Raw genomic sequence first — 115,343 nt, 5'->3', positions numbered from 1 at the left:
GAAATGCCGTTTAAAGATAATGACGACCTACCCGACCTGATCGAAGGTTGGTCACCGGCACGCAGTCAGCAGCTCGCTCGCGATATTCTTTTCCCGATTCGCGAAACATTAAAAACGATGGCGTAACCGCCTGACCCCACTTCCCCTAGCCAGCCCGGCCAGGGGAAGTTCCGCCTATTAAAATTCAGCCAATATTCAGCGACTGAACGGCTAGCGCTGCACCGCCCTACTCCCTGTATCCAAGCAAGTCACCTACAACGCTTCAGAAGTACTCAATATCATTTTCCATATCACACGGTTATTGATTAGCCGGGTAATCGCGCGATCACTTCCCTCTATTCTGGAATAGAAAAAAACAACCGAGCCATTTTGTGCAATACAACCTTGCATACAAATCATCTTTTAATCGGTTCAACTGTTAATTTATCAACAACTCAGGACTCCCGCCGAGCTTAAAAGCGGAAAAAACCACACTTTGCCACACCGAGCCACCTAAACTTCAACACCACAAAAACAATAAGCCGAAAAATTCTAAAAATAAAATGCACACCACGCCACACCCCCAGAAAAATTAAAACGCCTCACCGGCAAGCGCCACTACTCACCCCGGAGAAAAATAATGAAACACACCGCCAAACTATTCATACAATCGATCACTATCGCGCTACTTCTTACACCCTTCCCCCTCTGGGCCGACAATATCTCAGACTTCCAAAATAGCTGGAGCGGTGTTGCCCTAGACCTACAGCGCCAAATAGATAACCACACACCCATGAGTGAAAACAATATTCTCGGCACCCACAATTCTTACAATTCAGAGGTGTATCGCGCCTGCAATTTTTCAGTGGGATGCCGCTACCTGGACCCTCAGCAGGAGTACTCGATAAAAGATCAACTGCGCATGGGCGCGCGATTTATAGAGTTAGACATACACTGGACAACCAAAATGGAGAGCCTGTTCTCCTATCCGAAAAGACTGCTTCTGTGCCATGGGCTTTGCAGTATCAACGATAAATATGCAACAGAAGGATTTAATGAAATCAAGGATTGGCTAAATGACAGCTCCAATCGGGACGAGGTGATTATTTTATATATCGAGGACCATTCCGATGAACACCATCAAGATCTGTACGACCAGATAACCGATAGATTCGGCGAGAAAATTTTCTACAGCGGCGGCTGTCAGAGCATCCCCAGCGCCCTGACAAAAAATGATGTGCTCGCTGCAGGCAAGCAGGTTGTCCTGTGGAAGGACAATGGCTGCTCCGCAAACGGCGATATGAAAAATATGGCATTCACCGGTTTAGGGGACATAGGCCGCGTTTGGGAGGACAGGACCGCAACGGGCACCATCGGAGAAATTTTTAATGGTGGAATTGAGCGAATCACTACCGATGATGTACGCGATGGCTTTGCTATAGGGCACAATATTATCAATCTCGATGATATGAATATCAGCGATGGGCGGATTGCCGCAGCCATTTGGTCCTGGGACCAGGGTGAACCCAACAACCTGAACAACGAAGACTGTGCCATGCAATGGAGCAACGGACGCTGGAATGATGCCAACTGTAGCAACCAGTACAGCTTCGCCTGTAAAAATACCGCAGATGGCAGCTGGCTGGTCAGCGCCTCCACAGGTCCATTCTCTTATGGGCCGGGGGTATGCCAAGCGTTTGGCAGCGACTACCTGTTTGCCACCCCCACCAACAGTCAAGACAACCAGGCCCTTAAAGCGGCAAAGGAAGCTACCGGCTACGACAATGTATGGATAAATTACCAAGACCAAATTAACGAGGGGCAGTGGCAACACCATTAAACATCCAGATCAGCAGATAGAGAGTCTCTGAAGCAGCAGATTAAGCAGGGGGATTTGCCCCCTGCCCACAGACAAACCCGTAGATTCCGTCAAAGAAAAACCCACACCTCAAGTAAACCCAGGCAGCAGAGAGGGGATGTTATTTAGCGTCTGGTCACACTCTCCCCTCTGCTAATCGCTGGCATATCGTTAGTTAAGATAAGATCAGGCATAATCAGCCCCCTAACAAGACTGTCAGGATAAAATTATGCGAATTCCTACCACCTGGCGCCGCCTTGGCTTAGCTATAGCCATCGGCAGTGTTATCAGCGGTTGTAGCAAGGGCAACGAAGAAGTCAGCTCACAAGCCCACAGCCATAAAGAGCACCTCGAACACGGCACTGAAAAACTCAGCCTAAACGCGGCGGAAAAAGCGCAGATCGATCTTGTCGCCGCCGACCTGCACAAGCATATCGCCGTACTGGCCTCCGATGAATTTGAAGGCCGCGCCCCCGCCAGCAAGGGCGAGGAGCTCACCGTCAACTATTTGGCGGAGCAATTTAAAGCGCTCGGACTGACCCCGGGTGCAGTGGACTCCGAGGGCAACCCCAGCTGGTTCCAGGAAGTCCCCATCGTAGAGATGGATATTCAATCCACCGCGCTGACCATCCGCGGAGAGGGAGTGGGCCAGGAGCTGCAACCAATTGACGATATGGTGGCGTTTACCCAGCGCCAAACCCGTGCCTCCAGCCTCAAAGACAGCGAGTTGGTTTTTGTTGGCTACGGTATCGTCGCCCCGGAAAATAACTGGAACGATTACGCAGGCCTGGATATGGCAGGCAAAACTGCGGTCATTTTGGTAAATGACCCCGGTTATGCCACCCAGGACAAGGCGCTATTTAACGGCAATGCCATGACCTACTACGGTCGCTGGAGCTACAAGTTTGAAGAAGCTGCCCGCCAGGGCGCCGCAGGGGCCATTGTCATCCATGAAACTGGCGCAGCCGGTTATCCCTGGGAAGTCGTAAGCGGCTCCTGGTCCGGAGCCCAGGTCAGCCTCGAAGCGGAAAACCAGAATGTTGACCGCGTGGCAATTGAAGCCTGGATCACCAACCAAGCCGCCAAAGACCTGTTCCAGGCCGCCGGCCTCGATCTGGGTGAAGAGATGGCAGCGGCGAAAACTCCCGGTTTCACCCCCAAACCCCTGGAGTTAAACGCCAGCATCGAACTCAGCAACCACCTTGAGAAATCCAACTCCCGCAATGTGGTTGCCAAGTTACCCGGCAAAAAATATGCAGATGAAACGATTGTTTACACTGCCCACTGGGATCACTTGGGGGTTAATAGAAACGCTTCCGGTGAAGACCATATCTTTAATGGCGCCGTAGACAACGCTACCGGCACCGCCGGACTGCTGGCCCTGGCCGCCCAGGCCGTTAAAGAAGAGCAAGCCGATCGCTCCCTGGTATTTGTTGCCGTCACCGCCGAGGAATCCGGACTACTCGGTTCCAAATACTATGCCGCCAACCCCGTTGCACCACTGGAAAAGACGGTAGCCGGCTTTAACTTCGACGCGATGAATGTCCTTGGCCCAACCAAAGATATCACCGTGATAGGTTACGGTAGCAGCGAACTGGAGCAGCTCTTGGAGAGTGCGGCAAAAGGGCAGGATCGCTACCTGGCCGCTGAAGAGCACCCTGAGCGCGGCTACTTCTACCGCTCAGATCACTTCAGCCTGGCAAAAGAAGGCGTGCCAATGCTGTATTTTGATTCCGGCAGCGAAAACCATGAGCACGGCCGCGAGTGGGCCCAATCCAAAGACAAGGAGTACCTCAGCCAGCACTACCACAAGCCCGGCGATGAGTACGACCCCAACTGGAACCTGAAAGGCGCCGCAATGAATCTGCAACTGGGCCTGCAATTGGGGCTGAAGCTGGCAAATAGCCGCGACTGGCCCAACTGGTACCAAGGCAACGAGTTCCGCGCTATTCGCGATGCCAGTGCCGATAGCCGCAAATAAATAGGCAACGCTTCCCCGTGGTGACACCTCCCCGGTGTCACCACCTCTTTCCCTCCGTCAGACGACGCCTTTCCTACAGCGTTTTTTAAGCCAATAAAAAAGCCCCGCTGTCTCCAACGGGGCTCTTATGCGATTTAACGCTTCAGCTAAATATCGGCTTAAGCGGCGCTCGCAGCCTCAAGCTTTTTCAGCTCCTCATCGCGAAGCTCACGGCGCAAGATTTTGCCAACATTGGTTTTCGGCAAGTCCTCGCGGAACTCCACTTGCTTTGGCACTTTATAAGCGGTCAGATGCTCACGACAGTAAGCCACCACCTCATCTTCAGTTAAAGATGGGTCAGCCTTCACCAGGAACAGCTTAACCTGTTCACCGCTCTTCTCATCCGGAATACCGATCGCCGCCGCTTCAGTCACCTTCGGGTGTGCGCTGATCACGTCTTCAATCTCATTGGGGTACACGTTGAAGCCGGACACAATAATCATGTCCTTCTTGCGGTCCACGATCTTGATGTAACCATCATCCTGGACAACCGCCATATCACCGGTGTTCAGCCAACCTTCGCTATCGATGGTGTCCGCAGTGGCTTCCGGACGCTGCCAGTACCCTTTCATCACCTGGGGGCCGCGTACACACAGCTCACCGGGAGAGTTGTTCGGCAGGTCATTGCCGTTTTCATCGACAATCTTAATCTCGGTACCGGGAACCGGCACACCCACAGTACCCAACTGCACACCGTCTGTGGGGTTAAATGAAACAACCGGCGAGGTTTCGGTCATGCCGTAACCTTCCATAATCATACAGCCGGTCATCTCTTCCCAGCGCTTGGCGGTATCGCGGGTTAACGCCATGCCACCGGAGGCCGTGGAGTGGAGTTTGCTGAAATCCAGTTCGGCAAAATCCTTGTTGCGCATCAGGCCATTAAACAGGGTGTTAAGACCAACAAACCCAGTGAAGCGCAGGCCCTTCAACATTTTCACAAAACCTGGGATATCGCGCGGGTTCGGCACCAACAGCGAGTGGTTACCCGTGGAGAAAAGGCACATGCAATGGATGGTAAATGCGTAGATATGGTAGAGCGGCAAAGGCGCTACGTAGAACTCCTCGCCCTCCTTCATGCCAGAGGCAAATGCAATGCGTACCTGCTCCATATTGGCAACCAGGTTGCCATTAGTCAGCATTGCCCCTTTGGCAACGCCAGTAGTACCGCCGGTATACTGTAAGACCGCGATATCTTCTTTAGTGCGCTGAACATCCTCATGGGGGCGTTCAGCGCCTTTTACCATGGCATCGCGGAAGCGAACTTCATTGGCAAAAGAAAATTCAGGCACCATTTTCTTAACGTACTTCGCCACACTATTGATCAAGGTACGTTTCAGCGGGCTGTGCAGATCCGCAATTTCGGTAACAATAACTTGTTTTACATCGGTTTCAGCAACCACGGCAGCAGCGGTATCGGCAATATTCGCCAGTACAACCAGCGCTTTGGCTCCCGAGTCATTCAACTGGTGTTTAAGCTCGCGCTGTGTGTACAGCGGATTGGTATTTACGACAACCAGACCTGCGCGCAGTGCACCAAAAACAACGACCGGGTACTGCAACACGTTGGGCAGCTGGACAGCGATGCGATCACCGGGCTTCAAGTCGGTATGATTTTGTAAATAGGAGGCGAATTTTCCACTCAGTGCGTCGATATCACTGATTGAAAGTGTGCGCCCCAGGCATGTGAAAGCCGGCCGGTCACCGAATTTGGCGCAAGCGCCTTTAAAGACATCAAGTATGCTGCGATCAATGTCCAACTCTCTTCTCCCATTCCTGATTGTTGTTGTCGTCGCTTGCCCACATCTTCCGTCTCCATAGACGAAAGTTGCCATATCTCTGAGCGAGCGAGAATTTATTTATTGTTTGTAGTATCTTTGAGACAGTGAAAAAGAAGGCTTGAAAACCTCTCTTTACCGATCTCCCTCTTCAGTATTCGCAGGAAACAAACCTGCCAATGCTGCGGCCATTTCGCGATTTCCAGAGTATTGAACATCCCCCAAAAGAAAGGCGTGACGTCCACTTAATTGACCGCCCAATATAGCACTGAGGGTACTATTTTCCATTTCCAATGTTAGTTCTGGATTGTCCGCCTGACCAAATTCGGAAATCACTTCGTTGTCTTTAGATGCCCCGGTGACATAAACATAGAAATCACAGGCATCCGGCAGCCGGAACTGTACCCGAGCCTGCGGGTAGGAACAAGCCAAGCGACACAGGCGCTCCTGAACTGAATCCGGCAATTGCATCGGAAATTCTCCGTTTTTAGCCGCCTAAATACTCACAAAAAAACCGCCGGCATTGCCGGCGGTTTTTTTTACTAGAGCGGGATTAGAATGCAAAATGCTCAGCATCCAGTTCCATCAAGTTGTCCGCTCCACTCAACATCGCAGTTGCGTGGCTGGAAGTGCGGGGGAGGATACGCTCGAAGAAGAAGCGCGCGGTGGTAATTTTCGCTTTGTAGAAATCTTCTTCGCCGGTGCCCGCTGCCAGTTTTTCATTGGCAACTTTAGCCGCCTGCGCCCACAGGAAGGCCAGTACGGTGTAACCGGAGAACATTAGGTAATCGACGGAAGCGGCACCCACTTCGTCAGGGTTTTCCATCGCTTTGCCGCCAACGTGCAAGGTCAGGTCGCCCCACTGCTTATTCAGCTCCTGCAACTTGGCCACAAACGGAGCCAGCGCTTCGTTGTCAATTTCTGCCTGGCAGAACTTGTGCACCTGCTTGGTGAAGCCGCGCAGCAGTTCGCCCTGGGTCATCAGAACCTTACGGCCCAGCAGGTCCAGAGCCTGAATACCGGTGGTGCCTTCGTAGATTGTGGAGATACGCGCATCGCGTACGTTCTGCTCCATGCCCCACTCGGCAATATAACCGTGACCGCCAAAGCACTGCATGCCCAGGTTGGCAGATTCGCAGCCCGCTTCGGTCAAGAAGGCTTTTGCAATCGGCGTGAGGAAGGCCAGCATATCGTCGGCGGCTTTCTTCGCGTCGGCATCACCTTTGTGAGTGATATCAACCAGCTGCGCACACTTAACCACCAGCATACGACCACCTTCGGAGAAGGCTTTCTGGGTCATCAGCATGCGGCGCACGTCGGGGTGAACAATAATCGGGTCAGCCGGGCCTTCCGGGTTTTTCACGCCGGACAGAGAACGCATTTGCAGGCGATCTTTTGCGTAGGCCAGGGACTTCTGGAAACCGATCTCGGAGTGAGCCAGGCCTTGCAGAGCAGTGCCCAGGCGCGCAGTGTTCATAAAGGTGAACATATAGCTCAGGCCTTTATTCTGCTCGCCGATCAGGAAGCCTTTAGCGCCGTCAAAGTTCAACACTGCAGTGGCGTTGCCGTGGATACCCATTTTGTGCTCAAGGGAGCCACATACCACACCGTTGCGCTCGCCGGCAGAGCCATCGGCATTCGGCAGGAACTTGGGTACGATAAACAGGGAGATACCCTTGGTACCGGCAGGTGCATCTGGCAGGCGGGCGAGAACGATATGAACGATGTTGTCGGTCATGTCGTGCTCACCGGCAGAGATAAAGATCTTGGTGCCAGTAATCGCGTAGGAGCCATCGTCGTTGGGCTCAGCCTTGGTGCGCAAAATGCCCAGGTCGGTGCCGCAGTGGGGCTCAGTCAGGCACATGGTGCCAGTCCAGCTACCTTCAACCAGCTTGGTCAGGTAAACCTGCTTCTGCTCTTCGGTGCCGTGCTCGTCCAGAGTGTTCATGGCGCCGTGGGACAGGCCGGGGTACATGCCCCAGGACCAGTTGGCGGTGCCAACCATCTCGCTCATGATGGTGCCGAGGGAGGGCGGCAGACCCTGACCACCGTACTCCGGGTCGTGAGCCAACGCAGCCCAACCACCCTCTACAAACTGTTGGTAAGCTTCTTTAAAGCCTTCAGGGGTAGTGACTTCACCGTCTTTCCAGGTGCAGCCCTGCTGGTCGCCAATTTGATTCAGCGGCGCAATGATGTTTTCACAAAACTTTGCACCCTCTTCCAGGATGGCATCCACGACATCAGGAGTAGCCTCCTCATATCCAAGTGACTCATAATGCTTTTCTGAGTCCAGCATCTCACGCATTACGAAACGCAAGTCACGCAGTGGCATTTTGATATCGGTCATCCTGATACCCTCAATTCGCTTATGTTCGAGACCGGTGGTAAAACCATCCAGTCATAGTTATGACTAATTTCTAAGGTTGGTTCATCATAGTAGTAAGCGAGTAACCCTCTCTATGGCCAAACCCGTCCAAAGCGGTGACAAATCGAGGCGAGAGGGTAGAAAGAAGTGGCTGGCCCGGTCAAATATCCAGGCCAGCTGCGGCGCGACCGCCCCGGCGGTACTCGCCTGGCGTGATTCCCGTCCACTTTTTGAAGGCGCGAAAAAAGGCACTGGATTCATCGAATCCCAGCATCTCCGCAATCTGCCCATTGGAGAGATCCGGGCAACTCAGGTAGTGAAAAGCGGCCTCCATCCGACATTCGTCTTTGAGTTTTTGGTAGGAGGTGCCCTCCTGCTGCAAGCGACGGCGCAGTGTCGTGACCGACATATTGAGCCTGTCCGCCACCGCTTCTGCCGCCGGCATAGACTCGCTCACATCCCGGTTCAGAATGGTCTTCACCTTGGTCTTGATGCTGTTGGCGCTGCCGTCACTGATCACTAGATGGTAGGGCGCGGTGCGAATAAAGTCCTCGACCATCTGCGGGCTCTGCACCACCGGATATTCCAGGTAGCGGGTATCGTATTCGAGCGCATTAAACGGCTGCTCAAAGAGCAACTCGTTGGCCTCGCTCTGGGCGAGACTGCGAAATTCTTCCGGGCAGGCAAATGAGAAGTGCAACCTGGCCAGCGGAATTTCCCGCCCGGCCAACCAGCAGTAAAAGCGGTGCCAAACCGCCAGGGTTGTGCGCACCACACTGGGACTTGTGGCGCCCAGCAACTGCTCAAATTCGCCGTTAGCCAGCGAGCTGATACCGCGAATTTCAACCCGCTCGCGCCCGTGCGCGCCCTCCTCCAGGACCGGTTTAACCTTAAAGCCCCGACAGATTTCCATAAATTCGGCACACAGCGTAATCGCCTGCCTGAGGGTCGCACAATTGACCACCGCCAGGCACAACAGGCGAAAAGAGCCCGAACGGACCCGGCCGCCGCTCAGCATGCCAAACCACTCGTTTTGCGCCAGCCACATCACGCGCTGGTACAAACGACCGTACTTCACTGCTGAAAATGCAGAGACACCCTGCAATTCAGTTTCAGCAATATCGACAGAAGCCAAAAGCTCCTTGCGATCACATCCGTGCCTGGTCGCCTCCTCGAGCAAGCGCTCAAGGTAGGCAATGGGGATGCGAATATCCTCTTCTGTTGACGCCATCTATTATTTACGCCTGCGCAACCAGTTCAACAAAGCCCCGCACCCAAATGCCAGAGCGATGATGGCGAGCAGCGCCACCAGGAGAAGAGAGAAATAGGTAACAACATCCTTAACAGGCAGGTCCCAGCTGTAAACTGCCGCCACTACAAAGGCGACACAGGCGAGAACACTGGTAATAAAGGAGCGGCGACTTCTTTTAGCCATGGTGATCTGGGTATATTGGTTTTCAAAACAGGGGAGTCCGCCACATTGTGCGGCGCTACCATTATATTGTCGGCACCCTGTACCGACGCGGCGTCGAATCGTGAGGGATTGGCAGGTTCCTGTCAACGCCGCAGGAGGCACCAATGAGCAGAAGGATGCTGCAACCAGAGGATCGAGCCACGCTACTGAGGCTGTTGCGCTGGTTTATGTGCCTGACCGGTATTATATCGATAATAGTGTTGGGAATCGCCCTCTTTGCCCCTAACTGATCAGGCCGCCCCTGGCCAGGTGAGCGGGATCCAACAGTTCCTCAAGTGTTTCTCTGTCCAAATCCGTCATTTCAACGGCAACATCCAGCACCGGCCGGCAACTGGCATAGGCCTCTTTGGCGATCTCCGCCGCTTTCAAGTAACCGATTACCGGGTTGAGCGAAGTCACCAAAATAGGGTTGCGCCCCAGGGTTGCATCGATATGCACCCGGTTGACCGCAAAGCTGGCCAGCGCTCGATCCACCAGCAGAGTCGATGCATTGGCGAGCAGGTTGATACTTTCCAACAGCGTGCTGCCCACCAGGGGCAACATCACATTCAATTGGAAATTGCCGCTCTGCCCCGCCACGGTCATGGTGGTGTCATTGCCCATCACCCGGGCACACACCATGGTGACGGACTCGGCAATTACCGGGTTGACCTTGCCCGGCATAATACTGCTGCCCGGCTGCTGGGCCTCCAGGGCGATTTCGGACAGGCCCGCAAGGGGGCCGCTGTTCATCCAGCGCAGGTCATTGGCAATTTTCATCAGCGCAACCGCCAGCACCTTGAGCTGCCCGGATAATTCCACGGCAGTATCCTGACTCGAAATCGCGGTAAAAAAATTCTCTGCCGGACAAAACTGCTGGGATGTGTGTGCGCTGATTTTTTGTGCGAATAATTCGGCAAAGTCCGGGTGCGCATTGAGTCCGGTACCAATCGCCGTACCGCCCTGGGCCAGCTGAGCCAGTCGCGGCATTACCGCGCGAATCCTCTCCCGGCACGCCTCTATTTGCGCCGCCCAACCGCCCACCTCTTGTGCCATCGTCATAGGCACCGCGTCCATTAAATGGGTGCGGCCGGTCTTTACAATGCTCTCGAGTTCCGCGGACTTATCACATAAACCACTGTGCAAATGGCGCAAAGCGGGCAGCAGGGTATCGCGCACAGCGAGCAGCGCCGACACGTGGATTGCTGTGGGCACCACATCGTTACTGCTCTGGCTCATATTCACGTGATCATTGGGGCTAACGATCTGATCACTGTGCTTTTCTGCAAGGTGAGCGAGCACCTCGTTGACATTCATATTTGAGCTGGTACCAGAACCTGTCTGGTAAATATCGACGGGGAAATGAGTGGCAAGCTCCGCATCGTTGAGTTTGTCGCAGGCGCCGATAATGGCCTCTGCCTGCGCCTTATCCAACAATCCCAGATCCCGGTTGGCCTCTGCGGCAGATTTTTTTATCAGCACAATTGCGCGGATAAACTCTGCGGGCAAACCCTGGCCACTGATCGGGAAATTCTCTACGGCACGCTGGGTTTGCGCGCCGTACATCGCCTCAACCGGCACCTGAACTTCGCCCAGGCTATCCTTTTCAGTGCGGAAGTTACCACCCATCTCAATCTCTCCGGGTGCAGTCAGTGCACCGATAGAAAGTTATTTGGCCGCTGCGGTCTTACTCGACCACAACGGTGATTTTCTTAGACATCACGGGCTTTTTATGAGGTACGTGCAGGTAGTTGCCCAGCACCAATTGCAGCGTATGCTTGCCCGGCGGCAAGGTAAGCTGGGTTTCGGTTTGTCCACCGCCAAAGTGGATAAGGTGGTCACTCGCCGGCAAGGGCTTGGTCATATCCGGCATTTTGTCCACGTCGATCAACAGGTGATGGTGGCCCGTGTTGTCCCGGTCAACTCCCGCAGGCGCCACCCCCATACCGGACAAACCAAACCTTACAGTAAAAGTCCGGGGTACCTTTTCTCCATCCTTCGGCGAAATAATATAGACCTTCGCATCCGCAGGAGCCTTGCTGCTGATATCCATTTTGCTTTCGTGCCCGGCCGCATGCAGTAGCGGCGACAGCATTAATGCGCTGGCAAACAGCAGAGAACTGGTTTTAGTCATGTGTATTTCTTCCTGATAGGGCGCCCAGATCGCGCCAATTCTTATAGTCTGGCTTTACAGCTTGTCAGCCACGGCACCGCAGTACCGTTAGGCCAAGACACTTTAACAGACCAAATTTTCAGTTCCAGAGACTATCAGGGAATATAGTTGCGGAGAGGGAAAGGGAGATAGGATTTGTGACAGGGCTGCCGATTTGGGGCAACCCTGCCACAGGCCGGTGGCGGAGAGGCCCCCAGCCGGATCTAAAAATCAGATACTTACCCGCCCCTCCTGGGTCCACTCACAGCGCACTTGCATATCGCCGCTGCCGGGCTCGTGGTAGAGACCCGCCGACTCCCAGCTGAAAGAGTGAACCCCCGAGAGTTCGGTTTCCAAATGTACCGTTGCCGAAACCCAGTACATGCTCTTTAGAAGCTCTTCAAACTTTTGTATCCACAAATCCCATTCGTACTCTACCGCTCGGTAGGAAGCGCCAAAGTGAATAACATCCGTTTGATATTGGGACTGCTTTACCTTGATGGTGGGAATGGCAAACATATCCCGACACAAGAATGGCCATTCATCGGCACTGGGCAGAGCGAGCACCGCATTGCGGTTTACCCTGCGCCGATCACTACCGCCGGAGAGGCTATTGCTGTCTTTAATACAGCCGTAAACGATGGATTCCTGATCGCCCTGAAGCATTAATTCCATTCCTTACCACAGTGCCGCCGGACATCAGGTACCCAGGGCAAAATAGATCTAAGGTGTCAACTGTAACGGCGAAGCGACCAGAAAGCCACAAAACAAAGCGCGAACCTGCCAAGTGCGCAAAAGTTCGACAACTCAAGCCATCCAATGGCGCTTCACCCCCACTGTGAAAAACTAGATCTCAAAACCCCTTTCGCGCAGCATGTCGAGAAGCCCCTCTTCATCCATCACCGCAATACCCAGCTCCTGCGCCTTGGTCAATTTAGAACCGGCGCCGGGCCCCGCAACCAGGGTGCCGGTCTTGGCAGAAACACTTCCCGCCACCTTCGCGCCCAGCTGCTGCAAGTAATCTTTTGCCTCACTGCGCGATAGGGTTTCCAGCTTGCCCGTTAGTACCCAGGTCTGCCCCGCCAGGGGCTGGTTCTGCTCGTCACGCTCCTCTGCCTGCCAGCGCACACCCGCCTGCTGCAACGCTTCGACCTCTTCCTGAGCATGGGGCTGCTGGAAAAATTCAGCGACAAAGTGGGCAACGACCGGGCCCACATCTTCAACTTCCTGCAACGCCTGGACATCTGCCGCCATCAGTGGGGTTAACTCGCCAAAGTGCCGCGCCAGATTGCGCGCCGTGGCCTCACCCACTTCGCGAACCCCCAGGGCATAGAGGAATTTCGGCAGCGTGGTTTCCTTGCTGCGCTCCAGTGCATCGAGGAGATTCTGCGCGGATTTTTGCCCCATTCGTTCAAGCCCCGCCACCTGCTCCAGCGTCAGGTGATACAACCCGGATACCGAGTGCAACAAGCCCTCGTCCACCAGTTGCTCCACCAGTTTGTCGCCGAGCCCATCGATATCCATGGCCTTGCGCGAGGCGAAATGCTTGATCGCCTGCTTGCGCTGGGCACTGCAAATTAAACCGCCGCTACAGCGGACCACCGCCTCACCGGGGGTGGATTCCACCGGCGAACTGCACACCGGGCAGTGGCTGGGAAACTCTATCGAGCGACCTCCCGGCTTGCGCTTGCTCTCCACCACAGAGACCACCTGCGGGATAACATCCCCGGCGCGGCGGATAATTACGGTGTCCCCCACCTGCACCCCGAGGCGCTCAATCTCATCGCGATTGTGCAAAGTGGCATTGGAAACGGTAACGCCACCGACGAATACCGGCTGTAGACGAGCAACCGGCGTTACCGCTCCGGTGCGCCCCACCTGAAATTCTACGTCCAACAGCTCTGTCATTTCCTCCTGAGCGGGAAACTTATACGCCATGGCCCAGCGCGGCGCGCGGGCGACAAAACCGAGGCGGCGCTGCAGGGGAATACTGTTGACCTTAAAAACAATGCCGTCGATATCGTAGGCGAGGCTGTCGCGCTTCTCGCCGATTTCGCGGTAGTAATCGATACAGCCCTGGATATCTTTAGCGACACGCATTTCCCGGTTTGTGCGAAAGCCCCACTGCCCGAGTAATTGCAGGGTCTCGACGTGCTCTTCCGGCAGAACACCGCCCTCCACCAGACCTGCGCCGTATACACACAACTCCAGCGGTCTCTGTGCCGTTATGCGGGAGTCCAGCTGGCGCAGACTGCCAGCAGCCGCGTTGCGAGGGTTAACAAAAAGCTTATCGCCCGCCTCGGCGGCCTTGCGATTCAGCTCGGCAAAGCCCGCCTTGGGCATATAGATTTCACCGCGCACTTCCAATACCTGCGGGTATTTTTCGACACCATCGAGCTGGCGCAAGCGCAGGGGCACCGATCCCACGGTGCGCACATTCTGGGTGATATCCTCACCGGTCGTGCCATCGCCGCGGGTCGCCGCTCGCTCGAGCACGCCATCGCGGTATAAAAGACTGATAGCAATACCGTCTAACTTGGGTTCACAGGCGTACTCTACCGGCCCCTTGCTGTTGAGGCGCTCGCACACCCGGCGATCAAACTCCAACAACTCTTCATCGTTAAAAGCGTTATCCAGTGACAGCATCGCCACTTCGTGGCGAACCTCTTGAAAAGAGGAAAGCGGCTCCGCCCCCACCCGCTGGGTGGGAGAGTCTGCGGTTAATAACTGGGGATATTCACTTTCGAGCGCCTGTAGTTCGCGCAGGCGCCGGTCGTACTCGGCATCGGGCAACTCGGGATCATCAAGTACATAATATTGGTGATTCGCACGCTGGAGAATTTCGTGTAATTCCTGCACGCGCTCGCGCACTTGGGGGGCAATAGTTTGATGAGTCATCGGCAATTCGAGTGAATAAAATAATAGTTAGAAAATTTTTTTCGATTCTACATGCAAATACGGCCCGAGCTTACGGCTAATTTCCACAGGAAAAATCAACCGGCATCGGGCCGCATTAAAATGGCAACAATTTATTAAAGGCCGCGCTTAGCCCTGCGCCATAGCCAAGGTTCGGCGACGCTGGTACTCCACGACCCGCTGGCGGTAATGCTCCGCTGTCTGCGCGGTAAAGACACTGCGATTTTCGTCTTTCAATTCGCCGCCGAGTAATTTGGCAATTCGATATGAAGTGGAGAGCAGTTGATCGAAAGCCTTGATTGCCTCCCCCTCCACCGGCAGTGTCAGGAACAGGCTCACCCCCGGTGTAGCGAACTCTTCCATTTGCGCCAAATCAAAAATACCGGGTACGACAATATTGGCGAGACTAAAGATCACCGCCCCGTCGGCACCGCCGTGCTCGTGGTAGTGAAAAATATTCATTTCACCAAAGCGCATACCACAGGCCACCATCACCCGAAGCAAATCATTGCCCTCAAAGTAATCCCCCTCCGGCGCCATCACGTTAATAACCAGCACCTCGCGCGCCGGGGCGGCTTCATTGGCACTGTCGGAACTCGGGGAACGGGCCGGCTGCTCGATATGGGAGCTCTCAGGTACCGCTTCGGGTTCAGGAACATGAGCGCCATCCATCGCGCTGAGACTTTCGGCCTCGTCCAGCGCCGGTTCGTAGCGCTGCTCCTCTCCCACTGACTCCATCAGCGTGGGGACCTGCTCTTCCAGATCGAAAACACTCGACTCCTCACCCCCTCTCTGCGGGCTGCTGCCGGCGAGGGGTTTGCGCGAGGAAATAAAGCTCTCCTGCACCTGGCGATTCACATGCAGGGCATCCTCCGGTGGGCGGCGATGCACTACCCGCGCCTGCCCGGGCAATTCACTATTCGCGGACTTGGGCTCTCCCCGCTCGCGGGGTTTGCGCACCGAGGCTTCAGCCTCTGCCTTTTCAGTCAGCGGGTCCACTTCGTTTTTCACTTCAGATTGCATGGCCCGCGACAGGTTGCGAGAGACTTTCACTGCCGCGCGCTGTCGCAAGATCGCCCGGCGTACGCCGTCGACCACAATAACCAACAAAACGACAACCAGGATTGTAACCAGCCAGTTATCCATTTTTTAGCGCCTCTCCCTTTACGCCTTATGCAGAAGCCAGCTCGGCCGCTTCTTCCACATTTACCGACACCAATCGGGAAACACCCGGCTCGTGCATGGTCACCCCTAGTAGCTGATCCGCCATCTCCATTGCGATCTTGTTGTGGGTAATATAAATGAACTGAACGTGTTCTGACATTTCTTTAACCATTCGTGCGTAACGACCAACGTTAGCATCGTCAAGGGGGGCATCCACCTCATCCAGCATACAGAACGGTGCTGGATTCAGACGGAAAATCGAGAATACCAAAGCGATCGCTGTCAGCGCTTTTTCACCACCCGAGAGCAGGTGGATAGTGCTGTTGCGCTTACCCGGCGGCCGGGCCATGATCGCGATACCAGTGTCGAGCAGATCTTCGCCAGTGAGCTCCAGGTAGGCGTTACCGCCACCGAACACTTTCGGGAAGAGTTCCTGCAAGCCCGCATTTACCTGATCAAAAGTTTCCTTGAAGCGGGTTCTCGTTTCCTTGTCGATTTTCTTAATTGCATTTTCCAGAGTCTCCAGCGCCTCCATCAGATCCCCGTGCTGGCGATCCAGATAGTTCTTGCGCTCGGACTCCTGCTTGTATTCATCGATAGCGGCGAGGTTGATCGGCCCAAGGCGCGAGATACGCGCAGCTACCAATTCCAAATCTTCCTGTACCTGTTTGATCGTCAGATCATCAGGCAATTGTTCGAGCAGCTGATCGATATCGTGCTCACTTTCGCGCAACTGCTCTACCAAGCCGTTACGCTGCACTTCCAGGGTCTGCGCAGCGAGGCGCTCCTGCTCGAGCTGGGCGCGCACCCCCTGCAGGGCCGCCTCAACTTTATGGCGCTCCTGTTCCTGCTCGCGCAGGCCGGTCTCCACCTCTTCCAGCTTTTTGCGCGCATCGGTGAGTTCGGTTTCCACCTCAATGCGCTCGCCGAGCTTTTCCTCCAGCTCAGCCTGAAAATCTTGTGAGGGGTCCTGGGTCTCCTCCATTTGCTCCTGCAATTGCTCGCGACGACTGCGCAAACGCTCCAGCTGCTCACTCATCACCTGCAAAGTGCGCTCGAGAGACACCATCTGGGTGCGCACGGACTGTTCGCGCATAGCCAGTTCGTGGGCGCGGTCCTTGTCCTCGCGTGCGCGCTGGCGCACGGCATCGAGAGCTTCGCGCAATTCTTCCCGGCGCGCCATTAGCGTTTCGCGACGATCGGTATCATCACTCATCGCCTCAACGGCCTCTTGCAACAGCAGGCGCGCTTCCGATAGGGATTCCCCCTCCAGCGCCTGCTGCTCACGCACCTCTTCAATTTCCTGCTCGATTCGGATACGGCGCTCATTCATCTGCTCGGCACGCGCTCGGCGGGCGGACAGCTGACTGCGCAGCTCCCCCTCGCGCCGCCCGAGCTGCTCGGACTCAGTGCGAGCTTGCTCGATCGAGCGCTCGAGATCGAGGGTCTGCGTACGCAGGGACTCCCTTCGCTCGGCAATACTCTCTATCTGCTCTTCACACAGGGCCAGTTCCTGCCCCAGGATTTCGAGATCCTGCTTGCGTGCCAGAACCCCGGCCTCCGCATCGCTGGCGCGATTTACCCGCAACCAGTTGGGGCCGAGCCAGAGCCCGTCGCGAGTCACAATAGACTCGTGGGCCTGCAAACTTGCACGCTGACACAGCGCCTCCGTTAAATCCTCTGCGATGTAAATCCCCGCGAGGATACCGGAGAGAGAAGCCGGCCCCTGAACTCTATCCTGTAGTGCGGGAAGTCCCCCCGCAATACCGCTACTGACTGCGCTGTTATCGATCAGTACTGCCTGGCCGCTCTCCAGTGCCGCCAAACCTTCAGCTACAGACTCAATCTGCTCAACACACACCGCCTGTAATTGCGGGCCGAGGATGGTCTCCACCGCAGTTTCCCAACCGGACTCGGCCTTAATCTGATCGGCGAGCCGAGGTCTGTCTGTCAGAGCCTGCTGTTGCAGCCAATTTTCAACGGCCTTGCCCTGCCCTAGAGCGGCTTGCTGCAAGGCCTCCAGGGACGCTTGGCGGCCGCGCCCAGTCTGCAACTGCAAGCGCAATTGATCGAGCTCAGTAGCCAGCTCCCGCTCCTGTAGGCGGAGACGATCCAGAGACTCGCGTCGCTCCGCCGCTTCCTCGCGGCGCTCTTCAGCCTGCATTTCCAGCTCGACCAGCTGCTCATTCAGCTGCTGTGCCTCTTCGTCATCGTCGGAGATCTGGAGGCCGGACTGCTCCGCCACTAGCTTGTTGATTCGCTCCAGCAGGCGCTGGCCAGAAGTCTCCAGATGCTGGATGCGGGATTGCTGCACCTCTGCTTTCTGGCGGGAGCCGGAGGCCCCCTGGTTAAACTGATCCCATTCGTTCTGCCAGTTGCGCATCTGCTCTTCAGATTCGAGCAGTGCCGCAGCGGACTCCTCCTCTGCCGCCAGAACCATCTCCAGGTCCGGCAGAATAATCTCAAGCTCCTCTTCAAACTGGGCCGCTTTTTCGCGATCCACTTCGAGATTGGTCTCCGCCTCGCGATACTCCTGCTCGGTTTGCGCCATATCGGAGTGCAGGCGAGTAGAGCGCTCCCGGGCGTGGGCAATACTCTGCTCCAGGCGGGCAATATCCCCGCCGACGGCGTAGAAGCGCCCCTGCACTTCGTTAAAGCTGTCGGAGAGTTCGTGGTAACCCACGCGCTTTTGCTCGATACCGGTGTCACAAGTCACCTGGCGGGTAACCAACTCTTCAACCGTGAGTTCAAGCTCACCTATTTGCTGCTGCTTGGCCTTGGACTGGCCATCCAGCTCACGGTATTTGAGCGCCTGTAAGTTGGCCTTATAACTGCGCTCTTCCTCTTTAAAACGACTGTATTTTTCCGCCGCCGCCGACTGCCGCTCCAGGCGGGATAACTGGCGGTCCAGCTCATCGCGGATATCCGTGAGGCGCTCCAGGTTTTCAGAGGTGCGTCGCATCCGGTTTTCTGTATCCCGGCGGCGCTCCTTGTATTTGGAAATGCCGGCGGCCTCTTCGATATAGACGCGCAGTTCCTCGGGCTTCGCCTCGATCAACTTGGAGATCATGCCCTGCTCAATAATGGCGTAGCTGCGCGGCCCCAAACCGGTGCCCAAGAAGAGATCGGTGACATCGCGGCGGCGACACTTTTCACCATTCAGGTAGTAGGTATTCTGCGCTTCCCGCGTCACCTTGCGTTTTACCGAGATTTCCGCGAAGGAGGCATAGGCGCCAGAGAGCTTGCCCTCAGAGTTGTCGAACACCAACTCGATTGAGGCCTGCCCCACGGGCTTGCGGCCACTGGAACCATTAAAAATTACGTCCGTCATGGAATCGCCGCGCAGGTTTTTTGCGGAGGATTCCCCCATTACCCAGCGCACGGCATCGATGGTGTTGGATTTACCACAGCCATTGGGGCCCACCACCGAGTTGAGGTTTGTCGGGAAATAGACGGTGGTAGGGTCAACAAAAGACTTAAAGCCCGCAAGCTTGATGCACTTCAGACGCATGTATTTATAAACTCGATATTCTTCTCTGCCGGGCGGGACACCAAACCTTCAATTTTACTTGGTGCCGCCGGAGCATTCCGCGCTATTCTTCACAGTAATTCAGCCGGGATTATCAACCCAGCTACGCAGGGGTCAAGCCAAATATGGCGACCGCTGCTCTATGCCAATTTATCCCAACAGGGCTCATCAACGTTGGGGCTATCCAGGCCTGCGGCCCATTAGACGCAAGATTGCGACCGAACCGCAAATAAAAATGAGGCCACAGCTTACACTGTGACCTCATTTTCGACAGTCACAGCCGGTTACAGCTGACTATCGATCACTATTGATTGAGCCTCACCCCAGCGCGCTTTAGGCAGCTCGCCGATGATTCCCTGCCAATCTCCCGGCGCCGGACGCGCATCCCCCTTAATCGCCAAGCGCGCCACCAACTGCACAGTGTCAACTGTCGCAATGGAGCTGCCCGGCATCATTGCACGGGATTCATCCAGCACAACCTCAGCCGGCAACTGCCCGGCGGTGAGGCGCACGATCGCCAGCGGCATGGGGCTCGCAGCACTGCGCGCATAAATAAACACCGGCGTAGATGCCGGGGCTTTAACGCCCTCAGCCAAAGTAACTTTCAGGCGAATCTGCGGGCCCTTGTCCTTGCTATCGACCTCAGCCGGCACCGCTACAATCTCACCACTATCTGCCAGAGCACTTTCAGCCCGCGCCACGCCAGCCTGAAGCGCCTCTGCGGCGGCAGAGTTCGGCGGCAGCTGGGCGAGAGCCAACTGCCAGTGTTGGCGGGCCTTGCGGTAGTCACCATCCTCAAAGGCGGCAATACCTGCAAGCCCCAGCACGGTGCCATTCGACGGCTGTACCTGTAGGACCTCTTCCACCAGGGTACGGATCTCTACAGTTATCTTGGAGCCGCCAGCAAAAAATAGTGCCTGCGCCAACTCGGCTTTAACATTGGCCGCCTGGGGCTCTCGGGCAACAACATAGCGGTACGAATCTACCGCGCCGGCGAGATCTCCACTCACCAACAGGCGCTGCGCCAAAACATAGCGACTGCTCAAGTCATCGGGATGGCTCTTAATTCGCGCCTGTAGCTTGCGAGTAATCTCCGCCTCCTGCTCCGGGGTCGTCTGCCCGCTCCGACTGGTCAGCATATCCCGATACAGATCCACTTCAGCTGGGCGCTCGGAATATGTATAGATTGCCGCCGCCACAAGGGGCACTAGAAAGGCCAGGACAATCAGCAGCCGTCCGCCGCCCCGCTTAGTCTCAGAGGACTCATCGCCCTGCTCGGCTGCCAGTAACTCCCGGGCAAGATCCGCCTCCAGCTGAGCATACTGTTTCTCATCCATAGCGCCGCTCTGCACTGCCGCGCGGAGTTCCTTGCTGCGCTCCCGATAAAGCGCAGCCATAGCCTCGCGTTTGCTCTCACCGCCGCGACGTCTCCCTGCGGCCCTGAGAGCGGGGAGCAAAAATACAAATGCCACCAACAGCAGCAACAGAGCTATGCCAAACCAGATATCAATCATTTACTTTCCTTCCCGCCTTTGCCTTCATCTACCGCTTCCTCTCCCAGCAACTGCTTTAATCGACGCCGCTCTTCGTCGCTGAGTTCCCCGCTGGCATCATCCTGCCGGGCCCCAGTACCACTCCTCGAGCGCATCACAATTACAATCAAAGCCAACAGCCCGATAACGGCAAAAACCCCGGGAGCCAACCACAAAACCAGCGTATTTTTCTGTACAGGCGGCCTATAGAGCACAAAATCCCCATAGCGGGCCACCATGTAGTCAACAATTTCCTGGTCCGTAAAGCCCTCTTCCAGCAAGCGGCGGATTTCACGGCGTAAATCCGAGGAAATAGAAGCGTCAGAGCCCGCCAGGTTTTGGTTTTGGCACTTGGGGCAACGCATCTCCTCAATAAATACGCGATATCTTGCATCCAGCTCGGGGGAGGACAGCTTTTCGGTCTCCACCACCGCTTGTGCGGCAATAGACAGACAAAACACACCGAATGCCAGTGCGAGTTGGGCCAGCCAGGTCTTCTGTGTCACAGTTTCTCTCACGCTCTATCCAACGGGAATTAGGGCGATTATAACAGCGTCGCCCCCTGCGGACACGCCCACACATTCACACAAAAGCGCGTTAACTTATTGAAAGATAAAAAAAAATCAAAAAAGGCATTGACCCGGCGGAGAATATCATTAAGATACGCAGCTCCTGACACGGGGTGGTTAGCTCAGTTGGGAGAGCGACGGCCTTACAAGCCGTAGGTCACAGGTTCGACCCCTGTACCACCCACCACTTCTCTTACTCTTGCCCGGCAAGAGCAATAAAGAGAAACAGGAATGCGGACCGGTAGTTCAGTTGGTTAGAATGCCGGCCTGTCACGCCGGAGGTCGCGGGTTCGAGTCCCGTCCGGTCCGCCATATACAAAAAGCCCTGCTCGCAAGAGCGGGGCTTTTTTGTATGCGCTCCCAACTCAAAATCATCGCATACCAATTTAGGCACCCTCTACAGGTTAAGCCGCATCCTCCTCACCCCGAAGCCGCTCAAGGCGCTCCCACACTAAACCCCTAAACCCTTCCGGAAAACTGCAAAGCAAAAAACAAAGCTGGCCCGCCCCCGCAAACGCAAGACCGCCACAAGAAACTCCTGCAATCATTTTTATCCCGCTCTCGGCTTTTATTTTTCAACCCTCAACTTTCTGCGCACCCCAAAAAAACAACTGGCCGCACTCAATGCGACCCCCTATTAACTATTTTTGAACAATTTGCGACCATTTTTTATTCTAAATAATTTTTTGAGAATTTTTTCTCAGGAAATAGTTGACCGCAAAAGAAATATCATTAAGATGCGCAGCTCCTGACGCGGGGTGGTTAGCTCAGTTGGGAGAGCGACGGCCTTACAAGCCGTAGGTCACAGGTTCGACCCCTGTACCACCCACCACTTCTCTTACTCTTGCCAGGCAAGAGCAATAAAGAGAAGCAGGAATGCGGACCGGTAGTTCAGTTGGTTAGAATGCCGGCCTGTCACGCCGGAGGTCGCGGGTTCGAGTCCCGTCCGGTCCGCCATATACAAAAAAGCCCTGCTCGCAAGAGCGGGGCTTTTTTGTATATGCCCTCCTCAACTCAAAATTATCGCACAACAATTTAGACGCCCCCTACAGGTTGAGCCACACCTTCGCCGCCACCCAAAAGATACCCCCACATCAAACCCTTCCGGAAAGTTGCGAAGTAAAAAACAAAGTTATTTCGGGCTCCAGCAATCCCCCCTATTTAACCTTCGACTTTTTGTAGCCCTCAGTTTTCTGCACACCCAAAAAACAACCAACCACACTCAATGCGGGCTCTCACTGATTATTTTTGAACAATTTACGACCATTTTTTTATTCTGAAGAACTTTTGGGAATTTTTTCTCAGAAAACAGTTGACCAAAAAATAAATATCATTAAGATGCGCAGCTCCTGACGCGGGGTGGTTAGCTCAGTTGGGAGAGCGACGGCCTTACAAGCCGTAGGTCACAGGTTCGACCCCTGTACCACCCACCACTCTCTTACTCTTGCCCGGCAAGAGCAACAAAGAGAGACAGGAATGCGGACCGGTAGTTCAGTTGGTTAGAATGCCGGCCTGTCACGCCGGAGGTCGCGGGTTCGAGTCCCGTCCGGTCCGCCATATACAAAAAAGCCCTGCTCGCAAGAGCGGGGCTTTTTTGTATATGGGAAATATAGCCCACCGGACACCGGGCCTATTGCGGGCCGCTCCCGCACTACCAATCGACCCACCAATTCACCCGCCAAGAAAAGCAGCAGAAAAATCTGAAAGACTGATGCCAAACTGAATTGCGCAGTATCGGCGCTAAAGCACCGCCCCCCTCCCAAACCCCAACGACTTATCGCTGCCAATTTTTCAGAAAAACTTCCGTAAGTTGTTGACCTAACTGAAAAAATCATTATTATACGCAGCTCCTGACGCGGGGTGGTTAGCTCAGTTGGGAGAGCGACGGCCTTACAAGCCGTAGGTCACAGGTTCGACCCCTGTACCACCCACCACTCTCTTACTCTTGCCCGGCAAGAGCAACAAAGAGAGACAGGAATGCGGACCGGTAGTTCAGTTGGTTAGAATGCCGGCCTGTCACGCCGGAGGTCGCGGGTTCGAGTCCCGTCCGGTCCGCCATATACAAAAAAGCCCTGCTCGCAAGAGCGGGGCTTTTTTGTATACGCCAGGCTAAACTGGGGCCAAGTTCCAGATTGCAATCCAGAGATATCTACCCCTCGACCAAATCCCTCTCCACTTTTTCTTCGCTCTCGTGCAGCAGCCGCACCAGCTCATCCATTTCCGGCATCTCTTTGAACCATTCAGCCTCTCCAGAAATTTCATCCCAGGATGCTCGGGATTCTGTACACAAATGGGCAACCACCCGCCCCTCGATATCCCCCTCAAGCAACCCCGCCGGCACCCAGAAGTGCGTGGTATTGCTCATCAAGTGGGGAACCGTACTACCGCACCCGCCACAAAAATCGGAGCGATATCCAGTTGGAGTTCGGTAAGAGGAAATTTTGTCCAGCCCCCGCACCCAACGAAACTGGTTACGACTAACAAACATGGCACTGTCCGAAGCAGAGCCGCTCAGCTTGCGGCAAAGTGAGCAGTGGCACTGGTAGAGATTCGGTATTGGCTTTTCCAGATGAAACTCAACCGCACCGCACAGGCACTTCCCATTCATACCCTTCTCCCTTTGCAAAAACTGTTATTCATAATCTTCCATGAAATCGCAATAGATTAGCAACAATCTGCCAGCCTAGCCCAAGACTCCTACAAGCAGGGGCCGAAGTAAATGCTATTTGGCGCGTAAATTAACGCCCAGCGTCAAATCTCTACGAAACTGGGGTTCAGCTTGGCTGTGAGAATATGGTCCTCCCAGCGGCCGTTAATCTTCAGATATTTTACCGCCCTACCTTCAACCACAAACCCCAGGGATTCCAGCAGGACTGCCGAGCGGTTATTGCAGGGCATATAATTTGCCATCACCCGATTTAACCTTAAGACATCGAAAGCATAATCAACAACATGACGGCACAGGTTGCCCATTATTCCCCGCCCTTCATGGGGGCGGTCAACAGCATACCCCATGGTACAAGCCTGAAATGGGCCACGGATGATATTCGTCAAGGAGCACACCCCCAGCAATTGATCACCTCCAGGCTCCAAAGCGGCAAACTTTAGCAGCTCCCTAGAGCCCATCCGCCGCCGCCAAGATTCAGGGCTGTGAAAGCCCGATTCTCGAATAGGCTCCCAGCGCCGCAAATGCGCTTCATTGCGCAAGTAAAAGGCCGATATCGCGGGCACATCGGCAATGCCGAGCAAGCGCACTTCCACTAGTCCATTACCTCATCATTAAAATCTCTAACAAGAATCCACCGACAGGGATTGCTTGCCGATAATTCTCGGGCTATTTTCCTGTAGACGCAGGAGTCTCCGGGGTAGCAAGCCGCTTGAGAAAACCTCTGCCGCAGGCCCGGCCACACTCATACCCCTCCTCTAACAGCTCTATCTCCTGAGTAAAGCGCCGGACTGGGAAATTATCTGGCGGCGCAATAACTGAAACCCGACACCCTTGCGGTGGCCTTTCAATAAATTCCAGCGCCCGGTTATATTTCTTCCCCCGCTCCAGCACCGCCTCAAACAGATGGGCGTGATCGCGAAAGAACGGCTTAATAAATTTTGGCGCGGCCCCCTCTAGCTTCCGATATCCCAGCGGGCGGGAGAGGATAACAGTAATATCTCGCGCTCCCTGCTGGTAAGCTCGAATCACCGGAATGGAGTCCGCCAGGCCCCCATCGGTCATCCGCTCACCATCCACCAGGGGAAACTCTCGATAAACAACAGGAATAGCACAAGAAGCCGGGAAAACCTGATGCATATTTTTCGGGGTCACCTCCAGGTATCGAGCCTCTCCAGTATCAATACTGGTGGTTACCGCATAGAGCGGAACCCCCCTCTCAATATAACGATCAACATTCAATGGCACATCCTGATACGACGCGTGCCACAGCCAACTGATATCACAAAAATGGCCGCCGCGAAGGTAGCGACGCCAATCTATAAAATCCGCCCTGCGCGCATGGTCCAACAGTATTTGTCGGCTTCTCCCGTGATTCCCCGCCAGATAGCTAATTAAATTTGTGGAGCCCGCCGACACACCGATCGCGAAGTCAAACGGCTGGTAATTCTCCTCCAAAAAAGCATCCAATACGCCCGCAGCAAAAATCCCCCGCATAGCGCCCCCCTCTACAACAAGGGCCGACTGGGTACTCCCGTTAACTCCAATACACTCATCCATACCAACTAACCGTTAAACCCAAATCTAAGGGCCTTTGCCAAGCGGATTCCAATAGCACTATGATTGAGGCATTCAGGTCATCCGTTGAGTTAAACCAAACATGCCAACAATTGCATTTAAAGCGCCGTGGAGCCGCCAGCTTCAAATCATCAGTGCGATTTGCACACTATTCCTGCTGGGGCTACCCTTCTTTCTTGCATCGAGAGCGCCGGCCTTTCCATCGACCCTGTATAGCATTGCCATAGCGCTCCCACCGGCGATACTGGCCCTCAGCGCCTTCTTTGCCATACGCGGCTATGCGATCAAGAATGGCAACCTCTTAATATTGCGCCCGGGCTGGAAAACGACAATCCCCCTGCAAGGGCTATCAGAGGTAGCCCCCGACCCCGAGGCCATGCAGGGATCAGTGCGCATCTTTGGCAACTCGGGGTTGTTCGGCTATATAGGCCTGTTCCACAACCAGAAGTTAGGGCGCTACCGCGCATTTGCAACCGACCCGCAAAAGGCTGTCGTATTGCGCCTGACGGCTCAGACCATCGTTATCAGCCCCGACAGCCCCGAGCGGGCAGCTGACATCCTGCGCCAGCACTGCCAACCACAATCCAACCCCCATTAAACCACTGCAGCAGCAGCTATACCCAAACAGACTCTAGAAATCGACAGGAAGTTAAAGCCGATGAGAAAGTTCCCCCTGATAATCGCCGCTCTATTAACCCTACTATCAGCAAGCGCTCACTCCGCCTGTGTGATCTTATTGCACGGGCTGGCCAAGTCAGACAGCTCAATGGAAAAGCTGGCAAAGACTATAGAGGCCGAGGGCTTCAAAACGGTCAATATCGACTACCCCTCGACTAAGCACCCCATTGAGACACTGGCCAATATGGCTATAGCACCCGCTGTCGAGCAGTGCGGTGACAGCGAGGCGGTGAACTTTGTCACTCACTCCATGGGCGGCATTCTCGTGCGGCAATATCTGCACGCCGCCGAAATAAAAAACCTACACCGCGTTGTCATGCTCGGCCCACCCAACAAGGGCAGTGAAGTCGTGGACAAGCTGGGGGCATTTCCGGGGTTTAAATTCGCTTTTGGCGATGCCGGGCTACAGCTCGGTACCGGTGCAATGAGTGTGCCCAACAAGCTCGGCAGGGCAAATTTTGATGTGGGCATTATTGCCGGTACGCGCAGTATGAACCTTATCCTGTCCCGCCTTATTCCGGAGACCGACGATGGCAAAGTCTCTGTAGCCAGCACCAAGCTGGACGGAATGAACGATCACCTACAAATGCCTGTCACCCATGTATTTATGATGAAAGACAAGAAAGTGATTGCCCAGGTTATTCACTACCTGAAACACGGAGTCTTTCAGCGGGCCGACGATCAGGCGCCCAATTAAAATCTATTATTAAGCTAAAACAAACTGGAATTCGTCTTTATGCAGTGGCAATGGTGCAGTTTTAATGAGCTTACGCTCAACCAACTCTACGAAGTTCTTCGGGTACGACAGGAGGTTTTTACGGTCGAGCAGGATTGTCCCTATCAGGATGCGGATGGGAAAGACCAGCAGTCCTGGCACCTTATCTGCTGGGAGGGTAACGCGCAGGCACCCCAGGTGATGGCCTACCTACGCGTGGTTTTTCCGGGGCTCAAGTACCGGGAGCCCTCTATAGGAAGGGTGCTCACCGCAGAGGCCAGTCGCGGCACCGGCCTTGGCAAAGAGCTTATTCGCCGCGCGATTGAGCACACCTGCAAAGAGTATCCCAGTGCCGGCATTCGCATTTCGGCCCAGCAGCACCTGGAGAAGTTCTACGGAGAGTTTGGATTTGAGCAGGTATCGGCGCCCTACCAGGAAGACGGCATACCCCATATAGAAATGTTGCGCCCAGCCTGCAAATAAGGAGGGCACAGGGAATCCGGCACGGCAAATGCCGGATTCCCTATTGGACCGGTGGTTTAGTGACTAACTACCGGGCCCGCATTGAGTGATGCCGGTTCGCTGCTGTGCTCACGCGCCCTGCTGTAAATGCACGAGGCCGCAATACCAGCGGCAATCAGCAGCCACACCGCGTTTACGACCAGGGAAGCGCGCACAAAGGAGTCCTCGCCAAACTGCGCCACATGCACCGCAACGGCGGCCACACAGGCGAGAATGGTGGCAATACGCAGAGACATAGACCATTTTGCCACCGTGCCGGTAAAGGCCGCCGCCACGCTGAGAAGCAAGGTCACCAACCAGAATACCTGTGCGGCATTTAGTTTAAACGCCAGATAAGTCACCGCGCTCAACGCAATGGCAAATGGTATTCCCCATACCTGGGCAGTCCAGACGCGCTCCAGGCGCACGGCGGGATTACCCCGCTGACGCTTGTGCACCAGCCAAATATTGATACCGGATACCACCAACAGACACATGCCCACCCCCAGCAGGAAGTAAGCAATTTTTACCGGGAAACCGGAAAAATGACCGAAATGCAAACGGAAGGTGGAGAGATAAACCTGTTTGGCCCCATCGCCCTCGGACCATCCCTCTTTCTCAATCAGGCTGCCATCGGGATTGAAGTGGTAGCGCTCGCCCCAAACCAGGCGCTCGGGAACCCGCGTCCACACCTCAACCACCTGCCCCGCACGCCCCGGGAACGCCACCTCAATACGGGTGCGCTCTTCTTGCGGTGCGATACGATCCATTGCGGCAAGGATTGCCCCATAGTCTGGGTAATCAGCCTCAGGGGCGTTTTCCTCCATCACCGGGTGCTCTGCATAGAGCATATGCTCGACCTTCTCCGTATCCCCGCCGAAGAATACGCCGGCAATTGCGAAAGAGGCCACCTGGGACAGGCCGATAAAAGCTCCCGTAATCGCGATTGCCAGATGGAAAGGAGCGGCCCAAACCCCCAGGCGGTTATGCAGATCCACTTGCTGCAAGCGCTTGGAGCCAGAGAGGCGGAAGGAGAAAGCATCCTTGATAATTTTGGGGTGGGCCAACAAGCCTGAAACAATCAGTGCTGACATCACCACACCAATCAGGCCAACCAATATTACTCCATAGCCAACCGGCAGATTGAGTGCAAAATGCAAGTAGGCCAGAAAGTGTGTCCACTCGTGCTCCACTTTACCCTGTAGGGAACCATCTTCTGCGACGTATCGCTCTATATCCCCAACTTCAACCACCAATCTGGGCTTATCCTGATTGGGGATGGTAAAGGTAATTGACTTGAGATCCTCTTTTTCTTGTTTGGCTAACGCAATGGCGTTCTCGGTAGCCGTCTGATACACAGAGGCCTCAACATTGAGGTTTTCCAGCTCGGAGGCCTGCTCCCAGCGCTCGAACTCATTGTAAAAAACCGCCAGTGTTCCGCTAACACAGACAATATACAAAAGAGTGGATACCGCTAGGCCGAGAACCGAGTGCCCATTGGTCATATCGCGGACAAAGCCAGGGGTGGGTTTAAAGGAAAATTTCACGCTCAATTCCTACTCAAGTCCGTGTATCTACGCCGCCGAAGCGGGCAGTGCAAAGGCTAACAGTAAGCCGCTGATTGCTGAGAAGCCCAGTAGGGCTGCGGAGGGGCGCCGCAACTTTTTATCGGCACAACACCAAATCATCGCCAAAGTCCAAATCGTCACCGCCAAGAATGCACCGCCGACCAAGCGGACAGTTTCAGAGAATCCGGTAAAGCCAAAAAACAGCAAAGCGGCAATCAATGCGCTGGCAGTGGGTAAAAGAAAGGTGGCCAGAAAACGCAAAAAGCCCCGCAACCACAATAGGTGCAGGGCTTGAGATTCGGGAGTTCCCGAGCGCTGTTTTTCAAGGGGTCTCGGACCACTGGGCCAATCACTTTTAAGAGCCAAAAGCCCAAAGACACCCAGCATTACTATCAGCGTGGCAATACTGATTCCATATTCCACCCCAACGATCGAGCTCCAACCACAGGCCGATAGCACCATAGCGCCCCAGCCACTCCAGCGGCGTACAGGTTCTGCCCCTCTGCGGGACCATGCGGAATAAAGGAGCAAAATACCAGCCAACGCAAAGGCGCTGGAGGCGGCGGCAACCATATAAAAAGACATTGGCATAACCATCACAGCGAGAAACTCGACTCCCGTCGGTTGCTAAAACGTAAAAAAGGGAGCCTGCCCGCAGACTCCCCCTGCGTGCAGACTCCCAGCCTACACTAACTTAGAAAATGTAACGCGCCTCGGCAGTCACGTAACGGCGCTCACCGTAGAAGCAGTCACCACGGCTCAGACAAGCGGTGGTATGAACCTCGTCGGTCAGGTTTTTGGCATTCAGCTGGAACTTCCAGCTTTCCAGGGTGTAGCCGATAGACGCATCATACAGAGTGTATGACGGGTTATAGGACGGGAAGGTTCCGGTTGAATCATTAACACCTGTGGAGCTCTCACCTACATAGCGAACACCGATACCAGCATTCAAACCAGGCAGTAGCTTGCTGAAGTCATAGTTCCCCCATACGGAAAACTGCTCTTCAGGGACAGCTTCAATGCTATCTTCAACATTGAGATTATTATAGTTAGCCACCAAACTTAAATCGCCAAGCTGGCCCACAGCCTCTAACTCAAACCCATCAAAGGTAGCTTCACCAACCTGTGCTAGATAACCCACAGTACCAGAGTTCACTAGCAAATTCTTTTGCTTGATCTCGAAAGCGGAGGCTGTAACCAGCAGATTAGTGCCTTCCGGCTGATATTTAATACCAGCTTCAACCTGCTCACCCTCAACCGGCTTGTAAGGGGTTCCGTTTTCGTCAGCGTCATTCACTGGCTCAAAAGACTCAGAATAACTAACGTAAGGTGTAATGCCATTATCGAAAGCATACATTACACCAAAACGCATAGTTGTGGCATCGTCATCAAACGATACACCACCAGACTCGGACTTCGCATTATCTCGACGAATACCAGTGGTAATGATCCAGTTTTGAATAGATATTTGATCCTGGAAATAGAAACCCAGTTGCTCGGTATTTGTTTCGGAGGCATACCAATAATCAGTTAAGCCCTCCAAATCATTCAAACTACTCAGACCTGTAGGTACATAACCGTAAACAGGCTCAAAGATATCAATAGTGCCACCGAGCCCATTTAAGTACAGGCGATCGTTTGTCGTCGTAGCATCCTGGCTATCCAGACCAAAAGAAACTTGGTGCTCGAATGGGCCCGTAGCAAATTCCCCAGACATACGTAGATCGAAGATGAGCAAGTCGCTGGTAGCATCGCTCATATAGATCGTACGTGTCACTTCACTGATATCTGGGTTGAGACGGGTAAGATCAAAGTTGGCCCACATAGAGTTGTAGTCAACCTCCCCTTCGGAATAGCGCAATCCGGCATTTAATGCCCAGCTATCACTAAAGCGGTGATCAACCCAAACACTGTAAGATGTTTGCTCAGTATCGTATTTATCCCAGCCCGGCTCGCTCAAGAAAGTATCGGTAGGAATATCGCCGTTAACATTATCAATCCGGGTGCCGCCCCAGGGTAGAAATGCGGTGGTAGTGCCGGTCTCATCTTTCTGATAAGAGGTCAGGAAAGTGACTTCTGTATTAGCGCTCGGGCGCCAGGAAACTGAAGGCATAAACAGGGTACTGTTGTCATCTACATGATCAACTTGCGCATCTGCATCGCGGTTGTAGCCAACTACTCGGTATAACCACTGCTCGGAGCTATCTATTGCTCCGGTCACATCGCCAGCTACAACCATACGGTCGTAGTCACCAGCCTGAACCATCACTTCACCACCAAACTCGCTTTTGGGGCGCTTAGAGACCAGATTTACAATACCACCTGTAGAGCCCTGTCCATAAAGAACAGAAGATGGGCCTTTCAGAATTTCAACACGCTCGAAAGCATATGCATTGGCACGAGAGCTGGTGTAGCTACCAAAGATAGACTGAAGGCCATCGATAAACATAACCGGGTCTACGCCACGAACTGATGACCAGTCACCACGCGCATCTACACCGTAAGTCCCACCATTAACACCAGCAACATACTGCAATGCGTCCTGTACAGACTTCGCACCAATAGAGTCTAAGAAATCTTTATCCCGCAAGGAGATAGAAAAGGGAGTCTCATCAACCGGAATATCCAGCTTACCAATGGAGGTCTGGCGAGATAAATTCAGCTCACCAGTAACATTCACCTCTTCGATGCGCTCATCTTTTCCGTCCGCAGCAAACGCCGCAGAACCGCCCGCAGCAATAGCCAGCGCCAATAAAGAGCGGCTGATTCCAGAAATTACAGGAGAAGCTTTTTGCATACTTTTTGTTCGAGCGGTACTCATGAGGTCCCTCAATGCCAACTAAATTTGGGTGGATCACAATAGGACTGTGACCCCGGTAACTGGTCGCGAATCCTAATAGGAATCGTTATCATCTACAACATTATTGGAACATTTTTTTACTAAAAGTGTCCTCGCGGCAGTGAATGCCAAAAATAACGGTATAAAAAATGATCTGACAGCAGTTAAATTGCACGAGTGTGCAATTAATTTCTGGCCAATAGATAAAAAAAGGGGGAGCTAAGACCTCACTTTGAGTGAGCAGAGAGGGCTGGACAGCTGCTCGACAGCGGCCATCCAGCTTGGGATTTTATTTCAGTCAGATTGCGCGTTAAGGGTAGGTATAGCTAGCCTGCACCCCCAGAGGCATTCCCAGCGTCCAGTAGGCCACCAGGAACAGCGACCAACAAATCAGGAATACAACAGAGTAAGGCAACATAATAGAAACCAGGGTACCAATACCTGTTCCTTTCACGTAGCGCTGACAGTAAACCACCACCAAAGGGAAGTAAGGCATCAGCGGGGTAATAATATTGGTGGAGGAATCACCCACCCGGTAAGCTGCCTGGGTAAGGTCTGGTGAGAAGCCGATTTGCATCAACATGGGAACAAATATGGGAGACAACAGCGCCCACTTGGCCGATGCAGAACCCACAAACAAGTTGATAAAGGCCACCAGTACAATAATACCCATCAGAGTAATCGGACCCGGCAACTCCATCGCCGCAAGCAAGCTCCCCCCCTCGACAGAGAGCAGCGTGCCCAAGCCAGAGCGGGCAAACTCCGAGATAAACAGCGCACAGAAAAATGCCATCACGATGTAATAAGCCATGGAGCCCATGGTTTTAGACATCGCATCGATAACATCCTTGCTCTGGCGGAAGGTGCCAGCGGCGTAGCCAAAGACAATCCCGGGAATCACAAACAGCAGGAAAATCAGCGGTACAATCGACTTCATCACCGGCGCAGCAAAGGAGGCCAACTGGCCTTCGGCATCGCGCAGTGCCGAGGTCTCCGGCAGCATCCAGGCCACAAGCCCGACAATACCGGCGAGCATTACCGTCACTGCCAGGTACATCGCTTTTCTCTCGCGGGCACCCAGTTCCTGCATTACCGGCATATCCGCTTCATCGCCATCAATCTCAACACTCTTGAGACGCGGCTCGATCACTTTATCCGTCAGCCACCAACCCAACAGGGTCACCAGCAGGCAGGAGGCCGAGGTGAAGAACCAGTTATTGAGCGGGTTTAACTGCATCTCCGGATTGGCAATCTGCGCAGCGGTCTGCGTAAAGCCCTGCAACAGAGGGTCGATTGCCGAGGGCACAAAGTTAGCAGAGAAGCCGCCGGAAACACCGGCAAATGCCGCCGCGATACCCGCCAATGGGTGGCGACCCGCCGCGTAGAAAATCACTCCGCCGAGAGGGATTACCAACACATAGCCCGCATCCACAGCGGTATGGCTGACAATCGCCACCAGAATCAGCATCGGTGTCAGTAACATCTGCGGGGTTACCGCCAATAGCTTTTTCAGTACCGCATTGATAAAGCCACTCTGCTCCGCCACGCCAACACCTAACATAGCCACCAATACAACGCCCAGAGGCGCAAAACTGGTGAAGGTGGTCACCATACTGGATAGAAAGCGGGCTATCTCACTGCTCGATAGCAGATTGGTTACCTGTATGGCCTCTCCCGTCGCCGGGTGTAAAGCCTCGAAATTAACACCGGCGAGAAGCCAGGAGAGCACCCAGATTCCCACCATCAAGATTAAAAACAGAACTGCGGGATCTGGCAGCTTATTACCGACCACCTCAATAAAATTGAGTGCCCGGTTGAGCCAACCAGTTTTATTCTCGGCACTATTGCCGACATTAGGATTTGCTTGAACATTTTCCATGTTTGCCCCCTACATTTATTATTTTTTCTTCAAGGGAGGCCACGACTCCATGACCTCCCACTTTTTTAGGAATAGTTTTAACCGATCTTGCGGATACCCACCGCATGACGCAACTTCTCGATAAAGGGCGCCGAGTAAGCGCGAGCTTTAAGCGCCCCCTTCTCCAGCTCCGCTTCAATTTCGCCCGGATTGGCCAGTAGCTCATTGTAGCGCTCACGGGCCTCGCTAATCTGTCCGTTCACCAGCTCAAACAACTGCTTCTTCGCCTCGCCCCAGGCAATCCCCTCCTCAAAGGCCTTGCGCATCTCCGCAGTCTGCTCTTCTGTCGCAAACGCCTGCCAAACCTGAAATACGGTGGACGTATCTGGATCTTTTGGCTCGCCCGGCTCCAGCAGATTGGTTTTGATTTTGTTGATATGCTTTTTCAGCTTCTTCTCGGGCAGGAACAAGGGGATGGTATTGCCATAACTCTTGCTCATCTTGCGCCCATCCAGGCCCTGCAACACCGCTACATGGTCATCGACCACCGCCTCTGGCAGAGAGAAGTGCTCGCCGTAGTGGTGGTTGAAGCGCTGGGCAATATCCCGGGCCATTTCGATATGCTGTACCTGATCTTTACCCACGGGGACTTTGTTGGCATTGAACATCAACATGTCCGCCGCCATCAGAACCGGGTAGCTGTACAGCCCCATAGTGACACCAAAGTCCGAATCCTCACCATCGGCGCGGTTGGCATCGACTGCCGCCTTATAAGCGTGGGCCCGGTTCATCAGGCCCTTGCCTGTCATACAGGTAAGCAGCCAGGTCAGTTCAGGAATTTCAGGAACGTCGGACTGGCGATAGAACACCACATTATCGGTATTCAGTCCCAGGGCCAGCCAAGTTGCAGCGATCTCCAGGGTGGACTGGTGGACCTGCTCAGGGTCCTGGCACTTAATCAGTGCGTGGTAGTCCGCCAGAAAGTAGAAAGATTGGTTGTTTTCATCCTGACTCGCGGCGATCGCCGGACGGATTGCACCCACATAATTCCCCAGGTGTGGGGTACCGGTTGTTGTAATACCGGTTAATACGCGCTGTTTCGTCATAGTTCCTTCGTAGTCTGTACTGTCATCAGGCCATAAAGATCGAATCATACCCCTTTAGCGCCCGGGGGTGTATCAACCAAAGGTACCGACACCCCATAGCTGTACCAACACGCCGACAAACCTAAGCTTCGACGCCCCCCTTGGCGGAAACTTGAAATTGACGCTGATACTCACTGGGTGAAACACCAAATACCCGGCGAAAGTGGTGGCGCAAGGTCGCACTATTCTCAAAGCCCGCCACTTGGGCCGCCCTATCGACAGACTCTTTGCCGGACTCCAGCGCCTTCTGCGCCGCCCGCAAGCGCTGCTGAATCAACCACTCCTTAGGAGCTATGCCCATCGATTGGCGAAACTTTCGATCAAAGCTGCGGCGGGACAAATGGGCCTGCTGCGCCATATCATCAATTTTGATAGCGCCATCCAAATTGCCAATCGCCCAATCCAGCGCAGCGGAGAAGTGATCCGGCCGCTTGGTAACCGGCATCTCCACATATTGGGCCTGACCACCCTGCCGGTGGGGTGCCATCACCAACCTCCGCGCTACTGAATTGGCCACTTTATAACCGTGGTTGCGCCGCAGGAACTCAATCCCCAGATCGATAGCGGCGGTACTGCCCGCAGCACAGGCCAGTGAGCCCTCCCAAACATAGAGAACATCCCCCACGTACATCACTGCGGGAAAGCGCTCACGAAAACGCTCCGCAAACAACCAGTGAGTAGTCGCCTGGCGGCCATCAAACAGCCCCAGTTCTGCAGGTAGAAAAGCACCGGAGCAAAAAGTGAGAATCTGACGGCCGGCAGCGGCAAATTCGGTTACACCTCTATATACCCGCTCTAAGTAGCTATCCCGTGGCTGCACAGTGGTCGACCAACAGGGGATCACCAGCAGATCGTAATCCATCAAGCTCTCTATTTGCCGACAGGACAGAGCTAGACCACCGGTCGCCAAAGGGGGTTCCTCCGCGAAAGTCACAACCTCCCCTGTATAGAGCTCACTGAGTTCCGGGCGGGGCAAGCAGAAAAGTTCGGTAGCGCAGCCGAGCTCGAAGAGAGACACCTGGCGGTGGGCGAGGATAGCCACTTTCTGGCTGTTATAAAGCTTTTGTGCCAACGTCGACATAGGTACCCCTAACCCTCAGCAGTTAATTAAATTAGGTTAACGAATAAATCCAACCCAGCATACCCAGTTGAGCAGTTATTGAAAGCAATGCTGGGAATAAAACCCTCAACCTTTGAAGCATTATTTAATCGGTAAATCACCATCACCCTCAAATAAGTAAAGCCGAATCCCACTAGCCAAAACCGACCCACAAGTTTGCACGCAGAATTGGCGCAAAATTAATGCTATCTGGCTCAGAGGTAGATCGCCCGGCAGCAACCAAAAAGGGACACTATCGCCACTTGGAAACCTGACGAACCACCGAGAAATCACCGGGAGTAATTTATGAGTTCAGCCGTAAGTAGAGTGCCCGCTGCCAACAGCCAAGATGCGCTAAACCACTTCCAAAACCTCCTATCTTTTGAAACAGACTGCTGGGATGTACACCACGCAATCAGCCAAAATCGTAAGGATTTCGTACTTTTAGATGTGCGAGGTGAAGAGGCCTATAAAAACGGACATATACAAACAGCTGAATCCTTGCCATACAGCCGTATCAATAAAGACAGGCTGAGCGAATACCCTTCAGATACATTATTTGTCGTCTATTGTGCAGGCCCACACTGTAATGCGACAGAAAAAGCAGCTATCAGACTGGCAACACTTAACAGGCCGGTCAAGAAAATGATCGGCGGCATCACCGGATGGCTAGATGAAGGATTCACCCTCATCCAAGAAACAGCCAAATCAATTTAATTCCTATTGTTAGCCTCTTACAGGATGACATAGCTTGGCATAAGGCTGTACCAAGCTATCAAACGTCGACTCAAAGAAATACTGATTAAATGGTACTGATATGTTTGTTCGCCATGCCCACCCCACCGACTGTTTTTATCTCTACAATATGATGCGCTGCTTAGCCAAGCATAATAATTCAACTGACACCTTCCATATAACCCAGATTGAATTGCAAAATAGGTTGTTTCAGAGGAAAGAGCATCAAGTGCTGGTTGTGGAACAAGACCACAACCTTGAGGGGTATATCAGCTTTAATATTATTCCAGAAAGTGAAAGCTCGGCGGCCTGGGCTATTATCAGTGAGCTATATATCGGGGATTGCGATACAAACCGAAAAGAAGAGATTACCCAAGCCCTATTGGGTGCAATTGCGAAAGAAGCTCGGAAATATCACTGCATCGAGATAAGGTGGAAGGTATCTTCAAAGGGGCATAAATAAAAACGGGCTTTTTAGCAAGGATTGCAAGTTCAACTTGTAATACAAAAGAAATGGAGAATTCTAAATTTCACCTAACAGAAAACAATTAGCCCTTTCGCCACCTAACTAGCTTTGATATTCAAAAGAGCCTTTTGGCAGCAAAGAGACACTCGAACCCGAGTGCATACACCGCCTGCCAGCCAAAGGCTAAAACTTTATGTTTGGAGTCTAGCTTCTTAATCGCCTGCCTCCCGGAATTGTCTCCTTACGACATATTCAAGCCTCCACTTTCTGTTTCTTTTTGATCCTCACATAGACTTCTTCACGATGGATAGGCAGTGACTTGGGTGCGCTTATACCCATCTTAACTTGATTACCTTTTACCTCCAGCACTGTGACTGAGACATTTGCTCCAATTCGTAGATACTCACCTGTCCGTCGCTTTAAAATCAACATTCTCATTTCCTTCAATAATCAAAGTTTGGGCACTTCCGGGATGGGGGAACTTGTGATTCAACGTTTGGAGGAAATGTGGGGTGGTGCGCGAGGGCGGTAGGCACAGAAGAGGAAAAGGCGGGCGCTAGACTTCCAGAGCCTGGGAATCGGTCCCAAACTACTGAATGTACTCCACTTTATTGAAGACGAGTGGGTTTCTAGCGTATTATCCATATAGCCATTTTGATAGTCAGATTATCAACTTGGTTAGCTGGCCCCGGGTGTTGGTAGCACCTTGGGTCAGCGCCTTTTACTTACTCTTATGTCACGCTACCGTTCTCCTTTTAGGGAATGGATCTTTTAGAAAATTCTCGGTTCTCTCGAAACCTTCAAGTCTGTAAAGCCTTTTTAATCGGCTCGCTCAATTACGATCAAAATACTAAAAATATCTACCGATTCTACGCAGCTTTGACATTAAAACAAACTTAATAAATTCCAATAAGATCATTTTTGTGCCTATATTTTTTATGTGCAGGGCTTGGGGAACATCAGATAACAACTAATAACTGCTGTTTAGGTTGGAACCTCCGTAAGCGATCAAGTAACCCCATCTAAAATACCAGTCAGATTTTCTCTACTCCCCTGATTTTTAATGATCAGGAATTCTCAATGGACAACCAGAGCAAATCCGATTTCTGGCAGGAGCATATCACTGCCTGGAACAGCAGCGATCTTTCCCAAACGGCATACTGCCAGCATCACCAGTTAAAGCTCAGCACCTTTACTTATTGGCACAACAAGCAGAAAAAACAACGACCCAAGCTAATGCCGGTGACTATACCTGCTTTGCAGGCTTCTGTTGATCGGAAATATCGTTGCATGGATATAAGGTAAGGAAAGCCTTCATGAAAAGGACGACGAACCAGAGAAACTGATGTGCACTTGCGCCCGGAAATTAAGGGCAAAAAACAAACTGGCTTAGAGTCAAAATAAAACAACTCCACCGTAGCCCCCATGCAGACCCTGAAGTGTACCTATTTAAGACTACCTGAAGTATAGATAAATACCTAAAAACTAATAGAGGCTGTTTCATAACTTTAAATCGGCTATTCTCACGCAATTACATAGAAAAAAGTCCAGCAATAGTGAGCCGATTCAAGTCTGAGTTAACCGATGATCAATGGAAATTGATTGAACCTTGTCTTCCTGAGTTAAAACGAGGAAAGGGAGGCCCAAAACCGATTGATAATCGAGCCTGTTTTGAAGGCACCCTGTGGATTTTGCGTTCTGGAGCGCGATGAAAAGATCTTCCCTCACACTATCCATCACCGAGTACATGCTGGAGAAGACTTCAATTTTGGGAAGAGCAAGGAGCTTGGTTACAGGCATGGAGAAGATTCCTGGAGCTGTTGGATCAGCAGTCTTTGCTTAACTGGGAGGAGGCTTTTTCTGATGGCAGCTTTGCGCCCGCAAAAAAAGGGGCTTCGAAATCGGGAAAACCAAGCGGGGCAAGGGTTCAAAGTGGATGGTGGTGGTCGATGGCGAAGGTATTCCACTGGGAGGCACCATTACTTCGGCCTCACCAGCAGAAGTGAAGTTATTACACCCATTACTTGATGTTACGTATAAAAATACAAAGATTCATCGCTTAGTTTATGATAAAGCGGCGAACTCAGATCCTCTTAGAGATAGCCTGTTGAGTCGTGGAATCGACCTTATCTGTCCACATAGGAGAAATAGGAAAAAAGCCTCAAGACAGGATGGCAGAAAGCTCAGAAGGTACGCTCGCCGTTGGAAAGTTGAGCGGACTTTTGCGTGGCTGGGAAATTACCGCCGTTTAGTTGTTAGATGGGAGCGATATTTGTCCAATTATCGTGCTTTTTCTATATTGCATACATGTTAATTACGTTAAAGAAGTTATGAAGCAGCTTCTAGTCTGGATACTCACATTAAGAACATGAGCATCCATATCTCCCTCTAAGAGTTACTTGTTTTTAATATTTTCTTCAAGCGTAATCAACCCATTCAGCAAACTCTTAGCTCTAGAGAGCCGGCGCTCATTACGCAATAGGTGTGACTCCTTATCAATAAAGATCTTCAACCGTTCTTTAAAGGCTTCCGGGCAATCACTCAAAATCAATTTTTGGAATTCAACTTGATTCGAACTATGAAATCCCAAATGCCAAAATACTGATAACAGAAAATCAACACGAATATTCTCTGGAAGGTGCCTTATAGCTTTTTCAAATTCTTTTTCAAACTCAAAGTAGACTTTATCAGTACCAAAGGGATTCGTACCACCATCTTTATAGCTAACAAGCTGATCATGATAAAAAATCAAACGCCCCAAGCTATATTCTGCTATATACCTATCTTCTTCAGCAGTGGAAGCGCATACTGTTTCGATAAAAACCAACCAAAAGAATAAAACAAAGAACTTATTTTTATCGAGAACCATAACCTTCCCCCGTAATTGTCACATCTCCATAGTTAGGATACACCTCTCCATCAATAGTGATTGGATCTCCTAGCTTTGTATTTTTTAATATTTGTTCTATTGCATTCCATTCTGGAGAATCACCACACTCACCTGGTACTGTTACACAGCCATGGCTTGCGTATCCACTGTGAAATCTTAAATTTTGCATATCCTCTGAATCATCATAGTTGCTTGGGATACCTTCAAGAATATCGTTAATGCGCCTATCCTTCCGAACCATTGCATAATAACATTTCTTCAACCAAGGAAAATGCGAAAGAAAATACTTCCCGTTTGGAGCAGGATCATATAATTGACTCGAATCTCCAGAAAATGCTCCAGTGGTAGCTGTCGCACCAGTATCTCTATCAGTTACCGTAACAACTCCTCGTGTCTTATCATATTCAACATCCACAAGCAGCCCAAGTTTATCTGTAAATGACAACGGGCGCCCTTTCACATAAATATAAGTGTTAATTCCACCTCGTAAGCCAATAGGATCGCTCTCAAGGTAACGTCCACTAAGCGAATCGTAATCTCGAAAGTAATTATAGTAGTGAGGAGCCTCACCACCCTTGATCTGCCCAGGGAACCGAAGATTGACCAACGTCCGGTTAGTATCACCATCCGGGTCAGCATTAGGCTCAGACCTACCAAAGGCATCACTATCCCAGCGCCAGACAATCGTTTCACTTTGATTAGTAGCAATACGCGGAGTATTTAGGTGATCGGTATGCAGGTAGGTCAATGTCCTAGCCTGTACCTCACCTTCACTATAGCTAATCTCAAACTGCGCCACCGGCATATTGTCGAGATAGATATAATCGATCTGACTCTGGATTTCACTGCCATCAGCAGCAATATTACTCTCCGCCAGATATTGGCCACTCAAGTCATAGTGCAACAGATTGTCTTCTGTTTTATCTGTGCGCACCCGCTGGCCAAGGGCGTTGTAATAATAGGTGCCCTTTAGGATGCTGTCTTCGCTATAGGTTTTAAGGCGGTTGGCATGATTGTAGGTATACTGCTTGGCACCATCACCCGTATTGATGGTGTTGCCCACCTCATCGGTCACCCAGGCCTCATCACCTTTGCTGGTCAGGCGGTTGGAGCTGGCTTCATAGCTGTAAACAGTACTGCTCTCAATATCATCAGTGCTGATAGCATCCTGCTGGGTACGATTGCCCACCGAGTCGTAGTGATAGCTGTTTTCTCCCTCAATGTAGCCTTCATCCGTAAGCCGATTTAATTTATCGTAGATAAATCCCCGGTCCTTGGCGTTATCCAGGTTATCCGCAATACCGGTGATATTATTTGCAAAGTCATAGGTGTAAAACTCAGAGCGGATATTACCGATCCCCGAGGCGCTCACAGTTTCCAGGCGGCCATCCAGATCGTAACCGTAACTCTGGCTGATGCCATTGCCGTAATCCATAGAACTAATACCGCCAAAGGGCTGGTATTGGATATTGCTGACGATAGTGCGTGCACTGGCTTCTGCGTCATCCTGGGTACTTACCGCAGTAATACGCCCCAAGGCATCTCGACTGTAGCTGACTATACGGCCGGAGGGATAAGTGATACTGCTAATACGGCCAAGGCTATCGTAGCTATATTGAGTGCTAAAGCTCCAGCTATCGATAGTATCATCCTGCTGGATAATACGGCCCAAGTCATCATACATTAAAGCCGTAGAGCCCGCATCATTGCTGTAGCCCGTAAGTTGGCCAACCCCTTTGTTATCCTCCTCTATACTGTCATAACTGAACAGTGCATCCTCACTGTTATTACCGGGATAGCTGATCGCAGTAAGGCGATTCAGCACGTCATAGCTATAGTTGGCAACAATTCCACGGGCATCGGTGCGAACTTTTAAATTGCCCGCTTCATCATAATCGTAAGTAGTAATCCCCGTATCCGGGCTGGTGAGCTTGATCAGGTTACCGGCGAAGTCGTATTCATAGCTAGTAATATTGCCGCGCTGGTCGGTTACAGACGTAATACGATCGGCACTATCGTAGGTATATTGGATATCATTGCCATCAGCATCGGTCACCGTTTCAACGCGGCCCAAAGCATCCCGCGCCTCGCCGGTGCTATTTAAATTACCGTCCGTAGTGGAAACCCGCTTGCCATTTTTATCGTAGGCAATAGAAGTGTTCTGGCCGTTATTACCATCGACATCAATCAAGCGGCTCAGCTCGTCGTAACTGCGACTAACAGAGCGAACCAAGGTTGTACCATCCGCAGCAAAAACTTTTTCTTCTTTAATATTACCGGCGGCATCCAGGGTATATTCAACCCGCTCTCCCAGGGAGTTTTCGATAGCCGTCAACCGGCGTGCAGCATCATGCTCGAATGTAACGCTGGAATCATCTGGGTAAGCAATATTAGTCACCTGCCCTACCGCATCATAGGTATAGGTAGTCAGCAAATCACCGGATGCAGCTTTTACCGTAGTGGTTTCCAACCAACCCCGCGCGGTATAGGTAAAGTGTGTTTGCACCCCATTGGAATTCTCAGCCTTAAGCGGACGACCCGCCCCATCATACTCAAGAATAGATTCCAAATGCCCCAACGCATTGGTCGTGGTGGTTAGACGGTTATTGCTATCGTAAGTATAGGTTGTGATATCAGAGACATCCGTACGCGGGCCATCCGCCGTCTCCATCTTACCCGCTTCATTATAGGTATAGGACCAGTTCTGCTCAGTAATCGCCGCCTGGGTGCCATGAGCCACCAACAAGCTAAGCGCCCCCGCAAGAATAGACTTGCTAAAATACATATCAAATCCTTCGAATTTTTGTTCGTTCACTTTACTTAAATTTGTTCACTTTTATTAAGAATCTTCTACCGGCACGACTTTTTTATCTAGCAATCGTCCCTCTGAATCATAATTGTATTCAGTAATACTCTCAGCTGTTGTCACCTTTCTAGGTAGATTGTAGGTCTCATGCCACTCGGTAGTGATTAGCTTGGCCTCAGAGGTGCCAGCCGCTTCGGTACGGGTTAATTCTCGCCCCAAAGAGTCGCGAGTATAAGTAGTAATATTTCCCTCCCAATCTGTCTTACTACTAATAAAAGCATCCTCACCATAAGTTCTAGATTTTGAAGACGCAGCACAATTATCCGACTGAACACCTTCGATATAAGTGACCCGATTTATTCCGCCAACATTCTCTAAATAGTAAGTGGTTTTTTTACCTAGCGCATTGGTCGTTGTCACCTGATTAGCAACACTATAGTCAAAGGAGGTTTTATCCGTATCTTCAGAGTGGAGGGAATAAATAGTACGTCCGAGATCATCATACTCCCACTCTGCATAAACTACACCATTGATAGATCGAGACGTCAAGAATGTATTCCTTGCCTCGTCATACCCATACTCCTCATAGTCACCATTCATCCAGGTAACTTTAGAAAGCATTCCATCATTATTGTATTCGTAGTCTACAGATTCAACACCAGACGAAACAGAAGTGATACGCTTATAGGTGCTATAGTTGGCATCTTGCAATTCCTCAAAAAACACCTCTACCACCTGACCATCAGATGTTATGACAATACTATCCTCTCCATGACTATAATACACATCAGATCCACCCACTTCTTTTGTTGCAATTAGGCTACCGTCAGAATTAAAAACTTTGATCAACCTACCGTAAGTAAATTCAATATTTCCATCTACCACATCTATTTGATGGCAACGTTTTAATGATGTGGACCAACAATTATTATTTAAAAAAATAGATTCATGGCCATTTTCATAGTGGCGATATGCCTCCTCATTCCCAACCGTCATTGACTCGAGAGTTTCAAGCGGGGAAAAACTCCATGCAGCACGACCATCACTTTGGAAATACCCTCTGGTAAAGGTGATGCCAAGATTAGACAGATCCCGAAACTGTTGAACTTTTGCTCCTGTTGTTATATTAACCGGATTACCTTCTGTATCACTAGGGCAAACATCATCACTTTCGCAGCCCCCTGTTGTAGAGTTGTACTCAGAACCATTACTGCAATCGGACCATTTAGAAGCCCACGAATGCCACCCGTAAGAATAAGTTGCACTCACATGCCTCATATACTTACATTTGGCCGAGCTCCCAGTATAATTTAACTCAAAACCCACAAATGTATTGTAAATATCCTCATATTCCGCCCGATTATATGATTCCATATGCAGTATACATGCTGCTGCGGCACTGCTGGGAAATATTCTTGTTGGCGAGTTGTAGACCCCGGCCGGATCATGTGGGTGCCCAGTCCAATTCCACTCAATCTCCGCCACTCCTCTCTGCACAGAAATAGATAAAGATATCAATAAAGTGCAAACTAACAACTTAAAAATTTTAAAATTCATCTAACCCCCCAAATATACAAACCAAATGGAACCTTCATCGCGAACACCTCACTCTCAGCACAAATTATTACTTTCACTAAAACCTACTCAACGTTCTCTGCTGATGTAACGACCCTATTAAGCAACCGCCCCGCAGAGTCATAACTGTATTCTGTAATATTATTTGATGTGGTGACCTTTTTAGGCAAACTATAGGTATTATGCAATTCAGTAGTGATTAATTTTTCTTCAGAAGTACCGGCAGCTTCTGTACGAGTTAGTTCGCGCCCCAAATTATCACGGGTATAAGTGGTAGTATTTCCTTCCCAGTCGGTCTCACTTGCTACAAAACCATTGGCATCGTAAGAGTAGGCTTTATTAGCTGCGGCGCAATTAGTACTTGTATGCCCCTTCACATGGGTGATTTTTCTGACCCCATGAAGCGTTGTGTAGTGATAGGTGGTATCCTTCCCTAAAGCATTAGTGACCTTTACTCTTGGGTCCGTGGAATCCTCAAGGTGAGTATAATCTAACTGTATCCGATCTGCGTTTAGTGCCAATTCACTTTGGATAGCTCGCCCCTCACTATCGTACTTAACAGCAGAAAGTACATCACCCAACTCATCGGTAATGCTGGTTATATAGTTAGAAAAACGAGAGTCTGCATAAGAATAACTACGATACGGATTATCCTCCCCAAACGGGTTGCTTCCAGCAACACCCGGGGTCTTATCTGGATAAGCCACATGAACTAAGCGACCTTCAGAATCATATCCATATCTGTAGATTTCCGATTCAGAAACCTCGACTTCAATAAGCCGACCGCTGGTATCATGCTTAAAGATCAATGATTGGCCGTTAACGTGTGTGGCCGTCAGATTATTCTCGCTTCTTGAGAAGGTAATCTGTACCCCTGAAGGTGTAGATATCGATTCGAGGACACCATAAGTATTACTGTAAGATTCAACCGTGTCATCTGAATCTATCAGGTGGTAGACTGGCGGCACCCATTTCAGCTCTAAAGTTACACCTGGATCAGGCTTCCACAGGCCGTTGCCAAGATAGGCAAACTCAATCACCTTACCATCTGGCCGATAGGCCAAAGCCCTGTTACCCAGCATAAATAGTGTACGATCGTATTTATGTCGCCATTGGCCCAATTCGCTATTGTAGTAGCGGCTAATTTCTAAAGGAAACTCATCGGAACCAGAGTAATCAACCTCATGATAGAACTTATTTCCTGTTAGCATATTAACAGGATGACTTGTCATTGGTGACGGCCCTTGATCACAAGAGAACCCACCAAAGTTTTTTGAAGATGAGCATGGTTTATCAAGCCAATCGTAATAACAGGGGCTTAACGAATAAAAACTACTTCCACCACTTTGTCTCCAGTCATCATAACCTATCTGTACAGTTTCACAGAGAACAGTGTAATGCCTAACATTATCCGTATCACTCGCCATGTAAACATCTTTAACCCTATGAACGAAAAGATAGTCAGGATTATCAGGTTGATTATAGCTATCACACCAGTATTCTGCAGCCTCTTCCTTTGTCGCAAAGGGGTGCTGTATCACATATTCATAAGGAGATTCAAAACCACCATCAAAAGTATAGCGCCAAAATTCTGCACCTACACTAGGCGCAAAAAAAATAGACTCCAACATCAGCAAGCCAAGAAGTATTTTATTCCTCTCAACATTGAAAGCAGACTTCACTTTGAAACTCATTTTCTATTCCACTCCTGAAAACCAACACTAGTTCTAATTTTTAGAAATAGGCGATCTGAATTCTATTTTTCACCGAGAAACGCTGAGAACTACCCCCACCCCAATCACATAACATATAGAGGCAATTTTACTCGGCAATTACGCTTAATTTCCGCAAACCACCAACCAACTAGAGGGCCACAAAATATACCCTATAAAACACACATCAAACTCTTCGAATTTGCTTACTCATTAAGCTGTTTTATTGATTTTGGTAAACCATTTATTCAGAACTCTATTTGGGGGGTAATTTTTTTTGATAGCAAGTGACCACTGGAGTCATAGGCAAATTCAACAACATCTTCAGATGTAGAGATTTTCACAGGCACATTAAAAGAATCATGCCACTCAGTGACAACTACCTTTGACTCAGCAGCTCCCAAACCCTCTGTCCGAGTCAGCTCACGCCCCAAATTATCACGGGTATAAGTGGTAGTATTTCCTTCCCAATCAGTCTCACTAGCAACAAACCCGTTAGCATCGTACGTATAACCTTTATTAGCCGCAGCGCAATTAGCCGATGCCTCACCGTCTACAGAGGTGATACGCTTTACGCCATCTATTTCGGTATAGTTATAGGTGGTTTGCTTATCCAGCGCATTGGTCGTACGACGCGTATAGTCATCGATATATTCTACATCGATAGATTCCGCACCATCGCTGTGCTCCGTGCGAATGGCTCGCCCTTGATCATCATAGGTGAAGGTACTGTAAACCTTACCTGCCTCATCAGTAACTCCGGTTAGGGCATTGGGGAAACGATCATCTTCATAACGGAAGGTACGTTGAGGGTTTTCATCGCCGGGGAAAGTAATGGTCTTGAGCAAATCGTCGTCAGCGTAGGCAAATTTGTACACAGAGCCATCATTGCGAGTAATTTGGATAAGTTTCCCATCACTCCAGGTTAAATCAACACTATTGCCGTTATCATCAGCAATCGCTGACTGATAAACACCGCTATCGTCATAGGTATAGCTAATCCCTTCACCCTGCTGGTTCTCCACTCGCAAAACGCGACCAGCGGTATCGTAGGTTTCTATTCGGCCACCAATTTCCAGCTTCCAACCAGACAGCTCGCCGCTCTCATCCAGCTCTTTCGCAATACGCCAATCCCGATTGGCCTCCCCTATAAAAGTACCATCTTCATCAGAAAAATGGAGATCGCTACCATCCGGGCGATAGGCAATTACCCGCTCGGTTTCACCATCGGGCAAGATATAATAGGCAAGGAAGTAACTGTGATTGTGCCGCCAGTTATCTGTAGCACTACCGGTATATTCGGAAACGGAGTCTTCATCCAGTGGCAAACTAAAGGTATATTCACTCTCCTCAACCGGCGCTTCAGCATAGGTTACTGTTTCTCCAGGGTAAACAAAATTAATCGTATACCCCGCCCCAGATTTCTCCAAATTGCCAAAACTGTTATATAGCCAAGAGAATGTTAATGGGAAATCGCCACTTGCAGTAAATACCGGCTCCCGTTGTAGCTTATGACCATTAAAGAAGTTGATAGGATTGCCGGCCAAATTAGAGGGGCCGCCCGTTTGGTTAGAGCAACTTTGGGGTTCAGCTGGAGCTATGCAATCGCGAGCCTCATTAGACCAAGGCTTATCTATTGGGCATTCTTTCTCGCAAACCTCTCCATTCCAAACTGTCGGAGAAATACAGACTTTCTGCTCATACGTATTGTAGCACTCACCCGTTTCGCCGTTATAAACGTCACTCTCGCCCTCACATTCATCACCATATCTATTAACCCTTACAGATAATCCTTCAAATGTTCCCCAGGCCCTTTCAACAGAATAATAACATCCAAAATATTTGCCTGAATCGTAGCTGGTGAGCTTTTTATCAAATACACTATCAGTCGACTGAAAGTAAACATTTTGCTCCACCCAGTCCCAATAGAACTGACAAAGAGGCATCGGTGTTGAATCAGTTGGAGTATGCGGCCCCCCCCTGAAACGAGGCCTGAAGCTCAAAATAATAAACCTCACCATAAGATTCGCTAGAAACGAAAAAAAACAACAAAAAACACTTAAAAGAACTTTGTATTCGCTTCACACCTAAATTTAACATCTTCCATACCCAATGAATTTCCGAGATAAATCTTGTCTTTCGAGCAAGCATGCCTCACGACCATGATTACTATAAAGCGATCTTATTTTACAAGGTGAGATTTATCGAAAAGCCAAAATAATAACCCCACCCGGCAACCAGCGCCTCCCCCTTGGAACCCTGACTATGCGAGCCGTCTCACGCCAAGTTATCACGAACGTAAGTGGTAGCAATCCCTTCTCGACCCAACTAACTGGTAACAAGTCCATTGACACCCTAGATACAAACTTTATCAGTTAAAATACAAACAGCACCCACCCCATAATTAATCGATACATTAACAAGAAGAAAAAAAGAGCAAACTGCGATCAAGACTATTTGAGACATAAGTACCAATTACAAGCTTGCAGGGATGTATTCAAAGCACACCTTGAATACAGAGTATTCCTTTTTTCTGACTCGACAGAAATCTATTTTACATTATCTATACCGATATAATTATAAATTTCTCGATCCTAAAACGTATTGGTGATGTGGCGCACACTTTCGTATTCTACACCTACAGATTCAGCGCCATTACAGCTGGTACAATCGAACCGTTTTTGGGAGTTTTATACTCTTAACTGTCGAACAATTCAGTAAGGTAATGGTAACTACTCACCCCCTACCGATTTAAATACGGCCCGAAAGCGCCATCTGAATTGCAATCAAAGGGTTGTGGCCTTTGTTAGCCATAGTTTGTAAATAGCTCGAAATGCGACAATAGGCCTGTGCATAGTGTGCCGATCGAAAACAACCAGATACTTTTTGCTTAACCTTTGACATGCGCAGGTCCCTTTCCGCACGATTGTTGGTAAAGGAGACGTGGCTCTCTTTGGCAAACAATAAAACCGCTATTTCGTAATTTTTCAAGCGTTCCCATAGATTATGCGCATCGGTCTTCGCCATTTTGCCGCGCTGGCCTTTGGGTTTAGCTGGAATCTCGGGTAATTCCTGCTCACCTCTAGCAATAATTTCCCGATACTGCTGTTGCAGAACAGCGTATTCCTTTTTAATCAGTTTTTTGCGTTTTCTCACCGAGACTGTTTTGCAGGTGGCTTGCAGTAAGCTTTTCATATCATTCGCCCACTCATACCCATTGGCATCAACGACAAAGGTCAATTCACGCAACAAATGCGAGCCACACAGGCCATGCCCACAGTGGGTATAAGACAAATACGAGGCCCAGCAGTCATGAATAATGACGCCCCCATAGCGTGGTATGATATCAATGTGTTCAATTGCTTCCTTACCGCGACTTCGGTGTAAAAACTTGAGGGTAATATCGCCGGAGGCATACACATGAATCCAATGATTCTTTTGCTCGACCCTCAGGGAGGTTTCATCTACGTTGAGCGAGGGATTTTGCAATAATTCCTCAAGAGCTGATTGCTCCCAGTCCGCCAGGGCTTCATGTAGTCGCAGTACAAATTTCAACAGAGTAGCTTCTGAGATCATTTGCCCGATCATGGCTTTAACCGCCTTCTGCACCCGATTTAAGGCGATCATTTGACAGACTAACAGGTTGATCGCGTAGGCTTTCAGGCCATTGCCGTATTGCAATGGTCCCGCCATATCGGCAGGGAACTCGCCTTTCACGGTATGAGTGCAAGTGGGGCAGGCTTTTACTTCGGCATCGACATGCTCGACTACTTTTTCAAACTGAATATCAATACGAGTGCGTCGTTCATGACTTAAGCACGGGACGCTTGTTAGCTCTTCGCCGCAGTCACTGCAGTAGCGGACTTCGCTGATGGAGGTAGTTTCTGTGATGCGATGGTTGTCAGCGGCCTGAACGGCTTCTGTTTTCCCTTTCCCCTTACTGCCTTTATGGGGCAATGCGGATTCATCTTTGTCCGTTTGGGAGGATGGCTTGCTGGAGTTTTTATTCGTCTTGGCCGTTTTTTTCTCCAGAAAAATGGCGAGTATCAACTCTAGCAGAGTAAACACGCTTTGCAGCAGCAGCAGACGACTTTCCTGGCTTAACAACTTCTCGGCACACTGGCGCTGGAACTCGGCTTTTAGGCGATCCATTTCCTCGCGCACAGAAGTTTTGTTAATGTTGGCCATAACCGAAAAGTGAACCCGTTATCTCGAAGGTGTAGGATATCACAAATTTTGGCGTGTCTCAGATCGTTGCGGATAACAATAAAGCGAGTTTGCTTAGAGCATTTGTCTCAGCTTTTCTGTTTCTTTGCTTTAGGGGTTGGGAGGGAGGACCTTCTAGAAGGCTCAGTATCGCTATGTAAGGCTGTTTATTTCTTTGCTTTAAAAAAAGTAACTATTCAGCGAGCCTTTCGGGAGTATTAGCACAACTCCCCCGCCAGCCACCGCCAAGCAAGCTGAGCAAGTCTGCCATAAACCAGCACGCCTCAGGAAATCTCCCACCTAGCCCGGCAAGAAAAAAACAGCTACAGGTCATACAGCAAAGATGAATTGTGCGATAATACTGCCATATTACTAAGGTATGCTGTTGCCCATGACAAATTCAGTTGACATTAATCAGGCCGTAAAAGAAGCTGAGGAATTGCTAGCGAATGATGCCAGCGCTTCCCCCGCACTAAAAGCGTCTGTAAAAATGCTGCTGATTGTTGTCAAGATGCTCTCGGATCATTTGGGTTTAAATAGCCTCAATAGTAACAAACCGCCCGCTAGCGATCCCAATCGAGAGAAAAGGCCACAGACAAAAAGCAATAAACCTCGTGGTGGCCAGCCTGGACATCCAGGTAAAAATCTCGAACCTGTGGAAGATCCTGATAAAGTCTGCTTCATTAAGCTTGATCGCCGGACTTTGCCGAAAGGCACCTACACAGATGGCGGTTATGAATCTCGTCAGGTATTTGATATTCGAATATCACGAAGCGTTACAGAATATCGGGCGCAGGTTTTAATTGATGAAAGCGGCCGAAGATTTGTGGCAGACTTTCCCCAAAAGGTCACGCGTTCAACGCAGTATGGCGCCAGCGTCAAAGCTAATGCGGTTTACATGTCGATATTTCAGCTGATCCCCTACGAGCGAGTGGAGACACACTTTTCTGAACTGTTTGATACCCCCATCAGTGCTGGCAGTGTTTATAACTTCAATCTGGAAGCCTTTGAGCGCTTGGCGTTGTTTGAGCAAACAGCTAAAGCTGTGCTGCGCCAGGAAAAAACCTTGCATGTTGATGAAACCAGTATCAATGTAAATGGCAGCCGTCTGTGGTTGCACAACGCTTCCAGTGCCTCCTGGACATTGATTGCTCCACATGCAAAACGCGGCAATGAAGCTGTAGAAGAAATGGACATACTGCCTCACTATAAAGGCGTTTTAGTTCATGATCATTGGAAGCCTTACTACCGTTATACAATGTGTCTGCACGCTCTTTGTAATGCTCACCATCAGCGTGAACTAACCAGGGCTTTTGAGCAGGATGGACAGGAATGGGCCAGAAAAATGGCGCTACTGTTGCAGAAAATCAACACAGCAGTCAAGCAATCAGATGGCCGCCTAACAGAAGAGGAATGCCGAAATTGGCGTAGACAATATAGAAGCCTACTTAAAAAAGCTGAGCTGGAGTGCCCGCCACCAGAAATTAACAAATCAGAACAAAAAAAGCGTGGCAGATTAGCTCGAAGCAAATCTCGGAACCTCTTGGAACGTCTACAAAAATACGAACAAGATGTTTTACGCTTTATGGAAAATCCGGAAGCGCCTTATACCAATAATCAGGGTGAAAGAGATATTCGCATGGCCAAGGTGCAGCAAAAAATATCAGGTTGCTTTAGGTCTACGGCTGGAGCTGAGATTTTTTGTCGTATCCGTAGCTATTTGTCCACTTGCAGAAAGCATGGTATTGGCGTGGGGGAAGCCCTTGAAAACCTATTTTCAGGCGAGTGGCCAGAATTTCTTCAAAAGAAAATGACAACACTCAAAATATCCGCTGAATAGTTACTAAAAAAATTTGATAGTTTTTTTGGTGAGGTGGCAGTTAGGGGTGAGTAGTTACAGGTAATGAAACATAACAACCGTCTATTTTTTAAGCTGAAATTTAAGAAAGACACTGTAACCTCACCTCCAGAAAGAGATCTTGAGCTCTAAGCCCACAGAAACCAGAACCACCAACAACTTGCATGCCAGATAAAAAGCTGAATGCGGGGAGTCATTAGAATATTAAAATATCAGAAAAGAAAAGCTCACAAACTAAACGCAACCTAACAGAGCGGCTTCTAAAAAACAGCAACTGTTCGATCAATTCTTAACTACTACATTTTATGGTCCAGTATAGTGGACCCAATTAATTTCAGTAGCCAGCGCCAACAAAGAATATTTTCTAACTAGTAGATATAAACAGCTTCCGCAGCATCTGTGCCATTTAAATCTGGATCAGCCATAAGCCCAGTTGGTTGGGAAAAATATCTGCTGCACTAGGGTCAGTGTCCCTGAAATCTGCAAAACACAGATTTCAGGGAATGGAAATGGGGATAAACACGTATGAGAATATGACTTTTTGGCTGTGCGATACCGAATAGATAGCTATGGAATTATTTTTCAGAGGTTCCTTAGCTTCCCAGGGTTGCCCCACCATCAACAACAATATCCTGCATGGTGATATGTGCAGCCATATCAGAGGCTAAAAAAAGAACTGTATTTGCTATATCAGAGGTTGTCGCAAGCTTATTTAAAGGGATTCCCAGCTTGTACCCCTCTGGATTACCAGCAATGGTAGCCTTTTCACTCCCCTCGCTCCCCCACAGTTCACGCAACATCTCAGTATCCGTAGATCCCGGCGAGACTAAGTTACAACGAACACCATATTCAGCCAGCTCAAGGGCTACGCAATGACTGAGACTAACCAATGCTGCTTTTGAAGCGCAGTATGCGGTCATACCCAACCTTGGAACATGAGCCGCATTAGAGGCCAAGTTTACGATAGCTCCACTGCCTTGATTCTTAAAGTGGTGAGTCAACTCTTTGATTAAATTAAAAGGGCCCGTCACATTGACCGATAGGCAGTCCTGCCAATCAGAGACAGTTAATTCTGAGATACCCCCAAGACGCAGGATGCCCGCTGCATTGACCAGAATATCCGGCCCCTGGCCATCGCTGAGCAACCATTTACAAACCTGCGCAATCTGCTCAGGGCTGGTAATATCCAGAGGAATGGTCTGGTAAGTATATTCAGTGCCGGGGAAGGCTATATCAAAACCCCAAACGATAGCGCCATTCTGACAAAATAAATCCGCTATATTCGCCCCGATACCGCGCCCAGCACCGGTAACCCAGACACGCTTCCCTGAAAAGTCCATAACCCAGTTACCCTTTTAATTCAGGGTATTTCCCCTGAATAAGCCGCCACCAGCCATTCAGTGATGGTGCAACAGCCAACTCTTCAAAGGTCATGTGTACGCCGAGTTTTTGCCATTCCGTAATCAACCCCATCAGTTGCGCCGAGTCCAACCCGTAATCAATAAGGTTTTCATCTGCATCAAACAAATCGGGCTCTTCATCAATCAACTCCAGCAATTGCTCCTTGAGGAGAGCTTGGGTCAGCACCATTTCAGAAGTAGTGCCCAAAGATACGACATCCTCTGTTGCTACAACACTTCCACAGCGGTTGGCTACATAGTTAAGCGCCATATGCTGCTCTTCTTCAGAAAAATCAGCAACGGCATCGGCGATCATAAAAGGCTGAATATCTCGCATAAATGCATCCAGTGCGGTGGTCAAACAGCCGATATGCGCGTAGATACCACAAATTAACAGTTGGTCCCTCCCCGCTTCTTTTAAGATTTCCTGGAGTTCAGATCGGTAAAAAGCACTGTATCTCCATTTAACCAGTACTATGTCATCCTCATCTGGAGCCAAGGCAGAGACCACTTTTTGTAGGCTCGGGTCAGCCTTGGTAAGCCCTGGCCCCCACATATCATTCAATAGCGCCCGATCTTGATCACTCTGTTCAGTGGGTTGTGCGGTATAAATTACCGGTATCTGCTGCTGCTTAGCCCAAGAGCGCAGTGCGACAATATTATTCTCAATATTGCGAATCAGTTCGCTTCCCTCACCAAAGAAGCGCACGAAGTATTCCTGCATATCATGAATAAGCAAAGCGCTTCTGGAAGGGTCAACTTCCCAGTCCACCTTATTTTTAGGGAGAGCATCAATTGCGGGTAGACTATAATTGTCCAATGATGGAATTGACATAAATCTTGATACCTTAAATCCTGGAAACCGCTATCTTCTTAAGCAGCTCTTTACGCAAAACTTTCTTGTCTATTTTTCCGACCGGAGTTAGCGGCAAACTCTGAACAAATTCAAACTTGTCTGGCAGTTTGAACTGGGCCACCCCAAGACTTCGCAAGTACTTTCGCAAAGCGACAGGGCGTAAGCTTGCATCACTTGACACCAGAAAAGCGCAGCTTTTCTCCCCCATTAAATCATCCGGCATTGCTACCAGTGCGGCCTGAGTAATGGTGTCATGGCGCAGCAACAAATTTTCAACCTCTTCCGCCGCTATCTTTTCTCCACCGCGATTAATCTGATCCTTCTGGCGGCCCACAACCCTTAAATAGCCGCGTTCATCACGTTGTACCAAATCTCCAGTGCGATAAAAGCCCTCATCATCGAATGCCGCTTTATTGTGCTCAGGGCTATTGTAGTAACCGCGAATAGTATAGGGACCTCGGGTTGCCAGCATGCCGGCCTCCCCCGGAGGTACAAGGGCTCCATACTCATCAATAACCCGAATCTCATCGTCAGGACACATAGGACGACCTTGGGTACAAAAAATCAAAGCGCCTTCGTCATCCAGCCGGGTATAGTTAACCAGACCCTCGGCCATACCAAAGACCTGTTGCAGTTGGCAGCCCAACTCTTCAGGCACTCTGCGGGCGACACTCTCGGCAAAATTAGCTCCACCCACCTGTATTAAAGAAAGCGTGGCTAACTTTTCCCGATTCTGCGGCGCGGCCTTAAGCCAAAGAGAAACCGCCGGTGGGACCAGGGCAACCATATTGACTTCATGTTGGGCAATCAAAGAGAAACAATTTAAAGGCTCCGGATCTAAGGCGGTAATCACAGTACCGCCTCTGTCAAACACCCCCAGAGCACCGGGTGAACTTAAAGAAAAATTATGTCCCGCAGGAAGTGCACACAAAAAGCGGGTTTGCGGACTCAGATCGCATATCTCTGCACTTCTGCGTACACTGTAGAGATAGTCATTATGGGTGCGAGGTATCAGCTTTGGCGTACCGGTACTACCACCTGAAAGCTGGAAAAAGGCGACCTCTTCGGCAGGTGTCGGCTCTAACTCTGCTGCAATTTCCGTTGTATTGATATAGCTATCAAGTGAGTCTGCTGATCTATTTTCTCCCCACAACAAAACATGTTCTACCGAGGGAGTTTTCTGCTTTAGCTCATCCAGAAAAGTGGTATCAGAAAAAAGTGCATGAGAAGCAGAGGCGATAACAAGGCTTGGGTGAAGCTGCTCTGCGTAGGCCAGTAGCTCCAGGCGCTGGTGACTGTACAACGCATTGACCGGGACCACGCCCGCTTTTAATAACCCAAAGAATACGATATAAAACTCAGCAATATTCGGTAACTGAACCAGAGCCGTATCGTAAGGTTTAAGCCCCCTGAGCCGCAGGGATCGAGCCAGATTATCAGAAAGCTGGTCTAATTCGGCATAGGAGAAGTGTCGGCCACCACAAATAATTGCTGTCGCATTGGCATCCCTTGCACAGGACCCCCGCAAGATATCTGTCAGTGGCTTATCTTGCCAATAACCAAGATCTCGATAACGCCGAGCCATCGATTCTGGCCAGGGTGTAAATTCAATACTCATTAAAGCGCACCCTGCTGCGTGATCCCCAGTGCATTGAGCATAGTGCCCAGCTTTGCACCGGTTTCCTGCCACTCCGACTCAGGGCAAGAGTCCTCAACAATACCCGCCCCTGCAAACAGCTGAATATGATTGCCACTCACCGTACCACAGCGAATAGTCACTACCCACTCACCATTACCCTCGGCATCACACCAACCCACCATACCGGTGAAAACCCCTCTCTCAAAAGACTCCACCAAACGGATTAAATTGCGGGCATCTTTGGTCGGAAAACCACACACTGCCGGTGTCGGGTGTAGCTGGCAAGCAAGCTCTAACGCTGAGATCTCTGGGTTTTTCAGCTGCCCGTGGATTAAGGTTGATAGATGCCACATAGCCGGGGTACTAATCAGTGCGGGGGCTACTGGAATATCGAGTGAATCGCATAATGGCGTAAGCACCTGGCGAATTTCGTCAATGACCAACCGATGTTCGTAGCTGTCCTTTGCCGAGGTCAATAACGATTCACTTACGGCCTTGTCTTTTTCCAAATTTTCCTGCCGCTTAGCCGAACCTGCCAGGGGGTTGGAAACAAGTTCACTACCCACTTTACGCACTAGTAGCTCGGGACTTGAGCCGATAAGGTCCCGATCGCCTTCAATCGGTATACGGAAGTGGTAACCAGAAGGGTTCTGCACAATTAATCGAGACAGAACTTCATCGACTGAAACTTTATCGGCCAACTCAACATTTAGTACTCTGGACAATACCGCTTTGCGTAAATCACTGTGCTGAAAATTGGCGATCGCCTGCTCTACTGACTGCTTGAAGCGCCACTCGCCGGGGACACTCTGCATCTTTTCAACTTGAGGAGCGGAAGCGCTTCCCCCATCTAGGGTTGAGATCATCTCACTGCGATCAAAAAACTCACACTCCGCAGGAATAAACAGTCGTGATGGTTGGCTCAGGTCAAAAGGAACCGCACCAATAACAACAGGGTTGCGGAGCCCCGCCTTCTTCGCATTGGCAAAAGCCCCCTGTACCGAGTTATGAAACAACTGACTACTGCCACCAGGCTCCGGCATCACTGGCTGGTTAATTTCTGTAAAAACCCCCTTACCCCGCAAGCTTCTGTAAGAGGAGGTGAACAAAAAATCAGCGGAATCAAGAACAGGCGATAGGCCAGATTCCAAACCCTGGGTCGGGAAGAGCATAAACTTTTCACTCCATTGAAAACGCAAATGAGAATGAATATCATTATATTTCAAATGTTGGTGTATTTGTCAATTGATGTATTCAATATTTGGAAAATATTTACATGGATATCATGTCGGGAAGCGACTACAGAGAAAAAAATAAAATCAGGCCAGGACTCAAGAGAAGTAAAAATGAGCACTCTATTTTTTTATTTTCTCTGTAAACACCATTTTCGCAAAGAAATTGGTCCAGCCTCACCAACCTTTGGATTTTTGCACCGATTACCGCCATCAAGCCTGAAACACAAATTAAATATTTTTTATTAACGTTTGAGATGCCCCTCACAACTACAAATGATAATAATTTGTATTTACATTTGGCACCGTATTAGGGTAGCCTATTCGCAAGTTGTTACTGCTTTTTGAAAAATAGCGCTGAGAACACAACCTCCCACAAGCCTCGTGGAAAGCCCAATTACTCAAGACAAGGAATGTCATGACCGCTGCCATGCAAATAGATTTATTATTTTTTTCGCAGCCTCATTCTTGTGGGGTTGGCAGCGCACCTTGGTGGTCTGAGGTGAAGGGACATGGACTGCCGTTCGTGGATGAAAACCCTTTAGATAAAGAAAAATTAATTCTTACTTTCTTGTGGCAAGATCCAAATGGCTGTGAAATGCACTCGCCTATCAAGCGAGTTTATATCGATATAAATTGTGTAACCGATCACCATACCTTTTCGCCACCCTCTCTAGAAAGGCGACCTGAAACTGATGTTTGGTATTGGCAAGTGGAGATAGAAAAGCATTGGAGAGGTAGTTATCGCTTAATTCCCGTCACAGAAGAATGGATCGGCTGTAACTGGGAAAAGACACTTCAGCCCAACGATGATAAACGCCAAGTACAGCGCCATTGGTGGCGCAGCCTGCTGAAATCAGCAATACCAGATCCTTTGAATCGGCAAGCACCGAATACAGGATTGTGGAGCAAAAAATTTTCCGCAATTCACTTGCCAGGTCTTGCAGAGCAAAGTCTGTGGCAAAAAAATGATCAGCAATCCGAGCCTATAGAACACGGTTTAGATAAAGTGGCAACGCTGTGCTGGAAAAGCCCCTCTCTCGGTATCAATCGCCAAGTCTGGACCTATGCCTGTGGCGAGACAGCCAAACCTGAGTCACGTCCGCTTGTCATTCTTCTCGACGGAGAGCGCTGGGCAAAAGAAATGCCCATTTTTTCACTTCTAGAAGAGCAGACACAATCCGGAAGTTTGCCAGCGGCACTCTACCTACTGGTTGATTCAATTAATGGGCATCAGCGGGAGCAAGATCTAACTTGCAGTAAAAAATTTTGGCTGGCCATACAGGAAGAGCTTATTCCCCAGATAAAAGCCCAGCTACCCCACACAGAAAGTCCGGCACATACCGTGGTTGCAGGGCAAAGCTATGGTGGCCTGGCTGCAATGTTTGCAGGTCTAAATTGGCCGGCACGATTTGGCTGTATCCTGAGTCAATCGGGCTCCTTCTGGTGGCCAAATAATGAGCTGATGAGAAAGGGCCATAATAGCGATAAAAAGGGTTGGCTCACCGAACAGGTAGATCTTGGAGCCTACGCCCCAAGCGGATTAAAAATTTTTCAGGAAGTGGGTACTCGGGAACATGCCCTCAATAGGGTAAATGATCAGCTCAACAAAGCCCTAAGCAGCAAAAATTTTGAGGTTAGATATCAGAAGTTTTTTGGGGGGCACGACACCCTGTGCTGGCGCGAGGGGCTGATCACAGGGCTCTCGTACTTATTACAAAGTTTTAACTATCAGGGTTAAATTTGTTATGCAATCAGAATATCAAAATCCGTTTGATGATGAGAGCCACCAATTTTTGGTGCTAACCAATGAGCTTGGCCAGCATAGTCTGTGGCCAGAATTCGCCGGTGTTCCAGAAGGATGGAAAACCGTTTACGGCCCTCAAGATCGGGGCTCGTGCATTGAATATGTTGAAGAGAACTGGAAAAGCCTAAACCACTGATAGTTGTCAGCCACAGAGGTTAGGCTGTTTCCCTTGAAAATAAGTGCAGGCAATAGCATTTGCTATTTCCCGCACATTATTTACCGGCGGTTAAGGGATTAACCGCAGCTGGAAAGTACCAGCAACTCCCACTTGAAAATATGGCTAAGGTCTGTGCCACACTATTTTCATACACCCGTGGGCCGTGGCCAAATAGATCAGGAAGAGCTATTTGGCCACACTTTTTCTCCCACCTAGGCATTGTGCCAACTCAATATGTTGAAAAAGGATTGTTACTGTGCAAGAAGAAAGCGCACCCATTTCTGCAAGTAAACTTAGTGATAACACTTACCCTTTGGTGGGCCCCCAGGTGGGAATCTGGTTAGCAGATCAACTGTCAGAAAGTAGCAATGCTTTCGCCGTCGCTCAATACGTTGAAATTCGGGGGGCGATCAATGTGACACTGTTGACCCAGGCGATTCATATCGGGCTGAGTGAAGCCGATACAATTCATGCCGTCTATCGCCAGGAGGATGACAACCCAATCCAGCAATTCCTGCCAACGCCGGAACCTGAATCTCTAAACGCTGTAGATTTCATTCAAATTGAAGATTCAGCTGATCCAATAACTGCGGCAAAAGCCGTGATGCTGGATGATCTTCAACGTGATTTGAGCGCAGATAGCGGAACTTGCCTGTATCGGCATATTATTTTTCAGTTATCGCAAGGTTCCAGTGAACAGTCCTTCCTCTGGTATCAGCGTTATCACCATTTGATGGTAGACGGCTTCAGTTTTACCGCCCTGACTAAAAGAATTGAATCCATCTATAACGCACTTATCAATGGTGCATCCCCGAGCAGCTCTCCCTTTACTAAATTCTCTGCTGTTGTTGATGAGTACCTGAATTACGTCGGATCAGAAAAATACAAGCAAGACCAAACCTTTTGGCTGGACTATGCCAAAAACCTGGCAGCACCACTGATACTATCGAATAAGAATACCGGTTCACTGGACAATGCCAATAGCCTTGTGCACCGGCAGAGTATTTCGATGGACCGCAGCCTGATCGAAGATCTAACCCAGCAAGCGGACGCAAAAAAGCTGTCGGTTATCGACCTCACCACGGCAATAATCTTTGTTTACTTATCCAGAATGTGCGACAGCGACAAGGTTGCTGTAGGCTATCCCTTTATGCGTCGCATGGGGTCTGCCGCACTTCGCTCTACGGGTCCCGTCGCCAACGTGCTGCCTGTACAGCTTGAGGTCAGTGCCGAGCACACTATTTTTGACACTGGCCGCATCCTATCCAGAGAATTGCGCAAAATTCGCAAGCATCAGCGCTACGAGGCTGAGCAACTGCAAAGGGACCTCGGACTGGTCGGATCACACAGCCGCCTGTATGGCCCCACTATCAATTGCAAAATCTTTGACTACGCACTCAATTTTGACGCGGCCCCCGCTACAACCCATCAAATAGCAACAGGTCCGATTGAGGATATAGAGTTTTCCATTTATCTCGGTAAAGAAGCGATAACTATTGAACTGGCTGCCAACGCCCAGCGCTACGATGAACAGGAACTGGAACTCCACAGGCACAGAATTAGCGACCTCTTTATTCAAGTTCACCACAATAGTCACTGCCTATCCAGTGAACTCTCTCTAATTCCCACCGCTGAGAAAGAGCTTATCGACAGTTGGGCTAAAGGGATAGAGGTCGCCAATACTGAGAGTCATATCAGCGCCCTGGATATTTTCTTACAACAGGTGCGCACGCGCGGCAGTGCTACGGCCCTGGTTTTTGAAGGCCGCGCCGTTTCATTTAGTGAGCTTTCACAGCAGGCCCTACAGATTTGTGCTGCCTTACAGAACAAAGGGGTAACGCCACAGGATATTATCGCGGTAGCTCTGCCAAGAAGTATTGATTCCATTGCTGCCATCCTGGCAATTTTCTACTCTGGTGCCACATACCTCCCCCTCGATCTGACACATCCCGACGAGCGCATTGCGGTGATGTGTGAAGATGCACAACCGGCACAGGTGATTACTCTATCCAAGCAAGCCCATCGACTACCATCGCAAGTTGAGCAACTGTACTTGGATACCGCAACACTGCCCGCAGCCGCAGAACCGATTGATAAAACACACATAAACTCCGGGGAACAGAGAGCCTATATATTTTATACCTCCGGCTCTACCGGAAAACCCAAAGGGGTGATGGTGCCTCATGGGGCACTCCTTAATTTGGCACTGGCCCTACAAGAGGAGATCTTTAACAAGGCTATTTCGTGCTGCGCTAACGAGCGCTTGAAGGTAGCTCTGACGGGTTCATTTTCATTCGATACTTCCTGGGACCCCATTCTCCTGATGATGCTCGGCCACGAGCTACACCTGTTTGGTGACGACGCCAAAAGGGACGTCTACGCTCTGATCGATTCTATCCGCACCCTAAAAATAGATACTCTCGCCGTTGCCCCCTCATTGGCCACACAATTAATGGAAGCGGGGCTGATGGATGAGGGCCATCACCATCCCACTTTAATGGATATTTGCGGGGAAGCCGTATCTCCAGCTCTGTGGTCTGAATTACAGCGACACCCCAAACTACAAGCACACAATATTTACGGCCCCACAGAATTTACCGTCTATGCAACCAGTGCGCAGGTCTCCACAGACCTGGCAGAACCGGTTATTGGCGGCCCGCTGGCCAACACTGAAGTCTATGTGTTGGATAAACGCCTGCGGCCAGTCCCCATTGGCGTGGCCGGCGAGCTCTATCTCGCTGGAGACAATATGACTATCGGCTACCTGCGTCGCCCGGAGACCACTGCCAGCCGTTTTGTCGCAAACCCATACCGCCCTGGTAAAGTGATGTATTTAACTGGGGACCTGGTTCGCTGGGGTAGCCACGGGGAATTAGAATTTATCGGCCGCTGTGACAACCAAGTCAAAGTTCGCGGATTCAGGGTTGAACTCGGCGATGTGGAAGCCGCCTTTTCATCGCTCGCAGAAACCAAAGAAGTCGCAGTGATTGCCAAACCTATTGCCACAGGTAATCAATTACTCGCCTACTGCACGCTGAAGACACCAGCAAAAGAGAATAAACAGGCGATTGAAAGCCGCCTTATGCAGCAACTCAGCGAGCAACTACCAGATTATATGGTGCCTGCTAGTCTGAGTATTCTCGAAGAATTCCCACTGACAGTAAGCGGCAAGCTCGATAAAAAAGCTCTGCCAATGCCCTCTGCCTCTATACAGAAAACATCGAGAGCGGCAAAAGATAGCGCTGAGCAACTTGTCTGCAATGCTATCGCCAGCACCCTGGAGCTGGACAATATCGGCGCAGAAGATGATTTCTTTCAACTGGGGGGAGACAGTATTTCCGCGATGCGCCTTTGTACTGCGATGCGCAAAACGGGTTACGATCTGCGCCCCAAAGAAATTTTCAAACTGCGCTCAGCCGAGCAAATCGCCCTCAACCTGACGCCTTTACAGGAGCAGACCAAAACAAACTCCACAGCAACGCAGCAATTACCCCTCGCTGAAGCCGAGAACAAATATGGTCCGCTAGCCGCAGTACTTCCCGTACTGCCCTTGCAGGAAGGCCTACTGTTTCAGACGCAATTGGATAGCGAGGAGAACTCCTACAGCTTTACCACAAAATTATCACTCGATGGCGAGCTGGATACTGCCCGGTGGTGCCGCGCGCTCAATGTCACTTTAGCCAAGCACCCACAACTAGGAGCACTGTTCGACTGTGAGTCTTGGGATGCCCCCCTACAACTCATCCCGCAAATCAGTGGCGATGCGGATACCGCTGCACAGTGGCCCCTGACAGAAGTGGACCTGAGCCAGCAGCCCGAACAACAGCAACAGGAAACGCTACACAAGCTGGAGTTGCAGCAGGCTGGATTGCATTTCGATATTCGCAAACACGCAGAGACTCGCACGCCCCTGTTACACGCACACATTGTAAAAATCTCCGCAGAAAACCACGCGCTGCTTATCACTGCGCATCATTTGGTTATCGATGGCTGGTCTACCCCAATTCTGCTGCAAGACCTGCTGGAAGCTTATCGAGATGATACTGAAGCGCGTTTATCAGTACCCAATCACTACAGCTCGGTAGTCATGGCACTGTCTGATAGGAAAAAACAAGCCACTATCGAACACTGGAGAAGCCTGCTCAAAGGTGTCACCCCCACCATTGCCTTTACTGAGAGTCGCGATAAAGAAACCGTTCATGAAATAGAAGCTCCCCTGTGTGAGCACTTACACAAACGTCTGAATAACCTCTGCCAACAGGAAGGTCTCACCTTTAACACACTTATTCAGGGTGTTTGGGCGGCACTGCTGGGCTCATTCACCGGCCGCAATGATGTGGTATTCGGCAGCCCTGTTTCCGGGCGATCCAGTGCCGTGGACGGGATTGATGAGGCCATTGGTTTATTCAGCAATACGTTGCCCGTTCGCGTACAGTTGCAACCTCAACAGCCGCTGATCAAGCAACTTCAATCACTGCAAGAGCAGCAAATTGCCCTGTTTGACCACGACGGTATTGGCCTCGGGGAAATCCAGCGCACTGCCGGCACAGATACCCTGTTCGACACCCTTTTGGTGGTGGAAAACTACCCGGCAGACCAAGCCCTTTTGCAGCAAAATCACGCAGGAATTCATTTAACTGCGGTTCAAAATCGCGGCTTTACCCACTACCCGCTGACTCTATTAGTATTGCCTGGGGACAAACCGAGAATACTGTTCGAATATCGCGACGCTGTCGTCAATGCTGAACACCTTGTCCAGCGTTTTATCCATATGCTCACTCAGCTTGCCGAAAGCCCAGAACAACCGCTGCTTGCCATGTCCCAGCAGACAGATGGTGAACGCGAGCTTCTCGAAAGTGTGAATGACACCAAGAAGATATTTAAGCCTGCCACTTTGCAGGACTTGCTGGCCAAGCAGGCGCAAGCCAGCCCCAATAACAAAGCACTCACTGACGAACAGGGCTCCTTTGACTATCAAAGTATGCGTCAACACGTTGGCAATATTGCCGCACAGCTCAGTGCTAACGGTGTTGGGCCCGGGGATGTTGTCGCCGTCGCTATAGAGCGCAGTGTTGGACTCAGTCTCTCTTTACAAGCCGTAATCGAAGCTGGGGCCGCTTACCTGCCGTTGGATATTAGCTATCCAGATGAACGCCTGGCTCTGATGCTAGAGGATGCCAATCCCAAATTGATTGTCGCCGGTGAAAATCAGGTTTGCCGATTTGGCGATCACTCTCCGGTGCCCAGCCCTGTACCCGTACTGGCTATTGAACATCTTCTCCAACAGCCATCTCCCAGTGGGGGCATCACTGCGGAAGTTCGCCCAGAAGATCCCGCCTATCTGATTTATACCTCAGGTTCCACCGGCCGCCCCAAAGGGGTTCTGGTTTCCCATGAAGCCATTGTGAATCGGCTGCTTTGGATGCAGGACGAATACAAACTCACAGAAGGTGATGTCGTACTGCAAAAAACACCATCGAGCTTTGATGTCTCTGTATGGGAGTTCTTTTGGCCTCTGATCCAGGGGGCCGAATTGGTCATGGCGCCACCGGAAGCACACAGAGACCCGGAACAACTGCTACAGATTATTTCCCAGTATCAGGTAACAACCATGCATTTTGTCCCTTCTATGCTTGCCGCTATGGTGGACTACCTGGATAGTCAGCTATCGGCTGCGCCTCTGGCACAGTCCCTGCGCCGGGTATTTTGCAGTGGTGAAGCCCTGTCAAAAGAACTCGCCTCAGCCTATGCAAATTACTTTAAGGCGCCCTTGCACAATTTGTACGGCCCCACCGAGGCCGCTGTCGATGTTACTTACTGCCCGGCTGATCTGGGAAAAAAACTGGGAGAGGGTACTGGAATTCCGATCGGCAAACCGGTTTGGAATACCCAGCTCAGAATACTCGATCAATTTTTACGCCCGGTAGGTATCGGCGTTCCGGGAGAACTCTACCTGAGCGGCACACAGCTCGCTCTCGGTTATCTCAACAGGCACAGCCTGACCGCCGAACGATTTGTGGCCGACCCCTATGCCGTAGGCGAAAGAATGTACCGTACCGGTGATGTGGTTCGCTGGCTGCCCGATGGCAATGTTGAATACCTGGGCCGCAGTGATGATCAAGTTAAGATTCGCGGTCTACGAATTGAAATTGGCGAGATTGAAAAAGCCCTGTCTTCCCTGGAGGGGGTAAGACAGGCAGCGGTTCACGCCCGTGTTTTGAATCGAAGCAAAGCCACAGGCGATAACCGTCAACTGGTCGGTTACGTAATTCTGGATAACCCTGTAGAGTCCCCAGAAATACTTCGCGCACTGCTTGAGCAGCTGGCGCAAACCCTGCCGGTGCATATGGTGCCCTCAGCATTGGTCGCGGTGGATACATTCCCTCTCAGCGCCAATGGCAAGCTCGATAGAAAGGCTCTGCCAGACCCTGAAAATAATAAAACGGTTTCTGGCCGTCCGCCCCGTGAAGGCGCCGAGCAAATTATTGCCAATGCCTTCTGCAAAATACTGAATCTGGAATCGGTCACAGCGGAAGCCAGTTTCTTTGAGCTTGGGGGCCATTCACTATTGGCTATGCGACTGGCCGCAGAACTCCGCCAATCCCTATCCCTTCCCGTCACAGTCGGGCAGATTATGGTATCCCCCACAGTAGAGGGGCTTGCCGCAGTACTGACTGATGAGAATTTACGTAAAGATCCTGAAAAAGCCGGCTTTGGCAATATTCTTCCGATCCGGATGGGAACTGGTACGCCGCTATTCTGTATTAACCCGGGCTCAGGCTTTTCCTGGCAGTACACCGGCTTCCCCAAATACCTGCAAGGAAACTGGCCGATTATCGGCCTGCAATCTCCCAGACCTAACGGCCCTGTGGCGATTAGTGAAGCCATGGATGAAGCCGTAGAGCGCTATTTACAGACCCTCCTCAGCGCACAAGCCAAGGGTCCCTATCATTTAATGGGGTACTCTTTCGGCGGTACTGTTGCCCTAGCCCTGGCAGCCAAGCTGACGGCCCTCGGTCACGAAGTAGCATTTGTCGGCTTGTTCGATACCTACCCACCTGAGGGCCAGGAGTGGAAACGCCCCAGTGAAGATGAAGCCCGGGAAGAAGTAGAGAGAGAGAAACGGCAATTCCTCAGTGCAGCTGAAGGCGAGTTTTCCGATGAAGCCACCCTGGCAGAGCAGACAAAAATGTTTAACGACATAGTGGCAAATTACGATGACACTGTGCGCCTGTTATCCAATGCCTGTAGCCAGCCCTACTCCGGCAATGTGCAATTATTTGTTGCAGAAAAAACACTGCCCGAAGGTTGGGATGTGGACAAGTGCTGGGCCCCATTCCTAAACGATATGCAACAACACCGCTTGCCTTTTGCCCATGACGATATTCTCTCGCCGACTTCCCTCGAAGTACTCGGCCCCCTGCTCAACGGCATATTGGCAAAGGTTCCAACTTTAACCAAACAGACAGAGAAAGCAGATCCCCAAGAGGCGGTAACCTCCCTATGAATCATTCATTTTTTATGAGATTTGACTTGCTCAAAAGCAATGTCAACTTCCGCATGATCTTTATTGCCAGGATGATCTCAATCATCTCCCTGGGAATGCTTACAGTCGCGGTACCTATACAAGTCCATGCAATGACAGGCTCCACCATCCAGGTGGGGATCATTATGGCGCTTGAAGGTGCAGCTATGTTTATTGGTTTGCTGTGGGGAGGGGTACTCGCCGACCGCTACAACCGGCGCACGCTGATTTTAATCGGTCGCTCCGGCTGCGCTCTGGGTTTTGCCGCACTAGCAGTCAATTGCTTCTTTACTTCACCCTCACTCATAGCCCTGTACGCCCTTTCTATTTGGAGTGGTTTATTTGGTGCAATCGGCATCACCGCGTTAATGGCCTCCATTCCCTCTATTGTCGGCAGAGAGAATCTTGCCTCGGCCAATGCACTGGGCATGCTCACCGTACGTATCGGTACCGTGATTTCCCCAGCTATTGGAGGACTGATTATTGCCGCCACTGATATCAGCTGGAACTACACCGCAGCATCGGTGGGCACTTTTGTCACCCTGATTCCCCTAACCCGACTACCTTCCATGGCCCCGGGCAAGCAGCCGGGCAAACAACCACTAAAGGCGCTAGCCGAAGGGTTTTCGTTTTTATTCCGTCATAAAATTGTCGGCAGTGCCATCGCTGTGGGCACACTGGACTCACTGGGCAAAGGAATTCGCGTTCTATTTCCCGCGATGGTTACTATTACCCTTGGTGGCGGTGCGTTTGAAATCGGGCTGATGTATTCAGCAGTGCCCCTCGGCGCAATGCTGGGTGCCTTAACCAGTGGCTGGGCCCCTCAGTTACAGCGTCCCGGTACCGTTTTACTACTTACATGTACGCTTTCTTTCGTTGCCCTAGGCGGTCTCACCTTGGCCAGCCACCTTTATATCGCACTATTTGCCTTGGTGGCTTACGGCTATTTGGGGGCTATCAGTTCACTGATCCAGATGACTTTGGTACAGAGCCATACTCCCAACCAGTTGCAGGGAAGAGTCAATAGCCTGTGGGCAGCCCAGAATGTGACCGGCGATACCTTTGGTGCAATGGGATTTGGTATCCTCGGTAAACTGTTTGCCCCTATGGCCGGCACTCTCTACTTTGCCGCAGCGGCTGTTGGTATTACTGTCGCCATGTCTCTGGGGTTCAGCAGTTTGAAGAGCGCTGCTTTTGTAAGAAATAAGCCACAACAAGCAGCTCCTTCGCCGAGCCCCGCTCCGCAAAAAGACAAAATGGATGCTGAAGCTACAACATCATGAATCAGGAATCGATTTGTATAGATAACAAGGCGCTATCCGCCTTTCTAGGTGGATATCGCATGGTTGAGTCCGATCACTTTTCCGGCTTTCTGGTAGAGACCACCTTTAGCCCAGAAAACTATCTCGACCGCTTTTTTTCCCAGCTTAATATTCCTTTCCCAAGTACCTTGGAGAAAGCTGTCCCCTCCCGGCGGGCTGAATTTCTCGCCGGAAGGGGGTGTGCTCACTTTGCACTAAGCAAACTGGGGATGCCGGTAGCAGAAATCCCTGTAGGCGAAAACCGCCAGCCCGTATTGCCTGAGGGTGTACAGGCTTCTATTACCCATGCCAACAACCGGGCAATCTGTGCAGCCACCACAAACTCACGGGGACTGGGGATTGATTATGAAACAAATATCGCAGAGAAAACTGCCGCTGAAATCAAACGTAATATAGTCAACCAGGCAGAGGAAAGCCTGCTCGCAGATAGCGGTTTAGCAATGGAAAACTGGCTGACTTTGGCTTTCTCAATCAAGGAAAGCCTGTTTAAAGCACTGTATCCCCAAGTTGGAAAGTACTTTGATTTTTTAGATGCTGAAATTATTGCACTGTCACCCCAGCAACAAACACTAGAACTGAGAATTTTGCGGGATCTTTCCTCTGGAGTTCCCAGTGGCAGTACCTATACCGGTGCATATCAGCCACATCAAGACGGTATATTGACTATCGTTGAGTACTAATCAACCTCAACCATGCCAACGCTAGCTCAGTGATAAAGAAAAGGACCATTTTATGTCTGACGTTCCTGCTATTTTGAGCGCACGGACTCATATGCAACTGCCGGGTAATGACGAGCTAATCCGTAAAATGCCCTGCCCGTCTAGTACCGCTTTAACGATCGAACAAACCCGCAATGAGGTTTCCAAAATACTCAGCGGAGATGATGACCGCCTTTTGGTTGTCGTGGGGCCCTGCTCAATTCACGATCCCATAGCCGCACTGGACTATGCGCAAAAGCTGTCGGAGATTAAAGCCCAATTTGAAGATAGTCTCTGTCTAATTATGCGCACCTACTTTGAAAAACCACGCACCACCATCGGCTGGAAAGGCTTTATTTACGACCCCAATTTAGATGGTAGCGCCGATATGCATACCGGGCTCACCAAGGCCCGAGAACTATTGCTCAATATCAATGCCCTGGGCCTAGGTACTGCCACTGAATTCCTGTGCCCATTGAATGCGCTCTATATCGCAGACCTGATCTCCTGGGGGGCCATCGGCGCCCGCACCACAGAGTCACAAACACACCGGGAGTTGGCCTCAGCACTCCCCTGCCCTATCGGATTTAAAAATAGTACCGACGGTAATATTAAAGTTGCAATGAATGCCATTCAGGCAGCGCAATCCCAGCAGATTTTCTGCACAACCATCCGCAACGGCAAGTTTGAAGCAATTCAATCTTCGGGCAACCCCGACTGTCATTTGATACTACGCGGTGGAAAAAAACCCAACTACCATCCAGAAGATATAGAGCAAGCGACCTGCCAACTTGAATCCGCATCGCTACCCGGCGGTATTATGGTTGACTGTAGTCACGGTAACAGCCAAAAGATACACAGTAACCAAATAGTGGTTGCAGAATCACTCTGTGAGCAAATGGTTTCCGGGCAGAAAAATATTTCAGCAGTAATGATTGAAAGCTTCCTCGAAGAAGGCAATCAAAAAATCTGTGCAGTAGAAAATATGCGCTACGGGCAATCCGTTACCGACGCCTGTATAAGCTGGAAAGATACTTGCCAAACTCTAGAAATGCTTTCAGAGGCAGTTATCAGGCGTCGTCACCTGTTCACTGCCCCACAAAATATGGAGATAGCGTTAAGCCGAAGTGTTGTATAACAACACTTCGGCACTTTTATACGCCCATCATCCCGCAGTAAAGATTTTAGATTTTTTGTGAGAATTAGGCAGTTCACGCTCTGTACTGTTAATTTTTTGGGCTGTGTCATACACACCGTAACTATCTATAGATATATAATCTCTGGAGTAAGAGCGTCAACAGAGACAACCCAAAAGATGAAGATATACGACCTTGGAACTTAATTCTCAACCGGCATATCTCAACAATTATAATAAACCAAACAACAACATGAAATAGGCATAGCAAACGCAACTGACAATGATACCCACGCAACCCACGGAGACACACCCCTAAACCAACATAATAAACCAGTGTAAATATCCCGAAGACCTAAAAGAAACTATGAACCGCAAACTCACATTACAAACCTAAAAAATATTCATAGCCGTAACCGGGACACTTAGCAGTTGAACATTCAACTATCATTATCTCAGAAATAGCTTTGGATCTGAATCTTGGATATTCTATTACCAAGCTTGTAACCCTTAGAGTATACAGTTTCGTAGAAGAGCAAAGAGGCTTACTCCATCGCATGGCCTAACCTAGTTATATCTTATAATTTGCAGATGCGTCCACTTTTAAAGCCAGAAAATGCCCATGATTTTCATGCATCCTTCTCATGAAGTCTAAATCCAGTACCAGGCTCAAAGATACAGGCACTAATTCTAGCCGTGGAGCATGCCCACCTAAATTCACGCTCCACAGGTAGAGCCTTCCTGTTTCACAGCTTTTATTTAGACTCATAGAGCACATACCGCAAGATTTAGCCAGACCTATATATGGCTCAAAATTCAGCTCATATTCAGGCATTTCCTTCAAATGTTTTCCCGAACCATATATTCCAACACTTGATACTTCATCGGCAGCACCAAAAAGATCTTCATAAAATAGTTTTTCTAGGCCCGCTCTATCTTTTAGCAAATAGCGATTTTCTTTCATAAGCAAATATAATATCCCAAGCAACTATTAAGCCCATACTGTACTCAGACCCGTTAGGCTAACTTGCCAAACCCAAATAAAGATCACCCAACAATACGCCCTACCATTAAATTTTACTTCTATAGACCCCCGTGTTTTTATAGACACTTAAGTATTCCCACCCCACAAAGGCAACCTATTGCTAGGGGACCTTAAAATCTCTTTTGAAAAATAGACCTCATAGGATTTTGTATTTCAACACAGAAGTATAGTTCTGGTTCAATCCTTTATACCCCCATAGAAACCAACCCCACCGACATCAATTGAGCATCAATAAGGCCCAGTGTATGCAGTACGCATACCGTTAAATTTTTAGGCTTCTTCATTGCATGATATCTCAATCTTTCGTGGGCCTTTGATAGTTTCGAGCTGTAAATACAGATTGCCATCAATAGAAAGGTACTCTACATTGCCGCCTCCTTTCAACCAAAGCTCGTGCGAGACAGTTTTCTGTAGTTTATCTCCAACAGCAAAATAAGAACCATTTTTCAGAATTTTGCACTCCTCACGATATATCTTCACAACTGGACTGTATGGGTAATACCAGGCCTCGACATAAGAAAAAGTAGAGCCATCATTTGATAGATACCCACCAGAATAGCCACTAGGATTATATTTGGTAGTCCATACCGGCTTCACATTTGGCGCGGGATAAGAAAAATGAAAACCTTTGTATATATTTAGTACCCAACTATCTTTCCAAGGTGTATCTGCGACACCCTCAGGATGAACTGTTGCACTCCATCCCTTGTTCTCAGACTGAACAATAAACGCACTCCAATCTGGGGGTTGATCGGCAAACAAATCTGCCGCAAGGAAAACTAATAGAAGTAGGAATTTATTCATATGCAAACCCAATGTGCAAGAATTAATCACCCGCGACCAAACTATATATTTTTTAGGGTTTGACACAATCAAAACCTCAATCATCACTGTACCATCGCAACTTACGTAGCTCAACACCGTACTCCGAAACCTTACCCGACAAGATAATACGCGAATCCACATTAACTTTTTTATATACCTCCTTCCCCGGACAAATATAATCCTCTCCGAGCCACGTAAATTCCTTAATGATTAATCTAGGGTGACATCTTCCATTCATATAATTATCCTCCTTACCTACAACCGTAACTGTAATCTCTCCATCCTTGGCGGTAAAATGATGCAGAAAAACAGGAGCCCCCCACAGGATGGCATAAGTAGGCAACATAAATAAAGCAAGCAAAAGAGCTAGACAGCTCCCCACCTTCATAAACAGCCGACCTTCAAAAGGTATTACCTCTTTTTTCATTATATATGGAGTGGAAATCAAACCTAAAAAAACAAATGCTGCAAAAGCCCAAGCCGAAACCCAAGCTGTATTGAGCTTAATTGTAATATTTACGTCGCTAAAAACTGGCAAGCATGCGAGCCCCACAAACCCTATTGTCACACCAAGGAGGGTGTATATAAATATCCTGCTTCCAAGCGTTAGAACTTGACCATCAGTAGGCAATTGACTAACGAACCTTGCCACCTTCTCGAACTCCTCTCGATAAATTTTTTTATCTTCATCAGAAAGCTCTTCAAACTCATAAAACACACCATCTATTTCTTTTTTTATTATCGTTTTATCAGAGTTTTTTTCACAACCATAGTATATACAATCTTTTTCTTTTTTAATTGCCTTCATAGAAGTTGAACCTAATTGTTATTAATATCACAATGACGGACAGAACATTGCAGAGCAAACCTAACTCTCGATTGTATGTGACGACCTTTAACTAGCTTGTTAGCCCCGCAACATCCAACAGGGCTCTTTTGGGGTGGACCGGTACCGTTTTGTTATCACTTAATCTCTTGACGAAGAAGAAGCGGCATATACTACTTTCAGCTGACTGTTCTTTCCCAGACAATTAACTGATGCACTTCAGAGTTAAATGCAGACCCCATTATCCTGATTACCACCTCATAATCAATTTTTCTGACAAGGTCAAAATGCTATTTTAAAAAAATTGATTTAAGACCACCTGGCTCGACTATAAAAACTGCAAAACGATTATCCTGCCTGCTGCCCCATTCTTATATCAACCTACAACTCCTTGATATACCAGTTATTTTTCTTATGACCTCTCATACTTCTATAAATAACGGCCAAGATGGCCACAAATCCACAAGCTAGCGCTCACAAGTCTTTGTGGGGCTGCTAGGATTTCGGAGCTGGGTGTACTAGAGAGAAAGGAGGGAAGGTTTAGATGGCCGCTCGAAAATTGATACTTGATAATGAATAGCAAATTATATCCAAAGAGCTAATTTTCAGCTGGATTACTATCTCGGACTCTTCCCCAATTCGATAGACACCAAGAATAATCTTGTTTTTGTGTGAAACCGCAGCAAAAGCTATAGTAAACTCCCTAGGAGTATTAAGCCTTATCAGCTAAAACTCCCTGTTATTCACCCTCTATAATACGTATCACATTTGGATACCTTTCAGTTGCCCACTCATGGCAAAGATCTGATAGATACTGGGTTAACTCATTTTTAGTTATGTCAGGGGGCACAAATATTCCGGCATTCCGACGCTTACCTTCAGGGCCCTGATAGAAAGTTGCCCACCCATTATCTCTTTCTTCAATGAGAACCTCTCTACCAAAAACATTATATTTGTACAAACCCATAATTTTGAGCAACTAGTCTTTCATCACACAAAACCACACCTGGATATAACACAGGTTATTCTGACTATTTAGCCCAAGAACCATAATGCCAAGAACTGAATTTGCTATGCAAATTCAAAGCATTAACGTTTAAACCAAAATTCAATTTCATCGGTTTCAACCTCAAACTGTGCAGAGTGCTCAACATTCGCAGGAACATAATACCATTGGCCCACACCAATTCTTTTAGTCATCCCATCCATTGTAAGGATAAGCTCCCCCTTCGTGATAACTCCATGATTCTCTGTATCATGCACATGCGGAGGGATAATTGTTCCCGCTGGATAAGAAGCAAATAGAACATCACTATCTTTGGCTTCCAACTTGTACGCATCGAAACGGCCATCATAAGAAGGTAGATTTTTTATTTTATCGGGATAGCTTCCTGGCATTGACTCTTCCTTTATGTGAGTACATATAACACCCGTAATACAAGCAAACTGAAACGCTTTGATAACTTTTCGGCCCGCCTCACTAGCTACCTGTATACCTCACCACCAACTCAAGAGTCAAGGGGTTAAGTCTCACTCCAGAAAATAACGTGGATGCGAAAGTAATTTCACCGTAGAGTTCTGCTAATTTTTTTCACTCTTCCTCTGTCGGCTGGTAAGAGAGCATCTCACAGACCCATATACCCATACCGCCGAATATACGGATTACGTGTTCCGGCAGTTCACCTCTTACCTTTTTGCCAATGATGGCAGCTCCTAGTCCGCAGAGTGCTGGTTTGGCAAAATCCTCCTCTGATTTCTACACCGCAGTCACGACAAGTTGCTTTACCATCAGCCACTCTCTCAGCATGGTACAAATGTACTAAAGCAAGGCGCCAGACCTCTCCGTATAAAGATCGCTATAAAGTATACCCTCACTATAAATGGTCATACCAAATAAAACCATATAATATACCGTTAAACAGCTGAGATAAGTCGTGCTATATTCTTGAGCTCAACTTAGGGTTTTTCAGCCTCCTTTATTATGTGTACCGCACTCATCCGCCCTATTTAATAGGGTAAAACTCAATGCAATTAATGGTAAATTGGTAGTGACCGGATTAAATGCCTCAATAAGCAAACTCGGCATTTGAAGCATCACAAATAGCAACAGCATTGTAAGCCCAGCTATATTTAAATAGACAATGCTTTTCATTCGATAAAACACCAGGAACAACAACCCAAAGATGACCTCTAAGATTCCAGCTGCCTTCGTTATTAAATAGGATGCTTCAACTGAAAACCCTACAGTTGAAGTCATAGCTAATTCAAGAGGTGCCACATGAATCAATTTCGGAAATATCCCATGATAAATCCAGCTAAATCCAATAGTAATTCTTGCTATTTGTATTGAGTTCAACTTATTACCCCATATCAAACCTAATGTTGATAGCAAGAACCAGACGGAGCTGCTCCGCCTAATTCAAGCTATTGTAAACGGCACTAGCCAGCTATCCTCTAGCGATCGCCGTTAGCTAACCACTACCCGATAAATTTACGGGAAAAACACCATATTTTCCACGTTAATTAACACTACTATCGGTTTTACGCAATAACACAAAGATTTTTAGAGCTATCAGCTTAAAGTGAAGCCCTGCAAATGGAACCATGACACCAAGTTGAAGAGTGGCGTTCTGCTAACACGTACAAATAGAGGCTTTTGTATTTGACATCTACAAATATTCTAAAACTGATCACAACCATAACTGGGACAGAAATATACTTCCCGCCCCCTTTCCACACCACCGAGTATAGGGGGTACACACTGCGGCGATTTACCTTCTCCCTTTTTGTGACACTAAAAAGGGAGTCTACAATATATCTTTTCGACAACAACCGATAAAGGGCCGAGCTTTTGTTTGATCGCTATAGATTATGGGCAGGTTTTGTCATATTCCACTCAACCCGCACAGAAAACTTAGCCTCAAAAATCAATGCCTCGTCATCGACCTCACAACAAATAACGATCGCACTTACGCTTATAGATATGGCAAGCAGCATACAAAATAGAATCAAAATATTTAGATTTTTTTCTGCGTCCACGGCTGCTTATACCACCGCACGTAGGCGAGATTGGGTACTGGGGACAACCCCCAGAAAGAAGTGAAAGCACTGATTTGCTTTTTCGCCCTACCAGACATAGTAGATCATTGCAAATGACCAGCTTACATACAAATACATTGCAAGAATAAATGAAATATTAGCAGCTTTTATTTCCCAGCTTGCCTCAGGCTTTCCCATCTTAATTAAGTTAACGATTGCCTGGCCACCATTTAGCACAGTTAGCGGCAACAAATTAAAGGCGACCAACTTAATCTGCACAGTTGCTATGATAGAAATTATCGAGCTTTGTTGAATAAAATCCCGCGATCTTTGGATAAGATCTTGTCCAGTTGATAGGGGGTTAAGCCCACCTAAAATAATCTCTTGAAAAGCCGAAACGAATAAATTCAGACTATCCCTCCCCAAGACTAAATATGATATAAAAAATACCACAATACAACCTGATAAAGGTAAGAACACCTGAATCCCAAGCGGCTGGCCGTCCAATGTATATCTCTTCTCTTCCTCGTTTAATGTATCTTCTCTAGAATCTAAAGCTCTGACATATCCACTAATGGGTATTGGTTGAATTTTGAGCTTACCTATACTCAACAGGGTCGGTTCTACACCATATGAAAGCTCTTTAATCTTGACACCAAAAAGTACCAAGAACGCCGCGATCGTTGATATATGGAGGATCATGAAAATTTTTATAGATATTAATAATTCGATCATAGATATCAGTTAACGTTTCCAACAGGCCTAACCGGAACACTTAGCAAGTGAAGCGCGCTGTACAGGCTAACTTGCTTGCATATTATCAACCCGCCTTGACCGGCAATTAATCAATTATTTTATAGTAATTTTATCCTGCCGCCTATCAATACCCCGCAGCCCCATAGGGACCAAAGCCCTTGCGATACACTAACAGGGTCCGTTTGTAAGAGCAGACCTGCTCTCCGTGCTGATTTTGGGCGCGGGAATAGATACTGAGCAGACCTCGGTCCGAGCGCGACTTTGACTCCCGCTTTGAGAGTATTTCAGATTCAAAATACAAGGTATCCCCCACATAAACCGGCTGTAACTCACAATCAATCATCTCTAAATTGGCCAAAACCTTACCAAAGGTTTTTGTGGTCTGCGCCATAGCGCTAAGGACGAAGGTTTCTAAAACACGCGCTCTATTACCGTATACTCGATGCGCATAGATCTGATCGGGGATAAATGGAGTTAGATCAAAGGAGTGCAATGCATAGTTGGTGCAACTGGCCTGGGTAAATGTGCGACCCGGGCGATGCTCAAAAATCTGGCCCACCTCAAAATCTTCAAAATCTATACCGAAAGTTTCTATATAGACGTTATCTTCGACTTCCCGTAAGAAGCTAAACGATTCTTTCATTAAGACCACCTAAATTGTGAAGCTGAACTTTATCAATAGCCGTTAGCAGAGAAAGGCAGATGATTGCGTTTATAAACCAATATATCGCAACGCATTTCACAGATGGTTTTTCTATCCTGATTTTTGCCGTAAACAGCTATATTTACCAAACCGGCGTCGGAGTGTTGCCGGACTGCCTGCACCTCTAAAACCTCAGTTTCTGCATACAGGGTATTCCCGCCGTAGACTGGAGCAACCATGGTTATGCTACCCCAGCCAATAATTTTCTTGCGGCGATTGTAGGTCTTCCAAGTCAACCCCATTAACTTTTGCACAATTAATGTGGTATCCACCAGCGGCCGAGCAAATTCGGTCTGGGCGGTATAGCATTCGTCAAAGTGTAGCATTGCTTGGTTTAAGGTATTAATACACTCCTCTTTATTGTCCTGTTGGCTGATAGTCACTCCCGGCCGGTGTCGGAATACCTGCCCTACTTTGAAGTCTTCAAAATCGAGACCATAACGCTCCCGGTAGCGGTTTTTTCCAGTGCGGATATAAGCCGGGAAGTGATAATGGGGCATAAGAACCTCTAAGCCGGTAAAGACAGAAGGTAAACGCCTGGATAGGCTTGAAATGGCCTGCTGTAATCAGACTCCTTTGGCGGCCGCGACAATTTTCAGGGCCCGCTCCACCACCGGCATATCCACCATTTGGCCATCGACAACCAATACTCCACCGCAGTTTTGCTCGTAAGCTTGTACAACGCGCCGCGCGTGGGATAGGGCTTCACTTGACGGGGCCAATCCCCGGTGAATCGCGACAACTTGTCTGGGGTGGATAGCCACTTTTCCAGAGAAACCCAGCGCGGAAACTCGTCGGGTTTCATTCAACAAGCCCTCGTTATCCTCAATATCCAGCCAGGGGCCGTCCACTGCATGTATGCCGGCAAAAGCTGCGGCTTGTACCAGCCTACCTCTACCGTAGTGGAGCGCGTCCCAGCCCATGTCCGAGCCCACCGCTGCGCTGTAGTCGGCAGTGCCAAAGGCCAGACAAACGACTCCGTCCGCCTGGGCAATACTCAAGGCATTTTCCAGACCTTTCGGCGACTCAAGCAAAGCCATAATTCGAATAGTTTTATGGGAGGGGGCCATTACCTGGCAGAATCCAACAACCTCTTCTGCCGACTGTACCTTGGGTATAATAATAATGTCCGGCAAGCGGTCCAGGGCTAATAGCATTAGCATATCTTTAATGCCGTGATCACTTTCGAGTTCATTAATTCTCAGCGCTCGCTGAATTTTTGAATCACTCTCCATAGTAAAGAATCTGATCACCTGCTCCCTGGCCATATCTTTATCCCCCAGCGCGACAGCATTTTCCAAGTCTACGCAGGCGATATCAGCTCCACTCTGGATGGCCTTTTTATAGCGGTCAGGCCGGGTGGCGGGAACAAATAGAACACTTCGGAACAGCTGAGTTTGATTGGTGATACTGCCCATATAGTTAAACTCTCACACTAAATCAAGTAATGACCACCTGAAATCATTTGTTTCCAACTCTAGGGAGCGGCCTTTCACCAAGACTAGCAACTCTGGTCTGGAAAATATCGCGCAGCCATAACCCCTGTAATCGACTGGCCATCCCCACCAAAAATAGGTTTACATGGAGCCATCCGGGAATACCGGATAATTCGCAGGCTCCGCAACCCTATAGGGCAAAGGCCTTTGTTCTATGCTAGGGGATAGAGCAAACCCTTTTTAGTGGGATATCCCAGCATGTTACCTCTGTCTGGATTGCGGATTGTGGCGGTAGAGCAGTACGGTGCAGGTCCTTTTGGCACACTCTATCTGGCCAATTTGGGAGCTGAAATCATTAAAGTTGAAGATATCTCCCGTGGAGGGGACGTAGCCCGCACTGTGGGCCCCTATTTTGTGGAGGGTGAATCCGGGGATAATAGCAGTCTTTTTTTCCAGGCTTTTAATCACAATAAGCGCAGCCTGTCCCTCAATCTCTCTTCGCCCGAGGGTCAGGAAATTTTACACAAACTGATCCTCAGCGCGGATGCTCTCACCGATAATTTACGCGGAGACGTGCCGGACAAGCTGGGGATTACCTACAAGCAGCTGGGAAAAATAAATCCGAAACTTGTTTGTGCCCACCTGACCGCTTACGGTCGCGATGGCGACAGGGCCAAGTGGCCGGGCTACGATTATCCTGTGCAGGCGGAAGTGGGCTATTTCAAACTGACTGGCGAACCCGATGGCCCGCCAACCCGCTGCGGCCTATCCCTAGTGGATTTATCCACCGGTGTGGCCCTCGCGCTGGCGGTTGTTTCTGGAATACTGAATGCCAGGGAAACCGGTAGGGGGCGAGATATCGATGTCAGCCTGTTTGACAACGCTTTGTACAATTTAAGCTACGTCGCCATGTGGCAATTGAATGCGGGGCACAACCAAAAGCGGGTGCCGCGATCTGCGCACTTCTCCCTAAACCCCTGCCAATTGTATAAAACCCAGGACGATTGGATTTACGTGATGTGCAATAAGGAAAAATTCTGGGCGGCTCTCTGTCAATGTATCGAACACCCAGAGTTAACCGAAGCAGCGCAGTTTGCCAACTTTAAGGCGCGCAGGGAAAATTTGCAGGAATTGACTCGAACACTCGATGACATACTATCCAGAAAAACTACCGCAGAGTGGTTAAGTATTTTTTCCGGTCAAGTGCCGGCGGCCCCGGTATACGATGTGGCGCAGGCGCTGACAAACCCTTTTGTTTCTGCAACTGACCGTATTCAGTCCATCCCCTGTGATCACGGCGGGGATATTAAAGTCCTGGCACCGCCAATTCGCTGTGATGGAGAGAGGGTCAAATTCAGGCGGGCACCCACCCTGGGGGAAGATACCAAGGCAATTCTGACTGAACTGGGTTACTCCGATGCGGAAATAACCCAGCTGGCCAACTGCGGAATTATTTGAAAGCAGCCATTCTCAATCGTCGAGAATCTGAAAACTCTCCGCCAATAACTGCGCCTGCAATGACGACCACTGATCCTGGGGAAGTGAAATAGGTACGGTAACCCTGCTGGCGTACTCCGCCTGGCCACACTGCCCCTGGTGTCGCCCCACTAAAAAACGCAGGCGCGCCTCCTGGGCAAAATCACAGCAAATCGACATATGGACTAAAGGGATAAAGGGCTGCAAGGGGATATCTTGCAAAGCGGCACCCACCGCACCGCGATAAGCCCGCATCAAGCCGCCAACCCCGAGCTTGGTGCCACCAAAATAGCGGGTCACAATAGCTCCCACGTTGCCAACCCCCTGCTTCAGCAGTAACTCCAACATCGGCCGCCCGGCACTGCCCCCCGGCTCACCGTCGTCATCTGCTTGCATAGCGTCGGGATTGGAGGGGTTGCCGATTACCAGTGCGGTACAGTGGTGGCTGGCATCGGGGTATTGAGCGCGGACAGTATCCAGCTGTTGCTGAAAAGCCGCTTTATCTTCTACTGGCCCCAGCCAGCAGATAAAACGGCTCTTCTTTTCTTCCGTCTCACTGACAACGGGAGATGAGGGAATCTGATAACTCACCGACAATATCGTCCCAGCGCTGGTTTTTTAATTTCTCATACAGGGGCTGGAGCTTGGTCTGCCAGACTTTGTTGTCGACAACACCCACGTGCTTGCAGCGAATTGTTCCCTCGGCGTCCACCAGGAAGGTTTCCGGTGCACCGAAAACCCCCAGGTCCAGGGCCAAACGGCCATCCCGATCAGCCAGGCTATACAGGTAGGGGTTGTGGAATTTCTCCAACCACTTGATCGCCGCCTCGTCCTCATCTTTGAGGTTAACGCCAACAATCGGCACACCCTGCTCAGCCAGAGCGTTCAGGTAGGGGTGTTCAACCCGGCAGGCCACACACCAAGTCGCCCACACATTCAACAAATGTGGGCCACTGGGAAGGTCTTTCTTCTCTACAACCTGGCTGTTATCCGCCACTTTTTGCAAGGAAAATTCCGGCACGGGCTTATTCAGCAGTGCCGATGGCATTTCCTGTGGGTTCAGGAAGAGGCCCCGCCAAAATAACAGGGCCAGTACGGCAAAAATCACCAGGGGCAAAAAGAGTTTGAGTCTCGACATTATCCTTTCCAACTATTATGCCGTAGCAACATTGCCTGAAACGTCTAGCGCCTTAGCGACTTTCGCTTTGCGGTAGCGCTTATCCGCCACCGCAATAGCTCCACCGATCGCCATCAGCAGTGAGCCCAGCCAAATCCAAACCACAAAGGCTTTGTACTGGAGGCGCACGGCCCAATCGCCACTGGGATTGGACCTGTCCAGCGGCTCACCGAGGGCCACATAGATATCGCGGAAGAGGCCAGTATCGATCGCCGCCTCTGTCATGGTGTTGCCACCAGACAGATAATTGCGCTTCTGCGGGTGCAGCTCCGCAACCGGCTCGCCATCCTTGCTGACATGCAAGACACCTTCAAAGGCCCGGTAATTGGGCCCCTGGGCCATACGCACACCATCAAATTTGAACTCGTAACCGGAAACTTGGAAGCTGTCCCCTGCCCCCATACGCACATCTTCCTCGACGCTGTAGACGGTGGTCAGCACCACCCCCAGTACCGAAACCGCAAGGCCGATATGCGCGATATGCATACCGTAGTAACTGGCTCTCTGGCGCTTGAGACCGGCAAAGAATGAGCTGGAATTGCGGGTCTTGGCCACGATATCAGCGAGACTGGAGGCAAAGACCCAGAGACCAATAAAGATACCCAGTGCCGCTCCCCAGTGGAAATCTCCCAGGGCCAGGGTCCACAGCAAGGCAACTACCAGCGAAGCGACAAATGGCAAACGCCATGCGCTCAGCAGCTTATCCCAGCGGCTGTCTTTCCAGTTGGCGCGCACCCCCATTCCCAGCAACAGACACAGAACAACCGTCAGCGGCACAAAGAACAGATTGAAGAAGGGCGGGCCCACACTGACCTTACCCCAGTTCATGGCGTCGGCCAGCAGCGGATACAGAGTGCCGGTCAGAACCATCCCCATAATCAACATCAACAGAATATTATTGCCGAGCAGGAAGGTCTCCAGTGAGCGGAAAGAGAAAACACTGCGCGCGCTGACAGTCGGTGCGCGCAGAGCGAACAACAACAGAGAGCTGCCAATAACCACAGCCAGGAAGCCCAGGATAAAGCTTCCGCGCAGCGGGTCTGTGGCAAAGGCATGCACCGAGGTAATAACCCCGGAGCGCACCAGGAAGGTTCCGAGCAGGCTAAGGCTGAAGGCGAAAATCGCCAGCAGGATAGTCCAACTCTTAAACAGGCCACGCTTCTCAGTCACCGCCAGGGAGTGCATCAAGGCCGTGCCCACCAGCCAGGGCATCAGGGACGCGTTCTCAACCGGGTCCCAGAACCACCAGCCGCCCCAGCCCAATTCGTAATAGGCCCACCAGCTGCCCAGGGCAATACCCAGGGTTAGGAAGCCCCAGGCCACCGCAGTCCAGGGTCTGGCCCAGCGAGCCCACACCGCATCCAGCTGGCCGCCGAGCAGCGCGGCAATGGCAAAGGCGAAGGCCACCGAGAAGCCCACATACCCCATATACAGCAGGGGCGGATGGAAAATCATACCCGGGTCCTGCAACAGCGGGTTCAGGTCTGAACCCTCCATCGGCGGAAATGGCAGGGTGCGATCAAACGGGTTGGAGGTGAATAGGATAAACAGGAAGAAGCCGATCAAGACAAAACCGAGCACGGATAAAACCCGCGCAGACAGCTCTTCGGGCAACTGTTTACCAAACAGCGCTACGGCCGCAGCCCAGCCCGCCTGAATCAAAAGCCACAACAGGATCGAGCCCTCGTGCCCGCCCCAAACAGCAGTGACTTTGTAATAAACCGGCAGAATACTGTTGGAGTTCTGCGCAACGTAATTAACCGTAAAATCACTCTGCACAAAGGAAGTCGTCAGGCAGGCAAACGCGATCAATACAAAAGCAAAAATACCCAGGGCCAGCGGGCGTCCCGCCTCCATCCACACCGGACGCGATGAGTAGCTGCCGGCCATCGGCACTGTCGCGAGAGCAATAGAAAGCAGCAAGCCAATAATTAATGCAAAATGGCCCAGCTCAGGGATCATATTTTCGCTCCATCGGTGCAACCTTCGTGGGAGACCATGGTATCGGCAACCTCCGGCGGGGTATAAGTTTCATCGTGTTTGGCCAGTACCTGGTCCGCACGCAGAACACCGTTGGGCATCAGCTGACCGGTAATAACTGCCGCTTCTCCCTCGGCAAAAAGGTCCGGTAAGATTTTGTCGAAAACAACGGAGAGTTGGGCCTCGCCATCGGTAATCACAAACTGTACATCAAGGCTATCTACAGCGCGCTGCACACTGCCCGGGACGACACATCCACCCGCACGAATTCGCTTCTCCATAGGGACTTCACCCGCTGCAAAAGCCTTGGGGGCATAGAAATAATCGATATTGCCGCGCATCGCATAGGCTACAAAGCCCACAGCTGCACTGGACAAAACCACCAAAACAAGTACGAGTATTAGGCGTTGCTTGCGTACAGGGTGCATTGTCTTAGTCCTACTCCATAACTATTTAATTCTGTTCGCGGATAGGTTCTCCAGCACCCTACCCACTAGAATCCGGCAAATTAAAATTAAGCCGGCTCCTCTGCTGTTTCTTTTTCTTTGGCTTGTGTGCGCTCACTGACTACCTGACGGCGGCGCTGGGCCAGTTTTTGCTGGCGCGCCAGCTCTGCCTGTAGCCCCCGGCGGGCAATAAACGGATAGAAGGCCATTGCCGCGAGACACAGGAAAGTCACCGCATAAGACACCCACACGTAAGCGCCATGGCCATTCATCGCCAGGAACTCGGCCAAGTTGGCAAATTGAAATTCCACTCTATCGACCTCCCGCTAGCTCTTCCTGTACCCACTTGGTGCGCATCTCACGCTTCAACAGCAGAGTGCGGGTGTGGGTCAGCAGGGTCCAGGCGTACAGACAGTAAAAACCGATAATCATGGTCAGCAGTGGGTAAAACATACTCGGATCAATACTGCTGGACTCGGTCAGGCGAATTGTCGCGGGCTGGTGCAGGGTAAACCACCAGTCCACAGACTTATAAATAATGGGGATATTAACTGTGCCCACTAAAGCCAATAGTGCGGAGGCTTTATCGGCAACCTGCTCTCGGCTCACCGCGCGGGAAAGGGCCATAACCCCGATATAGAGAAACAGGAGGATCAGCATTGAAGTAATGCGAGCATCCCACACCCAGTAGGCTCCCCAGGTAGGCTTGCCCCACACAGCGCCGGTAAACAATGAGATAAACGTCAACACCGCGCCGATCGGCGCCGCAGCGCGCATCACGGCAAAGGAGAGTTTCATCTTCCAGATCAGGCCGATAGCGCCGCTGATCGCCATAATGTAATAACCGGCCAGGGCCAGGAAAGCGGCGGGTACATGGATAAAGATAATCCGGTAGCTATTGCCCTGTTTGGCATCCTCCGGGGCAAAACCCAGGCCCCAGACACTGCCAACAGCGAGCAATAAAACACTAGCCAGCGCCAGCCAGGGCAACCAGGCTTCAGATTTTTGATAGAACCAGCGGGGCGAACCCAGGCGGTGAAACCATTGCCAAGCCAAGAAAGACCTCCGAATCAATTATCCAGGCTAATACGTATTGCACCCGCAGCAGCGAGTGGCGCCAGTGCCGCAGCCGCTGCGAGAAGTGCGGCCAAAATCGCCAGTTGAGCGCTGTAGGTATAGCCGTCAATTGCCGCCTGTACCGCGCCAGTGCCGAAGATTAGCACGGGCACATACAGCGGCATAACAATTAGTGCCAGGAGCAAACCGGGGCGGCGCAAGGCGACGGTGAGCGCCGCTCCAATAGCCCCAATCAAGCTCAAGCTCGCGGTTCCCAACAGCAGGGAAACCAGCAAACAAACGTAACCATCCACGGGCAAGTTCAGCATCAGGGCGAGCAATGGCGACAGCAGTGCCAGCGGCAGGCCTGTGGCAATCCAGTGCACCAGGGATTTGGCAAGCACCGCAAAATAGAGCGGTTGCGGTAACAGGGTGAGCTGCTCCAGGGTGCCATCTTCAAAATCACCCCGAAATAGACTCTCCTGAGAGAGCATGGTGGCCAGCAGGGCCATTACCCAGATCATGCCCGGGGCCATCTTTGCCAGAAGTTCGGGCTCAGGTCCCACCCCTAAAGGCAAAAGTGCTAAAACCGTCACAAAAAATAATAACGGATTGGCAATATCTGCTCGCTTTCGCAATGCCAGGAGCATTTCAATCCGAAACAGCGCCATAAAACCGGGGCCGCCACGCACTTCGCCCGCCGGCGCTTTGACATCAGCAGGCAACATCCGCTCCCCCAAAATCATCAAAAGATTCAGCAACCGAGTAGTCAGACAAATTGACCGCACTGAGTCCGGTCAGCGACAGGGGCTGGTGGGAAGTCAGCAGGATCGCCCCCCCACTGTGAAGGTGAGCGGCCATCTGCGTTTCCAGAGCGGCAACTCCCACTACGTCGAGGGCGGTGAGGGGCTCATCGAGTATCCACAAACGGGGGGAGTTGGGCAGGAACAATCGGGCCAGGGCGACCCGTCGATTCTGCCCAGCGGAAAGCGAGTGACACAGGCTGTCTTCAAAGCCTGTCAGGTCGACTTTATCCAACGCAGTGAGCGCGTCCTCCTGGTGAGCCCCATACCAGCTGAGGTTTTCCAGCGGCGTCAGACCACTGCGCACCCCGCCCCGGTGGCCTATATACAACAGGGACTCCCGCAGGGCCGGCAGCGACTGCGGATAGGGGGAGCCACACCAGAGGATCTCTCCAGTGAAATCACTGCTGCTGCCAATCAAAGTGCGCAGCAGGGTGGTCTTACCCGCACCATTGCTTCCTTTGATCTGAATCGCAGTACCGGCCTTTAAAGAGAACCGCAGGCCCTCAAACAAGCGCCGACCATCCCTTTCGCAGGCGAGATCACTCACTTGCAGCACAACTTGGGACTTGGGAGTCACAGACATTTCAGGATAAAACCGCTCTGACAAAATCTGGCCGGCATTATACCGGGACCAGCGCTAATTGCATTGCCTCAGCCGATAACAATTCAGTCACTCTTGATCTTTCGCAAGAATGCCCACTTATTCACATCGGAAAACGCTATTTACGTTGGCAGGGAATGACCGTTTTGATACTTTCCCAGCGTCGTGAAACTCCGTACCTATTTCTCGCTGTACCCCAAGGAAGTGGGTGTTCTCAGCAGTCGACATAAGACTGGAACCCGAAAGGGCCAATACTTTCGTTCGTAAGGATGCGTGTCTATGACCAACCTCGCCACCCCTATCGCCCCCTGGCTCGATGCCAATACGATAACCGGCCGGGAAAGCCAGATTTACCAGCGGCCATTTCCCTTCTTCATCGCCGAGAACTTATTGGCAGAGGAGCTTATGGCATCCTTTATTAAAGATTTCCCCCAGCTCAAAGGAGCCGGCTACCTTCCCTACGATAGAAGTAGCTGTGGCACCACAATCAATGAACTTATTGAACAATTTAGAGCGCCGGCGTTTGCCGATGCTATCGGCAACAACTTAGGTATTGAGAATCTCTCTCAATACCCAACCTATGTTTCTATTAGCCGCACACTCAAGAAACGTCACGGCCGCATCCATACCGACGGCCAATCAAAAATTGCCACCGCCCTACTCTACCTCAACCCAGAGTGGTCTCTGGATGGCACCGGGTGTCTGCGCTTCTTAAACAGTGGCGACAATTTTGAGGATACCGCAGCTCCGGAAGTTAGACCCACCTATGGCACCCTGGCCGCATTTAAGCGAGCGGACAACTCCTTCCACGGACACTTGCCCTTCGAGGGCAAGAGACTGGTTATCCAAGTGGCCTGGCTGGTCAGTGACGCCGACAAAAACAGGAAGGCCAAGCGCGGCAAGTTCGCTTCAAAGCTTAAACGCTTGCTGGGCGGGTTTAAGGATAACTCAGCAATCGCATAAAACCTGTAAACTGCGGCCATTTCTAACCAATAACACAAAGCCCGCTTACCAAGCGGGCCCAAGGCCCTGAAAGATTCACTTCTCAATATACCCCTGATAAGTTCCAGCTCCCACTTTCAAGAAGCAATAAACCCGGGAGCCTGGGAGTAATTCCGTAATATCCCTGTGGGCTTTGACGGCTACAGATGCTAGGCGCAACTCGCCGCGAGTACTCACCGCCACTGATGAGAGCTGCAACACAGCAGCTTGGGAGAGCTAATTAATAAATGAGATAAGAAGGGAAGATAGCGGGCCGGCGTTTTCTAACTACAACAAAATCTTTACCGGAAAATACAAGGGCGTGACGGACAGGAAAGGCAAGTTTTTAATTAACTACGCAGGGTACAGTTCAAACAATCAGCTTTTGCAATTACTTTTATTGCCTCTCCGCACCCTGCATAGATTACTGAAGCCCTTAATACCTCAGCATACTTTATTAGTCGAAGTCATAATCCATTAATTCACGTCTTAAACGCTTCTCCTCCAGTTTATCTTCTACCATTCGACGGGCGTCGCGTGGTGGCTGGGAGGTGGCCTCCTTCAGCACTTCAGTGGCAATTTGTGGAATACCCACACTATCAAAATCTAGGTGTCTTTCGTTAACGTGGCCGCTCATACGAAACTCCATAATCTTGACTAGAGAATGCAAAAATTTCCTTATTGCACCGAGGGTGCGATTGCAGATTAGCCAGCCCGATCAATTGTGGTCAAGCAATAATTCATCAAGTGGAAACACACTTAACACGGGAAAATTACCCGACAAATCACTGTGCAAAGCCATCCGCAAAAATTACGTTTTCCAAGTCAAAGTAACGAACAAAAAAGGCAGATTGATGAAGTTTTTTCGAAAATTTTAAGAATTGTGAATGACGGGAATAGGGGTAACCGAGTGGCTCTAATGTTACCCTGAGTGACACAATACAGACCACCGTTTGAGATTCGATACACTAACGGGCAAAGGATGACATGACACGAGGGCTTTCACAGGCTAGAATGGCGCCCTCTTCAGTAGCGGCCCCCGTCGGTTAACAGGATAAACCACGGACCTCCTAAGTCCGGACTGGTGGTTCGAGTCCACCCGGGGGCGCCATACTTACCCGTGTGAACCAGCGCACAAACACCTTAGCCGACACACAAGCAGCAGCAAGGTTAATCCATCCCGAAAAAGCCCAGTACAGCGAGCAGTCGCTTCCCCCCCCTTTACTATCTTGTTGACGACAGCATCTTTCCTGGGTGTTTTTTACTCAACGCCTCACAGTCACTGTTCAAAATTATTCCATCTTGAAAAGAGGCCCAACATGCTTCTGCAATACCTAAATCAGTAGCTACCAGGCACGAACCTGTGCGAATAGAATCTCTTCAGCCCCATACACTCGGATATAACCGCGCCCTGACAGTAAAACCACCTGAAGCCCGAAGTATCACGGAGTAGCCCCTTTATCGCTATCCCCAAATCGGCAAGCCCGACACAAGCCGGGCCCGGGGAAATATCACGGCAACTATTGGTGAATACCCCGACTAACAGGGCCCACTTGCGCGATTAGCACCACCGCCATTGTTCGTCTAATTGCCGCCCTGCATCTTCATCATCTGCTTCTCAGCTTTCTTTTCCTCGTGATGCATCTTCACCTTGTGCCACTCTTCTTTGAATTTACCCCAGAAGGATTCTTTAGGGGCTCTTGTACAAGCGGTAATCACCATCGGCGTTACTTTTTCTGTGCCATCGATATCCAGCACATCCCCCTCTTCTTTACCTTTCCCGGAGTAAGCCGCAGCCCAATAGACCGCCTTAGGCTTAAATTCATCATCAATCGCCAGAAAATCTGCACAGGTCCAGTCTTTTGCCGCCTTCTTGGGATGCTTGTCGGCAAAGGCCGCAGAAGCAGCCAGGCTGACAATAACCAAAGGAAGGATGTACTGCTTACTTTTCACAATTCGATCTCCAATATATCCAGGGGAATCACCCTGTGAATCAATTGCAGCTAATATGCAATCCGTTCGCTATCCACGGATTGGACAACAAGTCACCGAAGTGGCCGCGATAGATAGCGAGACAAAGGAAGGGCCCGGTTGACCGGCCTTACGACAGCGGAAACGCAAGCCAAGACGCAAAATCACCCAATGCCTGATCCTTTAACAGAATAGACGTATTTTTCATTTTAGGGGCAGTGAAACACACTTGATGACCTCGTCAACCTGCATACCACTCTAGCCACAGAAGGCAGGACCAATGGAGGGGACAACCTGCCTGCAGCAAAGCACTTCTCTCAATTGGATTTAGGTCTATCACTGATCAGATCAGAAATTATTGGCAGGGGCCCCCAGCAGCGAGCAGTCATTTACCCCTGCAGGGGGTACCGCTATCTAGCTTAACGGTCGAGCCCGTACTTGCGGGCAACAGCCTTAAATTGGCGAATATAAATAGTCTGGGCGGGCTCATAGGGCGGCAGCCACTGGTCGGGCCCCTTATCCCCCTTACTTCGATTGTGACTATCGTCCACCAGCCACAGGTTTGCCGGATCTTCCGCAAAAGCCTTGCGCCGCTCGCGGCTCCATTCAGCTCCACCATATTGATGCGCCCAAAATAGCGGCACTATATGCTCCACCTCCAAATCTGACGCCTGCTCAAAAAACTGCCCGGTGTAAGGGTCCATCCACAAACCGGATACTACGGTGCACCCTTTCTCATTGCCAAAGGTAACTGGTGCCAACGAAAGTCGGATCAATAGCTCCTGGCGAGTATTCTGGCAATCGCCGTCAACATCAGACCAACGCGGCAACCACTCATTGCGATCGTAAGACTGAGGCGCGGGTTCATAGCATCCGCTGAGCGTTAACAAAGCGATTAATAACGAAGATTTGACTCGCATAAATCTAAACTGCGACTAATTACTGCTGGAGGGGCATTTTGCTTATCGCTACCTGCCCCGTCAATAAGTCAAACTATTTTGACATACAATCTAGCTGGCACGAGTGTACGACACTCCCTGACCTTACAAAAAACACACTTAAATTACTGCCTTACTGCAAACTGTTTTTCAACTTTCCACTTCCACCTGCCGATAGACCCAGCATTCTCAGGCAGAGTAAAACCTACTCCCTCTAAAAGAGTACTTTAGTCCCGACCTCAATAATGAAATAAAATTCGGTTATGTATTTCTATACATTTATCGCCACGACATCCCCAAAACCAAATAGCAAACCGACCGCTTTATTAAAAACTCTAGATTCTAGTCAGCTCCCAATTTTCAAAAACACCAGAAATAATATTGGCGGCAGCCTAGAATGGAAGCAGCATTGACCCTTGCTGACAGGATTTTAAAAATGAAACCGCCTAAAGAAGATGTTAAAGATCGAATGCCGTTATGGGATAGCATGCAGCACCTCTATATGGATACAGACCACGACTGCTTGTATGAGCATATCGCCAGGTGTTGCGCCAAATCAAAATACACGCTAAATGAATCAGAGGAAATACTATTCAACGAAGTACTACCCGCCTTGAGATTTAATATTTTTTGCAACCCACTACCCGAGTGGACAGGCTTCAACACCCTAACCTTATTAAGGCTTATATTAACAAGGCACCGCTATGGAAAACGCAGGCCGTGGATTCTCAGGCGGACTACAAACGAGCACTGAAAAAAATAAAACCATTAATTGCGCTTAAGAGAAAACACAGCTGCTGATACAACTCGTTAAACTTTGTGTGTTTGCGTACCACGAGCTTTATCGTACGAACGCATTGCACCTATCCCAAGCATAGCCGTTATCATTGAAAATAACGCACCGGTTTCCAGCACCGGGGGCGGGGTCATTTCCAAGGGTATTAGGCCCTTAGCACTGTAGATTGCCCAGCACCAGCAGAGCAATGGATACAGAACAAACTGATAGGCCAGCGCCAAACCTCCCACCCAACCAATCCAAGGGCGCCAACCTGCAACAAATAAGCTTTTGTGTTGAGCTTCGACCTTATTAATTTCCAGCTGCCCGAGCAGCAACTGCACCTGAACATTCAGCTCTGCCAAACTACCCTTCTGCTTGAGCTCTTCTAACTTTCGAACCTCCTCAGCACGCTTTGCCGGGTCGGGCCAGATACGTTCAATAGCCATCTTGCCGGCCTGTAAAAGTGCCGTTAGGGGATCAAAACTCATGAGGACTCCAATATAAAGTGATTGATATTTAGCCCAGGCCTTACTGGCAGTATAATCGTGAGACTTCGGCATAAACTTACGCGCCTAGACTACCCGTCAGACATCTGAGCCACTTTGATGCCCATACTGAACACCAAGGGAGAGTTAACTAGATAAATCAGGGCTTTTGAACGACCTTAAACGTCCTGTATGTTCCCCAAGTGAAAACGCACATTGCAAAGATCGCACAGGGTGACAGATCAACAGGGTTCAAGAGAAGTAAGTAATGAATGCCAATATTAACACCGCTGGGAGAAAGCCATCACCCGCCCATCTCCAGACGGAAAACTTATCTTTTTAATCCACCAATCAAAATACAAAATTGACGCCCAAGATAAACCGGAAGCTAAAGGCTTAAAAAGTGCTTAAATTTAAAGAGTCTGAATCTGAGGCTAGAATTCTCGCCTTACACTATGCCAGAAAAATGGATGATCAACTTCTCGTAGATTTTGTTATGTCAAAAATACAAATTGACTCAATTGAGATGGCATCTTCACTAACAAAATCATTTTGGCAAATGACAGAGTTAGCGATAAAAGACAGTGGCGAAAATAAAGTAATTGAAGGTATATCCGACATAGAATTCTGGATGTATAAACTTTTCAACAAAATTTCGGGTTACATGTTTATTCATGGCTTCGAAGAAATCTGGGAAAGTGCATCGAGTAAAGACTAGGGTTAGCCTCAATATGACCCTATAGATATCTAGGGGAGCAAGCTGACTCTATGTCAGAGTGCCAACAACCAAGAGCGCACCAAAGAGGGAAAGCCTCAAAAACAAAAATCCCGGCACAAGCCGGGCTCTTGGAAGATGGCGGTGAGGGAGGGATTCGAGCCCGTTACAACCTGCAAGATAGTGAAAAATAGTGTTTTATTTCAATGCCTTAAGACATTTACAACCACTATTGAGCACTTTAAAGCACTACTATGTAGTCGAAATGTAGCCACTATTCGGTAATCATGGGGCGCTACCGCCCCCATACCCCCGGTGAACGCTCAATCGCCGCGAGGCTGGTTAACAGGGGATTAATTTTTAGACAGCACCACGAGAATAGAACTGTAATTTGGCATTTCAATAATGCTCTGATGCATGTCCTGATCAAACTCCCTCATCCCCCAATCTGAGGCCGACGCAAGTACACCTGAACCAAGGCTTATTTCCTTCCCTTTCCTCAGATAAAAGCTATTGAAATATGAATTCTTATAGCTCCAAATCACCTTGCATGAGCTATCAAGCATTATGACTGCCGCTGCCTGGTTGTGTTTTTCCACCGCTCTACAAGCCGTTGCAGTCATACTCGTTTCATAAAGATCATGTAATTCTTCAAGTAATAGCTTTGACAAAGGCTTTTGATGAATTCTTTGTCTTATATCAGTTCCAGGCATTAAAAGATTTGCAGCAAAAACATTAGCCTCTCGCTCAATATCATTCCCATGCGGAGCCAAATCACCGAAATTATTTAAGTCTTCAATGCTACATCTGAGATTCAGATTATCTTTGTGCAAGAAATAGTGGCCTAACTCGTGGGCCAAAGTGAAATTTACACGCCCTTGTTCTTTGATAGATGAGTTATAAATTATAGCTTTTAGCTCATCCTCAATAACTAAACAGGCCTGAAAGTCATCCTCAAAGACCTGGCTTGCAACCTGAATACCACATTCTTTTGCTATTTCTTCGCATTTGACAGGGAATGGTGAATCTGGATGCGTGGCTATCCAGACCTTACTTAACTGAATGGCCGACTTTTTACATTCAGGTATCTGTGTCATCCGATTTAGCTCCCTGCCTTAATACTTCCAACATTCCCTGGAGTTGCTTCTTTGTTGGGTCACTTAACGTTTTATACTCTCTGAAAAATACCATGTCACTATCGTTCTGTTCAGCTCCCATCATATACTCAACGGTGCTCCCTAGCTCTCTTGCCAGCCTGTTGACCAAATCAGCCGATGGTTTCTTGTCATTATTATTCTCAAGCTCCCAGATGTAGCTCTTAGTTGAATCGACTCTCTTTGCCAAAGCCTCAAGTGTAAGCCCCTTTTCATTTCGCAGATTCTTTAACCGTTCAGAAAACATATATAGGTATCCAGCAGACCATTTTCAATAGTTCATTATAGCAAAACTTTTTTTGACGCTGTAGAGAAAAAAAGGCTTGACCGGGTTCTTAGTCGCGGGTATGTTTGGTATCGCAGTAACGAACTTATTGCATAAAGTTAACTTTCATATGAGGTATTTGGCATGGCCGATACATACAAACCGGGGCAAACGGCTCCAGCATCTGGGCAATATGGCATTGTGGGTCCGCGTGGTGGTAACACCGGAGAGGAGAGAACTGTTGTCAGAGGGGAGCCTCTGCCACCAACTCCGCAGGCTGGGCAATCTTACATATTGGTTGATCCAACAAAGAATGGGAGCGGGAAGATAAAGCGATAGGTAGATAAGGAAATAATCTACCTATCGCATCGCGAGTACAGGAAGCTGCATTCACGTTGGGGAACGAGATTCTGCAGCTTCCCTGTACTTCAGTCAAGTTTTAAGCACATCTAAATTAACAAGCGACTTAAAGGTACTCTATGTCAGCAGGTCACTATATTTATTTCCCTTTAAGTGGCAAATATCTTAGAAGCGAGTTAGAAGATAACAAATCGCTAGCACAAGAAATATTCAAAAAACATCATAAGCCCAAGGATGAGCATAGACCTGTTTGTCTTTGTTCCGAAGAAAAGCCCAAAATGCAGGTTTATTTGCATGCAAATGGTTTTTATCACCTCAAAAGAAATCCTGGAACAGGTTTGCAGCACGCTACCTGGTGCGGCAGTCACGGGGAAACGGTTGAAAGCTATGGAGGCACCGATTTTGAGTCCGCAGTTTCGTTAGAAATTGATTCATCCAAAAAAATCCGCGTTGCCTCCAGCTTGACCATTGCGGAAACAGGCGAGGTTGCAAGTGGTGATCCCGGCGGAGTAAAAAATTCCTCAAGACAGCATAAGCGAACTTCGCTAAAAGGTTTTTTCGAATTTATTTGGAGTGAGCTGAATTTCCTAGATCAACATGAAGGTGATGACAGGCTCCATTATCGAAAGATTAGAAAGGAAATCATCTCCCTAAGCGAAAGTCTAAAATACAATAAAACGCCTGTGCATCAAGTGCTTATTATGCCGGGTGGGCTTTCCGATGAGATGCAAAAAAAACAGCTGAATGATCTTTCATTGTCTGAAAACGGGTTCAGCCCTAAAACACGAGTTCTGTTACTTGGATTGCTTAATAGCGTAACGATAGAAGATTCAGGAAAATGTACAATTCGACTGTGGAATGACCCAAACTTTGATGCCGAGTACTATAGCCCAGAGAAAACAGTTAAATTTTTTGTTAATGAAAAATTAGTAAAAAAAGCCCTAAGAGCCATTAACATCAAGGGCAAGCACTACGAATTTGAACGAAAGAAAATGGAAGGCTTCGTTTGGGTTGTCGCCACAGCTCAGCCATATCCATCAAAAGATTCAACATATACCTATCCGATAATAAAAGACATTGCGATTATCCCTGTTTCTAGCGAACACGTCCCGTTCAGTCTCGGAAATACTTTAGTCCAATGACGCTCGCCGCTGGGCAGGGGTTCCAGCGAACTGGAACCCTTTAACTAGGCTGCTTTGTTGGTGAGTGTCAAGGGGCCGTGTCCTCGCTTAAAACACGCCTATGGCGCTGCTGCGGGCCGCACCAACCCCTTGACACCAGCGTCCTCGTCATATGAGCTTGCAGGTATCGCGACTGCTACAGGGCGTCCAGAGCGTCCAGAGCGTACAACAATTATCTTTTCGAGAGGATCTGTGTCAGACGCTAGCTTTTTCATCAAACCGTTAAATCGGCGCTTGAATTGAGATAGAGGAAAGACCTTGAGAATATCGGGTCTGCTGCTCTGAATCATATGGTTTAGATGAGGGAAATCTTCGGATAATACTCGATCATCAATAATCATAGAGATACTGCCTTAATCTGATTTTACCCCTGCTGCCACAAAATAAGGCCTGTTGATATGAATTTCGCATGCGAAATCGCAAAAGAGGTGATGACCCAGAGCGCGCCCGGCACGTCCGCAAGCGGCCGTCCCGGCCTCGCTCATGGTAGTAGTTTAAGTAGATCACGATTGCGCACCCGGTAAGCATACTCACTGGATTCGTTCGCAATATAAAAAACCACATCAACGCCTTCTTTCCGGTAACCGGTAAAATCAGGTAAGTCAAAATATTCACCCGACTCTGCGTCTTCCAAGAATAAGTGGAGTTCGCTATCTACATAGTGATGACCACGATAGAACATGACACCAGCTAAAGGAGCTAACTGATTTTTGGATCCGGCATAGTCAGAGCTATCTATACGAGCTACGTCACTAACAGTATTATCTGCTGGTTCAGCTATTTCTGTATCGGACATGGCAGCACTGATCTTGGGAACCACCACTGATGCAAATGCCCCAACGGCGAACAGCATAGCGCCCGCAGCTAAAGCAAACTTACGCCAGGGTAAACGCTTCTTATGTGTATGTACCGTTGCTGATTTGTAATACTTAAACGTAACTACTCACCCCTAACTGCCACCTCATCAAAAAAACTATCAGATTTTTTAAAGCAAAGAAACAGAAAAGCTGAGACAAATGCTATAAGCAAACTCGCTTTATTGTTATCCGCAACGATCTGAGATACGCCAAAATTTGTGATATCCTACACCTTCGAGATAACGGGTTCACTTTTCGGTTATGGCCAACATTAACAAAACTTCTGTGCGCGAGGAAATGGATCGTCTAAAAGCCGAGTTCCAGCGCCAGTGTGCCGAGAAGTTGTTAAGCCAGGAAAGTCGCCTGCTACTGCAAAGCGTGTTTACTCTGCTAGAGTTGATACTCGCCATTTTTCTGGAGAAAAAAACGGCCAAGACGAATAAAAACTCCAGCAAGCCATCCTCCCAAACGGACAAAGATGAATCCGCATTGCCCCAGGGGAAAGGGAAAACAGAAGTCGTTCAGGCCGCTGACAACCATCGCATCACAGAAACTACCTCCATCAGCGAAGTCCGCTACTGCAGTGACTGCGGCGAAGACCTAACAAGCGTCCCGTGCTTAAGTCATGAACGACGCACTCGTATTGATATTCAGTTTGAAAAAGTAGTCGAGCATGTCGATGCCGAAGTAAAAGCCTGCCCCACTTGCACTCATACCGTGAAAGGCGAGTTCCCTGCCGATATGGCGGGACCATTGCAATACGGCAATGGCCTGAAAGCCTACGCGATCAACCTGTTGGTCTGTCAAATGATCGCCTTAAATCGGGTGCAGAAGGCGGTTAAAGCCATGATCGGGCAAATGATCTCAGAAGCTACTCTATTGAAATTTGTACTGCGACTACATGAAGCCCTGGCGGACTGGGAGCAATCAGCTCTTGAGGAATTATTGCAAAATCCCTCGCTCAACGTAGATGAAACCTCCCTGAGGGTCGAGCAAAAGAATCATTGGATTCATGTGTATGCCTCCGGCGATATTACCCTCAAGTTTTTACACCGAAGTCGCGGTAAGGAAGCAATTGAACACATTGATATCATACCACGCTATGGGGGCGTCATTATTCATGACTGCTGGGCCTCGTATTTGTCTTATACCCACTGTGGGCATGGCCTGTGTGGCTCGCATTTGTTGCGTGAATTGACCTTTGTCGTTGATGCCAATGGGTATGAGTGGGCGAATGATATGAAAAGCTTACTGCAAGCCACCTGCAAAACAGTCTCGGTGAGAAAACGCAAAAAACTGATTAAAAAGGAATACGCTGTTCTGCAACAGCAGTATCGGGAAATTATTGCTAGAGGTGAGCAGGAATTACCCGAGATTCCAGCTAAACCCAAAGGCCAGCGCGGCAAAATGGCGAAGACCGATGCGCATAATCTATGGGAACACTTGAAAAATTACGAAATGGCGGTTTTATTGTTTGCCAAAGAGAGCCACGTCTCCTTTACCAACAATCGTGCGGAAAGGGACCTGCGCATGTCAAAGGTTAAGCAAAAAGTATCTGGTTGTTTTCGATCGGCACACTATGCACAGGCCTATTGTCGCATTTCGAGCTATTTACAAACTATGGCTAACAAAGGCCACAACCCTTTGATTGCAATTCAGATGGCGCTTTCGGGCCGTATTTAAATCGGTAGGGGGTGAGTAGTTACCATTATTTCTATGAAAAAGCATGCAAAGAGCTGGCTGACCTGAACGAGCAATATGGTGAGACTCACCGAATTGCTGTAATGCTCAGCAGAATGTTCGGAGAAATCTTGCTTCCTGGTGCTTCATCAAATGTACTTTCGCCATTGGCTCAGGAGCAAGATCCAGAAAACGGGGTAGATAAAGCCTTCTTCGGAAAGTGAGTTAATGGGATATGACCGTCAAGAAGGATGGAAGTAAATGGCTCGTGGATGTCTATCCCAACGGGAGGGAAGGAAAACGTGTCCGAAAGAGATTTCCAACGAAGCTTGAAGCTCAGCGCTTTGAAAAATATGTATTAAACAAAGCGTTCGAAGACAAGGATTGGAATACTGGCAAAAAAGACTCGTGCCGCCTATCCGAACTCATCGCAACTTGGTATCAAGTTCACGGCCAACATTTAAACTACTCAAAGCGCCGACTAAATCTGCTCAACTACGCTTGCGAAGCAATGGGAGACCCTGTTACTCAAAAGCTAACCCCTGAGACGTTTCTCAAGTACCGAGAGCAAAGAATAAACAGCGGTATCAGCGCAAAAGCAGTAAACAACCTACTCGGATACCTCAACGCAGTTTTCAACGAGCTACACCGTAATAAAATTATTTCATACGAAAACCCGATACAAAAAGTACGCCCTATAAAGATTAAGGAACGGGAGCTGTCCTATCTGGACAAAGAGCAAATTGTCGAGATGTTAGACATATTAAGCTCAGTTTGTGTAAATCCACATGTCACGTTGATTGCCAAAATATGCCTATCGACTGGCTGTCGCTGGGGCGAAGCTCAAAGCCTTCACGCTCGCCATATAAAAAACCAAAGAATAACATTCACCGACACAAAAAGTGGAAAAAACAGAACGGTACCCCATTAATAAGGAGCTTGAGCAAGAGATTCGTAATCATGGTTCTGGTCAACTCTTTACCAATCCAGAAGAGACCTTCCGCAGAACTTTGAGAATGTGCAGCTTTGAAGTATCCAAAGGGCAAGCAACTCATATTCTCAGGCATACATTTGCATCGCATTTCATGATTAACGGCGGAAATATTTTGTCTCTTCAACGAATACTCGGTCACAGTTCAATTACGATGACCATGCGGTATACCCATCTGTCACCAGAGCACCTTGTCGAAGCAATAACCTTGAACCCTCTGGCAAAAAGTCTTCTCGAAAGAGCAGATGTAGCTTCAAGTTAATTTACAGATTTATAAATCAGATCTCCATAACCCCATATAAATGAGGATACAGCGATACAGATGATGCCAGATGCTGAAATGGCCCGATTAATCTTTGGAATCACACCTCTCAAATTGTCCATGTTCTCGGAATAAACAACTTGGTGATGAGCTGGAAGAGTAATATTTACAGAGCCGTCGTATGGCTGCCCCAATAGCAAAGCTTCGACCTTTGCTTCAAGTACCTGAAATTTATTTCTCAATGTAATGAGTAAGTCTTTCGAATCGGTAATTTTTTCAACATCATTGCTGTAAGCGGTATGCTTAAACAACAACAATTCACCCAAAGCGCCAAGCATACAGCCTATTGATCCTGACCGGGAAAACCAATCCCATGGATCATCTAGCTGAAAATTGAAGGCCTGAAACCAGCCAAGAAAGAGACTGAGAGCCGAGAAAAATATAAAAAGTATTGCAAGCGATGGTATGGATTCTTTTCTATAAAGCCAAACAAGCTCTAATTTAGATAGCTTTTTCTGATTTGCTTTTTTATCGGCTTCAGAAACCACATTAAATCCTTTAGCGTGGCCAATTTAACACCTGAGAGTTAGGTGTGTAGGCAGTCTGTAGTCATCAATGCCCTTTAATATCTATAACTTATTGATTTTAAAGGAAATTAATGGCGGTGAGGGAGGGATTCGAACCCTCGATGCCTTTCGACATACACACTTTCCAGGCGTGCTCCTTCGACCACTCGGACACCTCACCAGATTGTCACCCTTTGTCGGGGTCACCCGCCTTTCAGCGGTCTCGCCTCAGAGAAATCTTCAGGAAAATCAAGAAGATAGCTACTATATCGTCGAGAGAGTGCGCACTTTACCCAAATACCGGGGAAAGTTCCAGCTGAATCTCAAATGTTTATGCCCGCGCCCACTCTTAGAGGCTCATATTGATGAAAAAGGTTAAATTTTATACAACTCACATGCAATATAAGCTCAAAATTTAAACATTCCAGGCCGACCCAGGAGCGACAACTAACTTGAAAATACCGCAACCACCGCAGAGCATGGCCGTAAGTAGGTAGAGATAAAGATAGGCGGGTAAAGTGTACTAGTTCAGACTAAATTTGGCAGTTGCCGGTTTTTCAGAAAGCACTCTGCCGGGGCAAGCTTAGCTTACAAACTTTTCCTTCCACTTCCGCAGGGGTTGGCATCGTTATCTAGTACCTCCTACAGTCTTAGGAATCGACCCCATCTCAGAAGCCAAGGCGATAACGCCTTCCCCGAGTTCCTATTTGAAATGCCGATCTATACACTTTATTGTTATATCTCATCACGCTTAGTAGTTTTAGCACCTTAGCCAAGTACTTGGGAGTATTAGGCTACTATACGTCAGGGATGAATACAGGATTCAAGGATCAAAAATCAAGGAAGTAACATGTCTTTAACTTGGGTGATTATAGGATCATTCTTTCAGCTAGCTTTTTCCGGCTTTCTCTTTATGATGGCCGTCTTTGCCTGGGGCGGCATTGCCAACGGAAAAGATTTATCAACCTTTTCATCCGCGATACTCGCGATTTCTCTATATTTTTTACCTTTTCTTGGGTTACTTTCCACCGGTATTGTTATATATCAATACACCCACAACGGAACAGCCTCCTCTTACTGGTGGTACCTTATGCCTATCGTAGCGGCTATTCTATATGTACTTTATATCAGTGTGATATGGAAAAACTAAAGCGCTATCTAGTGGTCAAATATTTTTGACCACCTTCTTTTGAGCATCTCGAAGTTTTTCTTCTGCCACAGTTTGGCGGTAAGCCGTCGGTGTGCTGATGTGGCCCCATTTGGCGATAGTAGCCAATAATGTAATCGTTGATCGTCTGTTTTGCTGCAGGCAAACTGGAATAGCCTACTTCCAGCACCCACTCCGCCCTTAAGCTGCTGAAAAAGCGTTCAGTTGGCGCACTACCCCAGCAGTTGCCACGACAACCCAGGCTCTACTGCATGTGGTAGCTCCGGTGTTAAGGCGCCGCCAGTTAGCGTCTTACCTGCCCTCTCCGCACGAAGCTTCCGCACCCAAGGTTTCATTGTCGACTTACCCCCCCATAGCCTCATATGCAGCCTTCAGTGTGTGACCAATAACAAGTTGCGCCGCTTCCTGCTTGGACTCTGGGTTGAATTTTCTTTTTGAGCTAGCCACCTATCCACCTGGCCTTCTTTGAAAGTGACAATATCACTCAAACTCAGGTGACCAAATTCACTATGCCACTACACACCTACTACCAAACAAAATCGCTTACTTCCGGAGTCGAAATTGGCCTTAGCTGTAGGGCCAGGATCTTGATCAGCCTGATAAAGGAGTTTTAAATGGGATATATTAATTTTGATTTGTCCAATGCAGGGAGCCTGCATACTTTGGCCTCGCCAGGACCAAATATTGCCGGCACACTCCCAGCAGGCATACCTGCTGCGGGCGGTTTATATCTGATTCACCACTCGACTAATGACAATAGATATATAGGTAAGTCCGGCAATCTTCGCCAAAGGTTCGAAGGTAGGATGCTCACAGTGAATGAGTTTGGGCTAAGTCAAGCAAATCTTGCGAATCTCGGCGTATTTTGGGGTGAGGTAGATTCCTGGAATACACCCGCCCCGGTTATGGGTGTGGCAGCGCCACTCGTGAATACCTTGATTCCACCTGTCGCTCCGGCTGCCTTAGGTTTCCAAGTTATCAGGAATGGTAACGGCGCAGCTCCACCAATGCCAAACGCCGTAATCGGTACACCCGGCGGCCCCATCGATTATGGTGCGGCACAGGTAACTACAACGATAGATGGAATAGACGTTAACGTCGAAGCACTGCTTATTCGTTTTTTCCGCCAAGCGATCGGTGTCGGCGGCTCGATCACAAACGGTGTCTATATGGGGCCCTTTACTAACCCAACCAATCATGAATTGATTGTTCAGGTCGAATGGGCTGCATGTCCAGTAGTCAACATTCCTGCGGCCCATTACTGTATTTCTATCCCAGCGCATGGGCAATTCTAGGAAGAAAAAAGCTGGCGTTACCTGTTTTGAAGAATGTTTTTTATAGTGGTCTGTAGTGGTCTAATACTTCCGGACACTACAGAAAGCAACAAGAAGGTTTGTGCGCCATGAGTAATTTTACTAAAGAACAAAAGCTAACATTCTTAGCCCTAGCAGAAGCATACGACAAGAAGATTTACGATATAGCATCTCAGGGAGACTCTTGCTGCATAGAGATTACATCAAAAGGTGAAGCTGAGAGCCTTGCTTTTTTTTCCTCCAAGATATGCGCCTTAGTGTTCAAGGACTATCCAGACATAACCGGGAAAGATGAAGATATTAATGCTGATGCTGAAATGGTGGTTCACATGATCTCTGACATATTGAGCGAATCGGAATTTGATACCTGACACCCAGCCTTATCCTATCCCGCATTCAACTCTGAAGCGCATCACTCTTTAGGCTGCTGCGGCAGCCGTATATTCTCCCATTACTTGCTTCTAGGTTTATAGCCCAACATCTTTCTTGAACGATTATTTAAACGCTCAATAGCTACTTCGACATCGGCCCGGCCTACAAACCTAAAATCAGTTTATTGCGGAAAGTATTGACACAGCAGACCATTAGTATTCTCATTTAGGCTCATCTCCCAAGATGAATAGGGATGTGCAAAGTAGGCCTTCGCATCCAGAGTCTCACCAATCTTCTCACACGGAGAAAAAGCGGCAGATGTTACCTTCAGCCGACCGTTCTTTTCCAGGTAATTAACTGATGTGCTTCAAACTTGAATACGGGAAACTTTACTGTTCAGACACATTCCACGTAAAAAAGGAGTCTTTACCAATAGACACCTTTAGCCATTAGCGCTCGAAATAGAGTTTGCTGCCTCCCATTTTTCACTTGACCCACCCTGCTTTAACAGAGAGATACCCACCCAAATAAACCAGACAATTTGGGAAATACCGAATATTTCTGTGAAGATATCATCTGGATAGATAGTCGCAATTCCCGCCACCCCCACTAGCACACCGATAAAGTTTAATGGCCGAGAAAAAAGCCCAGTTTGCAATGCAGCAATGCTAATTAACAGAACCCAAAGTCCACCCACTAACTCAATGCCACCACCGAGACCTTCAACCATCAAGTATATTATTCCCCAGGTATCGAAAGCCTTCTGAATACTGACTTCCATTATCCCCAAAGCGTAAGCAAGCCCTATATTTGCAATCATACCACTCGCCATGACAAGACCCACCCAAACTGCTCCAAACAAGGATGCCAATGCAGCAATCTCCCGCCTATTATTTTTTAGTTTTTCATATAAACTAACTACCACACAGCCCAACAAGATCGCAAAGACCAAGTACATAAGGGTATAGGCAATGTTAAAAATCAGCTGGTTTTCCACCAGGAACGTCATTTTTTCTGTAGGGCTCCCATCCGATGGGAATGACCAAAAAGCGCCAAAGAATACAAAAGCGCTAATATAAATTAGCCCCATGCCAAACGCCGAAACACCAGCAATTCTATCCATAGCTCTCCACCTATCATTTTCGAACTCAATTCAAGGCCCATAAACATCTCTTCAATTATGCAACCCAAATAAGCCAAACTCTTAACACCCCAACCTATCTAAACGGCAGGTAATCGCAAAAATGAGATCTCAGGAACAGAAGAAAATCACAAGATTTAAACAAAATCGAGCATTAATGCCATTTCTGACTAGCATTCCCTCAAACCTAAAAGAAGACTGCTACGTCTCGCTATTGTCTATTAAAGCAAAGTGAATAAGATGAAGGGGGCAAACTAAAGAAAGGGGGTAAAAAATCTCAAAGCATCCAGTAATCAGTGATTACATCGAGAGCCGACCTACTTAACAACCAGTTCACAGCCAGCTCTAGCGGCAGATAGTGTCCTATTCAGTCGCCAAAACAGCCTCGATCTGACGCATGCAAATGGCTTGAGCCCAACTGCTGTTTTTAATACACAGACAATGCCCGTCCCGGCAACAAAGACCCCTCAGGATATATGTAAATTATCGCTTTAAATCTACAGCCCAATTGGCTCCCCCTCTCTTCAGTAAAATATATAGCGCAACCATGAGAAGCTGAAATAGCAAGTAGATAAAGGGCGTACCTTCGAGTCAAAACCAGTAGCAGCAAAATACATTCGCCGCTAGAAGCTTAAGGAAACACCAGGACAGATACCCAGAAAAGGTAACGAGAAAACCAAGAAGAGAAAAGCACAAACAAAAAAGCCCGGCATAAGCCGGGCTTTTAGAAGATGGCGGTGAGGGAGGGATTCGAACCCTCGATGCCTTTCGACATACACACTTTCCAGGCGTGCTCCTTCGGCCACTCGGACACCTCACCAAATTGTCACCCTCTACGAGGGCAATCCGCCTTTCGGCGGGCCTCTCTCTTCAGCGAAATCTTCAAGTAAATCAGGAAGATAGCTGCTGTGTCTTCGAGAGAGCGCGCACTTTACCCAAATGCTTGGGGTTGTGCAAGCACTAATGTAAAAAAAATTCTCAGGCCGCCAATAGCGGGCTTCCCTGCGCCCCTCTTCGGGGGAACCACAATGGTCGGAGCGGCGCAGTGGCCTTTACCGACGAACCCCGTGCTCAGCGCGGCCTGGTATCGCGACCAAGCCACCCCGCGCGGCAATAATAGATCCAGACCGTCACTATATAACCACTAGCTATCAATTTCTGCCACAGGCGCCTATCGCTGTAAATAAGACATCCAAATTCTCCTACAGGTATATGGCGGCAACAGGAACAGCACAATGTTATCTGCTGAGCTTTCACGGTAAGGCGCCCTGGACGCTCCCTGCTCTTTTTGGAGGGAATAGAGAGTCGCCCTCGCCGCGCCTTCACCCTGTGGGAATAGCCAGTCACTCAGCCATCTCGGGAAGCGGCGAGCATTCTGGCTCGGGCATTTGCACCCCCGGCCCAGAGTCTGCTGAAGATACCCGCAGTCACAATAAAAAAATCACTTGCGCATACAGTTTTTTCGCATTCTGTTCCTCGGAGGAGTAAACTGCGCTGTTGAGGTCACAGCGTGGCTATACGGCGGACGGGGAAATCGGAGCCAACCTGTCGCCAACACGCAAGGTGTTCACTTTCTGCTCAAATGGATAAAGAACAATACAAATGCAGGATCAGCTTGAGGAGTGCCCGGGGCGAAATATCAATCCCCGCTACTCCACTTATTTCCGCACCCTGATTTTATTTGCCGCCGCCGGCACCCTGGCATATTCGGTGAATTGGTCGGCGCCCTGGCAATTGGACAAGCTGATTATCCTCGGATCTGCGGCCTTTATCGTAGCTTACAGCGCCCTCGCCCAGTTTATTCTGTATAAGACCCGCAACAAGAAGGCGTCAAATACCCGCCGCTGCCTGTCTTTCCTCGATACCGTGCTGATCGGCATCACCATCTCCCTAACCAACTTCACCATGCTGCCCTCACTGCTCTTGGTGACCATGGTGCAATTGAACGCCCTCACCGGGGGCGGCGGTCGCAGTTGGTTTGAGCACAATACCGGGCTGTTGGTAGGGGTCGTTATCGGTTACCTGATGTACGAGCCCTCCCTGCTAGTCAGCGCTGACCTCACCATCAGTACCGTGAGTCTGATCTGTATCCTCGCCTACCTCTGCGCTTACGCCTTCTTTACGCACCGCCAGATTGGCCAGCTGAAAGAAGAGAACCACGCCCTGATGATGGAGCAGCGCGTCAGCAAGGTCCGCTCCTACAAGCTGTCCAAGTACCTGCCACAAAAGCTGTGGCGCTCTGTGACCACCGGGGACGAAGAGGCCCTGGTGACCCAGCGCAAGCTCCTGACCGTGTTCTTTTCAGATATCAAAGATTTCAGCCAGCTCACCGAGGAGTTGGAGGCGGAGACTTTTACCCACCTGCTCAACAACTACCTGTCCGAAATGGCGCGCATAGCCGGGCAGTACGGCGGCACCATCGATAAGTTTATCGGCGATGCGGTAATGGTTGTATTTGGGGATGATGAGAGCAAGGGGCCAAAATCCGATGCCCTGCGTTGTGTGGCGATGGCGCTAGCTATGCGCAAGCGCGTACGCGAAATGAAGCAGGAGTGGTACAACAAGGGAATCTCCCGGCCGCTACAAGTGCGGATGGGTATCAATACCGGCTACTGCACCGTGGGCATTTTTGGCACCGCCAACTACCAGTCCTATACGGTGATGGGCACCCACGTTAATCTTGCCGCCCGCTTGGAGGGCGCAGCCCAGCCGGGAGAGATCCTGATCAGCCACGAGACCTGGGCGATGATCAAGCACACGGTGATGTGCCGGGACAAGGGGCATATTACCGTGAAAGGTATCAGCACCCCGGTGAAGGTCTACCAGGTATCTGATCTACGCAAGAACCTCGGTGGTCAGCAGAGCTACCTGGAGGAGCACGCACCCGGCTTCTCTATGCATTTAGACCTGGATAAGATCCGCAACTACGACAAGGAAAAAGTCTTACAGTCCCTGCAAAAAGCGGCATCCAACCTAAAGAGCAAAGTGATTATCTGATCCGATCAAGGTGCGTAGGCGCAACGGGCTACATTGTCGTATGCATACGCACCGCCAGATTCCCCATAATCCACACCGTCCCCAAAACAATAATCGCCAGAATTAAGCTGGAGAAAAGGATTAACGCCAGGTTATCCCACTGTTCCCGCTGGGTGGTGACATGCAAGAAATATTTCAACTGCACCAACAGCTGCGCAATCCCCAGTAGGGCAACGAGAATCAAAACACCTTTCTGCTCCCGCCCAATCGTCAGCACGGCGGCGAACGCGGCCAAGGTGAGCACAATCGAAAGAATATAACCGGTGAGATACAGGCGCAGCTGCTGCGCAAAAGTCAGTTCTTTAGCCATAAACCCACCCGCCGAAATACACCACAGAGAAGATTCCGATCCAGATCACATCGAGGAAGTGCCAAAACAGCGCCAGGCGCAGGAAACGCAGCTTTACAATATGGCCCAACCCCATCGTAAATACCTGGACGATCAAGACGACCATCCACAGGCAGCCGAACGCAACATGGAGCCCGTGTAGGGGCACTAAAGAAAAAAAGGCCGACAGGTAGCCGCTGCGCTGCGGCACGCCACCCTTCGCAGCCATACTGGCAAAGTCATGGAGTTCCAGCGCCAGAAAGCCCATCCCCAGCAGCAGGGTTATCAGCACCCAGAAGAGAAAGCTGGCGCGACTGCGTTCATACTTTAGGGCAACTGTCGCGATACCAACGGTCAGACTGCTGGTGAGAAGCAGCAGGGTCTGGGCGAGCAGGCTGGCAAAATCAAACAGCGCCCTCGGGCCCGGCCCGCCCGCAGTGGCGCCCACCATGGTGATATAAATCGCGAATACCACCCCAAAGAAAATCAGGTCACTCATCAGAAATACCCAGAAACCAAAGAGCACCCTGTCCGGGGTTTTGTCACTGGCTTCTTGCGGGGGGCTCGCGCCCACACTTTTCGCTGAGGGGGGCGGGGGCATTTAAAGGTCCAACCTCGCATAGCCCAGGTTGCGCGGGGAGTCCTCCAGGTCCCGGGCCACGGGTTCAGTCTTATCAATCAGGGCCAGCCAGGCTTCCATCTCCTGCTCCAATTGGCCGGCGGGAATCCGATACTCCGTTTCTTTGCGGAAAGTGGACGCGATCACCGCAATCAATAGGGTCAGCGCCGAGATCAGGGCGAGCCACCAGATATACCAGACCAGGGCAAACATCAAAATGCCACTGGCAACACACACAATAAATCCGAGGGGATTATTTTTAGGCAGCTCGATATCCCGGTAAAATTTAGGTCGCTTGTAGGCCTCGCCGTGCTCTTTGGCCTCAGTAAAAGCATCCCGGTCGGTCACCCTGGGTATCTCAACAAAGTTGTAAGCCGGCACCGGAGCCGGTGTAGCCCACTCCAGCGAGCGGCCATCCCAGGGATCGCCAATGGGGACCCTGCTCTTATCCCTATCCCGAATACTCACCCAGCACTGCACGATCAATGCAATCAGCGCGGCCAGCACGATCATTGCACCGATAAAGGCGATAACCATATAGGGCTTAAAGGTGAGGTCGGCGTAGCTGAAAGAGCGCCGTGGCATACCCAGTAAGCCGGCGCCATAAAGCGGGAAAAATGTCAGCATAAACCCGGCAAACCAGAGGTAGGCCGAACGCTTACCCCACTTATCGTTGAGGCGAAAGCCAAATGCCTTGGGGAACCAATAGTTATACCCGGCCAAAATGCCAAACAGCACGCCGGGAATCAGGACATTGTGGAAGTGAGCCACCAGAAACAGGGTGTTGTGTACCTGGAAATCCACGGTGGGGTTGGCGAGGATAACCCCGGAAAGACCACCGATAACAAATAAAATCAAAAAGCCGATAGCGTAGACCATCGGGGTGGTAAAGCGTATTCGACCGCGATACAGGGTCGCCATCCAGTCGTACACCTTGACCCCGGTCGGCACCGCAATCAGCATTGTCGCGATCCCAAAGGCGATATTGATTGTCGGGCTCTGCCCCATGGTAAAAAAGTGGTGCAGCCACACGGTAAAAGACAGAATGGCGATACACATAGTGGCCACCACCAGGGATTTATAGCCGTATAGGGTTTTTGCCGAGTAAGTGGAAAAAACCTCGGAAAAAATACCATAGGCCGGCAGCACCAGCAGATAGACCTCGGGGTGGCCAAAAAGCCAAAATAAATTGGCATAGTTCATCATATTACCGCCGAGATCATTGGTGAACAGATGGAAATCCAGATAGCGGTCCAGGGCCAGCATAAGGGCAGCCACGCTGAGAGGCGGCATTGCAAAAATCATTAGGGTCGACGCACAGAGTACTGTCCAGCAAAACAGCGGCATGCGGAACAAGTGCATACCCGGGGCGCGGCATTTATACAGGGTGACGGTAAAATTAATCCCCGTTAACGTCGTCCCCGCCCCGGAAAATACAATGGCCCATATCCAGTAATCCGGCCCGACCCCAGGGCTGAAATCCGCCCCCGTATAGGGTGGGTAAGCCGACCAGCCGCCAGTAGAAAACTCCCCCACCACCAGCGAGACCATCATAAGCATTCCCGAGGAAACAGTTACCGCCAGGCTGATCTGGTTGAGGAGCGGAAAGGCCACATCGCGGGCGCCAATTTGCAGTGGCATGGCAAAATTAATCAGGCCCACCAAAAAGGGAACTGCGACGAAAAACACCATAATCGTGCCGTGGGTACTGAAAAGCTGGGCAAAGTGGTCCGCATGCAGAAACCCCTCCGGGGCGGCCGCCTGCTGGGCCCGCATAACCATGCCTTCCAGTAGCCCCCGCAGCAGCATCACCACGGCAAAAACAATGTACATAATGCCGATTTTCTTATGGTCGGTACTGCTCAACCAATCCCGCCAGAGGGTTCCCCAGAACTGGTAGCGGGTTATTAACAGCGGGATTACCACCATAGCCAAAATCACAATTGAACCCGCCGCACTGGCGACGGCTTCACTGATCGAGGGCTGCTCCAGAAATTTACTAAATACCAGCGAATCTCCACTGAGCTTGCCCAACCAGCCGTAATCCAGATTGTTCATGGGCGCGCACCCTCAGCATCACTGTCATCGCGTCCAAACGCCCTGGTGCCGGGCTGTTCTTCGGTACTCAGCGGTTGACCAGAGTGATAGCGCATCACTATTTGCTGAAAAATCCCGCTATCCGGCAAGTTAAAGTACAGTGTATTCGCCGGCATCTGGCGATTGCCAAGGGCCTTGTAGGCCTGCTTTTTCGTGCCCCGCTGCGCCAGGCGGTTATAATTGTCACTGTTGAGCTCAATCCCCGCCAATCGCACTGTCTGCACCCAGGTGTCAAAGCGATCCTCGGTCACAACCTCGACAGCAAAATTCTGTTCTACAAATCCCTCGCCGCTATATTGAGTATTTTCCCCTCGGGTAGCGCCAGTTTGCGTGCCGATAAAATTGAGTTTTGTGGTCATACCCGGCATCACATAAATTTGCCCAACCAGCGCAGAAATAAGAAATGACTGCATTACCGTATCACTGGTCAGAGTCATCGATATCGGTGTGTGTACCGGCACCACTAATTCGCCCACCGTCGCAATATCCAGTTCCGGGTAAATAAATAACCATTTCCAGTCCAGACCGACCACTTGTATTTTGAGCGGGGGGACAACCCCCTGAATTTCCTCGTAGGGGTCGAGACGCGCTGTCGCGCGCCAGAGCATAATTGACAGCACCGTAATGATAAGAAAGGGGATGCCCCACATAATCACTTCCAATGGGCCATAGGTCTCCCACTTTGGCGCGTAAAATCCACGGCTTTTCTTTCTGCGGTACTTGATTAGAATCACCGGCACCAAAATAAAAACGGGCAGCACCGCGACCATGGTGAGCGCCATAGCCCAAAAAAAATGCACCTTTTGCTCTTCTGCCACCGGACCCAGTGGCATCAAAAAGGTTTCAGTGGCAAGGGCCGAAGGGGGGATAAATAGTATTGAGAGAAAAATGGGCAGGGGCAACAGCCTGCGCAGAGACACTCGCCAAAAAACCACAGGCCTTTTACAGTACAATCCATGGTAAAGCCTACCGACAAAAGTCATGAGCCGGCCCCTATTCCAACTAAAGCTGCAAATTCCATTGCGAAGCACTGGCGCGCACGAATACCCCGTCAATAACTTGTCTCAGCAGGGCCGTGAAATATCAAGTTTCTATTGTTTTAATAGCAGTAAAAACGGCACTCAATTATAAAACATCACTGCCGGACATGGTGTTAATCATAACCTCTACAAATTCGTGCAAGTCTTTTGCGCTGGGATGGCGCAGCTCGTTTCCGGAATATTTATATAAGAAAGTGTCCGACTGGGCAGACCAGTACACTTCATCACTGGGCACTGAGTACAAGCGTGTTTCCACTACTGCCACGGGGGTATTGCGATTATTGGGGTGGATGTGCTTCAACGCCAACAGCTGGGTAACCAGTAAAGTATTAAATCCCCTCTCTCTGAGTAACGGCATAATGTCACTCATCGAAGGAATGCCGTCGATAGAGCCCAGGCCGCCCCAGGAGTGGGCGTCGATACCGGACGCCTGCAATTGCGCGACCCATTCGTTTTCAACCCGCCCACCCAGCAGTGGTCTGGGCACCAGGGTGTAGGCGAGCACCAGGGTTTTGCCTAAATGCTGCCCACTGATATACGGCGATTGCCAAACTCGATTGACAACCGTGCTGGCGGCAGTCCAGCCCCACAAAAAAGAGATAACTGAAAGACAGAAAAACAAACGGGTCAGTCGAGAAAGCGAAGTTTTCGCTGGGAGGCCTTGCATCAATTCCTGCTCCTCTAATAAAACCAAACTTTAATCAGGAGAGATTAAAAGGTCATTCGTGTCGTCCACTGAGTGCGTATCAGCGATCCTCGATCGCCATTTTTGTCCTCTCTGGAGCCGTATAAAACTTCAATACCCGTCAACCAGCGCGGAAATGGTGCCCAAACCAAATTAATACTCCGATATTGGGTTTCTTTGTAAGCAATACCGGGCTGGAAATCCAAATTGTCCTGTCGCACCCTGCCGTAAGTGGCCACGCTGTATAAACAGGGGGTCCACCAATGCTGGTAGCCGACATACCAAGCCGAGGTCTTGAGGGCCTCCAATGAGTTGTCCGCAACATTGTAGGCAGCATCGGGCGGTGCATCGTTTAACAGGCCGCTGTAGCCCTCGCCAAAGGAGAAAGAATAGGTGAGCAGGTCCTTGGACAGCGCCCCCGGCATATCAAATGTGCCGCTCAGGTTGAGCCCCCAGCCGGTGGTGGATACCGCTGAGTCCGGATCACCACTCGCGCGCAAATCTCGCAGTAACAGGCCGGTCTGGAAGTGGTATTTTTCCGTTTCGGACACCAGGACAAAAACCGCATCAGGCCACTTGCCCACCTCGACAACATCTATCGTCTCCCCGTCCACTATCTCATCTTCAAAAATCTGCGAGTCCGGTGCCTCCAGGGCTACCTTGAACTGATATTGAGGCCCGTATTTTTTGTGCCAACGCACCATCGGGTGACGCAACCCGATAACGGAATTGGGCCCCTGGAAATCCAGGGTGTTGGGGATTGCCACCACGTCCGCAAAGGTGGACCAGTCCTGCCCTGCCAGCACACTGCCCCCCCACAGGAAATTACTGACCTGGCCGTAGGCCTTGCGCATACGCGGATTGGGGGTAGTGACACTGGCATCCTGTACAAAATCCATCGAGATCAGGGTGGTAAATTCACGCCCCTCCCAGGGCTGCCTGGTCTCAAATATCAAGCGCGATGTCTGCACGGTAAATTCAGTCTGCCCCTCATCCCCCTCGGCAGCGGTTTTGTCGAAGGCCACAATATCTGCGGGGATAAACTGAGCGGGGCTGATAATGGCATCGGTATCGTAATTAATATCCAGATTGGCATAGCCGCTGATCTTCGCCTTTATCGTCGTCCCCAGCAAAGGAATAGAACCGGGCCACTCCGTTGCCGCATTGGAGATCACATCTTCAATATCGCTTAGCTCACTGACTGCCGGATCGGCGACAGCTCTGGGGGGCGGTAGGGAATGGGGGGGGACCCCCTTGCGAATTTCGTCGATCTGCTGCTGTAAATTGTCGAGATCCTGTGCGGGGACAGGCGCATCAACCGGTTGCTCAGAGATTCTTCCGGAAGAGGCTGGCAGCGCCCGCTGCAACTGTTCAATTTGCCGGCGCAAAACATCGAGGTCTTGCTGCTGGCGTCGGATCTGGGCTTCCTGTTCCTTGAGCTGCTTCTGTTGGGCCTCTATCACCGGCATCAGCTTGTCAGATTCCACATAGACTTCGGCACTAGAGAGCTGGGAGAAAAAGAGCTGAGTTAAACCGATCACCACAGCAGGGATCACTGGTGATTGCGCATTAGTATCCATCTAACATCCTTAACGCTACATCCTGTAGGGTCAGCCAACCAAACCGTGTTGAGGCCCTAGGCGGTCCCTGCCAGCCCCGCAGGGCGGACTTGTGCAGAGACTCCCTAGAAAGCGTAGCTTAAGAGAGGGGGATACCAGCTCGGGAATAAAGGGAAACGCCACTAGCAGACCTCCAGTGGCGTTCTATTGAGAGAGTTTTACTGGCGCGCGAAGCGGGGCGGTAGGGGCTGTTCGATAAGGGTCGATCGCAGCGGGTTAATATCCAGGCCACCGCGCCGTGTATAGCGGGCACACACTGTCAATTCGGTAAACTCCGCGAGCTTTTGCAGGTCACAAAAAATTCGCTCCACACAGTGTTCGTGAAAGTCCTGATGCTCGCGGAAAGAAACGATATAAGCCAGCAGCGCCTCGCGCTTTAGTGCCGGGCCCTTGTACGCTATGACAACGGTAGCCCAGTCCGGCTGGCCAGTTACCGGACAATTGCTGCGCAGCAAGTGGCTGTAAAGTGTTTCGCTGACATCCTCCTCTGCCTTTTCGAGCGCTAGCAGTGCCGGGGCCGGCTGGTACTCACTCACCTCGATATCGAGATGGTCGAGACAATGCCCCTCCGGCTTTCCAATTGCCAGGGCTCCATCTTCCACATTCATCAAGGTGACGCCAACACTCGCGCCCACCGCCGCACCCAGGTCGCGGGCCAGGGTATCCTGCACAAGGCGCCAGGACTCAAACTTGCTCTGATTAAAAGAGTTTAAATACAACTTGAAAGACTTGGACTCCACCATACAGGGGCTCTCCGCAGGAAAGCTAAAGCGCACGACCGCGACCTGTGGCTTGCCCTTGGGATTGAGCCAGGAGAGTTCAAAACCCCACCATTCGTCCTCGCCAAAAAAAGGCAGTGCGCCGGCGGAGAGCCCCAGTTGCGCGCGGGATACCGAGCGCTGGATCGGGTGGAGTAACTCGGGGTTGTAAGTGGATTCATAGGTGGTTTCCTGCCCCAGGGGCAGGTTTTGCCAGTCTTCTCTAGTCATAAATTTCTCAGTGTCTGAGGCGCTTGCCGTGGCTCATCAGGTATAGCCCCCAAGATGCCAGAAGCGCAATAAATACCAGGACGCCGAAAAATGCCCCGGTAACATCAATATCGGAAACACCTAAAATGCCGTAGCGAAAGGAGTTCACCATATAAAGTATTGGGTTGAGTTTCGATAGTCCCTGCCAAAATGGCGACAGCAGCTCGATAGAGTAAAACACTCCGCCCAGATAAGTGAGGGGTGTTAATACAAACGTCGGAATAATGGAGATCGCATCAAAACTATTGGCAAAGATCGCATTGATAAAACCCGCCAGGGAAAATAGTGTCGCGGTCAGGAATACGATCGCTACGGTCACAAAAATATGCTCAACCGTAAGCGAGGTAAAAAACATCGCCACCAGAGTGACAATCAACCCCACCATCAATCCCCGCGATACGCCCCCGAGAACGTAGCCCGCCATAATCACCCAGTTGGGTGTCGGTGAAACCAGCAGCTCCTCAACGCTGCGCTGGAATTTCGCACTGTAAAAAGAGGAGACCACATTGGCATAGGAGTTGGTAATCACCGACATCATAATCAAGCCCGGCACCACGAACTCGATATAGGGGTAGCCGCCCATCTCCCCGATGCGCCGGCCGATCAGCGAGCCAAAAATTACAAAGTACAGCGACATAGTGATGACCGGCGGCACCAGGGTCTGGGGCCAGATACGCATAAAGCGGCGGATTTCCCGCCGGTAGATGGTGCTAAACGATATCCAGATTAATCTGCCCTTCACTCTTCAAGCCCCGACATTTTTTCTTCCGACAACATGGATAGGAACAGCTCTTCCAGGCGGTTGGCGCGGTTGCGCATGCTGGTCACTGTAACACCCTGGCGCTGTAGTGCAGCAAACAGCTCGGTGAGGGACTGCCCCTTTTCGATCGTCACTTCCAGAGAGTGGCTGTCCCGCAGGGTCCCCTCCCAAGCGGACAGGTCCGGGCACTCGGTGAGATATTCTGCACAGTCCAGGATAAAGGTTTCCCGGTTGAGGGTTTTCAGCAGAGATTTTATCGAAGTGTTCTCGACAATCGTGCCCTTGTCGATAATGGCAATATTGCGACAGAGACTCTCCGCCTCCTCCAGGTAGTGGGTGGTGAGAATAATCGTGGTGCCCTGCTGATTAATTTTTTCCAGAAAGCTCCACATTGAGCGGCGCAACTCAATGTCCACCCCGGCTGTGGGCTCATCCAGAATCAGCAATTTCGGCTCGTGAATCAGCGCGCGGGCAATCATCAGCCTGCGCTTCATACCGCCGGAAAGCATTCGCGCTTGAGTGGCGCGCTTGTCCCACAAGCCCAGCTGCTTTAAATACTTTTCTGTACGCTCTTCCGCCAGTTTGCGCGGTAAGCCATAAAACCCACCCTGGGTAACGACAATGTCGAACACTTTTTCAAACTGGCTAAAGTTAAACTCTTGCGGCACGACCCCTAGCAGGCGCTTGGCCGCAGCAAAATCCGCATCGACATCCTCACCAAAAATCGATACTGAGCCGCCGCTTTTGCGCACCAGGGAGCAGATAATACCGATGGTGGTAGATTTCCCCGCGCCATTGGGCCCC

The 115,343-nt window shown here is 49.8% G+C and carries 101 protein-coding genes and 11 tRNA genes (2 of these 112 running past the window's edge); 41 read left to right on the top strand and 71 right to left on the bottom strand.

Features of this window, described 5'->3' with window-relative positions; translation table 11 throughout:
- The 3 genes from ACJJIF_RS01785 to ACJJIF_RS01775 all read left to right on the top strand — a co-directional run.
- Positions 1–126 carry the end of a M14 family metallopeptidase gene (locus ACJJIF_RS01785; RefSeq protein WP_444930534.1) on the top strand. It extends 999 nt beyond the left edge of the window, so only the last 126 of its 1,125 coding nucleotides appear in the window; its start codon lies off the left edge, out of view; it ends in the stop codon at positions 124–126.
- Positions 127–619: 493 nt separating this feature from the next.
- Complete coding sequence (locus ACJJIF_RS01780; RefSeq protein ID WP_444930533.1) at positions 620–1,819, top strand: phosphatidylinositol-specific phospholipase C domain-containing protein; 1,200 nt, start codon at positions 620–622, stop codon at positions 1,817–1,819.
- Positions 1,820–2,066: 247 nt separating this feature from the next.
- The gene (locus tag ACJJIF_RS01775) at positions 2,067–3,818 is read left to right on the top strand and encodes a M28 family metallopeptidase (protein ID WP_444930532.1); all 1,752 of its coding nucleotides are present in this window, start codon (positions 2,067–2,069) and stop codon (positions 3,816–3,818) included.
- A gap of 158 nt (positions 3,819–3,976) precedes the next feature.
- On the opposite strand, the gene ACJJIF_RS01770 is transcribed toward ACJJIF_RS01775, so the two are convergent.
- The 13 genes from ACJJIF_RS01770 to ACJJIF_RS01710 all read right to left on the bottom strand — a co-directional run bounded on the left by ACJJIF_RS01770 (position 3,977) and on the right by ACJJIF_RS01710 (position 21,249).
- Positions 3,977–5,614, bottom strand: a complete 1,638-nt coding sequence (locus ACJJIF_RS01770) for an AMP-binding protein (protein ID WP_444930531.1) — start codon at positions 5,612–5,614, stop codon at positions 3,977–3,979.
- Between the two features lie 153 nt (positions 5,615–5,767).
- On the bottom strand, positions 5,768–6,103 hold the full coding sequence (locus ACJJIF_RS01765) for an SCP2 sterol-binding domain-containing protein (RefSeq protein WP_444930530.1): 336 nt from the start codon (positions 6,101–6,103) through the stop codon (positions 5,768–5,770).
- Between the two features lie 82 nt (positions 6,104–6,185).
- Positions 6,186–7,979 (bottom strand): acyl-CoA dehydrogenase C-terminal domain-containing protein, encoded by a 1,794-nt coding sequence (locus ACJJIF_RS01760; RefSeq protein ID WP_444930529.1) that lies wholly within the window; start codon positions 7,977–7,979, stop codon positions 6,186–6,188.
- 178 nt (positions 7,980–8,157) lie between these two features.
- Complete coding sequence (locus ACJJIF_RS01755) at positions 8,158–9,228, bottom strand: AraC family transcriptional regulator (protein ID WP_444930528.1); 1,071 nt, start codon at positions 9,226–9,228, stop codon at positions 8,158–8,160.
- Between the two features lie 3 nt (positions 9,229–9,231).
- Positions 9,232–9,432, bottom strand: a complete 201-nt coding sequence (locus tag ACJJIF_RS01750; RefSeq protein WP_444930527.1) for a hypothetical protein — start codon at positions 9,430–9,432, stop codon at positions 9,232–9,234.
- A gap of 261 nt (positions 9,433–9,693) precedes the next feature.
- Positions 9,694–11,079 carry a class II fumarate hydratase gene (locus ACJJIF_RS01745; protein WP_444930526.1) on the bottom strand — a complete coding sequence of 462 codons (1,386 nt, stop codon included), beginning with the start codon at positions 11,077–11,079 and terminating at the stop codon, positions 9,694–9,696.
- Between the two features lie 58 nt (positions 11,080–11,137).
- Positions 11,138–11,584, bottom strand: coding sequence for a DUF4399 domain-containing protein (locus ACJJIF_RS01740; protein WP_444930525.1), 447 nt, complete (start codon positions 11,582–11,584; stop codon positions 11,138–11,140).
- A gap of 249 nt (positions 11,585–11,833) precedes the next feature.
- Complete coding sequence (locus ACJJIF_RS01735) at positions 11,834–12,268, bottom strand: hypothetical protein (protein WP_108732626.1); 435 nt, start codon at positions 12,266–12,268, stop codon at positions 11,834–11,836.
- A 180-nt stretch (positions 12,269–12,448) separates the two neighbouring features.
- Positions 12,449–14,500 (bottom strand): NAD-dependent DNA ligase LigA, encoded by a 2,052-nt coding sequence (gene ligA, locus ACJJIF_RS01730; RefSeq protein ID WP_444930524.1) that lies wholly within the window; start codon positions 14,498–14,500, stop codon positions 12,449–12,451.
- A gap of 147 nt (positions 14,501–14,647) precedes the next feature.
- Complete coding sequence (gene zipA, locus ACJJIF_RS01725; protein ID WP_444930523.1) at positions 14,648–15,664, bottom strand: cell division protein ZipA; 1,017 nt, start codon at positions 15,662–15,664, stop codon at positions 14,648–14,650.
- A 25-nt stretch (positions 15,665–15,689) separates the two neighbouring features.
- The gene (gene smc, locus ACJJIF_RS01720) at positions 15,690–19,193 is read right to left on the bottom strand and encodes a chromosome segregation protein SMC (RefSeq protein ID WP_444930522.1); all 3,504 of its coding nucleotides are present in this window, start codon (positions 19,191–19,193) and stop codon (positions 15,690–15,692) included.
- A gap of 302 nt (positions 19,194–19,495) precedes the next feature.
- Complete coding sequence (gene ccmI, locus ACJJIF_RS01715; RefSeq protein ID WP_444930521.1) at positions 19,496–20,725, bottom strand: c-type cytochrome biogenesis protein CcmI; 1,230 nt, start codon at positions 20,723–20,725, stop codon at positions 19,496–19,498.
- Positions 20,722–21,249, bottom strand: a complete 528-nt coding sequence (locus tag ACJJIF_RS01710; protein ID WP_444930520.1) for a cytochrome c-type biogenesis protein — start codon at positions 21,247–21,249, stop codon at positions 20,722–20,724. Before ACJJIF_RS01710 ends, ccmI begins: the two co-directional genes overlap by 4 nt.
- A 174-nt stretch (positions 21,250–21,423) precedes the next feature.
- On the opposite strand from ACJJIF_RS01710, the gene ACJJIF_RS01705 reads away from it, so the two are divergent.
- From ACJJIF_RS01705 to ACJJIF_RS01670, 8 genes are all read left to right on the top strand, one after another.
- Positions 21,424–21,499, top strand: a tRNA-Val gene (locus ACJJIF_RS01705).
- A gap of 48 nt (positions 21,500–21,547) precedes the next feature.
- Positions 21,548–21,624 (top strand) — tRNA-Asp (locus tag ACJJIF_RS01700).
- Between the two features lie 444 nt (positions 21,625–22,068).
- Positions 22,069–22,144, top strand: a tRNA-Val gene (locus ACJJIF_RS01695).
- Between the two features lie 48 nt (positions 22,145–22,192).
- Positions 22,193–22,269, top strand: a tRNA-Asp gene (locus tag ACJJIF_RS01690).
- Between the two features lie 400 nt (positions 22,270–22,669).
- Positions 22,670–22,745 (top strand) — tRNA-Val (locus ACJJIF_RS01685).
- A 47-nt stretch (positions 22,746–22,792) separates the two neighbouring features.
- Positions 22,793–22,869, top strand: a tRNA-Asp gene (locus tag ACJJIF_RS01680).
- A gap of 301 nt (positions 22,870–23,170) precedes the next feature.
- Positions 23,171–23,246: transfer RNA gene (locus ACJJIF_RS01675), tRNA-Val, on the top strand.
- A gap of 47 nt (positions 23,247–23,293) precedes the next feature.
- Positions 23,294–23,370: transfer RNA gene (locus ACJJIF_RS01670), tRNA-Asp, on the top strand.
- Positions 23,371–23,461: 91 nt separating this feature from the next.
- Here the strand turns inward: ACJJIF_RS01670 and ACJJIF_RS01665 are convergent.
- From ACJJIF_RS01665 to ACJJIF_RS01655, 3 genes are all read right to left on the bottom strand, one after another.
- Positions 23,462–23,920, bottom strand: coding sequence for a GFA family protein (locus tag ACJJIF_RS01665; protein WP_444930519.1), 459 nt, complete (start codon positions 23,918–23,920; stop codon positions 23,462–23,464).
- A 143-nt stretch (positions 23,921–24,063) separates the two neighbouring features.
- On the bottom strand, positions 24,064–24,573 hold the full coding sequence (locus tag ACJJIF_RS01660; RefSeq protein ID WP_444930518.1) for a GNAT family N-acetyltransferase: 510 nt from the start codon (positions 24,571–24,573) through the stop codon (positions 24,064–24,066).
- A 73-nt stretch (positions 24,574–24,646) separates the two neighbouring features.
- A complete protein-coding gene (locus ACJJIF_RS01655) occupies positions 24,647–25,537 on the bottom strand; it encodes a patatin-like phospholipase family protein (RefSeq protein ID WP_444930517.1) in 891 nt (296 codons plus the stop codon).
- A gap of 100 nt (positions 25,538–25,637) precedes the next feature.
- Between ACJJIF_RS01655 and ACJJIF_RS01650 the strand changes: the two genes are divergently transcribed.
- From ACJJIF_RS01650 to ACJJIF_RS01640, 3 genes are read left to right on the top strand one after another with little or no spacing between them, the layout of a single operon-like run.
- Positions 25,638–26,153 carry a PH domain-containing protein gene (locus ACJJIF_RS01650; protein WP_444930516.1) on the top strand — a complete coding sequence of 172 codons (516 nt, stop codon included), beginning with the start codon at positions 25,638–25,640 and terminating at the stop codon, positions 26,151–26,153.
- Positions 26,154–26,213: 60 nt separating this feature from the next.
- Positions 26,214–26,930 (top strand): esterase/lipase family protein, encoded by a 717-nt coding sequence (locus ACJJIF_RS01645; RefSeq protein ID WP_444930515.1) that lies wholly within the window; start codon positions 26,214–26,216, stop codon positions 26,928–26,930.
- A gap of 39 nt (positions 26,931–26,969) precedes the next feature.
- Positions 26,970–27,431, top strand: coding sequence for a GNAT family N-acetyltransferase (locus tag ACJJIF_RS01640; RefSeq protein WP_444930514.1), 462 nt, complete (start codon positions 26,970–26,972; stop codon positions 27,429–27,431).
- Between the two features lie 56 nt (positions 27,432–27,487).
- Here the strand turns inward: ACJJIF_RS01640 and ACJJIF_RS01635 are convergent, their stop codons facing one another.
- From ACJJIF_RS01635 to ACJJIF_RS01610, 6 genes are all read right to left on the bottom strand, one after another.
- Positions 27,488–28,996, bottom strand: coding sequence for a PepSY-associated TM helix domain-containing protein (locus ACJJIF_RS01635; protein WP_444930513.1), 1,509 nt, complete (start codon positions 28,994–28,996; stop codon positions 27,488–27,490).
- A 27-nt stretch (positions 28,997–29,023) separates the two neighbouring features.
- Positions 29,024–29,602, bottom strand: a complete 579-nt coding sequence (locus tag ACJJIF_RS01630) for a hypothetical protein (protein WP_444930512.1) — start codon at positions 29,600–29,602, stop codon at positions 29,024–29,026.
- 109 nt (positions 29,603–29,711) lie between these two features.
- Positions 29,712–31,814, bottom strand: coding sequence for a TonB-dependent siderophore receptor (locus ACJJIF_RS01625; protein ID WP_444930511.1), 2,103 nt, complete (start codon positions 31,812–31,814; stop codon positions 29,712–29,714).
- Positions 31,815–32,166: 352 nt separating this feature from the next.
- Entirely contained in the window at positions 32,167–33,735 is a 1,569-nt protein-coding gene (locus tag ACJJIF_RS01620) for an AbgT family transporter (RefSeq protein ID WP_444930510.1), read from the bottom strand.
- A 77-nt stretch (positions 33,736–33,812) separates the two neighbouring features.
- On the bottom strand, positions 33,813–34,820 hold the full coding sequence (locus ACJJIF_RS01615) for a tryptophan--tRNA ligase (protein WP_444930509.1): 1,008 nt from the start codon (positions 34,818–34,820) through the stop codon (positions 33,813–33,815).
- A 121-nt stretch (positions 34,821–34,941) separates the two neighbouring features.
- Positions 34,942–35,940 carry a helix-turn-helix domain-containing protein gene (locus tag ACJJIF_RS01610; protein WP_444930508.1) on the bottom strand — a complete coding sequence of 333 codons (999 nt, stop codon included), beginning with the start codon at positions 35,938–35,940 and terminating at the stop codon, positions 34,942–34,944.
- A 324-nt stretch (positions 35,941–36,264) separates the two neighbouring features.
- Between ACJJIF_RS01610 and ACJJIF_RS01605 the strand changes: the two genes are divergently transcribed.
- Positions 36,265–36,675 (top strand): rhodanese-like domain-containing protein, encoded by a 411-nt coding sequence (locus tag ACJJIF_RS01605; RefSeq protein ID WP_108732612.1) that lies wholly within the window; start codon positions 36,265–36,267, stop codon positions 36,673–36,675.
- A gap of 100 nt (positions 36,676–36,775) precedes the next feature.
- The gene (locus tag ACJJIF_RS01600) at positions 36,776–37,156 is read left to right on the top strand and encodes a hypothetical protein (protein WP_444930507.1); all 381 of its coding nucleotides are present in this window, start codon (positions 36,776–36,778) and stop codon (positions 37,154–37,156) included.
- 255 nt (positions 37,157–37,411) lie between these two features.
- Here ACJJIF_RS01600 and csrA read toward each other — a convergent pair whose 3' ends face one another.
- Positions 37,412–37,591 carry a carbon storage regulator CsrA gene (csrA, locus tag ACJJIF_RS01595; RefSeq protein WP_444930506.1) on the bottom strand — a complete coding sequence of 60 codons (180 nt, stop codon included), beginning with the start codon at positions 37,589–37,591 and terminating at the stop codon, positions 37,412–37,414.
- A 648-nt stretch (positions 37,592–38,239) separates the two neighbouring features.
- Here csrA and tnpA point away from each other — a divergent pair.
- From tnpA to ACJJIF_RS01580, 3 genes are all read left to right on the top strand, one after another.
- Complete coding sequence (gene tnpA / locus ACJJIF_RS01590; protein WP_444930505.1) at positions 38,240–38,464, top strand: IS66 family insertion sequence element accessory protein TnpA; 225 nt, start codon at positions 38,240–38,242, stop codon at positions 38,462–38,464.
- A gap of 251 nt (positions 38,465–38,715) precedes the next feature.
- Complete coding sequence (locus ACJJIF_RS01585) at positions 38,716–38,871, top strand: transposase (RefSeq protein ID WP_444930504.1); 156 nt, start codon at positions 38,716–38,718, stop codon at positions 38,869–38,871.
- 188 nt (positions 38,872–39,059) lie between these two features.
- Positions 39,060–39,473 carry a transposase gene (locus tag ACJJIF_RS01580; protein WP_444932302.1) on the top strand — a complete coding sequence of 138 codons (414 nt, stop codon included), beginning with the start codon at positions 39,060–39,062 and terminating at the stop codon, positions 39,471–39,473.
- An 81-nt stretch (positions 39,474–39,554) separates the two neighbouring features.
- Here ACJJIF_RS01580 and ACJJIF_RS01575 read toward each other — a convergent pair whose 3' ends face one another.
- The 6 genes from ACJJIF_RS01575 to tnpC (ACJJIF_RS01550) form a co-directional block, all read right to left on the bottom strand.
- Complete coding sequence (locus ACJJIF_RS01575) at positions 39,555–40,028, bottom strand: hypothetical protein (protein WP_444930503.1); 474 nt, start codon at positions 40,026–40,028, stop codon at positions 39,555–39,557.
- Positions 40,015–42,834 (bottom strand): RHS repeat-associated core domain-containing protein, encoded by a 2,820-nt coding sequence (locus ACJJIF_RS01570; protein ID WP_444930502.1) that lies wholly within the window; start codon positions 42,832–42,834, stop codon positions 40,015–40,017. Before ACJJIF_RS01570 ends, ACJJIF_RS01575 begins: the two co-directional genes overlap by 14 nt.
- 54 nt (positions 42,835–42,888) lie before the next feature.
- Entirely contained in the window at positions 42,889–44,412 is a 1,524-nt protein-coding gene (locus ACJJIF_RS01565; protein WP_444930501.1) for a hypothetical protein, read from the bottom strand.
- Positions 44,413–44,495: 83 nt separating this feature from the next.
- Positions 44,496–46,124: a DUF6531 domain-containing protein gene (locus tag ACJJIF_RS01560; RefSeq protein WP_444930500.1), complete on the bottom strand. Its 1,629-nt coding sequence runs from the start codon at positions 46,122–46,124 to the stop codon at positions 44,496–44,498.
- A 266-nt stretch (positions 46,125–46,390) separates the two neighbouring features.
- Entirely contained in the window at positions 46,391–47,572 is a 1,182-nt protein-coding gene (locus ACJJIF_RS01555) for a hypothetical protein (protein ID WP_444930499.1), read from the bottom strand.
- A gap of 1,321 nt (positions 47,573–48,893) precedes the next feature.
- On the bottom strand, positions 48,894–50,330 hold the full coding sequence (gene tnpC / locus ACJJIF_RS01550) for an IS66 family transposase (RefSeq protein ID WP_444930498.1): 1,437 nt from the start codon (positions 50,328–50,330) through the stop codon (positions 48,894–48,896).
- Between the two features lie 397 nt (positions 50,331–50,727).
- On the opposite strand from tnpC (ACJJIF_RS01550), the gene tnpC (ACJJIF_RS01545) reads away from it, so the two are divergent.
- The gene (gene tnpC / locus ACJJIF_RS01545) at positions 50,728–52,188 is read left to right on the top strand and encodes an IS66 family transposase (RefSeq protein ID WP_444930497.1); all 1,461 of its coding nucleotides are present in this window, start codon (positions 50,728–50,730) and stop codon (positions 52,186–52,188) included.
- Positions 52,189–52,799: 611 nt separating this feature from the next.
- On the opposite strand, the gene dhbA is transcribed toward tnpC (ACJJIF_RS01545), so the two are convergent.
- From dhbA to ACJJIF_RS01525, 4 genes are read right to left on the bottom strand one after another with little or no spacing between them, the layout of a single operon-like run.
- On the bottom strand, positions 52,800–53,546 hold the full coding sequence (gene dhbA, locus ACJJIF_RS01540; RefSeq protein WP_444930496.1) for a 2,3-dihydro-2,3-dihydroxybenzoate dehydrogenase: 747 nt from the start codon (positions 53,544–53,546) through the stop codon (positions 52,800–52,802).
- 7 nt (positions 53,547–53,553) lie between these two features.
- Positions 53,554–54,441, bottom strand: a complete 888-nt coding sequence (locus tag ACJJIF_RS01535) for an isochorismatase family protein (protein WP_444930495.1) — start codon at positions 54,439–54,441, stop codon at positions 53,554–53,556.
- A 13-nt stretch (positions 54,442–54,454) separates the two neighbouring features.
- Positions 54,455–56,080, bottom strand: coding sequence for a (2,3-dihydroxybenzoyl)adenylate synthase (locus ACJJIF_RS01530; protein WP_444930494.1), 1,626 nt, complete (start codon positions 56,078–56,080; stop codon positions 54,455–54,457).
- Entirely contained in the window at positions 56,080–57,144 is a 1,065-nt protein-coding gene (locus ACJJIF_RS01525) for an isochorismate synthase (RefSeq protein WP_444932301.1), read from the bottom strand. The genes ACJJIF_RS01530 and ACJJIF_RS01525 overlap by 1 nt, the downstream gene beginning before the upstream one ends.
- 607 nt (positions 57,145–57,751) lie before the next feature.
- Between ACJJIF_RS01525 and fes the strand changes: the two genes are divergently transcribed.
- The 6 genes from fes to ACJJIF_RS01495 all read left to right on the top strand — a co-directional run bounded on the left by fes (position 57,752) and on the right by ACJJIF_RS01495 (position 69,980).
- The gene (fes, locus tag ACJJIF_RS01520; protein ID WP_444930493.1) at positions 57,752–59,074 is read left to right on the top strand and encodes an enterochelin esterase; all 1,323 of its coding nucleotides are present in this window, start codon (positions 57,752–57,754) and stop codon (positions 59,072–59,074) included.
- 7 nt (positions 59,075–59,081) lie between these two features.
- Complete coding sequence (locus tag ACJJIF_RS01515) at positions 59,082–59,276, top strand: MbtH family protein (protein ID WP_444930492.1); 195 nt, start codon at positions 59,082–59,084, stop codon at positions 59,274–59,276.
- A 277-nt stretch (positions 59,277–59,553) separates the two neighbouring features.
- Complete coding sequence (locus tag ACJJIF_RS01510) at positions 59,554–66,804, top strand: non-ribosomal peptide synthetase (protein WP_444930491.1); 7,251 nt, start codon at positions 59,554–59,556, stop codon at positions 66,802–66,804.
- Positions 66,801–68,105, top strand: a complete 1,305-nt coding sequence (gene entS, locus ACJJIF_RS01505) for an enterobactin transporter EntS (RefSeq protein WP_444930490.1) — start codon at positions 66,801–66,803, stop codon at positions 68,103–68,105. The genes ACJJIF_RS01510 and entS overlap by 4 nt, the downstream gene beginning before the upstream one ends.
- Positions 68,102–68,824, top strand: coding sequence for a 4'-phosphopantetheinyl transferase family protein (locus ACJJIF_RS01500; protein ID WP_444930489.1), 723 nt, complete (start codon positions 68,102–68,104; stop codon positions 68,822–68,824). The genes entS and ACJJIF_RS01500 overlap by 4 nt, the downstream gene beginning before the upstream one ends.
- A 52-nt stretch (positions 68,825–68,876) precedes the next feature.
- Complete coding sequence (locus ACJJIF_RS01495; RefSeq protein ID WP_444930488.1) at positions 68,877–69,980, top strand: 3-deoxy-7-phosphoheptulonate synthase; 1,104 nt, start codon at positions 68,877–68,879, stop codon at positions 69,978–69,980.
- 568 nt (positions 69,981–70,548) lie between these two features.
- Here ACJJIF_RS01495 and ACJJIF_RS01490 read toward each other — a convergent pair.
- From ACJJIF_RS01490 to ACJJIF_RS01445, 10 genes are all read right to left on the bottom strand, one after another.
- Entirely contained in the window at positions 70,549–70,941 is a 393-nt protein-coding gene (locus ACJJIF_RS01490) for a hypothetical protein (protein WP_444930487.1), read from the bottom strand.
- Positions 70,942–71,292: 351 nt separating this feature from the next.
- Positions 71,293–71,826, bottom strand: a complete 534-nt coding sequence (locus ACJJIF_RS01485; protein ID WP_444930486.1) for a hypothetical protein — start codon at positions 71,824–71,826, stop codon at positions 71,293–71,295.
- A gap of 76 nt (positions 71,827–71,902) precedes the next feature.
- A complete protein-coding gene (locus ACJJIF_RS01480; RefSeq protein WP_444930485.1) occupies positions 71,903–72,655 on the bottom strand; it encodes a hypothetical protein in 753 nt (250 codons plus the stop codon).
- Positions 72,656–73,412: 757 nt separating this feature from the next.
- On the bottom strand, positions 73,413–73,640 hold the full coding sequence (locus ACJJIF_RS01475; RefSeq protein ID WP_444932300.1) for a DUF7661 family protein: 228 nt from the start codon (positions 73,638–73,640) through the stop codon (positions 73,413–73,415).
- Between the two features lie 122 nt (positions 73,641–73,762).
- A complete protein-coding gene (locus ACJJIF_RS01470; protein ID WP_444930484.1) occupies positions 73,763–74,071 on the bottom strand; it encodes a cupin domain-containing protein in 309 nt (102 codons plus the stop codon).
- 568 nt (positions 74,072–74,639) lie between these two features.
- Positions 74,640–75,029: a DoxX-like family protein gene (locus ACJJIF_RS01465; protein WP_444930483.1), complete on the bottom strand. Its 390-nt coding sequence runs from the start codon at positions 75,027–75,029 to the stop codon at positions 74,640–74,642.
- A 770-nt stretch (positions 75,030–75,799) separates the two neighbouring features.
- Positions 75,800–76,447 (bottom strand): site-2 protease family protein, encoded by a 648-nt coding sequence (locus ACJJIF_RS01460; RefSeq protein ID WP_444930482.1) that lies wholly within the window; start codon positions 76,445–76,447, stop codon positions 75,800–75,802.
- Between the two features lie 145 nt (positions 76,448–76,592).
- The gene (locus ACJJIF_RS01455; RefSeq protein ID WP_444930481.1) at positions 76,593–77,111 is read right to left on the bottom strand and encodes a MaoC family dehydratase; all 519 of its coding nucleotides are present in this window, start codon (positions 77,109–77,111) and stop codon (positions 76,593–76,595) included.
- 32 nt (positions 77,112–77,143) lie between these two features.
- Positions 77,144–77,671, bottom strand: a complete 528-nt coding sequence (locus ACJJIF_RS01450; protein WP_444930480.1) for a MaoC family dehydratase — start codon at positions 77,669–77,671, stop codon at positions 77,144–77,146.
- Positions 77,672–77,737: 66 nt separating this feature from the next.
- Positions 77,738–78,589: an HpcH/HpaI aldolase/citrate lyase family protein gene (locus ACJJIF_RS01445; RefSeq protein ID WP_444930479.1), complete on the bottom strand. Its 852-nt coding sequence runs from the start codon at positions 78,587–78,589 to the stop codon at positions 77,738–77,740.
- 276 nt (positions 78,590–78,865) lie between these two features.
- Here ACJJIF_RS01445 and ACJJIF_RS01440 point away from each other — a divergent pair, with 276 nt between their 5' ends.
- Positions 78,866–80,065: a CaiB/BaiF CoA transferase family protein gene (locus ACJJIF_RS01440; protein ID WP_444930478.1), complete on the top strand. Its 1,200-nt coding sequence runs from the start codon at positions 78,866–78,868 to the stop codon at positions 80,063–80,065.
- 12 nt (positions 80,066–80,077) lie between these two features.
- Here the strand turns inward: ACJJIF_RS01440 and ACJJIF_RS01435 are convergent, their stop codons facing one another.
- The 8 genes from ACJJIF_RS01435 to ccmA form a co-directional block, all read right to left on the bottom strand.
- A complete protein-coding gene (locus tag ACJJIF_RS01435) occupies positions 80,078–80,674 on the bottom strand; it encodes an IMPACT family protein (protein WP_444930477.1) in 597 nt (198 codons plus the stop codon).
- Complete coding sequence (locus tag ACJJIF_RS01430; RefSeq protein ID WP_444930476.1) at positions 80,637–81,221, bottom strand: DsbE family thiol:disulfide interchange protein; 585 nt, start codon at positions 81,219–81,221, stop codon at positions 80,637–80,639. Before ACJJIF_RS01430 ends, ACJJIF_RS01435 begins: the two co-directional genes overlap by 38 nt.
- 15 nt (positions 81,222–81,236) lie before the next feature.
- The gene (locus ACJJIF_RS01425; protein ID WP_444930475.1) at positions 81,237–83,222 is read right to left on the bottom strand and encodes a heme lyase CcmF/NrfE family subunit; all 1,986 of its coding nucleotides are present in this window, start codon (positions 83,220–83,222) and stop codon (positions 81,237–81,239) included.
- Positions 83,219–83,668, bottom strand: a complete 450-nt coding sequence (locus ACJJIF_RS01420; protein WP_444930474.1) for a cytochrome c maturation protein CcmE — start codon at positions 83,666–83,668, stop codon at positions 83,219–83,221. Before ACJJIF_RS01420 ends, ACJJIF_RS01425 begins: the two co-directional genes overlap by 4 nt.
- An 86-nt stretch (positions 83,669–83,754) precedes the next feature.
- Complete coding sequence (ccmD, locus tag ACJJIF_RS01415; protein WP_444930473.1) at positions 83,755–83,997, bottom strand: heme exporter protein CcmD; 243 nt, start codon at positions 83,995–83,997, stop codon at positions 83,755–83,757.
- A gap of 1 nt (position 83,998) precedes the next feature.
- Positions 83,999–84,742: a heme ABC transporter permease gene (locus tag ACJJIF_RS01410; protein WP_444930472.1), complete on the bottom strand. Its 744-nt coding sequence runs from the start codon at positions 84,740–84,742 to the stop codon at positions 83,999–84,001.
- 14 nt (positions 84,743–84,756) lie between these two features.
- Positions 84,757–85,470 (bottom strand): heme exporter protein CcmB, encoded by a 714-nt coding sequence (gene ccmB / locus ACJJIF_RS01405; protein ID WP_444930471.1) that lies wholly within the window; start codon positions 85,468–85,470, stop codon positions 84,757–84,759.
- Positions 85,457–86,131: a cytochrome c biogenesis heme-transporting ATPase CcmA gene (ccmA, locus tag ACJJIF_RS01400; RefSeq protein WP_444930470.1), complete on the bottom strand. Its 675-nt coding sequence runs from the start codon at positions 86,129–86,131 to the stop codon at positions 85,457–85,459. The genes ccmB and ccmA overlap by 14 nt, the downstream gene beginning before the upstream one ends.
- A 297-nt stretch (positions 86,132–86,428) precedes the next feature.
- Between ccmA and ACJJIF_RS01395 the strand changes: the two genes are divergently transcribed.
- Entirely contained in the window at positions 86,429–87,112 is a 684-nt protein-coding gene (locus ACJJIF_RS01395) for a 2OG-Fe(II) oxygenase (protein ID WP_444930469.1), read from the top strand.
- A gap of 475 nt (positions 87,113–87,587) precedes the next feature.
- Here the strand turns inward: ACJJIF_RS01395 and ACJJIF_RS01390 are convergent, their stop codons facing one another.
- The gene (locus ACJJIF_RS01390) at positions 87,588–87,767 is read right to left on the bottom strand and encodes a PA3496 family putative envelope integrity protein (RefSeq protein ID WP_444930468.1); all 180 of its coding nucleotides are present in this window, start codon (positions 87,765–87,767) and stop codon (positions 87,588–87,590) included.
- A gap of 398 nt (positions 87,768–88,165) precedes the next feature.
- Between ACJJIF_RS01390 and ACJJIF_RS01385 the strand changes: the two genes are divergently transcribed.
- Positions 88,166–88,241: transfer RNA gene (locus ACJJIF_RS01385), tRNA-Arg, on the top strand.
- A 473-nt stretch (positions 88,242–88,714) separates the two neighbouring features.
- On the opposite strand, the gene hdeA is transcribed toward ACJJIF_RS01385, so the two are convergent.
- Entirely contained in the window at positions 88,715–89,083 is a 369-nt protein-coding gene (gene hdeA, locus ACJJIF_RS01380) for an acid-activated periplasmic chaperone HdeA (RefSeq protein WP_444930467.1), read from the bottom strand.
- Between the two features lie 437 nt (positions 89,084–89,520).
- Positions 89,521–90,021, bottom strand: coding sequence for a GmrSD restriction endonuclease domain-containing protein (locus ACJJIF_RS01375; RefSeq protein WP_444930466.1), 501 nt, complete (start codon positions 90,019–90,021; stop codon positions 89,521–89,523).
- 415 nt (positions 90,022–90,436) lie between these two features.
- On the opposite strand from ACJJIF_RS01375, the gene ACJJIF_RS01370 reads away from it, so the two are divergent.
- On the top strand, positions 90,437–90,793 hold the full coding sequence (locus ACJJIF_RS01370; protein ID WP_444930465.1) for a DUF7079 family protein: 357 nt from the start codon (positions 90,437–90,439) through the stop codon (positions 90,791–90,793).
- 56 nt (positions 90,794–90,849) lie between these two features.
- On the opposite strand, the gene ACJJIF_RS01365 is transcribed toward ACJJIF_RS01370, so the two are convergent.
- Positions 90,850–91,305: a 3TM-type holin gene (locus tag ACJJIF_RS01365; protein WP_444930464.1), complete on the bottom strand. Its 456-nt coding sequence runs from the start codon at positions 91,303–91,305 to the stop codon at positions 90,850–90,852.
- A 400-nt stretch (positions 91,306–91,705) separates the two neighbouring features.
- Here ACJJIF_RS01365 and ACJJIF_RS01360 point away from each other — a divergent pair, with 400 nt between their 5' ends.
- Positions 91,706–92,020 carry a hypothetical protein gene (locus tag ACJJIF_RS01360; protein WP_444930463.1) on the top strand — a complete coding sequence of 105 codons (315 nt, stop codon included), beginning with the start codon at positions 91,706–91,708 and terminating at the stop codon, positions 92,018–92,020.
- Positions 92,021–92,370: 350 nt separating this feature from the next.
- Here ACJJIF_RS01360 and ACJJIF_RS01355 read toward each other — a convergent pair whose 3' ends face one another.
- Together ACJJIF_RS01355 and ACJJIF_RS01350 are read right to left on the bottom strand one after the other, a co-directional pair.
- Positions 92,371–93,114: an ImmA/IrrE family metallo-endopeptidase gene (locus tag ACJJIF_RS01355; RefSeq protein WP_444930462.1), complete on the bottom strand. Its 744-nt coding sequence runs from the start codon at positions 93,112–93,114 to the stop codon at positions 92,371–92,373.
- Entirely contained in the window at positions 93,098–93,418 is a 321-nt protein-coding gene (locus ACJJIF_RS01350) for a helix-turn-helix domain-containing protein (protein ID WP_444930461.1), read from the bottom strand. The genes ACJJIF_RS01355 and ACJJIF_RS01350 overlap by 17 nt, the downstream gene beginning before the upstream one ends.
- Before the next feature lie 162 nt (positions 93,419–93,580).
- Between ACJJIF_RS01350 and ACJJIF_RS01345 the strand changes: the two genes are divergently transcribed.
- On the top strand, positions 93,581–93,775 hold the full coding sequence (locus ACJJIF_RS01345; RefSeq protein ID WP_444930460.1) for a YjzC family protein: 195 nt from the start codon (positions 93,581–93,583) through the stop codon (positions 93,773–93,775).
- Between the two features lie 140 nt (positions 93,776–93,915).
- Entirely contained in the window at positions 93,916–94,938 is a 1,023-nt protein-coding gene (locus ACJJIF_RS01340; RefSeq protein ID WP_444930459.1) for a DUF1173 family protein, read from the top strand.
- A gap of 520 nt (positions 94,939–95,458) precedes the next feature.
- On the opposite strand, the gene ACJJIF_RS01335 is transcribed toward ACJJIF_RS01340, so the two are convergent.
- Entirely contained in the window at positions 95,459–95,830 is a 372-nt protein-coding gene (locus ACJJIF_RS01335) for a hypothetical protein (RefSeq protein ID WP_444930458.1), read from the bottom strand.
- Positions 95,831–96,095: 265 nt separating this feature from the next.
- Here ACJJIF_RS01335 and tnpC (ACJJIF_RS01330) point away from each other — a divergent pair, with 265 nt between their 5' ends.
- The 4 genes from tnpC (ACJJIF_RS01330) to ACJJIF_RS01315 are packed head-to-tail and all read left to right on the top strand — an operon-like array spanning position 96,096 to position 98,767.
- Positions 96,096–97,517, top strand: coding sequence for an IS66 family transposase (gene tnpC, locus ACJJIF_RS01330; protein WP_444930457.1), 1,422 nt, complete (start codon positions 96,096–96,098; stop codon positions 97,515–97,517).
- 11 nt (positions 97,518–97,528) lie between these two features.
- Positions 97,529–97,738 carry a hypothetical protein gene (locus tag ACJJIF_RS01325; protein ID WP_444930456.1) on the top strand — a complete coding sequence of 70 codons (210 nt, stop codon included), beginning with the start codon at positions 97,529–97,531 and terminating at the stop codon, positions 97,736–97,738.
- A gap of 11 nt (positions 97,739–97,749) precedes the next feature.
- On the top strand, positions 97,750–98,445 hold the full coding sequence (locus ACJJIF_RS01320) for a phage integrase (protein WP_444930455.1): 696 nt from the start codon (positions 97,750–97,752) through the stop codon (positions 98,443–98,445).
- Positions 98,417–98,767: a tyrosine-type recombinase/integrase gene (locus ACJJIF_RS01315; protein ID WP_444930454.1), complete on the top strand. Its 351-nt coding sequence runs from the start codon at positions 98,417–98,419 to the stop codon at positions 98,765–98,767. Before ACJJIF_RS01320 ends, ACJJIF_RS01315 begins: the two co-directional genes overlap by 29 nt.
- On the opposite strand, the gene ACJJIF_RS01310 is transcribed toward ACJJIF_RS01315, so the two are convergent.
- Entirely contained in the window at positions 98,764–99,315 is a 552-nt protein-coding gene (locus tag ACJJIF_RS01310) for a hypothetical protein (protein ID WP_444930453.1), read from the bottom strand. The two genes, ACJJIF_RS01315 and ACJJIF_RS01310, sit on opposite strands and share 4 nt — an antisense overlap.
- A gap of 111 nt (positions 99,316–99,426) precedes the next feature.
- Positions 99,427–99,514: transfer RNA gene (locus ACJJIF_RS01305), tRNA-Ser, on the bottom strand.
- Between the two features lie 669 nt (positions 99,515–100,183).
- Here ACJJIF_RS01305 and ACJJIF_RS01300 point away from each other — a divergent pair.
- From ACJJIF_RS01300 to ACJJIF_RS01290, 3 genes are all read left to right on the top strand, one after another.
- Positions 100,184–100,483 carry a hypothetical protein gene (locus ACJJIF_RS01300; protein WP_444930452.1) on the top strand — a complete coding sequence of 100 codons (300 nt, stop codon included), beginning with the start codon at positions 100,184–100,186 and terminating at the stop codon, positions 100,481–100,483.
- Positions 100,484–101,115: 632 nt separating this feature from the next.
- The gene (locus ACJJIF_RS01295) at positions 101,116–101,796 is read left to right on the top strand and encodes a GIY-YIG nuclease family protein (RefSeq protein WP_444930451.1); all 681 of its coding nucleotides are present in this window, start codon (positions 101,116–101,118) and stop codon (positions 101,794–101,796) included.
- A 107-nt stretch (positions 101,797–101,903) separates the two neighbouring features.
- Entirely contained in the window at positions 101,904–102,185 is a 282-nt protein-coding gene (locus tag ACJJIF_RS01290; protein ID WP_444930450.1) for a hypothetical protein, read from the top strand.
- A gap of 443 nt (positions 102,186–102,628) precedes the next feature.
- Here the strand turns inward: ACJJIF_RS01290 and ACJJIF_RS01285 are convergent, their stop codons facing one another.
- Complete coding sequence (locus ACJJIF_RS01285; RefSeq protein ID WP_444930449.1) at positions 102,629–103,309, bottom strand: hypothetical protein; 681 nt, start codon at positions 103,307–103,309, stop codon at positions 102,629–102,631.
- Positions 103,310–104,059: 750 nt separating this feature from the next.
- Positions 104,060–104,147 (bottom strand) — tRNA-Ser (locus ACJJIF_RS01280).
- Between the two features lie 782 nt (positions 104,148–104,929).
- Here ACJJIF_RS01280 and ACJJIF_RS01275 point away from each other — a divergent pair.
- Positions 104,930–106,324, top strand: a complete 1,395-nt coding sequence (locus ACJJIF_RS01275) for an adenylate/guanylate cyclase domain-containing protein (protein WP_444930448.1) — start codon at positions 104,930–104,932, stop codon at positions 106,322–106,324.
- Positions 106,325–106,352: 28 nt separating this feature from the next.
- Here the strand turns inward: ACJJIF_RS01275 and cyoD are convergent, their stop codons facing one another.
- From cyoD to ACJJIF_RS01230, 9 genes are all read right to left on the bottom strand, one after another.
- Positions 106,353–106,673 carry a cytochrome o ubiquinol oxidase subunit IV gene (gene cyoD / locus ACJJIF_RS01270; protein WP_444930447.1) on the bottom strand — a complete coding sequence of 107 codons (321 nt, stop codon included), beginning with the start codon at positions 106,671–106,673 and terminating at the stop codon, positions 106,353–106,355.
- Positions 106,666–107,292 carry a cytochrome c oxidase subunit 3 gene (locus tag ACJJIF_RS01265; protein ID WP_444930446.1) on the bottom strand — a complete coding sequence of 209 codons (627 nt, stop codon included), beginning with the start codon at positions 107,290–107,292 and terminating at the stop codon, positions 106,666–106,668. The genes cyoD and ACJJIF_RS01265 overlap by 8 nt, the downstream gene beginning before the upstream one ends.
- A complete protein-coding gene (locus ACJJIF_RS01260; protein WP_444930445.1) occupies positions 107,293–109,368 on the bottom strand; it encodes a cbb3-type cytochrome c oxidase subunit I in 2,076 nt (691 codons plus the stop codon). It lies immediately after the preceding gene.
- Positions 109,365–110,327 carry a cytochrome c oxidase subunit II gene (locus ACJJIF_RS01255; protein ID WP_444930444.1) on the bottom strand — a complete coding sequence of 321 codons (963 nt, stop codon included), beginning with the start codon at positions 110,325–110,327 and terminating at the stop codon, positions 109,365–109,367. Before ACJJIF_RS01255 ends, ACJJIF_RS01260 begins: the two co-directional genes overlap by 4 nt.
- 205 nt (positions 110,328–110,532) lie before the next feature.
- Positions 110,533–111,114 carry a hypothetical protein gene (locus tag ACJJIF_RS01250; protein ID WP_444930443.1) on the bottom strand — a complete coding sequence of 194 codons (582 nt, stop codon included), beginning with the start codon at positions 111,112–111,114 and terminating at the stop codon, positions 110,533–110,535.
- Positions 111,115–111,158: 44 nt separating this feature from the next.
- Positions 111,159–112,712, bottom strand: coding sequence for a DcaP family trimeric outer membrane transporter (locus tag ACJJIF_RS01245; RefSeq protein ID WP_444930442.1), 1,554 nt, complete (start codon positions 112,710–112,712; stop codon positions 111,159–111,161).
- Positions 112,713–112,909: 197 nt separating this feature from the next.
- Positions 112,910–113,740 (bottom strand): NADPH-dependent 7-cyano-7-deazaguanine reductase QueF, encoded by an 831-nt coding sequence (gene queF, locus ACJJIF_RS01240; protein ID WP_444930441.1) that lies wholly within the window; start codon positions 113,738–113,740, stop codon positions 112,910–112,912.
- A gap of 7 nt (positions 113,741–113,747) precedes the next feature.
- A complete protein-coding gene (locus tag ACJJIF_RS01235; RefSeq protein WP_444930440.1) occupies positions 113,748–114,521 on the bottom strand; it encodes an ABC transporter permease in 774 nt (257 codons plus the stop codon).
- Positions 114,518–115,343, bottom strand: the 3' portion of a protein-coding gene (locus ACJJIF_RS01230; protein WP_444930439.1) for an ABC transporter ATP-binding protein. The gene runs 110 nt beyond the window's last position; 826 of the gene's 936 nt are visible here — the last part of the coding sequence; its start codon lies beyond the right edge, outside the window; its stop codon occupies positions 114,518–114,520. The genes ACJJIF_RS01235 and ACJJIF_RS01230 overlap by 4 nt, the downstream gene beginning before the upstream one ends.

This window comes from Microbulbifer regidiadema (SeqCode) (assembly GCF_052467605.1).
This window is presented reverse-complemented; position numbering and strand designations above follow the sequence as displayed.

What these genes read in the sequence shown, in the direction of transcription:
- tnpA (WP_444930505.1), top strand. Translation starts at nt 38,240, where the DNA reads ATGGACAACCAGAGCAAATCCGATTTCTGGCAGGAGCATATCACTGCC.
- ACJJIF_RS01440 (WP_444930478.1), top strand. Translation starts at nt 78,866, where the DNA reads ATGTTACCTCTGTCTGGATTGCGGATTGTGGCGGTAGAGCAGTACGGT.
- ACJJIF_RS01345 (WP_444930460.1), top strand. Translation starts at nt 93,581, where the DNA reads ATGGCCGATACATACAAACCGGGGCAAACGGCTCCAGCATCTGGGCAA.
- ACJJIF_RS01350 (WP_444930461.1), bottom strand. Translation starts at nt 93,418, where the DNA reads ATGTTTTCTGAACGGTTAAAGAATCTGCGAAATGAAAAGGGGCTTACA.
- ACJJIF_RS01335 (WP_444930458.1), bottom strand. Translation starts at nt 95,830, where the DNA reads ATGCTGTTCGCCGTTGGGGCATTTGCATCAGTGGTGGTTCCCAAGATC.
- ACJJIF_RS01625 (WP_444930511.1), bottom strand. Translation starts at nt 31,814, where the DNA reads ATGCAAAAAGCTTCTCCTGTAATTTCTGGAATCAGCCGCTCTTTATTG.
- ACJJIF_RS01245 (WP_444930442.1), bottom strand. Translation starts at nt 112,712, where the DNA reads ATGGATACTAATGCGCAATCACCAGTGATCCCTGCTGTGGTGATCGGT.
- ACJJIF_RS01655 (WP_444930517.1), bottom strand. Translation starts at nt 25,537, where the DNA reads ATGGATGAGTGTATTGGAGTTAACGGGAGTACCCAGTCGGCCCTTGTT.
- ACJJIF_RS01300 (WP_444930452.1), top strand. Translation starts at nt 100,184, where the DNA reads ATGTCTTTAACTTGGGTGATTATAGGATCATTCTTTCAGCTAGCTTTT.
- ACJJIF_RS01620 (WP_444930510.1), bottom strand. Translation starts at nt 33,735, where the DNA reads ATGGAAAATGTTCAAGCAAATCCTAATGTCGGCAATAGTGCCGAGAAT.
- ACJJIF_RS01420 (WP_444930474.1), bottom strand. Translation starts at nt 83,668, where the DNA reads ATGCACCCTGTACGCAAGCAACGCCTAATACTCGTACTTGTTTTGGTG.
- ACJJIF_RS01650 (WP_444930516.1), top strand. Translation starts at nt 25,638, where the DNA reads ATGCCAACAATTGCATTTAAAGCGCCGTGGAGCCGCCAGCTTCAAATC.
- csrA (WP_444930506.1), bottom strand. Translation starts at nt 37,591, where the DNA reads ATGTTGATTTTAAAGCGACGGACAGGTGAGTATCTACGAATTGGAGCA.
- cyoD (WP_444930447.1), bottom strand. Translation starts at nt 106,673, where the DNA reads ATGGCTAAAGAACTGACTTTTGCGCAGCAGCTGCGCCTGTATCTCACC.
- ACJJIF_RS01640 (WP_444930514.1), top strand. Translation starts at nt 26,970, where the DNA reads ATGCAGTGGCAATGGTGCAGTTTTAATGAGCTTACGCTCAACCAACTC.
- fes (WP_444930493.1), top strand. Translation starts at nt 57,752, where the DNA reads ATGACCGCTGCCATGCAAATAGATTTATTATTTTTTTCGCAGCCTCAT.
- ACJJIF_RS01765 (WP_444930530.1), bottom strand. Translation starts at nt 6,103, where the DNA reads ATGCAATTGCCGGATTCAGTTCAGGAGCGCCTGTGTCGCTTGGCTTGT.
- ACJJIF_RS01480 (WP_444930485.1), bottom strand. Translation starts at nt 72,655, where the DNA reads ATGAAGGCAATTAAAAAAGAAAAAGATTGTATATACTATGGTTGTGAA.
- ACJJIF_RS01430 (WP_444930476.1), bottom strand. Translation starts at nt 81,221, where the DNA reads ATGTCGAGACTCAAACTCTTTTTGCCCCTGGTGATTTTTGCCGTACTG.
- ACJJIF_RS01470 (WP_444930484.1), bottom strand. Translation starts at nt 74,071, where the DNA reads ATGCCAGGAAGCTATCCCGATAAAATAAAAAATCTACCTTCTTATGAT.
- ACJJIF_RS01755 (WP_444930528.1), bottom strand. Translation starts at nt 9,228, where the DNA reads ATGGCGTCAACAGAAGAGGATATTCGCATCCCCATTGCCTACCTTGAG.
- ACJJIF_RS01525 (WP_444932301.1), bottom strand. Translation starts at nt 57,144, where the DNA reads ATGCCGGAGCCTGGTGGCAGTAGTCAGTTGTTTCATAACTCGGTACAG.
- ACJJIF_RS01760 (WP_444930529.1), bottom strand. Translation starts at nt 7,979, where the DNA reads ATGACCGATATCAAAATGCCACTGCGTGACTTGCGTTTCGTAATGCGT.
- ACJJIF_RS01485 (WP_444930486.1), bottom strand. Translation starts at nt 71,826, where the DNA reads ATGAATAAATTCCTACTTCTATTAGTTTTCCTTGCGGCAGATTTGTTT.
- ACJJIF_RS01475 (WP_444932300.1), bottom strand. Translation starts at nt 73,640, where the DNA reads ATGGGTTTGTACAAATATAATGTTTTTGGTAGAGAGGTTCTCATTGAA.
- ACJJIF_RS01375 (WP_444930466.1), bottom strand. Translation starts at nt 90,021, where the DNA reads ATGCGAGTCAAATCTTCGTTATTAATCGCTTTGTTAACGCTCAGCGGA.
- ACJJIF_RS01495 (WP_444930488.1), top strand. Translation starts at nt 68,877, where the DNA reads ATGTCTGACGTTCCTGCTATTTTGAGCGCACGGACTCATATGCAACTG.
- ACJJIF_RS01570 (WP_444930502.1), bottom strand. Translation starts at nt 42,834, where the DNA reads ATGTATTTTAGCAAGTCTATTCTTGCGGGGGCGCTTAGCTTGTTGGTG.
- ccmI (WP_444930521.1), bottom strand. Translation starts at nt 20,725, where the DNA reads ATGATTGATATCTGGTTTGGCATAGCTCTGTTGCTGCTGTTGGTGGCA.
- ACJJIF_RS01645 (WP_444930515.1), top strand. Translation starts at nt 26,214, where the DNA reads ATGAGAAAGTTCCCCCTGATAATCGCCGCTCTATTAACCCTACTATCA.
- tnpC (WP_444930457.1), top strand. Translation starts at nt 96,096, where the DNA reads ATGGCCAACATTAACAAAACTTCTGTGCGCGAGGAAATGGATCGTCTA.
- ACJJIF_RS01275 (WP_444930448.1), top strand. Translation starts at nt 104,930, where the DNA reads ATGCAGGATCAGCTTGAGGAGTGCCCGGGGCGAAATATCAATCCCCGC.
- tnpC (WP_444930497.1), top strand. Translation starts at nt 50,728, where the DNA reads ATGCTGTTGCCCATGACAAATTCAGTTGACATTAATCAGGCCGTAAAA.
- ccmB (WP_444930471.1), bottom strand. Translation starts at nt 85,470, where the DNA reads ATGTTGCCTGCTGATGTCAAAGCGCCGGCGGGCGAAGTGCGTGGCGGC.
- ACJJIF_RS01250 (WP_444930443.1), bottom strand. Translation starts at nt 111,114, where the DNA reads ATGCAAGGCCTCCCAGCGAAAACTTCGCTTTCTCGACTGACCCGTTTG.
- ACJJIF_RS01610 (WP_444930508.1), bottom strand. Translation starts at nt 35,940, where the DNA reads ATGTCGACGTTGGCACAAAAGCTTTATAACAGCCAGAAAGTGGCTATC.
- ACJJIF_RS01260 (WP_444930445.1), bottom strand. Translation starts at nt 109,368, where the DNA reads ATGAACAATCTGGATTACGGCTGGTTGGGCAAGCTCAGTGGAGATTCG.
- ACJJIF_RS01745 (WP_444930526.1), bottom strand. Translation starts at nt 11,079, where the DNA reads ATGGGTGGTAACTTCCGCACTGAAAAGGATAGCCTGGGCGAAGTTCAG.
- ACJJIF_RS01370 (WP_444930465.1), top strand. Translation starts at nt 90,437, where the DNA reads ATGGAAGCAGCATTGACCCTTGCTGACAGGATTTTAAAAATGAAACCG.
- dhbA (WP_444930496.1), bottom strand. Translation starts at nt 53,546, where the DNA reads ATGGACTTTTCAGGGAAGCGTGTCTGGGTTACCGGTGCTGGGCGCGGT.
- ACJJIF_RS01285 (WP_444930449.1), bottom strand. Translation starts at nt 103,309, where the DNA reads ATGGATAGAATTGCTGGTGTTTCGGCGTTTGGCATGGGGCTAATTTAT.
- entS (WP_444930490.1), top strand. Translation starts at nt 66,801, where the DNA reads ATGAATCATTCATTTTTTATGAGATTTGACTTGCTCAAAAGCAATGTC.
- queF (WP_444930441.1), bottom strand. Translation starts at nt 113,740, where the DNA reads ATGACTAGAGAAGACTGGCAAAACCTGCCCCTGGGGCAGGAAACCACC.
- ACJJIF_RS01500 (WP_444930489.1), top strand. Translation starts at nt 68,102, where the DNA reads ATGAATCAGGAATCGATTTGTATAGATAACAAGGCGCTATCCGCCTTT.
- ACJJIF_RS01395 (WP_444930469.1), top strand. Translation starts at nt 86,429, where the DNA reads ATGACCAACCTCGCCACCCCTATCGCCCCCTGGCTCGATGCCAATACG.
- ACJJIF_RS01455 (WP_444930481.1), bottom strand. Translation starts at nt 77,111, where the DNA reads ATGAAAGAATCGTTTAGCTTCTTACGGGAAGTCGAAGATAACGTCTAT.
- ACJJIF_RS01295 (WP_444930451.1), top strand. Translation starts at nt 101,116, where the DNA reads ATGGGATATATTAATTTTGATTTGTCCAATGCAGGGAGCCTGCATACT.
- ACJJIF_RS01460 (WP_444930482.1), bottom strand. Translation starts at nt 76,447, where the DNA reads ATGATCGAATTATTAATATCTATAAAAATTTTCATGATCCTCCATATA.
- ACJJIF_RS01605 (WP_108732612.1), top strand. Translation starts at nt 36,265, where the DNA reads ATGAGTTCAGCCGTAAGTAGAGTGCCCGCTGCCAACAGCCAAGATGCG.
- ACJJIF_RS01535 (WP_444930495.1), bottom strand. Translation starts at nt 54,441, where the DNA reads ATGTCAATTCCATCATTGGACAATTATAGTCTACCCGCAATTGATGCT.
- zipA (WP_444930523.1), bottom strand. Translation starts at nt 15,664, where the DNA reads ATGGATAACTGGCTGGTTACAATCCTGGTTGTCGTTTTGTTGGTTATT.
- ACJJIF_RS01600 (WP_444930507.1), top strand. Translation starts at nt 36,776, where the DNA reads ATGTTTGTTCGCCATGCCCACCCCACCGACTGTTTTTATCTCTACAAT.
- ACJJIF_RS01615 (WP_444930509.1), bottom strand. Translation starts at nt 34,820, where the DNA reads ATGACGAAACAGCGCGTATTAACCGGTATTACAACAACCGGTACCCCA.
- ACJJIF_RS01390 (WP_444930468.1), bottom strand. Translation starts at nt 87,767, where the DNA reads ATGAGCGGCCACGTTAACGAAAGACACCTAGATTTTGATAGTGTGGGT.
- ACJJIF_RS01515 (WP_444930492.1), top strand. Translation starts at nt 59,082, where the DNA reads ATGCAATCAGAATATCAAAATCCGTTTGATGATGAGAGCCACCAATTT.
- smc (WP_444930522.1), bottom strand. Translation starts at nt 19,193, where the DNA reads ATGCGTCTGAAGTGCATCAAGCTTGCGGGCTTTAAGTCTTTTGTTGAC.
- ACJJIF_RS01775 (WP_444930532.1), top strand. Translation starts at nt 2,067, where the DNA reads ATGCGAATTCCTACCACCTGGCGCCGCCTTGGCTTAGCTATAGCCATC.
- ccmA (WP_444930470.1), bottom strand. Translation starts at nt 86,131, where the DNA reads ATGTCTGTGACTCCCAAGTCCCAAGTTGTGCTGCAAGTGAGTGATCTC.
- ACJJIF_RS01290 (WP_444930450.1), top strand. Translation starts at nt 101,904, where the DNA reads ATGAGTAATTTTACTAAAGAACAAAAGCTAACATTCTTAGCCCTAGCA.
- ACJJIF_RS01265 (WP_444930446.1), bottom strand. Translation starts at nt 107,292, where the DNA reads ATGCCCCCGCCCCCCTCAGCGAAAAGTGTGGGCGCGAGCCCCCCGCAA.
- ACJJIF_RS01575 (WP_444930503.1), bottom strand. Translation starts at nt 40,028, where the DNA reads ATGGTTCTCGATAAAAATAAGTTCTTTGTTTTATTCTTTTGGTTGGTT.
- ACJJIF_RS01490 (WP_444930487.1), bottom strand. Translation starts at nt 70,941, where the DNA reads ATGAAAGAAAATCGCTATTTGCTAAAAGATAGAGCGGGCCTAGAAAAA.
- ACJJIF_RS01780 (WP_444930533.1), top strand. Translation starts at nt 620, where the DNA reads ATGAAACACACCGCCAAACTATTCATACAATCGATCACTATCGCGCTA.
- ACJJIF_RS01450 (WP_444930480.1), bottom strand. Translation starts at nt 77,671, where the DNA reads ATGCCCCATTATCACTTCCCGGCTTATATCCGCACTGGAAAAAACCGC.
- tnpC (WP_444930498.1), bottom strand. Translation starts at nt 50,330, where the DNA reads ATGGCCAACATTAACAAAACTTCTGTGCGCGAGGAAATGGATCGCCTA.
- ACJJIF_RS01320 (WP_444930455.1), top strand. Translation starts at nt 97,750, where the DNA reads ATGACCGTCAAGAAGGATGGAAGTAAATGGCTCGTGGATGTCTATCCC.
- ACJJIF_RS01565 (WP_444930501.1), bottom strand. Translation starts at nt 44,412, where the DNA reads ATGAATTTTAAAATTTTTAAGTTGTTAGTTTGCACTTTATTGATATCT.
- ACJJIF_RS01630 (WP_444930512.1), bottom strand. Translation starts at nt 29,602, where the DNA reads ATGTCTTTTTATATGGTTGCCGCCGCCTCCAGCGCCTTTGCGTTGGCT.
- ligA (WP_444930524.1), bottom strand. Translation starts at nt 14,500, where the DNA reads ATGACTCATCAAACTATTGCCCCCCAAGTGCGCGAGCGCGTGCAGGAA.
- ACJJIF_RS01340 (WP_444930459.1), top strand. Translation starts at nt 93,916, where the DNA reads ATGTCAGCAGGTCACTATATTTATTTCCCTTTAAGTGGCAAATATCTT.
- ACJJIF_RS01665 (WP_444930519.1), bottom strand. Translation starts at nt 23,920, where the DNA reads ATGAATGGGAAGTGCCTGTGCGGTGCGGTTGAGTTTCATCTGGAAAAG.
- ACJJIF_RS01735 (WP_108732626.1), bottom strand. Translation starts at nt 12,268, where the DNA reads ATGCTTCAGGGCGATCAGGAATCCATCGTTTACGGCTGTATTAAAGAC.
- ACJJIF_RS01750 (WP_444930527.1), bottom strand. Translation starts at nt 9,432, where the DNA reads ATGGCTAAAAGAAGTCGCCGCTCCTTTATTACCAGTGTTCTCGCCTGT.
- ACJJIF_RS01425 (WP_444930475.1), bottom strand. Translation starts at nt 83,222, where the DNA reads ATGATCCCTGAGCTGGGCCATTTTGCATTAATTATTGGCTTGCTGCTT.
- ACJJIF_RS01355 (WP_444930462.1), bottom strand. Translation starts at nt 93,114, where the DNA reads ATGACACAGATACCTGAATGTAAAAAGTCGGCCATTCAGTTAAGTAAG.
- ACJJIF_RS01560 (WP_444930500.1), bottom strand. Translation starts at nt 46,124, where the DNA reads ATGAGTTTCAAAGTGAAGTCTGCTTTCAATGTTGAGAGGAATAAAATA.
- ACJJIF_RS01740 (WP_444930525.1), bottom strand. Translation starts at nt 11,584, where the DNA reads ATGACTAAAACCAGTTCTCTGCTGTTTGCCAGCGCATTAATGCTGTCG.
- ACJJIF_RS01365 (WP_444930464.1), bottom strand. Translation starts at nt 91,305, where the DNA reads ATGAGTTTTGATCCCCTAACGGCACTTTTACAGGCCGGCAAGATGGCT.
- ACJJIF_RS01445 (WP_444930479.1), bottom strand. Translation starts at nt 78,589, where the DNA reads ATGGGCAGTATCACCAATCAAACTCAGCTGTTCCGAAGTGTTCTATTT.
- ACJJIF_RS01530 (WP_444930494.1), bottom strand. Translation starts at nt 56,080, where the DNA reads ATGAGTATTGAATTTACACCCTGGCCAGAATCGATGGCTCGGCGTTAT.